Source organism: Streptomyces sp. NPDC007264, assembly GCF_042869095.1.
Lineage (GTDB): Bacteria > Actinomycetota > Actinomycetes > Streptomycetales > Streptomycetaceae > Streptomyces.
In genome coordinates this window covers 57,672-172,573 of sequence record NZ_JBIAFD010000003.1, presented here as the reverse complement: position 1 = coordinate 172,573, position 114,902 = coordinate 57,672, and the positions used below count along the sequence as shown (strand labels likewise).

Below are 114,902 nucleotides of genomic sequence, written 5' to 3'. Positions count from 1 at the left end.
GGCCCCAGATCCAGGCACACCTGGTCGAGCCGGTCGGCCGTGCCACCGGGCTCCTCGACCACCGGCGGCCGCACCGACTCGCCCGCCCAGGGCACCGCGCAGAACGACAGGCCGCCCGGGGAGCGGAGCACGGCCCACCCCGGGTGCCCGGCGACGACGTCCGCACCGAGCCGGCATGCCGCCGCCACCAGCGCGGGCACGTCCTCGACGACGAGATCGAGATGAGCGCCACCGCCCGAGCGAACGGCCTGCGCCTTCAGGCACGCGTCACCCGCCTCCGGTACGAGCGTCACGAACTCGTCGCGCTCGCCCCGGGGCGGGGACGGCTTGGTCCGGGTGACGGCGGTCCAGAAGTCACGAGCCCGGCCGAAACCCTCGACGGGCCGGTCGACGAAGGCGTACGTCCAGCGGATCGGCTGGCTCATGGGGGCACTCCTCGGCAGACGGTGCACGGCGCTCGTACGGTCTCCCGTCCGGACGGATCATGCAACGGCGTTTTCCCCCGCCGCCTCACGCGGCCCCGCCCCCGCGTCAGGCGCGGCGGCGTTCCGTGAAGCGCAGCAGGTTGCCCGCCGGGTCGCGGAAGGCGCAGTCCCGCAGTCCGTACGGCTGGTCCATGGGCTCCTGCACGACATCCGCACCGGACGCCCGGACGCGGGCGAAGAGGGCGTCGCAGTCCTCGGTGGAGAAGATGACCCCCCGCAGCATGCCCTTGGCGAGCAGTTCCGCCACCACCTGGCGGTCGGCGGGGGAGGCGTCCGGGTGCGCCGCCGGGGGCTCCAGGACGATCTCCACGTCCGGCTGGAGCGGCGAGCCGACGGTCACCCAGCGCATCCCCTCGAAGCCGACGTCGTTGCGGACCTCCAGGCCCAGGACGTCCCGGTAGAACGCGAGCGCCTTGTCGTGGTCGTCCACGGCGATGAAGCACTGGGAGAGTCTCAGGTCCATGACGCCACGCTATAGCTGTGCGCGCGGATCCGTGCGGGTGTCGGCGGGCCGGCCGCGCCGGGGCCGCGTCAGGCCCATCGCCACGCACGGCGGTATCGCCGCGCCCTGCTCGTGCGACCGCGCCCGGTACGTGCTCGGGGCCTCCCCCACCAGCTCCGTGAAGCGCGAGCTGAAGGACCCGAGCGAGGTGAACCCGACGGCGATGCAGACCTCCGTCACGCTCAGGTCGCCGCGCCGCAGCAGCGCCTTGGCCCGCTCGATGCGGCGGGTCATGAGGTAGCCGTACGGCGTCTCCCCGTACGCCGCGCGGAAGCTGCGCTGGAAGTGCCCGGCCGACATCAGCGCGGTGCGCGCGAGCGCCGCCACGTCCAGCGGCTGCGCGTACTCACGGTCCATCCGGTCACGGGCCCGCCGCAGCCGCACCAGGTCGTCCAGCTCCATGCCCACAGCATCGCACGGGCCACCGACAACGGACCTCGGCCCGCACGCACCGACCACGGCCTGCCCCGGGAACGGGGCTGCGACCGCGTTGGTGCGGGCGGGCCGTGACGGTCACCAATAGTGGCGTCGTCCGGCGACGGCGTGTCCCATCGAGCCCAGGACCCACAGAATCGCCCCGACGACCGCCAGGATGATCCCGATGGTCCACAGGATGCCTATCCCGGTGAGGAAGCCGACGACGAGCAGAACAACTCCCAGAATGATCATGATCTCTCCCTGAGTAGGGCCGGCTTCGCCGTGTACTGCGAAGAGACGGAAGGGTGGTGGACACGGGAAGAGCCGCTCTCCTCCTCACTGCGCGCGGTGCGGTTTGTGCCGAGCGACCTGCAGGCGGACCTCGGTGGGCATGTCCGGGCAGCCGGTGGACCGGCGGGCGGTACGGAGCGGGCCTTCGCAGAGGGCGTCGAGAGCGGCGCCCGGTGCCCCCTCGGGGGTGAGCGTCAGCTTGACGTGGGCACGGGGGTGGGCAGACCGGCCGGTGATGCGGACCTCGGCCTGCTGGACGCCCGGCAGAGCGCCGGCTCCGGCGGCGATGGCGTCGCTGAGCGCGCGGTCGCGCAGCTCCACGCCCTCCTGCGGGGGTGTGCCGCCGACGGGCAGCACTCCGGGGCGGCGTCGGCGCAGTTGGGCGAGCAGCCACCACAGGGCGAGCAGGGCGACGAGGGCGAGGGCGGCGATGACCGCGGGCCACCACCACCAGCCCTGGCTGCTCCAGCGGGCCCGGTCGGCGGAGCCGAGCAGGACGTCGTCCGGGACGATCAGGGGCCAGCCGGCGGGCGGGACCAGATCGCGTCGCCGGTAGACGTCGAGCCCGGCGAACAGGATCAGCAGACCGCCGCCGAGCAGCACCAGTCCGGCGAGGGCCAGCAGACTGCGGTTGAGTACGGGTCGCGGCGTCATGGTGCGGGCTCCGGGGTCGGGGGTTCTCGGTCAGCCGGTGCGTTGCCGCACACGTACGACGATTCGTGGCGGGCGGGAGAGGGCGAGCCGGTCGCGCTCCTCGTCGAGGACGGCGGTGAGGTCGTCCTTCACCTGTCGCGGGTCGCGGAAGCGGACATCCACACGGGCTTTGGCGCGGTGCCGGCGCATCCGGACGCGAGCCCCGCTGACTCCCGGGACCCGCATGGCGGCGTCGCGCAGTAGATCGGCGGCGCCGTCGCGGTCCAGGGAGGCCCGCAGCCGCGGCGCGGGGCAGCCGGCGGGGGAGCGCAGGGGCAGCAGGTGGCGCAGGCCCGGCGTGAGGGCCAGGACGATCAGCCAGACGCCGACGGCGGCAGCCACGGCGGCCCCCGTGAGCATCCACACGTCGTCCACGGGCCGGGCGGCCAGTTCGTCGGCGAGGTGCCTCCTCCAGGCTGCCGCCGGGCGCCCCGCCCGTACGGCGACGACATCGAACAGCGCCGCGCCGGCCGCCACGAGAACCACTGAGGCGACCAGCGCCGCCGGAAAGCGGCGGGCGGACCACGGGCGGTGCGTCCGGCGCCGTCCGTCGCGCTCGCCCGCCGCCGGCTCCGGCGGGGGCGCTTCGCGTTCGGGCGGACCGGCCTGTGTCGGCTCCCTCGGCTCCTCGGGCTCCTTCGTCAGCGGCACTGTGGCCCGGCGCTCGGACGGCGCGGAGTCGGGGGCGGGAGGGCCCGGGTCGGATGTCATTCCGGTCCTCCTTCCTGTGCGGCGTGCCCGGCGGCCCGGAGTGCGAGGCGGCTCACCGGACCCGTCCCCGGTTCGCGTCGGCGGTCACCAGTCGCCGGACGGTGAGGGTGACGTCTGCCACCTCCAGGCCGGTCAGCTGAGCCACCCGCTCGGCGACGTCGTGCCGTATCTGCTCGCAGACCGCGGGAATGTCGGTGGGATAGGGCAGATCCATGGCCAGGTGCAGGCGCACCGTTCCGGTACGGGTGGCCGCGGAGGCGCCGGGCGCCTCCGGCCCGCTCCGGTCGGACGGTACGGCGGCACGCCGGGACTGGGCCGTGCGCGCGGCCTGGGCGGCGATACGGGCCACCACCCTGTCCGGGATGACGGTGGCACCCCGCTCGGGTGGAGGCGGCAGAGCGGCGGCCCGCGCCGGCGGGCCGGGCCCTTCGCCGGGGAGTGGGGAACCGGGCCGGGTGTTCACCGCTGCCTCCGTGCACGGAGGTCGAGATCGCCCTGCAGGACGAGGCCGGCGATCAGACCCGCCGTCCCCAGGACCAGAACCAGCAGAAATGCCCAGAAGCCGCCGAAGTATCCGGCGAAACCCAAGGCCATGCCGGCCGCGAGGCCCGTCGTCGCTGTGTTCATCTTGCACTCACCCGTCTCGCGAACGTATGCCGCCGTCCCTGTGGCCGTCGCTCACGTCCGGGACGGGGCGGTGGTCACGGAGATCGGTCACCTCACGCGGCCTTCGGCCGGTTCGGCCTCTTCCTCCTCGTCGGGAAGGTGGACGTCGTCGACGGCGATGTTCACCTCGACGACCTCCAGTGCCGTCATCCGCTCCACGGCGCTGATGACGTTGGTGCGCGTAGCGGCGGCGACGTCGACGATGGAGACGCCGTACTCGACGACGACGTCCAGGTCCACGGCGGTTTGGCGCTCGCCGACTTCGACCTTCACCCCGCGTGTGACGCCTGCGCCTGCGCCGGGGACGCGTTCCCGCATGGCGCCGAAGGCGCGGGCCATTCCCCCTCCGAGGTTGTGGATGCCCGGTACCTCGCGGGCGGCCATCCCTGCGATCTTGGCCACCACGTTGTCCGCGATGGTGGTCTTCCCCCGTGTCTCGGCCGGCGCCCCGGCCCCGGTACGGCCCTTCAGCGCGCTCACGCCTGTGTCGGACCGGCTGCCTCCGCCGACGCTGGTGATGTTCTCCGTCATGGCGGTCGCCTCGATCGGTCGGTCGGACACCCGAGTGGTGCCCCTCACGAATTGGACATATCGGGCGGCGCACTCCTCACGCGCTTGAGGTGTGACGTGCATCACATCTCTGGCGGGGTACCCGTGGGGTCCGAAGCACGTGTGCGGGAGTGTCATGACCGAATGCCGCGGCTTTCCGTCGCTGGGGTGCGACCTGCCGGACGGCGTGCTGGCCGTGCGGGCGGCCGAGGGAGACGAGGGCTCCTTCGCCGTGCTCGTCCGGCGGCACAGCCGGTCCCTGCTGGTCCTGGCACGTTGCATGCTGGGCAACCCCCAGGACGCCGAGGAAGCCGTTCAGGACGCCTTCGTCAGCGCCTGGCGGCGACTGCCGGAATACCGCCACGAGGCGGAGTTCCGCACCTGGGTGTACCGGATCACCGTCAACCGCTGCCTGACCATGTGCCGGCACCGACCGCCGCCCCTCTCCCTGGACGCCGTCGCCGAACCCGAGGCGGGCGACGCGTGGAGCCAGCCCGCCCGGTCCGCCGAGCAGGACGCGGCCACGGCCGCCCTGTCCCGCGCGCTCGCCGGGCTGGACACCGGGCAGCGGGCCTGCTGGATCCTGAGGGAGGTGCAGGGACTGCCCTACAAGGAGATAGCCCACGTGACACGGACCAGTGAGCAGACCGTGCGCGGCAGATTGTTCAGGGCACGCCGATCCCTGCAGGAGGCGATGGGCCCATGGCGCTAGACGACCCGCACGCGCGGCCCCCGAAACCGCCCGGAGCCGGCGGGCCCCGTGCCGGCCCGGCCGCCGACGGGCCCCTGTTCGCGGATGACGAGGTGTTGGCCTGCGGGCGGCCTCTCAGCCGGGTCTGGGAACAGGCGCAGGATGCGGCGCCGGTCGCGGACCCGCACACCGCGTCCTGTCCTCACTGCCGCGAGGCCGTCGAGGGGCTGGCCGCGGTGAACGCCGCCACCCGGGCGCTGCGCGCCGAGGATCCCCCCGGTCTGCGCGCACTCGCCGACCGCGTCATGAACGCCGTCAGGGCGGAGGTCCGGCTCGGGCGGCTGCTGCCCCTGGCCGCCCCGGACCTGGACCTGCGGATCGCCGAGAGTGCCGCGGCGAAGGTGCTGCGGCAGGCCGCGGACACCGTGCCCGGTGCGAGGGCCGCGACCTGCCGGCTCGTCCCCGCGGGCGAGGGCGCCGACGTGCGGGTGGCCATGACCCTGGCTGCCGCCCTCGGCCGCCCGCTGCCCGACCGGGTCCGCCAGGTACGCCGATCGGTCCTCCGCTCGGCCGGACAGGACCTCGGGCTCGCCGTGACGGCCGTCGACATCACCGTGGTCGACGTACTGGAGCCGTGGCCGCCCTTCGGCCCCGCCGGCCCCGGCCACGCCACAGAGGGCGGGACGCGATGACCGCCGTCGGCACGGCCACCCTCCTCGGCGTCGCGGCCGAGGCAGCCCTCGCGGTTCCCGGCGTGGCCGGCCTGCAACCCCGCCTCGCACACCGCCTCGCGGCAGCCGCCGCGCCCGCCCGGACGGACGCCACGCCGCACCGCGCCCCGCCCGAGGCAGGCATCCGCGCCGACCTGGCGCCGGACGGTTCGGGATGGCACGTCGAGGTGCGCTGCGTGCTGGCCGAGGGCCGGCGGGCAGTGGACGTCGCCCGGAACGTCCATGACGAGGTGCGGGCGGCCGTCGCCTCCCAACTCGCCGGCCACGGTGTCGCGATACCGGTGACCGTCGCGGTGACGGTGACCGGTATCGCCACCCGGCACGACGAGGCATGAGCGCGGTGGGCGGCCGGGGCCGGGCGCCCGTGGCGAGGTGATTGCGCATCAGCAGCGTGCGGGGCGTCCCGCGCCGCCCCACGGCAGGTGGCCCGTCGGGGTCGTGTAGAAGACCGCACCCGGACCGTCAGGGGCGCCGTGTTCGGCGGCCTGCGGGCCGGGTGCGGAAAGGGAGACACTGCGAGCAAGGGAACTGCAGGTCAAAAGGCATGACTCAAGAGGCATGACTCAAGATCAGGCCTTCTCAGGCCTTCTTGGTCTCCCAGAAGATCTTGTCGATCTGGGCGATGTGGTCCAGCGCCTTCTGGCCCGTCGCCGGGTCCTTCGACGCCTTGGCGGCCGAGAGGGCCTTCAGGGCGTCGTTGACGAGCTGGTGCAGCTCCGGGTACTTCTCGAAGTGCGGGGCCTTGAAGTAGTCGCTCCACAGCACCGAGACGTGGTGCTTGGCGAGCTCGGCACGCTGCTCCTTGATGACGGTGGCCCGAGCCTGGAAGTGCGCGTCGTCGTTGGCGGCCATCTTCTCCTGGATGGCCTTCACCGACTCCGCCTCGATGCGAGCCTGGGCAGGGTCGTACACACCGCAGGGAAGGTCGCAGTGCGCGCTGACCTTTACCTTGGGGGCGAACAGGCGGGAGAGCATGAAGCTGTCCTTCCTCGTGATCGTCTTCTCAGGTGGGACATTACTCCGTGGGGGAGGGGTTTTCGCGAGTGCCCCCATGGGCTTACGTCAAAAGTCCAGGGTGAGACTGGGACTGGTGGAGGATCGGACCGGGGAGGTGCCGGTGATGCCGGAGCTGTCACAGGAGACCGAGCGCACGAGGGCCCTGCTGCCGTTCGGAGCGGCCGAGGTGACGGGACCGTCCATGGTGCCCACGTTGCATCACGGGGACCGGCTCCTCGTCCAGTACGGGGCGCGCGTCCGGCCGGGCGACGTCATCGTGCTGCGGCACCCCTTCCAGCAGGACCTGCTGGTCGTCAAGCGCGCCGTGGAGCGTCGCGAGGGCGGCTGGTGGGTGCTCGGCGACAATCCGTACGCGGGCGGGGACAGCACCGACTACGGCACCGTGCCCGAGGAGCTCGTCCTCGGCAAGGTGCGGCTGCGCTACCGGCCGCTCAAGCGCGGTCAGCGCTCCGCGTTCGCGCTGGTGCGCTGGGCGCTGTCCGCGGCGCGGCCGGTGCTGCCCGACCGGTCGGCCTCCAGGCGCTTGCGCGCGCGGTAGGCGGCCACGTTCGCGCGCGTGGCGCAGCGGTCCGAGCAGTAGCGCCGGGAGCGGTTGGTCGAGGTGTCGAGGAAGGCGTTGCGGCAGGGCGCGGCCTCGCACAGGCCCAGGCGGTCCACGCCGTATTCCGTCAGGTGGAACGCGAGCCCCATCGCGGCGATCGCCGCGTAGCCCGCGGTCGCGTTCGACGGGTGGTCCGCCAGGTGCATGTGCCACAGCGGGCGGCCGTTGTCGTCGCGGTAGTCGTGCCCGGAGATCTGCGGGGTGACCGGGAACTCCAGGAGCAGCGAGTTCAGCAGGTCCACCGCGAGCGTCTCATCGCCCTTGTCGGCCGCCTCGAAGACGGCGCGCAGCCGGGCGCGGACCGAGCGGAACCGGGTCACGTCCGCGTCGGTGGCCCGGCGGCCCGCCGACTGGTTGCCCCCGAAGAGGCCGCGGACGGCATCCACCGAGGTGAGCGAGTCCGTGCCCCGGGCCGGTTCCTCGGTGTTCACGAGGCGCACGGCGTAGTCCGAGTAATAGGCCAGTTCCACTTGTAGTCCTTACGAGGGCGCTCTATGGTCGGGGTGCGGTCATGTAACGACTGATTGCGCTTCCAGGGTATTACGTGGCGTTCGTGAGGGAGGGGCGGCGATGACGGACACGCACACCGCGACGGGGACCGGCTGGCGGGCCTGGCAGGACAGCTGGGACCGCCAGCAGGAGTGGTACATGCCCGACCGCGAGGAACGCTTCCGGATCATGCTCGACATGGTGGAGGCGTGCGTGGGCGCCGAACCCCGGGTGCTCGACCTCGCCTGCGGCACCGGCAGCATCACCGCCCGGCTGCTCGCCCGCTTCCCGAACGCCACCAGCACCGGCGTCGACCTCGACCCCGCCCTGCTCACCATCGCGCGCGGCACCTTCGAGGGCGACGACCGCGTCACGTTCGTCGAGACCGACCTCAAGGACCCCGGGTGGCCCGCGCGTCTGCCGTACGGCGTGTACGACGCGGTCCTCACCGCCACGGCCCTCCACTGGCTGCGCACCGAGCCCCTCGAGGCCCTCTACGGCCAGGTCGCGGGCCTGGTCCGCCACGGCGGCGTGTTCATGAACGCCGACCACATGATCGACGACACCACGCCCCGGATCAACGTGGCGGAGAGCGCCCTGCGGCGCTCCCGCATGGACCGGGCCATGCGGGAGGGCGCCCTCGACTGGGCCGAGTGGTGGCAGCTGGCCGCCCAGGACCCCCTGCTCGCCGCGCCGACCGCCCGCCGCTTCGAGATCTACGGCGACCACGCCGACGGCGAGATGCCCTCCGCCGCCTGGCACGCGCGCGTGCTGCGCGCGAAGGGCTTCGCCGAGGCCCGCCCGGTGTGGTGCTCGCCGGCCGACACGCTGCTGCTCGCCCTCAAGTGACGCCCCGCCGGCCCCGGTGACCGTGACGAGGCCGCGGACCGGACATGCCGAGGGGCGGTACGGGGATCCCGTACCGCCCCTCGGCCGTGCGGCCACGGCACCCGTGGCCGTGGCTCCTACAGCACCTTGGACAGGAAGGACTGCGTCCGCTCGTGCTGCGGGTTCGTCAGCACGTCCCGCGGGTGGCCGGACTCCACCACCACGCCGCCGTCCATGAAGACGAGCGAGTCGCCCACCTCACGGGCGAAGCCCATCTCGTGGGTCACGACGACCATCGTCATGCCGGACTCGGCGAGGTCGCGCATGACGTCGAGGACGTCACCGACCAGCTCCGGGTCGAGGGCCGAGGTCGGCTCGTCGAACAGCATCAGCTTCGGGTCCATCGCCAGGGCCCGGGCGATGGCCACGCGCTGCTGCTGGCCGCCGGAGAGCTGCGAGGGGTAGTACCCGGCCCGGTCGGCCAGCCCCACACGCTCCAGGAGCTGCATCGCGCGCTCCTTGGCCTGCGCCTTGCCCACGCCCTTGACCTGCACCGGCGCCTCGATGACGTTCTCCAGCGCGGTCATGTGCGGGAACAGGTTGAAGCGCTGGAAGACCATGCCGATGTCCCGGCGCTTCATCGCGACCTCGCGGTCGCGCAGCTCGTAGAGCTTGTCGCCGTGCTGCCGGTAGCCGACCAGCTGGCCGTCCACGTACAGCCGTCCGGCGTTGATCTTCTCCAGGTGGTTGATGCACCGCAGGAAGGTCGACTTGCCCGAGCCGGAGGGGCCGATGAGGCAGAACACCTCGCCGGGCTTGACCTCCAGGTCGATGCCCTTGAGGACCTCGACCGGCCCGAAGGACTTGTGGACGCCCTCCGCCTTGACCATCGGAACGGACGTGTCCTTGACGGCGGCGTCGCTCTTGGTGAGCTTCTCGGTCATGCCGTGCCTCCCTTCGGGCGGCCGAGGGAGAACATCGCGGCCCGCACCTTCTGCCACGGGGTGGGCGGCAGCTGGCGGCTGGAGCCGCGCGCGTAGTACCGCTCGATGTAGAACTGGCCGACGCTGAGGACCGACGTCATGATCAAGTACCAGGCGGCGGCCAGGAAGTACATCTCCACCGGCGCGCCGGAGGTCTGGCCGATGTCCTGGGCGTAGCGGAACAGCTCGGAGAACTGGACGGCCGCCACGAGGGAGGTCGTCTTCAGCATGTTGATCACTTCATTGCCCGTCGGCGGCACGATCACGCGCATCGCCTGCGGAATGACGATCCGGCGCAGGGTCCTGCCGTGGCTCATGCCCAGCGCGTGCGCCGCCTCGGTCTGGCCCTCGTCGACCGCGAGCAGGCCGGCCCGGCAGATCTCCGCCATGTACGCGGCCTCGTTCAGACCGAGTCCGAGCAGCGCCGTCAGCAGCGGCGTCATGAAGTCGGACCAGTAGTCCTTGTAGATCGGCCCGAGGTCGATGTACTCGAAGACCAGGCCCAGGTTGAACCAGAGGAACAGCTGGACCAGGACCGGGGTGCCGCGGAAGAACCAGATGTAGAACCAGGCGATGGACGAGGTCACCGGGTTCTTCGACAGCCGCATCACCGCGAGGACGATGCCGCCGACGATGCCGATCAGCATGGACAGGACCGTCAGCAAGAGGGTCTTGCCCACGCCGGTCATGATGCGGTCGTCGAAGAAGTAGTCCGGCACGGCATGCCAGTTGATCTTGCCCTGGCCGAACGCGTAGACGATCGCTACCAGGACCGCGATCGCGATGACGGCAGACACGTACCGCCCGTAGTGCCGGACCGGAATGGCCCTGACGGCCTCCGATCCGGCCGGGGGAGTGCCCTGCTGGTCCGCCGACTTGTCGGTGTCAACAGTCACGGGTGTTGCCTTTCAGCGGCCGCGGAAGTGGTCACTTGCCGCCGTTGATGACGGACTCCTTCACGGCGCCGTCCGCGGCACCCCACTTGGCGAGGATCTTCTGGTACTCACCACTCTTGATCACGGCGTTCAGCGCGGCCTGCAGGGCGTCCCGCAGCTGGGTGTTCTCCTTGGCGACCGCGATGCCGTACGGCGCGGCCTCGACCTGCTCGCCGACGAGCTCGAAGTCCTTGCCGCCGCCCGACGTCTTCACCGCGTACGCGGCCACCGGGAAGTCGGAGGACGCCGCGTCGGCGCCACCGGAGCGCAGACGGGTCTGGGCCTGCTGGTCGTCGTCGAACGCCTCGATGGTGACCTTCTTGTCCTTCGGGCACTTCTTGACCTCGGCCTTGGCGAGGTCCTCGGACACCGTGCCGCGCTCGAGTGCGATCTTCTTCCCGCACAGGTCGGACCAGGAGGTGATGCCGCCGGTGTCACCCTTGCGGGTGTAAATGGAGACGCCCGCGGACAGGTAGTCGACGAAGTCGACGCCCTCGCCGACCTTCTTGCCGGTGTCGGGGTCGATGCCCTGCTGGCGGTTCTTGTTGTCGGTCATCGCGGACATGGCGATGTCGTAGCGCTTCGAGCGCAGACCCGTCAGCAGCGCGTCGAACGTGCCGTTCTCGAACTGGAACTTCACGCCGAGCTGCTTGCCCATGGCGTCCGCCAGGTCGGGGTCCAGGCCGACCGTCTTGCCGGAGCTGTCCTTGAACTCGACCGGGGCGTAGGCGATGTCCGAGCCGACCTTGACGACGCCGGCCTTGCGGATCGACGCGGGGAGCTTGTCCGCCAGCGGGGCCGACGCCGTCGACGCGTCGCCCGAGTCGTTGCCCTTGTCCTTCGTCTGGTCACCGCAGCCGGTGAGCAGCAGGGTGCCTGCGACCGCGATGGCGCCGACCGCAGCTATACGGGAGCGCGTGGCGGTCGTACGACGGATGGAGCGTGCGGTCATGGTGTGTTCCTCCGGCGGGATGGGTGGAGTGCCGTACAGGTCGACGAAGACACTCGCCATCGGGTGTGTCGACCTCGTGTGATTCAGGCATCTTGCCATCCGAATTCAAGTATTCATGCGCACCCCCATGTCAAAATCGGATAACGGGTGACCCCCGAACCGCCTCCGCTCGGCCGATCAGGGCCGGACCTTTGCGGCGATCCCTGCTTCCGACCGGAAGATCTTCGACGCGTCTCATGATGTGGTCAACCGTCGCCCGGAGCCGTGCTCCGACGGGCCGTTTCCGGGATTTGTCCAGATTTTCGGCGATGAGTCATCTCACCGGCGTGTGACCTTCGCGTTATGGACTCGTCCCGGACACCATCCGTCCGGTATGAAGGATCCTTACACCCCTCATCCGGGGCTCAGGGCGCGTGTGCGGCGCGCTCGTCGCGTATGCACTCGTCACGCATCAGTCATCTGGGTCATACGCGGTCCCGCCCACACCTCAACCAGGAGTGGTCACCCTCACACCATGAAGATCTAAGGGGTAGAAGACAGTGGCAGCGGAGATCGTCAATCATTGCAGCGACAGCAGTACGGATCAGGACGGAGGGGCAGAGCCCCACGATGCCTTCGATCCGGTGTTCGCGCTGCACCGCGGCGGCAAGATGGCCGTGCAGGCCACCGTGCCGCTCCGCGACAAGGACGACCTGTCCCTTGCATACACGCCCGGCGTGGCGCGGGTGTGCACGGCCATCGCGGAACGGCCGGAACTGGTCCACGACTACACGTGGAAGTCGTCCGTGGTCGCCGTCGTGACCGACGGCACCGCGGTGCTCGGCCTCGGGGACATCGGGCCCGAGGCGTCCCTCCCGGTGATGGAGGGCAAGGCGATCCTGTTCAAGCAGTTCGGCGGGGTGGACGCGGTCCCCATCGCCCTGGACTGCAGGGGCGTGGACGAGATCGTCGAGACCGTGGCCCGGCTCGCACCCTCCTTCGGGGGCGTGAACCTGGAGGACATCTCGGCGCCGAGGTGCTTCGAGATCGAGCGCAGGCTCCAGGAGCGCCTGGACATCCCCGTCTTCCACGACGACCAGCACGGTACGGCCGTGGTGACGCTGGCGGCCCTGCGGAACGCGGCCAAGCTGACCGGGCGGACCCTGGGCGATCTGCGCGCGGTCGTCTCCGGCGCGGGCGCGGCCGGCGTGGCCATCGCGAAGATGCTGGTCAAGGCAGGGATCGGCGACGTGGCCGTCGCCGACCGCAAGGGCGTCGTGTCCCTCGACCGTGACGACCTGACGCAGGTCAAGCGCGAGCTCGCCGGGTTCACCAACAAGGCGGGCCTCACGGGCTCCCTGGAGCAGGCCCTCGCGGGCGCCGACGTCTTCATCGGCGTCTCCGGCGGTACGGTCGCGGAAGAGGCGGTGGCCTCGATGGCGGAGAACGCCTTCGTCTTCGCGATGGCCAACCCGAACCCCGAGGTGCAGCCGGACGTCGCGCACAAGTACGCGGCCGTGGTGGCCACGGGGCGGTCCGACTACCCGAACCAGATCAACAACGTGCTGGCGTTCCCCGGGATCTTCGCGGGGGCGCTTCAGGTGCGGGCCTCCCGGATCACCGAGGGGATGAAGCTCGCGGCCGCCGACGCGCTGGCCGCGGTCGTCGGGGACGACCTGGCGGCCGACTACGTGATCCCCTCGCCCTTCGACGAGCGGGTCGCGCCGGCGGTGACCGCCGCGGTGGCCGCCGCGGCGCGGGCCGAGGGCGTCGCACGGCAGTAGTGCTCCGCGTGGGCGGGCGGGTGGCCGTCACCCGCCCGCCCGTCCCTGTCCGCCGCCGCGCGGGCGTCCGGGGCACGGCGCGCCGGTGACTGCGGGGCGTCCGGGGCGGCGCCCCGTCGAGCGGGACGCGTGTCACAGCGGGCTCCGGTTCCGTCGACCGGGCGCGGAGCCTATCGTCAAGGTCATGTTCGCTGCCTACGCCGCCCGCATCGACCGCGACCAGCCCCTCACCGGCCTCGAGTTGGGGGAGCGCCCCGCCCCCGAGCGAAGGCCCGGCTGGACGACCGTGAACGTCAGGGCCGCCTCCCTCAACCACCATGACCTCTGGTCCCTCCGGGGCGTCGGCCTCTCCGAGGACAAGCTCCCCATGATCCTCGGCTGTGACGCGGCCGGCGTCGACGAGGACGGCAACGAGGTCGTCCTCCACTCGGTCATCGGCCAGACCGGCCACGGTGTCGGCCCGGACGAGCCCCGTTCGATCCTCACCGAGCGCTACCAGGGCACCTTCGCCGAGCAGGTCTCCGTGCCCGCCTGGAACCTGCTGCCCAAGCCCAAGGAACTGTCCTTCGAGGAGGCGGCCTGCCTGCCGACCGCCTGGCTGACCGCGTACCGCATGCTCTTCACCAACGCCGGCGTACGCCCCGGCGACTCCGTTCTCGTCCAGGGTGCCGGCGGCGGTGTCGCCACGGCCGCGATCGTGCTCGGCAAGGCGGCCGGTCTGCGGGTCTTCGCCACCAGCCGTGACGAGGCCAAGCGCAAGCGGGCGCTGGAGCTGGGTGCCGTGGAGGCCCTGGAGTCCGGGGCGCGGCTGCCGCAGCGGGTGGACGCCGTGATCGAGACCGTCGGTGCCGCCACCTGGTCCCACTCCGTGAAGTCCCTGCGGCCCGGCGGTACCGTCGTGATCTCGGGCGCGACCAGCGGTGACCGTCCCTCCCATGCCGAACTCACCCGCATCTTCTTCCTGGAACTGAAGGTCGTCGGCTCCACCATGGGCTCCAAGGACGAGCTGGAGGACCTGCTCTCCTTCTGCGCCGCCACCGGAGTGCGTCCCGTCATCGACGAGGTTCTTCCTCTCGACCGGGCCCGTGAGGGCTTCGAACGGCTGGAAGCCGGCGACCAGTTCGGCAAGATCGTGCTGGCCACCGGCTGACGCCCTCCCGCAGCCGCGTTTCCCCCGCGTCCCCCGCGTTCCCCCGCGTACCGACGGCGGGCTCGACACTCTCGAGCCCGCCGTTCGCATGTCCGCACGGGGTCCACGACCGACTCGTCAACCAAGGTTGACATCGTGGCGGTGTCAACGTAGGTTGACGGCATGACGGAAGCAACGGATCTCGCCGAGCGGGCGGGCGATCGCGATCCACGGGTCGGGCTGCGGGCCGTCGCCGCGCTGCGCAGGCTGCTGGAGCAGCTGGAGGCGGTGCAGGTGCGCAGCGCGCGCAACCAGGGCTGGTCGTGGCAGGAGATCGCCGCGGAACTCGGTGTCAGCAGGCAGGCCGTGCACAAGAAGTACGGGAGGCAGTGATGTTCGAGCGGTTCACCAAGGACGCCCGCGCGGTGGTCACCGGCGCGGTTGAGCACTGTCGACGGAGGGGCGACGAGCGCGTCGACGACGCCCATCTGCTGCTCGCCCTCCTCGACCGCGAGGGCAGCCGCGCCGCGTTCGCGCTGGCGTCCCTCGGGCTGACGGGGCGGCGCGAGGCGGTCGCGCGGGACCTGGCCGAGGCCCACCGCCGCGGCGGACTCTCCCGAGCCGACGCGGACGCCCTCGCGGGGCTGGGCATCGACCTCACCGCGATCGTCTCCCGGATGGAGGAGACGCACGGGGAGGGCGTGCTGGCGGGGAGCCGCACGGATGGTGCGCGCCGGTCCGGGCGCCGCCCGTTCACCCGCGGCGCCAAGGATCTCCTCACCGGGTCCCTGCGCACGGCCGTCGCCCACGGCGACCGGCACATCGGCGACGAGCATCTGCTCCTCGCCCTGACCGCCCGCCCCGGCATCCCCTCCGAGGTCCTCGCCGACCACGGCGTCACCTACGCGGCGGTCGAGCGCGTGCTGTGGGGCGGGGGAGAGGCCAAGGCGGGGTGACGCCCGCGGCCGGCCGCCGCTGTCACTCCTTCCGCGACCGCAGGGTGGCCCCGATGTGCGCCGCCGCCGTCGACAGATGGCGGCGGGTGTCGCGGAGCTGGTCCTCGGTCACCCCGTGGTCGCGGGCCGCGTCGCGGATGTCGTCGCGGAAGCGGTCCAGGAGCCGGTCGAGGGCGCGGGCCGGGTCGCCCGGAAGGTCCTCGTGGGCCCAGGAGGGTTCGTACGTCCCCGGGAAGTCCTCGGGTGTCGTGGCGTACTCGGGCGCCGCGGCGTCCGGCGCCGCCGTGCGTCCGAAGCCGAAGTCCTTCCCGAACTCCTTGCCGAAGTCGCCGAACTCCTTGGCCAGTTCCGTCAGCCCTTCCCGTACGCCCGTGGGCCAGTCGCCGCGCGCGAAGTGGTCCTGCACCTGCTCCTGAACCCGCCGGGCCATGCGCTGCAGCTCCTCCTGCGCCTGGGTGCGGGCCCGCTCCTGCGCCTCCTTGGCCTGGCGGCGCGCCCGCTGGGCCTCCTCGCGGGCCCGCCGGCTCTCGTCCTTGGCGCGCCGGGCCTGCTCCTTCCACTCCTGCTTGACGCGGCGCATCTCCTCCTTGGCGGCGCGCCATGCCTCCTTCTCGGACTGGTCGCCGTCCTCCGCGTGCGGTCCGTGCCCGCCACCGTGGTCCTTGGTGCCGCGCCGGGCCTCGGAGACCGCGGCCCGCATCTCGCGGCGCAGGTCGCCCGCCGCACCCCGGACGTCAGCCCGGATCTCGGCGGCCAGTTCGGCGACCGATTCACGGATCTCCAGTTCCAGATCGGCCAGCTCACCGCTGCGGTCGGCCAGTTCGGCGCGGCCGGCGTCGGTGATCGCGTAGACCTTCCGGCCGCCTTCGGTGGTGTGCGTGACCAGGCCCTCGGTCTCCAGCTTGGCCAGCCGCGGGTAGACGGTGCCCGCGGACGGCGCGTACAGCCCCTGGAAGCGCTCCTCCAGGAGCCTTATCACCTCGTATCCGTGGCGCGGCGCCTCGTCGAGCAGCTTCAGCAGGTAGAGCCGCAGTCGTCCATGGGCGAAGACGGGAGGCATGTCAGAGCCCCTTCTGCTCGGTCGGACCGCCGGTCGTGCCATCGGGGGAACGGTCTGACGGTATTGCGGTGCCGGTGCCGGTGCCGGTGCCGGTGCCGGTGTCGGTGCCGGTGTCCGGTGACGCGTGCCCGGGGGCCGCGTCCTCGACCGTCGTCGGCGCCGCGTCCCGTGGGCCGGCCGCCTCCCATGGTCCGTCCTCCCCGGGCGGGCGGCGGAGCAGGGCGATCGAGCCGGACACCGTGGTCGCCTTCACCCGGCCGCTGCCCCCGCCGAGGCGGCCGGTGACCTTCTTGGCGCCCCACTGGCCGGTCACCCTCAGATCGTCGAAGGCGTTGGACACCGTACCGCTCGCCGTGTTCGCCTCGACCTCCGCGTCCGCCGGCTGGGGGAGGCGGATGGCGATCTCGCCCGAGACGCTCGTCAGACGGGCGTCGGTGGGGCCGCTCGTGGGGTGGAGGTCCAGGATGATCGAGCCGCTCACCGAATCGGCCTTCACGAAGGGGCAGGCGCCCTCGATGACCGTGAGTTCGCCGGAGACGGAGTTGAGCCGCAGCTCTCCGGTGACGCCCTGGGTCTCCACGTTCCCCGAGACCGTGGTGACGTGGACCCGGCCGGAGAGGCCGACCAGGGTCGTCTCGCCGGTGACGCCCCGCACCTCGGCGCCGCCGTCGATCCCGGAGACCACGGCGTTCGCGCCGATCACGCCGACCTCGACGCGGGTGGACGACGGCACGGCCAGCGAGACCACCGCGCTACGGCGCCAGCCCTTGCGGTCGAGCCATTTGAAGAAGCCTTTCCAGGGGAGGTCGTCGTACGCCACGGTGAGGGTGCCGCCCTCGTGCGTCACGGTCAGGGGCGGGCCCTCCACCTCCGAGATCTCCAGTCGTGCGGAACCCTCGTCGGTGCCCACGACGTTCACCGTTCCGTTGACGGTGCGTACGTGGAGTGCCGTCACGGGGGCGTCGAAGGTGAGCTTCCTCGGCTCTGCGACGGACCACTCGGACATCCTGCTGACCTCCTCGGCCGGTGCGGACGCGGCGTACGCGACGACGACACCGCGGACGAACGCGAGGGCGCCGTCGGGTGCGAGACGCCGACGGGCGCCCCGGTGGCCGAAGAACGCGCCATATCGCGTCTTTCAAGTTCACGATATATCGCGGCTACGGAAAGTCAAGACACCCGTTCTGGGGAGCCTGCGAGCTAAAAGCCGACAAAACCACCTAACGTGGGGCCATGTCGACGGAAGACCGTGCCACCGCACCCGCTGCCGGCGCGCTGCTGCTGTGCCGGTCGGACCCCGCTTCCGTCGCCTCCGTCGCCCGGCTGCTGCGCGAACCGATGGTGCTCGCCCGGGCGGGCCGCGGATGGAGCGTGCTGGTTCCCGAGGGCCGGCCCTGGCTGGACGGCGGCGAACCCGTCGACCGGGTCCTGACCGGCTGGGCCGCCGCGCTCGCGGTGGGCGCCCCGTGGCCGGTCCTCGCCCTGTGGTGGGACGCCGACCGCGCCGGTTACACCCTCGCCGCCGGCTTCCGCCGCCCGGTGGGCTACGTGTGGCTCGCCGACGGCACCCCGGCCGGTGAGGACGAGGCCATGCACACCTTCGCCACCCGCCTGGGCCTCGACCCCGTCCTGGACATACAGGAACTCGAGCGTCTGACCGTGCCCGACGAGGAGGCCGACGCGCGGGCCCGCCTGCACGGACTCCTCGCCGTCCTCACGCGCGCGGGAGTGGCGCTGCCGACGGGCCTGACCCCGGGCGAACCGGCGGACCGCCTGTGCGCGGCGGCCCGGACCCGGCCCGCCGCCGAGGCGATCGAGTGGCCGGACCGGCAGCTCGCGGGCCCCGCGCACCGCGCCGCGGCCGCGCGCCCGTCCCACCCCGGCTCCTGGCTCCCGTGGGCCGGCACCGAGAAGGCGCGCATCCTGGCCCTGACCCAGGTGGCGGCCGGTCTCCCGCTCACGGCGTGGGGCGTGCGCCGGCGCAGTGGCGGCTGGCTGGCGGCCGGGCTGCTGCTCCTCGCGCACGGCGCGTTGGGCCTGCTGTACGACCTGGGCCGTCCGCGCGACTGACGGTGGGCGGTGGCCGCTTGTGCGGGGGCGCTTGCGCTCGGCTCCTGACGGCTTGCACACAACGCTCGCCAGAGAGCGGCCCCACACGCAACGTCAGCAACAGTTCCGTCCGCACACCACGTCCGCAACGGCTCGTCCTGCACGCAACGTCAGCAACAGACCGGCCCGCAAGCAACGGGCGTCACAGGCCGGCCCGCAAGCAACGGGCGTCACAGGCCGGCCCGCAAGCAACGGGCGTCACAGGCCGGCCCGCAAGGAACGGGCGTCACAGGCCGGCTCGCGGTGCTATTCGTCGTCCTCGTCGTCCAGCCGGGCCAGCCAGGTGGCCAGCCGCTCCACCGGCACCTCGAAGTCCGGATTGAGGTCGACGAACGTCCGAAGCTGTTCGGCGAGCCACTCGAAGGTGAACTCCTCCTCGCCGCGCCGCTTCTCCAGTTCCTCGATGCCGCGGTCGGTGAAGTACATCGGTGGTGCTCCGTCGGGTTGGTGAAGCGGGTAGGGACGACAAGAAGAAGGATAGGCGGGCGCGCGGCGGTCCCGTGGGGCGCGCGGGACTCTCGCGCGGTCACCGCCACGCCCGCTAGCCTGCGCACCGTCGGGCGGGACCGCGGGGGTCCGGGGGAACGGGGGATGCCATGGCGCACGAGTCGACGCGGATAGCGCGTATCGAGATGCCGGACGGAACGCCGGTGTGGGCCCGGATCTCCGGGGCGGAGGAGCTCGCCGCGCCGTCCGGGGAGCTGTCGTACACGGACACGGGATTCGCCGACCGGGTGGAGGCGCAGGTCGAGAGCCTCCACTCCGTCGTCACGAGCGTGGCCCGTTCGCTGGCGGGACCGCTGCGCGCGGTGCGGCCCGACGAGGTCAGCGTCGAGTTCGGCATCGAGCTGACCGCGAAGGCGGGCAAGGTGGTCGGGCTGCTGGCGGACGGCGAGGCCAAGGCCGGTATCACCGTCACCCTGACCTGGCAGGGCGGCCCCCCGTCCCCCGACACGCCCGGCGGCACCCCCTCCGACGCGACGGCCGAACCGCCGCCGAACGCAGCGCACGCAGCGCACGCCCCGGCGGGCGACCCGGGCGCGGGCGCGCCCCCCGGCGCTCGGGTGCACGGTGGTGCCGACGACGCCGACGGCGGGGGTGGGGCATGACGGACGGGCACGCCCGGGGCGCATCGAGCGCCGTCTACGCGGCCCACCGTGCGCTGCGTGAACTCGTCATGGCGGCCACCGTGCGCATCCATCGCGCGGGGGTCGGGTATGCCCTCGACGAGCCGGGCACATTCCTCGGCAGCGGATTCTTCATCGCGCCGAACTGGGTCCTGACCTGCGCGCATGTGGCAGAGGGCGGGGAGGGGGGTGAGGTTGTCGTGGTCTACGAGACCGGGCCGGGGCACGGGGGGTCCGCCGTGGCCGGGGCGGTGGCGGCCACGGTCCCGGAGCATCCGGGTGCGGCCGTGCGCGGCCACTGGCCGGCCCCGGACCTCGCGCTCGTCCAACTCCGCGAACCCGTCGCGCACGACTGCGTGTACGTCTCCGAGCGGCCCGCCGCCTACTACGGCGAGGGCCGGGTGTTCTACGCGGGGTGGACCGTGATGGGGGGCCGGTTACAGGTCCTCGACGGGCCCCTCTCCGTGCAGGGCACCCTGGGAGGATGGTCCTCGGGCGTGCAGATGCGCCTCGGCCACAACGACCTCCCGCCCGGTGTCTCCGGCGGGCCCGTCATCGACCCGGTCCGCGGCGAGGTCATCGGCGTCCTGAAGTCGAGATCGGACCAGGGCAGCGGCGGCACCTCCACGGGAATCGAGCAGTTGCGGGCCCTGTCGGTGCCCCCGGGCGAGTTGCGCAGCGAGCACGGCGACCTGTACCAGGCCGTCTTCCACGCCCACGACCGCTACCACCGCGACCGGCAGCGCCATCCCGACTCCGACCGGCCCACCTGGGCCGATGTGCAGAGCCAGCTCGGGGCGCGGCCCGGTCGCGCGCTCAGCCCCGACGAGCGGATCCAGCTGCTGGGCCGGCTCGCGGATCTGCCGCCCCCGGCCAGCACCCGCAGCCTCCTCGACATCCTGGAGTCCCTGCCCGACCTGCGGGCCTCGCTCCCGCAGCCGGCGCCGCGCGGCTGGCGCGACGGACTCGGCGCGCTGTACGAGGGCGCACGCCAGGACGGTGCGCTGGAACTCGTCCTCGACTACGCGATGCGGGTCATGTCCGCCGACCGTCCCTTCGAGGCGCCCGGCACCCGGGACGCGGAGCAGGCCCTGTGGGAGTGGGTGCGGCACAGCGCGGAGGGTCTGGGCCTGCGCTACCGCCGCAGCCTGGCCCAGCAGCGGATCGAACTGCTGCGGCCACGGCACCGCCCGGGGCCCGGCCGGCCGCTCGCCGGCGGCGGCCGGCACGATCCGGTGGATCTCGTGCCCGGCGCTGCCCCCCGCCCGCCGGCGGTGCCGGACGGCACCGTCCTGACCGGGTCCCCGACGCACCCTCAGCCCGGATCCGAACCGTCCTCGTCCTCGACCTCGACCTCGTTCCCGTCTTCATTCCCGTCCCCGGTCCACGACCGCGCCCGCGCCCAAGGGGAGCATGCGCGGGCCTATCCCGCGGACGCTGCGTCCGGTCCGTCCGCGCTGCTCGAACTCGTGCAGCGGGGCTGGGAGCCGGACCGCTGCGACTGGCGGATCTCCGTGGCCCGTCCGGACGGAGAGGTCGTCCGGCTCGACGAGGCCGAGCGCCTGCCGCTGGACGAGTTGCCCACGCCGCTGGCCGGCCCGCTCGCGGAGGCGTTCCGCCAGTGCGACCGCCCCGGACGGCCCGCCGTGCTGCAGGTCGCGCTGCCCAGCGCCCTGCTCGGACTCGCCGTGGACACCTGGCGGTTGGTGCCGGGCGGGGGCCCGCTCGGCGCGGAACGCCCTGTCGTCGTGCGCTGTGCCGACCGCGACCAGCTGCCCGACGGGGACGAGTTCGGGCTTCTCGCCCGGGACGCGGTCGCGGCGGACGAGGAGCAGCGGGAGCGGCAGGCCCGCTGGCGCTGGGTCCATGCGTACGACGCGCAGGCCGAAGTACTCGACTGCGACGACGGATTGCGGATACCCGTACCACCGCTGGACCGGCTGCGTGGTCTGCCGCACGGCGCGGTGCCGATCCTGTGCCGCTACGGCGACGAGAGGTTCGAGGACGACACCGTCGCCCTGGCGCGGATCGTGCACGGTGGCTTCGGGATCGCGCTGTGGCGCCGCTGGCACGGCCAACGGGACGCCGTGTGCGGAGAGTTCCACCGCGGGGCGGGGGACACGGTCGCGGGGGCGGGCAGCGCCGAGCGGCTCCCGGAGCTGGTGCACGAGCTGCGGGCGGGGCTGCGCGCGGGACGGGCGGAGACGTACTGGGCCGACGGCATCGCCCTGTTGTACGACGATCCGCACCGGCCCCTGCCGGGAAGCGGCGACCTGCTGGAGGCCCCGTGAAGCGACCGGACCGGAGGCCGCGTCGAGGGCCGGGTCGGCGGCCGGGTCCGCGGCCCTCTCCGAGGCCGGGCCGAAGGCCGTACCGCGCCCTTATCAGGCTTCCTGCGGATCGATACCGTGATGCACGTTCGGCGGCTGCCCTGGTGGACGAGTGACGACGAGGACCGGATCATGACCGAATCCAGCGAGTGGCTCATCTACCGAGGCGCCGGCGAACCCCACGACGGGATCGATCGGTTGCCCGCCCCTCCGCCGTGGCGGGACTTCACCGGCCGTGACGCGGCGCCGGGCGGCGGCGACGGGTCCGAGGACCGCAGGCTCGGCGCCTACCGGCACCTGGCCGAGCTGCACCGGCCCGGTGCCGAGGAACTGGAGATGATCAACGCGGCGCTGTACCTGCGCCGCCCCCTGCTCGTCACCGGCAGCCCCGGCGCGGGCAAGAGCACCCTGGCCCACTCGGTCGCCTACGAACTGGGCCTGGGCAACGTACTGCGCTGGTCCATCGTGAGCCGCTCCACGCTCCAGGACGGCCTGTACCACTACGACGCCATCGCCCGGCTCCAGGACGTCCAGATCGCTGCCCAGGGCAAGGGGGGTCCCTCCCCGCTCGAGCGGAGCCGAGAGCCTGGGGGAGGCGACGCGGCCGGCTCCCCCGGCGCGGTGGAGAGCATCGGCAGCTACATCCGCCTCGGACCGCTGGGCACCGCTCTGCTGCCCTCCGACACGCCGCGCGTGCTGCTCATCGACGAACTCGACAAGAGCGACATCGACCTGCCCAACGACCTGCTCAATGTGCTGGAGGAGGGAGAGTTCCCGATACCGGAGCTCGAGCGCATCGCCGACCGGCTGCCGGACGGCGAGGCCGAGGTGCTGACCGCCGACGGCACCAAGGTGCGCGTGCGTGACGGGCGGGTGCGCTGCCGGGCGTTCCCCTTCGTCGTCCTGACGAGCAACGGGGAGCGCGACTTCCCCGCCCCGCTGATGCGCCGGTGCATCCACCTCCAGCTGGACCGTCCCGACCACACGAGGCTCGCCACGTTCGTACGCGCCCACCTCGGCGACGAAGCCGCCCGCGCGGGCGACGATCTGATCACCCGTTTCCTGGAGCGCTCGCGCAGCGAACTCCTCGCGGCCGACCAGCTGCTGAACGCCATCTACCTCACGGACGCCGCCGCGCCGCCGAGCCGCGACCGCCTGGCCGACCTGCTCATCCAGCGACTCGACCGCCCGAGGTGACGCGCTGATGCCCGACGCAACGGCGCGCCACGGCCCCGGCCTCCCCGGCGAAGGACCGGACCTCGGCCTCCCCGGCGAAGGACCGGGCCCCGGACCCTCCGGCGAAGGACCAGGCCTCGGCCTGCCCGGCGAAGGACCGGGGCCCGGCGGCCCCGTACCGCCGGGCCGCGTCCCGCCCGGGGGCGACCCGCCGGGCCCCGTCCCGTCGGGCCCCTTACCGCCCGGGGGCGACCCGATCGCCGAACTCGTCGTCCGGCTGCGGGAGATCGGGCTCGACCCGGGTGCCGAGGACCTGTGCGACGCGCTGTGGCTGGCCCGCTGGACGCATCCCGCCCGGTCCGGAGAGCCCGGGGAGGAGGAACCGCGGCAGCCGGTCCCGTCCGCTGCACCGCCCGAACTCCGGGGCGAGCGGCCCGCGTCCGGCACCCCGGCGACCGAACCGCCCCGCACCGGACCGCCCCCCGCGGAGCCCCTGGCGTACGGGACGGAGGGCCACCGGCGCGTTGCCCTGTACCCCGTGCCGCAGCACGGCGGGGAGCGGGCCCGGGGGCAGGGCCGGGCCGCGGCGCTGCCGGTCGGGGTGCCCGTCGCCCCCGCCTTTCCGGCACCTCTCGAACTCCAGCGCGCACTGCGGCCGTTGCAGGGGTACCGGAGCGCCGCACCCCCGCTCAGGACGGTGCTCGACGAGACGGCGACGGCGGAACTGAGCGCCCGGGCCGGGGGACTGGTGCTGCCCGTCTTCGTCGCCGTGACCCGGGCCGACGCGCGGCTCCAACTGGTCATGGACGCCTCGTCGTCGATGCGGGTCTGGGACCGGATGTTCGCCGAACTGGAGCAGGTCTTCGCGCAGTTGGGAGCCTTCTGGGACATCCAGGTGAGCCATCTGCACCAGGGCCCGGACGGCCGGCCGGCCGTCAGCCGCAGTCCCGAGCCCCACGCCGCCCCGCTGCACTCCGCCGACCGGCTGAACGATCCGACGGGACGCCGCATCACCCTCCTCGTCAGCGACTGCGCGGGCCCCCTGTGGCGCAGCGGCCACGCCCACCGGCTTCTGCACCATCTGTCCCGGCAGGCCCCGGCCGCCGTGCTGCAGCCCCTGCCGCAGCGCATGTGGAGCCGCACCCGGCTGCCGGTCACCTACGGGGAGCTGACCCGCGGCGAGACCCTGGGCGGCGCCGCCGCGCTCCGGGTGCGCACCGCGGCCGGCCCGTCCCCCGAGGCACGGCGCGGCGCCCTCCCGGTGCCGGTACTGCCGCCCGACCCGGTCGCCCTCGGCTCCTGGGCGCGGCTGCTGTCCGGGGCGGGTGCGGGCCCGGTGGCCGGCGCCGTCGGCTGGGTACGCGCCGATCAGCCGCCCGCGCCCGCCGCGCGCCCCGGCCGCCGGCCCTCCGCCCTCGAACTGGTCAGCCGGTTCCGCTCCACGGCCTCGCCGGCCGCGGGCAGGCTCGCCGGCTACCTCGCCGCGGCGCCGCTGTGCCTGCCGGTGATGCAGCTGGTGCAGCGGACCATGCTGCCCGGCTCCGGACCCTCCGAACTCGCCGAGATCCTGCTGAGCGGCCTGGTCTCGCGGGCCAAGGAGGACCACGGGCCCGACGGCCTCCAGTGGTTCGAGTTCGCGCCCGGTGTCCAGGAGTCGCTGCTGTCACCGCTCGGCCGGGACGAGGCCGTCCTGGTCCTCAAACACTGCTCGGAGTACATCGAGCAGCGCTTCGGCAAGGGCGGCCCCAACTTCCCGGCGCTCGCCCTGGCGCAACTGGGCGACGGCGGCCCGGGGCACCCCTACGCGCCCGGCGCCGGCTACCCGGGGGAGAACGGGGACAACGGCGGCGCCACCCTCGTACCGCAGCCCTTCGCCGAGGTCGCCGCGCGCGTGCTGGAGCGCTTCATGCCCCTGCCCCGGCAGTTCGCCCTCTACGGCCGCGGGGGCGACCCGGACCCCGGCACGGAGCGCCCCACCCATGCCGCGGTCCCGCGGGCCCGCTCCCTGGTCGAGCGGTTCGACCGGGAGGGCATGGTGCAGGACCTCATCGACGCCGTGCAGCTGCTGCGGGGCGCCACGGAGCACGAACCGGCCGCCGGCACCGACCCGGAACTGTGGGGCGAGTACGCGCACTGCGTGCTCAGGCTGTGGGAGGTGCTGGGCGGCGCGGAACTGCTCCGGGAGGCCGAGGCGGCCGCGGACCGGGCCGTGGCCCACCCCCGCGCGCTGCGTGAGCGGGCCGTGCTCGCCCGGGTGTTGCGTGCCGCCGCCACCGACCGCAGGCGCCACGGCGACCAGCGCGGCGCGCTGGAACTGCTGCGGCGCGCGGACCGGGAGTACGCCGTGGCCTGCGCGGCCCCGGAACTGGACGAGAAGGAAGCCCTCAAGCTGACTCTGGAACGAGTGGGTGCACTGGAGTCGCAGTGGCGTCTCGGCGGCGACAGCGCGCTGCTGCAGGGGGCGGTGGGCATGCTGGAGGCGTTCGCCGACGCCTGGCCCGACCGGCGCACCCGGCCGCCCGAACTGCCGCTCGCCCACGGCCGGATCCTGCTGCGCCTGGCCGGCGGCACCGTCGACCCCGAGCAGGCCCGCCTGTACGCGGAACAGGGCGCGCAGTCCCTGCGCAACGCACTGGAGACCGGCGGGGAGGCGGACCCCGTGGCAGCCGCGGAGAGCGCCCGTGACCGGGTCCGCGTCCTCCTCGACCTGGTCGACGCGCTGTTGCTGTCGGGCGGCGTCCTGGACGACGCCCGGGCACGCGTCGACGAGGGGCTGGCCCTGACCCGGGAGCAGGGCCTGCGCGCCGCCCTCCTGGTGCGCGCCGGACGCATCGGCGCGGCCCGCCATGCCGACACGGGCGATCCGCGCGAACTCCAGGAGGCCGCGGAGCGGTTCGCGCAGGCGGCCCGGCACATGTCGCGGGACGCTCCCGCCCACGCCGATGTGCTCGCCGAGTGGGGCGAGGTGCTGCTGCGCAGGGCGGCCCTGGAGGCGGGGCCCCGCTCCCAGGAGCCGCTGTCCCGGGCGATCCGGGTGCTGCGGGACTGCCGCACGGAGACCCCGGGCGGCAGTCCGCACCTGGCGTACCGCCTGCTGCTGCTGGGCCGGGCGCTGATGCTGCGCTACCGGGCCCGGGGGGACCGCGTCGACCTGCGCGAGGCCGAACACCTCTTCGGGCTCGCCGCCGCGGAGGCGGACGACCCGCTCCTGGCGGCCCGCTGCTGGCTGGAGGCGGGGCAGGTCCAGTTCGAGGCGTACCAGAGCCTGGGGCGCCCCTCGCGCCTGGACGAGGCCGTCGACGCGTTCCGGGCCGCCGCCGAGGCGGCCCGCGAGGCGGAGGCGGCGGCGGAAACGGACCGCCGGCGCCAGGAGGCCGTGGAACTGGGCGCTCAGGCGCACCACTGGCGGGGTATGTCCTACGAGGCGGCAACCCGCCCACGCGCGGCCCGCGAGGCGTACCGGGCCGCCCGGACGGAGTGGTCGAGGCTGCCGGACGGCAGCGTGCCCACGAGCGAGCCGACGGCACGGCAGACGGCTCAGCGGCTGGCGGAGCTGGAGTAGCGGGGCGGACCAGGAGAGAGGGACGTGGGATGGGCGTACACGACGAGGCCGCATCCGGGGCGGGACCGACGGGGGCCGGGGAGCCGCTGCCGGACCTGCTGGGGCTGGACCTCGAGGAGCTGAGGACGACGGAGCATCCCGTGCTGAGCGAGGTGCTGGCCGACCTGCGAGAGCGGGCGACACAGCCGAGCGAGATACTGTGGGGGTTCAACAACGCCTTCTGAGCGGGTGGGATCCCAAGGCCAGGGGTATCACTTTCAGTCGAATTCATTGCCCAGTCGGTCAAGTTCGAATGTCGCCCGTTTGTGTTCCCCGGTGGGCAGGCATGTGCTCCCCTACGGGTGGGGGCCGTGCCGCGGTGGTCGTACCACCGAGCGCGAGCCGTACGGCATGGGGGTGCTGGAGTGTCGCCACAGGCCGCTCCCGGGCGGATCCCCGAAAAGCCCATCCCCTTCCGGCAGTTCATCGTGAAGGTGCACGGCCGCTGCAACCTGGCCTGCCGATACTGCTACCTGTACGAAGGCCCCGACCGCGGCTGGCACGGCCGGCCCGCCGCCGCGGCGGCCGACGTCCTGGACCGCACCGCACACCGCATCGCCGAACACGCCCGCGACCACGGCCTGACGGGGGTGTCCCTGGTCCTGCACGGGGGCGAACCGCTCCTGGCCGGCGCGGACACGCTGGGCCGCTTCACCGACCTCGTACGCGACCGGGTCCCGGCCGGCTGCGCCGTCCACCCGACCGTGCAGACCAACGCCACCCTCCTCACGGGGCGGCGCATGGCCGCGCTCGCCCGGCACGGCATCCGCGTGGGCATCAGCCTCGACGGGGGACTGGCCGCTCACAACGCACGGCGCGTCGACCGGTCCGGCCGCCCCTCCTGGCCGGCCGCCTCGCGCGGGGCGCGCCTGGTCGCGGACCGGTTCCCGCGGTCGTACGCCGGGATCCTCACGGTGGTCGACCCGGCACTGGACCCGCTGGAGACCTACGACTCCCTGCTCGTCCTGCGTCCGCCGGCCCTGGACCTGCTGCTGCCGCACGGGAACTGGTCGGCCCCGCCACCCCGCCTGGACCGCCCCGGCACCCCCTACGGCGACTGGCTGTGCACCGTCTTCGACCGCTGGTGGGGAGCCGGGCGGCGGGAGACCCGGGTGCGGCTCTTCGAGGAGTGCCTCGCGCTGTTGCTGGGACTGCCGGCCGCCACGGAGTCGCTGGGCCTCGCGCCCTTCGACGCGGTGGTGATCGAGACGGACGGGTCGATCGAGCAGGTCGACTCCCTCAAGTCGGCGTACGCGGGGGCCGCGGAGACGGGCCTGGACGTCTTCCGGCACGGCTTCGACGAGGCCCTGCGCCATCCCGGCGTGGTGGCCCGGCAGGCGGGCGCGGCCGCGCTGGCGGCGGAATGCCGGGCCTGCCCGCTGCTCACCGTCTGCGGCGGTGGCCACTACGCCCACCGCTACCGCGCCGGACACGGCTTCGCGAATCCCTCCGTGTACTGCGCCGACCTGCAACGTTTCATCCACCATGTGGCGAAGCGGCTCGCCGGCCAGGCGGCGCCGGCACCCAGGGCGCCCGCCCGCGTCTCACCGCCCGCCCCGTGGGAAGGGAGCAACCCGTGATATCTCCGGCGGTTCCCGACCGGGCCCTCGCCGAGCTCGGCCGTACCGAAGGCGGCCCCGACACGTTGGCGCTCCTGGTCCGCGATCAGGACACCCGGCGGCTGCTGACGCTGCGAGCCGTCCTCGACGCCGTGGACGGGGCGGACACGGCGCTGTGCCCGGCCGAGGTGCGACGGCGGGTGGCGGAGGACTGGGCGCTGCTGGCCGAGGCGGACCGGACGGGACCCGGCGAAGGCGGCGGGCCGGGGCCGAGCAGAAGCGCGACGGCCGATGGCGGGGCCGTCGAGGGGACGAGGGGCCGTGCGCCCGGCCCGGCGGGCCTCCTGGGCGGGCCGGCCGACACCCGGCATCGCTCGCCCGCACGCGAACGGCTCCTTCACCCGCTGGTCGGGCCCTGGGCCAGGCGCTGCCTGCGCGGCCTCGACACGGAGAAGGAACCGCCGACGCAGGAGCGCGCACGGGAACTGCGACGCGACCTCGCCCACCTCGGCGCACTCGCCACGGCGGCCGCGGCCCGCGCCGGGATCTCCTTCACGGTTCGGCTGACGGTGCGCGACGGGATGCTCACCCTGCCGTCCCTCGGTGCCCTGCACACGGCGGAGGCCGGCGACGCCCCGGTCGAGGTCCGCCACCTGCGCGGCCACCTGACACTGCGCCAGGGGGGTGCCTCCGACGTCGTGGTGCACCTCGAGGACGGCATAGGGGCCTGGTCCGGCGCTCCGGCCTGGACGCCCGCGTACGCGCTGCCCGGCCTGGTTCCGGGCGGCGCGCCGATGCCGCTGGACGACACCGATCCGTACCGCACCGTGCCCGGCGGGCCGCGCTACCGGGAGATGAGCCCCGCGGCAGTGCCGGACGACGCGGAGCGCAAGCGGTGGGTGCAGGCGTGGGTGGGAACGGCCGGGGCCCTGCTGCTGGGCGGGGAGCAGCGGGTCACCGAGACCGTCGGCCTCCTGCGGTGCCTGGTACCGCTGGCCGCTCCGCCCGCCTCGGCCGCGGGGAGCGACAGCGCGGGGTACTGCAGCGCCACCAGGCGCGAAGCGTTCGGCGCCGTGCTCAGCAGCCCCCCTCCGACGCCTTCCGCCTTCGCCGCGACCCTGGTCCACGAGATCCAGCACACCAAACTCGCGGCCCTCGCAGACATGGTGACTTTGCATCATGCAGGTCCCGAGGAGCGGTATTTCGCTCCGTGGCGGCCCGATCCACGCCCCTACGACGGTGTGCTCCAGGGCACGTACTCCCATCTGGCCATGGCGGACTACTTCCAGCGTTGCGCCGGCGCCGCGCCCGGCCGAGCCGAGAGGGAGAGCGCGTGGGCGCTGTACGCCCGCTACAAGGAGCAAGTGGGTGCCGCGCTGCCCACGCTGGTCGCATCGGCCGACCTGACCGGCCGAGGGCGTGCCTTCGTGGACCAGATGGTCGCCACCTACGAGCGGATCGCCGCCCTCCCGGCGCCCCGGGGACACGCGGCGCGTGCGGCCGCGTACGTGAAGGCCGCCCGCACCCTGTGGCTGCAGCGGCACGGGCCGTTGCGCCGGACGTGTGAATGAGGTTGCCGAAACAGGTGATGCCCGCCGCGCCCGCGGGAAAGGATGCCAACCGCGGAGCGCAAGTATGGAGCAGACCAGTCCACGCCTATGCGGCACCGCACCCAGGTTTTACTATGACGCACGGGGAGGCCGCTGCATGTCTGGAGCTCGTACGCCGGTCGGATCAACCGAGAAAGGGGCCGCGAAGCAGACCGTCACGATCAGCTTCGCCGGGTTCAACCGAGCCTGGGCGGCCTGGATCGGTGACCGACTGGAGCGCCGCGGGTTCCGCGTCGTGTATCTGCGATGGGACTCCCCGGCCGAGATCCCCCTGGAAGACCTTCTTCGCGACCTCAAACTCTCCGAGGGCCGCATCCTCATCCTCGTCAGCGAGTGGTACTTCCAGCTCGGGCCGCGCACCCACGACGAGTGGAACGCGGCCCTGCGCACGGTCGTGGCCCCCGACCCCTCCCGCTTCGCCGCGGTCTCGGTCACCACGGCACCCGTGCCCACGGCCACGGCCGTGCTCGCCCCGGTGGACCTGACCAACATGGGTGCCGACGAGGCCGAGCGGCGCCTGCTCGACCGGTTGGACCTGCCGGCCGATCCGCTGCCGGAATCCGTGAACGGCACCCGGCGCGGGCCGCGTTTCCCCGCCGCCATGCCCGAGGTCTGGGGCGGGGTCCCGCGTCGCAACACGCGATTCACGGGCAGGGAGTCCCTGCTGAACGACGCCTACCACCTCCTCCAGAGCGCCGAGCCGGGCGCGGGCGTGGTGACGATGCACGGTATGTCGGGCGTGGGCAAGACACAGCTCGCCGCGGAGTACGTGTACCGGTTCGGCTCCGAGTACGACGTGGTGTGGTGGGTCAACGCCGAGAACCGGGTCAGCTACCGCCGTCTCCTCGCCGAACTCGCCCCGAAACTGGGGCTGGAAACCGGCCAGGAGTACGGCGAACGGCTGCGGGCCGTCCGTGACTCGCTGCGCCGGGGTGTCCCGTTCGCGCGCTGGCTGCTGGTGCTGGACGGTGCGGACGAGCCGGACCAGATCTGGGACCTGGTGCCGACGGGCCCCGGCCATGTGCTGATCACCTCGCGGAACCCGGAGTGGAGCGAGCACAACAGCAGACTGCTGGACGTGCCCGTGTACGAGCGCTTCGAGTCCGTGGCCTTCATCCGCCGTCGCGCACCGCGGCTCACCGAGGCCGAGGCCGACCAACTCGCGGAGGCACTGGAGGACCTGCCGCTGCTGCTGGACCAGACGGCCGGCTGGCTCAACGACTCGGACCTGTCGGTCGACGAGTACATCGGTCTGCTGGAGGGCGGCATCGACCAGGACGTCGTCAAGGTGTCGGCGGACTTCCCGCTCGCTTTCCAGACGGCGTGGTCGATACTGCTGAACAAGCTGCGCGACACCGTCCCGGAGTCGGTGGACCTGTTGCGCCTGTGCACCTTCTTCGCGCCCGGCTTCATCCCCGTGCGGCTGCTCAAGGAGATGCCGCACGACGCACTGCCCGAACAGATCGCCGGACTGCTCAACGACCCCCTGCTGTGGAACAAGGCGATCAACCAGCTACGCCAGTACTCCGTGGTCCGACTGGAGTCCCACGACACCACCTCGGACGACACGGCGGCGGCGGGCGAGTCCCTGTACCTGCACCGCATGGTGCACCAGATCGTCCGCAAGGACATGCCGGACGAGGACCGGGAGGAGTTCATCGACGTCGTGCGCCGGGCGCTGGCGGCTGCGGACCCGCGCAGACCGACGGACCCGAAGCTGTGGTCCGCGTACGCGGAGATCGTGCCGCACCTGGAATACGCGGACGTGCTCAACAGCACGGACTCGACCGTGCAGACGCTGGTGTTCAACTGCCTTCGCTACATGTTCTTCTCGGGCGAGTACCAGGCGGGGATCAGACTCGGTGAACGCGCCCTGGACACCTGGCGGTCCCTGCTGGGGGAGACGCACCCCCGGATCTGGGAGCTGACCTACCACTACGCCAATCTGCTCCGCGCGGCGGGCGAATACGGTCGCACGGAGGCCATCGAACGTGTCGCGGTCGATCATCTGAGAGAGGAACGCGGTCCGCAGGACCTGGAGCATCTTCGCGCGGCAGGAGGACTCGCCGCCGACCTGCGTGGCCTGGGCCGCTACAGCGAGGCGTTCGAACTGTCCCAATGGATCCTGGCGGCGTATCGCGAACTGCTGGGCGAACAGGATTCACGCACCCTCAACGCCCAGAACAACCTCGGTGCCACGCTGGTGCTCCTCGGCCGCTACGAAGAGGCTCTCGAGCTGGACAGGCAGACCATGGAAGCACGGCGTCTCCTGCTGCGGGCACGCCATCCGTGGACCCTCTATTCGGAGTTCGCCTATGCGACCGATCTGCGCCTGCTGGGCCGCTACCCGGCAGCCGAGTCGATCCAGGCGAAGAACGTGCAAGAGCTCCTCAACGTGATGGGGCCCAACAACCCCTACACGCTGAAGGCCCAACACAACCTTGCGTTGTGTCACTACCGCAGTGGCGACCGTGAGAAGGCGGGCCCGCTCCTGGCCCGTGTGCTGGAGCGGGCCGAGCGCGTCTTTGGCGAAACGGATCCGAATACGCTCATTTTCGTCACCAGCCAGAGCTGTTTCGCCCGGGAGAACGGTGACATCGACCAGGCCCGTGAACTCAGCGAGGCGGTCGTGGCCCGTTACGAGATGATGCTGGGCGATGGGCATCCCTTCGTCGCCGGTGTCCATGCCAATCACGCTCTGATCCTGCGCGGTGTGGGCGAACGCGAGCACGCCCACGCCCTCATCGAGCAGGCCCTGACCGACATGACCGTGGCCGTGGGCGAGAACCATCCCTGGACCCTGGGCTGCGCCATCAACGCCGCGGCCCTGCGCAGCCTCGTCGGTGACCCCGAGTCGTCGGCCGAGCTGAGCAGGACGACGGTCGCGCGGGCGACCGAGGTCCTGGGCCGTACGCACCCCATGACGCTCTCCGCGCGCATCGCTCATGCCGCCGATCTTCGTGCGCTGCGGGACCGTCGGCAGGCCGAGAAGGTCGAACAGGAGGCACTGTCCGATCTGGCGGCGACGCTGGGCTCGCAGCACGTCCACACGGTCTCGGCCCGCGCCCGCAACCGCCCCTACTGGGATTTCGAACCGCAGACGGTCTGACCCATCGCAGCCGTGTCGGGTGCGCATAACCCCCGACGCACCGGGGAAGGACCCATGTCTCTCAACTTGGCTGCAACACACGTGAGTTGATTCAGGGGGACGTGTGGTGATCTTAGTGGGGCCCGTCCCGGCGGGAGCGGACGGGCCCATTCCCATCGAGGTGGAAGCGGACCTCGGGCCGGATTCCCCACCCGACGGTCTGCACCTCGTGTACGGCGACGAGGAGACCAGGGACACAGCCGCCCACCGCGTCGTCCGGGTCGCCCGGGACGCCTACACCGACGGGCTGGACCTCGCCCGGCGCTGCGCGGCCCAGGCGGTACTGCGTTTCGGGGAGATCGCCGAGGGCGCCCGGCCGGACGAGATAGAGATGCAGCTCTCCATCAAGGTCGACGCCGGAGTGGCGGCCCTGGTCAAGAGCGGGGCGGAGGCACAGCTCCAGATCACCTTCCGGTGGCGGACGGCCGCCGGGCCGACGGATCCGGCGGCGGGCCCGGAAGGCGCCGCCTCGTGAGCCGCGTCACCGGAGAGGTGCACATCCTGCCCTACAGCCGTGTCGTGGGCCAGGACGAGCTGAAGCTGGCGCTGGAACTCAACCACGTCGTGCCCCACATCGGCGGCGTGCTCGTGGCCGGCCCCCGGGGCACCGCCAAGTCCACCCTCGTACGGGCCTTCGCCCTCATGGCCCATGACGAGCTGCCCGTCACCCTTCCCATCAACGCCACCGACGACCGCGTCCTCGGCGGCTGGGAACTGGACGCCCTCCTCCGAGGTGAGCCGCGGCCCCAGCCGGGCCTGTTGGAGGACGCCGACGAGAAGGGCCTGCTGTACATCGACGAGGTGAATCTGCTGGACGACCACCTCGTCAACGTCATCCTCGACGTCGTCTCGACCGGAGTGCTGTCCGTGCAGCGTGAAGGCCTTGCCACCGCCAGGCACCTGTCCTTCGGGCTCGTCGGCACCATGAACCCCGAAGAGGGCGGCTTGCGGCCCCAGTTGCTCGACCGCTTCGGGCTGATGGTCACCGCCGGGCAACTGGACGTCGAGGCGCGCCGCCGAGTGATCCGCACGGTGCTGGACTTCGAGGAGGAACTGGCGGGAGAGAAGTCCGGCTGGCTGGCGGCGGCCGCGCGGGAGGACGGGGAGACCCGTACACGGTTGGAAGCCGCGCGGGAGCGCGTACCGCGGGTCCACGTGCCCGATGAGGTCGTCGGGTTGTGCGCCGAGGCCGCCGAGCGGGTGGACGCCGTGGGCCAGCGCGGCGAGATCGTGGCCACGCTGGCGGCCCGGGCCCTCGCCGCACTGGAGGGCGCGGACCAGGTGGAGCGCGTCCACCTGCGGCGGGTGCTGCCCATGGCGCTTCGGCACCGGAGGCCGGAGACCGCCCACGGGGGGACCTTCGACTGGGGGCCGGACGAGCAGGCCCGCATCAAGGACCTCTTCGAACCCCTCTGACCCGCCCGGTCACGCATCATGGCATCCGATCTGCCGAAGGGCTCCGCCGTGTCCGAACCCAGCGTGCCCGAGGAACCCGACGACCTCGCCCGGCGGCTGACCCGTGCGCTGGCCTGCGCCGCGGCCGAACCCACCCTGTCCGGGGTGCTGCTCTTCGACCTCGACCCCCGACTCATGGACTCCGTGGCCGAGTTGTTCACCCGGATCGTCACCGGCGTGGGGATCCCGGGCCGTTCCGAGCCCGGTCCGGCGCCGCTCGTGCTGGGAGCCACCAGCCGCGACGAGGACCTGTGGGTCCGGCCCCGGCTCCGGAGGGAACCCGACGGCATCACGTTCCGCATCGAGCCGGGCCCGCTCGTCCGGGCGGACGGCCGTCCCGGTCCCCCACCGGTGGTCGCGGTCCCCGACCTGGCCCGGCTGAGCGTCGCGGGGATGCGCGCGGCGGTGCAACTCCTCGGGGCGGACGTCGCCGTGGTCGAACACACCGGTCTGCGCCAGGTGGCCCGCCCCCGGGCCCGCTGGCTGGCGGCCTGCCGTTCGGCGGACGCGGGACGGCTCAGCCCGCACCTGCTGGACAGGTTCGCCGTCCGGCTACCGGCCGCCGCCCTGCGACTGCCCCCGGCCGACCACCTGCTGGCGACCCTGCCGCCCGGCTGGCGTACCGCCGCCGCACAAGGCGTTCCGGCCATCAGGGTCACCGACGAGGCCCTCGGACGCGTGCCGGAGTTCCTCGGGCCGGACGCCGGCGTCCGCAGGGAACTTGCCCTGGCGAGGCTGGCCCGCACCCTGGCCGCACTGGACGGCGCGCAGGCGGCGTCCGCCCGCCACTGCGACGAGGCCGCCCTGCTCATGGGTCTGACCGTGACGGACGCAGCTCATCCCGGCTCCGCGGACTCCGGCGTTCTGGATCCCGCGTTCTCCGCCCGGCACCCCCGCCCGGCGTCCCGCCGCCTTCCACGGCGTGGGGACGGCGCACCGCTCGGCGACGGGCCGCGTCCCGAGCACGACGGGCCGCTCCTGGAGAGTGAGCCGCCCGAGGGAATCGGCACGGACGCGGGGCGGGCCCCTGTGGTGCCGGCCACCCCGTACCCCGAGGACGAGGCGGAGGTGCTGCGTGACTTCGCCCCCCTGCGCAACCCCTGGCAGCGCAGACGGTCGGTCGCCTCCGCCAGAGGAGTGGCGGTGGGTACCCGGCGGGCGAGGGACCTGCGCGACCTCGCCCATGTGCGTACCGTGCGGGAGGCCGCCGTACACCAACGCGTCCGGGGACACCGGCGGTTCACGGTGTCACCCGTCGACCTGCACAGTTACGTCCGTGCCGGCACTCCCGAACGCATGCTGGTGCTGGTCCTGGACCACACCTGCCGGGCCGACGACTGGGACTGGCAGGACGCGCTCACCCCGTTCCTGCAGTGGGCGTACACGGGGCGGGCCGCAGCCCAGGTCGTTGAGGTCGGCAGTGCTCAGGCCCGCGACGAGCTGCGGGCCGAGTCCTTCGCCGTGCGCAGCGTTCTCGACCCCAGGGTGCTCGCCGCGCTCTACCGTCCGTCCGGCCGGGCCACGCCGCTCGCGCACGGCATCGAACAGGCCGCCCAGGCGCTGCGTCGTGCGTTCCAGCAACACGGGAGCGACCTGGCGGAGGCGTGGCTGGTGGTCGTCACGGACGGGCGCGGCAATGTCCCGCTGCGGGCCAGCCACACCGGCCGGCTGAGCGGGCCGGTGGCCGCGGCCGGCGTCGAGGACGCCTTCGAAGCCGCGGCACGCATCGGCGCGATGGACCGGACCAGGCTGCACGTCGCCGTCGTGGACGCGGCCCGGGAGCCCTACGGCGACCTGCCCTTCACGCTGGCCGAGACCTTGGGCGGGAGCGTCGTCGAGGGACGGCCCGCCCAGCGGACCCGGACCTCCGACGAAGGGGTCGCCGGTGAACGGTGAGTCGCAGCGCGGCGCCCGCTGGCTGACCGGGGCCGCCACCGTCATGCGTCGCGGTGCACTGCCCGGCCTCAGGCCGGCGGCCCGCCGCGAACCCTCCGCCGTGGGGCAGTTGCGCCGCTCGAACGAACCGCCCTCCGGCCTCGGGGGCAGCGAGGCACGCCCGGTGGCCCGCCTCGACGAGGGATGCGCGGTGCTCCGCGTGACGAGGGCCGAGTCGGGGGACGGGCAGGGGGCGTACACGCTCCACGGCTGGTGCGGCGATCTCGCCCTGGCCTGCCCGGCCGGCCCCACCCGCCTGGTCGCACCGGCCGTCAGCCTCGGCAACGTCAGCGGTGACGGCGAGTACCCGTCGGAGATACTGCGGGCCATCCAGCTCTGGTCCGGCAACCAGCCGGAACTCGCCCGCTGGATCAACCGGATCCGGGTCCGGCACGGCACCGCGCTGCGGCTCGTGGTCTGGGACGACACGGGGTACGAGCTTCCCTGGGAGCTGTTCTGGACGCCGGCCGACCCCGGACGCGGCCTGGAGGGTGGGCCGCTGGGGGCACGGACGGTCCTGGTCCGGTGGACCACCGTGCACGACGTCGGCCAGGACCTGCCTCGCGAGAGAGGCGAATGCCACGGACGTGTGCTCAGCTACCTCCACCAGGACATGGCCGACGACGGACGGGTCTTCGCGCGGTACGCCCATCAGTCGCACGGGGAGATGACGCCCTTCTTCTCGGCGCTCGACAGCCCCGCCGACCACACCGGTCTCGTCTACATGGGCTGCCACGGCACCTACGGCCCCGCCGTCCCCCGTCTGTCGCTGGGGGACCGCACCTGGGCCGAGTTCAACGGCCAATCCATGCGGGTGCTGGACGCGGACCGCTCCCTCGTCTGTCTCAACGCCTGCCACTCGGGGCGCTTCGTGAGCAACCGGGCCCAAGGGGAGTACGCCCTGCGCGGTTTCGCCGAGCTGTTCCTGCGCAAGGGGGCCGGCGGGTGCATCGTCACCGCGGGGAAAGTAGGAGACCACGAGGCACGCAAACTGGTGCGCCGCCTGGTGCACGAGGTGGCCACGCATCCCCGTCAGCCCGTCGCCGAGACCCTGCGCGCGTTCCGGGCCCGGGCGGTGGACGACTTCGGTCCCCTGACGGCCATTCCGACCACGCGCAACGACGACGGGCAGGTCGACCGGGTGGGCCAGAAAAGGGTGCTGCGCCTCCTGTACGCCTTCATGTTCCACTACTACGGACATCCGCTCACCACGCTGCGCCTGGCCGCGGACGACGGACGGAGCGCCGGGGGAGGGTCCGTACGGTGACCGCGGACCGGCATCACCTGGTGATCGAACCCGTGGTGGCGTGGCCCCGCGAGGCCGAGACGGAGTGCGACTACCTCGTCACCGTCGACCTTCGAGGCCCCCTCCCGGCAGTTGACCGCGCGCACGGGGACTGGCCGTACACCGTGGAGGAGTTCACCTTCAGCGTCGCGCTCGACGGTTCCCCCTCCTTCGTCTGCACGGCACTCGACGAGCCGAGCGTCGTCCTGCACCGCTTCGGCGGCACGTACGGGCCGGCCCGCTTCCGGGTGTCGACGACCGGGGAGACCGGCACGGCGTCCCTGTGGCTGACCATCAGCAACCAGTGGGGCGTACCCGTCCGCAAGGCGGAACTCCGGTCCCGGATCCGTGAGCGGCAGCCCGGACGGGCTCCTGCGGCGAAGCTGGTGGACCTCGTACGGAAGCGGACGAGCGCCGCGACGCGGCGGCCGGCACCACCGGCGGCTCCCGTGCACCTGCGGCCCTCCCCACCCGCCCGCGAAGGGCCCGTCGAGCCGCTCGGCGGGCTGGGCGAGCAGGCGCGCGGCGGTCGTCCGACCCCTCTCCCCGTGCGCCGGCCGCCGCGCACCGGCCCTCAGACGGTCACGATCAGCTGTGCGGGATTCAACCGCGCCTGGGCGGCCTGGATCGGGGACCGCCTGGAGCGGCGCGGTCATCACGTCGTCCAGCAGCGCTGGGACCCGCCCGGCGGGACGCCCTTGGCGGACCTCCTCGCAGAGTTGCTGCACGCGCCCGGGCCGGTGCTGCTGGTGCTGAGCGAGCGGTACTTCGGGGCAAGGTCCCGGCAGGAGTGGAACACGGCCCTGTACGAGGTGGCCGTCCCCAACGCGGACCGCTTCGCGGCCGTGTCGGTGACGCCTTCGGGACTGCCGGAGGCCGCGGCGGTCCTGGGCCCGGCCGGCCTCCACGACCTGTCCGAGCCCGAGGCCGAGCAGCGCGTCCTGGAGGTTCTCGGGCTGCCCGCCGGCTCCCCGGGGGAGTCCGGCGACGGCGCCCGACACGAGCGCCCCCGTTTCCCGGCTCAGGTCCCCCAGGTGTGGGGCGGGACACCGCGCCGCAACCCCGGCTTCCTGGGCCGTGACGCGATCCTGGGGGAGGCTCGCAGGCTTCTGGACCACGAGCGGCGAAACGTGACCCTGCACGGCATGCCGGGAGTGGGCAAGACCCAGCTCGCCGCCGAGTACGCCTACCGGTTCGGCTCCGCGTACGACGTGGTGTGGTGGGTGAGCGCGGACGACCGGACCTCCGCGAGGCAGCGACTTGCCGAACTGGCCCCGGCGCTGGGGCTGTCCACGGGGGCGGAGTACGGTGAGCGGCTGCGTGCCGTGCGGGAGGCGCTCGCCCGCGGGGAGCCCTACGCGCGCTGGCTGCTGATCCTGGACGGCGCCGACGAGCCGGACGAGGTCGCGGACCTGGTGCCGGTGGGAGAGGGCCATGTGCTGATCACGTCCCGCAATCCGGGGTGGCAGGGCCACGGCAGTGCGCTGCTCGAAGTGCCGGTCTACGACCGGGCCGAATCCGTCGCCTTCGTCCGCCGTCGCGCGCCCCGGTTGACGGCGGACGAAGCCGGGCGGCTGGCCGAGGCCCTGGAGGACCTGCCGCTCCTGCTGGATCAGAACGCGGCCTGGTTGCAGGACGCAGGCATGTCCGTCGACGAGTACCTGGAACTCCTGGGCGCCGGCCCCGCTCTGACGGGCACGACAGTGTCGGCCGACTTCCCGCTCACCTTCCGCACCGCCCTGTCCATTCTGGTGAACAGGCTCGGCGAGAGCTGCCCGGAGTCCGTCGTCCTCCTGCGCCTGTGCACCTTCTTCGCGCCCGGCTCCGTCCCCGTGCATCTGCTCCGTGAGATGTCCTCCGACGGCCTGCCCGACTCCGTGTCGGGACTCCTGGGAGATCCTCAGGTGTGGGACAGGGCGATCGACCAGTTGCGTCAGTACTCCGTGGCCCGCCTGGAATCCCACGGAGCGAGCCCCGCCACGGGGCACCTCTATCTGCACCGGATGGTGCACCAGGCCGTCCGCGACGACATGCCCGAGGAGGAGCGGGAGGTCTTCGCGGCCGCGGTACGCCGCGCCCTCGCCGCCGCCGATCCCCGGCGACCCTCCGACCCCGACGCCTGGCCCCGCTACGCCGAGATCGTTCCGCACCTGGAGTACGCGGGCGTCCTCGGCAGCGCCGACCCGGCCGTTCACCCGCTGCTCCTGAACTGCCTGCGCCACCTGTACCTTTCGGGCGAGTACGGCACGGGCGTCCGCTTCGCCGAGCGGGCACTGACGGCCCGGCAGGATCGCCCGCGCGGTCACGCCGAACTGCTGTGGGACCTCGGCCACCACTACGCCAACCTCCTCAGGGCGTGCGGGGACTACGAGCACAGCGAAGCCGTCAGCCGTACGGCCGTGGAAGAGTACGCCGCGGCCGGCGGCCGCCGGAACCTCGGATACCTCCGTGCGGCCGGCGGCCTCGCCGCGGATCTGAGGGCATTGGCCCGGTACGAGGAGGCCCTCGGGCTCTCCCAGGAGGTCGTGGAGGGGTACGAGGAACTCCTCGGCGCGGCCGAACCGCGCACACTGTCGGCACAGAACAACGTTGCGGTGTCGCTGCGGCTGCTCGGGCGGTACAGCGAGGCCCTCGACATCGACCGGCGCACACTGGCGGACCGTCGGCGGATATTGGGAGCCCGCGATGTGTGGGCTCTCTTCTCGGCGATCTACTGTGCCACGGATCTACGCCTCCTGGGCCGCTACTCGGAGGCCGCACAGCTCCAGGAGCACAACCTGGCCCTGCACCGCGAGGTGCTGGGCCCCACCCACCCCCAGACCCTAAGGGCCGAGCACAACCACGCCCTGTGCCTGTATCGCGGCGGCGACCGGGAGCGGGCCGGGCCGCTCTTCGCCCGCGTCCTGCGCCGCGCGGAGCGGGTCCTGGGCGACACGGACCCGCTCACCTTGCTCCTCGCCACCAGCCGGAGCTGCTTCGCCCGTGACGACGGCGGTCTCGACGAGGCCCGTCTGATCAGCGAGTCCGTCGGCGCCCGCTACGAACAGCTGCTGGGGCCGGCACATCCGTACACCGCCGGGGCCCGCGCCAACCACGCCCTCGTCCTGCGCCGTCTCGGCGCTGCGGGGCAGGCCCGCGCTCTCGCCGAACGCTCCCTGGCGGACATGACGTCCGCGGTGGGGGAGGGCCATCCCTGGACCCTCGGCTGCACGCTCAACGTTGCGGCGCTGCGCACCGCCGACGGCGACCCCGACTCCGGTGCCGCCCTCAGCCGGCAGACGGCCACCAGGGCCACCGACCGGCTCGGTGGCCGGCATCCTCTGACGCTGTGCGCACGCATCGCGCTCGCCGCCGATCTCGGGGAGCTGCGCCGGCACCGGGAAGCGGAGCAGGTCGAGAGGGAGGCCCTGGCCGCGCTGACCGCGGTTCTCGGCGCACGGCACCCACAGACCCTCGCGGCGCGGAACCGGGCACGCCCGTACTGGGACTTCGAGCCGCAGACGACCTGAGACGCCCGGGTACGCCGAAGGGCCCGGCCCGGGAAACCCCGGGTCGGGCCCTTTCGTCGTGCGGGTTCAGGCGCTCACGCCTCGAACACCTCGCGCACCAGCTGCTCCTGCTCCGCCTGGTGCCGCTTCGCGGAACCGACGGCCGGGGAGGAGCCGTGCGGGCGGGAGATGCGGCGCAGGCGCTCGCCCGCCGGGATGTCCGCGCCGACCGCCAGGTCCAGGTGGTCGATGAGGTTCAGGGCGATGAACGGCCAGGCGCCCTGGTTCGCCGGCTCCTCCTGGGCCCACAGGTACTTCTCGGCGTTCGGGTACTTCTTGATCTCCGCCTGGAGCTCGGCGCCCGCCAGCGGGTACAGGCGCTCGAGGCGGATGATCGCGGTGTCCGTCACGCCGCGCTTGCGGCGCTCGGCGTCGAGGTCGTAGTAGACCTTGCCCGCCGTGAAGACGACCTTGCGGACGGCGGCCGGGTCCACCGACGCGTCGCCGATGACCGGGCGGAACCGGCCCGTCGTGAACTCCTCCGCCTTCGACGCGGCGGCCTTCAGGCGCAGCATCGACTTCGGCGTGAAGACCACCAGCGGCTTGTGGTGCGGGTTGTGCACCTGCCACCGCAGGAGGTGGAAGTAGTTCGACGGGAGGGTCGGCATCGCGACCGTCATGTTGTTCTGGGCGCAGAGCTGGAGGAAGCGCTCCGGGCGCGCGGACGAGTGGTCCGGGCCCTGGCCCTCGTAGCCGTGCGGGAGGAGCAGGGTGACGCCGGACGTCTGGCCCCACTTCTGCTCCGCCGACGAGATGAACTCGTCCACGACCGTCTGGGCGCCGTTGACGAAGTCGCCGAACTGGGCCTCCCACATCACGAGCGTGTTCGGGCGGGCCAGCGAGTAGCCGTACTCGAAGCCCATCGCCGCGTACTCCGACAGCATGGAGTCGTAGACGTTGTAGCGGGCCTGCTCGTCGGAGAGGTACTGCAGCGGCGTGTAGTCCTCGCCCGTCCGGCGGTCGATGATGACCGCGTGGCGCTGGCCGAACGTGCCGCGGCGGGAGTCCTGGCCGGACAGCCGGACCGGGACGCCCTCCAGGAGCAGCGAACCGATCGCGAGGGTCTCGCCCATGCCCCAGTCGATCGTGCCGTCCTCGACCATCGCCGCCCGGCGCTGCAGCTGCGGCAGCAGGCGCGGGTGGACGGTGATCTGGTCGGGGACGTTGACCTGGGACTCGGCGATCCGCTTGACGACCTCGGAGGACACGGCGGTGTCGACGGACACGGGGAAGCCGTCCTGCGGCTCCGGCGCGGCGGACACGGCCGGCTGCGACGTCGCCTCGCGGACCTCCGTGAAGACCTTCTCCAGCTGGCCCTGGTAGTCCTGCAGCGCCTGCTCGGCCTCCTCCAGGGTGATGTCGCCCCGGCCGATCAGCGACTCGGTGTAGAGCTTGCGCACCGAGCGCTTCTTGTCGATCAGGTCGTACATCAGCGGCTGGGTGAAGGCCGGGTTGTCCGACTCGTTGTGGCCGCGGCGGCGGTAGCAGATGAGGTCGATCACCACGTCCTTGTTGAACGCCTGGCGGAACTCGAAGGCCAGGCGCGCGACGCGCACCACCGCCTCCGGGTCGTCGCCGTTCACGTGGAAGATCGGGGCCTCGATCATGCGGGCCACGTCCGTGGCGTACATCGAGGAGCGGGACGCCTCCGGGGCGGCCGTGAAGCCGACCTGGTTGTTGATGACGATGTGGACCGTGCCGCCCGTGCGGTAGCCCCGCAGCTGGGACATGTTCAGGGTCTCGGCCACCACGCCCTGGCCCGCGAAGGCCGCGTCGCCGTGGATCGCCACCGGCAGCACCGTGAAGTCCGTGCCGCCCTTGTTGATGATGTCCTGCTTGGCGCGGGCCACGCCCTCCAGGACGGGGTCCACCGCCTCCAGGTGGGAGGGGTTCGCGACCAGGCTGACCTTGATCTGCTCGCCGTCCAGGCCCGTGAAGGTGCCCTCGGCGCCCAGGTGGTACTTCACGTCGCCGGAGCCGTGCATCGACTTCGGGTCGAGGTTGCCCTCGAACTCGCGGAAGATCTGCGCGTACGACTTGCCGACGATGTTGGCCAGCACGTTCAGACGGCCGCGGTGGGCCATGCCGATGACGACCTCGTCCAGACGGGACTCGGCCGCGCTGTCGATCACCGCGTCCAGCAGCGGGATGACGGACTCGCCGCCCTCCAGGGAGAAGCGCTTCTGGCCGACGTACTTGGTCTGCAGGAAGGTCTCGAACGCCTCCGCCGCGTTCAGCCGGCGCAGGATGCGCAGCTGCTCCTCGCGCTCCGGCTTGGAGTGCGGGCGCTCCACGCGGTCCTGGATCCACTTGCGCTGCTTGGGGTCCTGGATGTGCATGTACTCGATGCCGGTGGTGCGGCAGTACGAGTCGCGCAGCACGCCGAGGATGTCGCGCAGCTTCATCATCGACTTGCCGGCGAAGCCGCCGACCGCGAACTCGCGCTCCAGGTCCCACAGGGTGAGGCCGTGCTCGACGATGTCCAGGTCGGGGTGCTTGCGCTGGCGGTACTCCAGCGGGTCGGTGTCGGCCATGACGTGGCCGCGGACCCGGTAGGAGTGGATCAGCTCGAAGACGCGGGCGGCCTTGGTGACGTCGTCGTCGTGCGACGCGTCGATGTCCCTCAGCCAGCGGACCGGCTCGTACGGAATGCGCAGGGCCTCGAAGATGTCGTCGTAGAAGCGGTCCTCGCCCAGGAGGAGGTTCGCGACGACGCGCAGGAACTCGCCGGAGGCGGCGCCCTGGATCACCCGGTGGTCGTAGGTCGACGTGAGCGTCATGACCTTCGAGATGCCGAGCTTGTTCAGCGTGTCCTGGGAGGTGCCCTGGAACTCCGCCGGGTAGTCCATCGAGCCGACGCCCATGATCACCGACTGGCCGGGCATCAGGCGCGGGACCGAGTGGACCGTGCCGAGGCCGCCGGGGTTGGTGAGGGAGACCGTCACCCCGGTGAAGTCGTCCATCGTCAGCTTGCCGTCGCGGGCGCGGCGGACGATGTCCTCGTAGGCCTGCCAGAACTCGAAGAAGTTCAGCGTCTCGGCCTTCTTGATCGCCGCGACGACGAGCTGGCGGTCGCCGTTCGGCTTCACCAGGTCGATCGCGAGGCCGAGGTTGACGTGCTCCGGCTTGACGAGGGTCGGCTTGCCGTCCCTCTCCGCGAACGACCAGTTCATCGCCGGCATGGCCTTGATGGCCTGGACCATCGCGTAGCCGATCAGGTGCGTGAAGGAGATCTTCCCGCCCCGGGCGCGCTTGAGGTGGTTGTTGATGACGATGCGGTTGTCGAACAGCAGCTTCACCGGGACCGCGCGCACGGACGTGGCCGTGGGCAGCTCCAGCGAGGCGTTCATGTTCTTGGCGACGGCCGCGGCGGGACCACGCAGCGTCACCGCCTCGGGACCCTTGGCGGCCTCGGCGACGGGCCCGTCCTTCTTGGGCGCGGCGGGCGCCGGGGCGGGCTTCGCGGCGGCGGGCTGCGGGGCGGCGGGCGCCGGGGCGGCCGGTGCCTGCGGCGCTGCGGGAGCCGCAGGAGCGACGGCCGGCGCGGCGGGCGCCGCGGCGGGTGCGGCCGGGGCCGCCGTGGTGGCGCCTGCGGCCCCCGCGGCCGCAGTGCCCGCCGGAGCCGAGGCGGCAGCCGCTCCCGGCTTGTAGTCGGCGAAGAAGTCCCACCAGGCGCGGTCTACCGAATTCGGGTCCTGGAGGTACTGCTGGTAGATCTCGTCGACGAGCCACTCGTTGGGGCCGAATGCGGCGGCGGGATTCTTCCCGGCCTGGGCGTCGGTCGTGGGGGCACCGCCCGGCCGGAGGCTGGGGGAGCTCGAGTTACTGGGGGACTGTGGCGACACGGCGGTAACCGCCCTCTTCCGCTTCACAAAGATGATTGGACAGCGGGAATAAAGGCTACGCCTCCGGGGCCCTGAAGGTCAGGTCGGGCCGGTTCATCGTCGTGTAAGTCACATCGGAAAGCGTGTTTCGGGCGTGGAAATGGCGGGAAACAAGCGTGGTTCCGGTTCGGCAGGGATACGGCGACTCCGGCCCGGCGCGCGGAGGGCGCGGGCCTGTGCCTGATCACACGTGTCCGTCTGCAGGAACACACGTGGATCTTGGGGCTCCGGTTCGAACTGTACGTCAACCCGGCTAGGACGGTTCTCCGGGAAGGGTGACCTGGATCCGGCAGCCGCGAGGGGATTCGGCCACGCCGATCCGGCCGCCGTGCAGGTCCACCGCCCAGCGGGCGATCGCCAGGCCGAGGCCCGTGCCGCCGTCGCTGCCGGGCCCGTGGGGCGCGCTCACGGCGCCGCGGTTGAAGCGCTCGAAGACGCGGTGCCACTCCGACTGGGGGATGCCGGGGCCCTCGTCCAGCACCTCCAGCTCCAGGGAGTCCGCAGTGGCGCCGCCGCGGGCCTTCACCGTCACGCGGCCGTGCGGAGGGCTGTGCTTGACCGCGTTGTCGATCAGGTTGGCGACGACCTGGTGGATGCGCTCCGGGTCCGCGTGCGCGGTCAGCTCCGGCGGCGAGACGTCGAGGTGCAGATGGACGTCCGTACGGGTGTGGTTGCCGGAGCCCGAGGTGATGCCCCCGCGCGCGGTGGACACCATCTGGGCCTCCTTGAGGACGCCCGAGAGGTACGGCCAGACCTCGAAGCGGCGCTTCCTGAGCGGGACCACGCCGTTGTCCAGGCGCGAGAGGTCCAGCAGGGTCTCCACCAGGCGTCCGAGCCGCTCCGTCTGCTTCAGGGCCGTGCGCATGGTCTCCGGGTCGGCGGCCGAGATGCCGTCCACGATGTTCTCGAGGACGGCGCGCAGGCCGGCGATCGGCGTGCGCAGCTCGTGCGAGACGTTCGCCACCAGTTCCTTGCGCTGCCGGTCCTGGGCCTCCAGCTCGTCGGCCATCAGGTTGATCGTGCCGGCGAGGTCGCCCAGCTCGTCCCGGCGGTTGGCGCGGACCCGGCGGGTGTAATCGCCGTGCGAGATGGAGCGGGCCACCGTGTTCATCTCGTCCAGCGGAGAGGTGAGCGAGTGCGCCACGAACTGGGTGATCAGAAGCGTGGCGATCATCGAGAACACGGTGATGAACCGCAGCTCCGTCTTGGTGTGCACCGCGATCATCGACAGGCCCGTGGTGATGAGGACCGAGACGACGACGAGGGTGCCCAGCTTCGTCTTGATCGAGAACGGACGCAGTCCGCCCCAGGACGACCCCGGGTCCCGCTGTGGTGCCACCGGTCCACCGGTCATGGCGTCGGCGTCTCCAGGGCGTAGCCGACGCCGTGCACGGTGCGGATGCGCTCCGCGCCGATCTTGCGCCGCAGCGCCTTGATGTGGCTGTCCACGGTGCGGGTGCCGGAGGCGTCCGCCCAGTCCCACACCTCCGCGAGCAGCTGCTCGCGGGAGAGCACGGCGCGCGGCGTGTTCGCCAGGCACACGAGCAGGTCGAACTCGGTGGGCGTCAGATGGACGTCCTCGCTGCGCACCCGGACCCGGCGCTGCGCGTGGTCGATCTCCAGTTCACCGAGGCGCAGGATGCCGCTGCGCGGCGTCGCGGCGGCCAGCGCGGCCCGCTCCACCCGGCGCAGCAGCACGTGCACCCGCGCGGCCAGCTCGCGCATCGAGAACGGCTTGGTCATGTAGTCGTCCGCGCCGACACCGAGCCCGACCAGCATGTCCGTCTCGTCGTCGCGCGCGGTGAGCATCAGCACCGGCACCGGGCGCTGCGCCTGCACCCGGCGGCAGACCTCCAGGCCGTCGAAGCCCGGCAGCATGATGTCGAGGATCAGCAGGTCGGGCTGCCAAGCCTCGGCGGTGTCGACCGCCGCCGGACCGTCGCCTGCCGTTTGCACGAGGAATCCCTCGGCGCGCAAGCGGGCGGCGATGGCGTCGACGATCGTCGGGTCGTCCTCGACCACCAGAACCCGCCGCTGCGCGCCGGGGGTCGCCGTCGTGCCGTTGTGGGAGGTGTGTGTCTGCTCCATCGCCCGCCCCTGGGTTGCTTTCCGGAATCCGTGGGGTGATCCCATGACTGCGCTTGACGCTTGAATGATCCGCGTCAGGGAAGCAGAGTACGGGGAGTCACCGCGAGTCGGCTATCCAGGGCGGACACCCAGGTGCACGACGTCGGGTACGCCCCGGGCAACCGGGACCTCTTCGGTACGCACCCGCTGGAACCCGGCATTCCTGAGGGTTCCTTCAAATTCCGGAGAGGGCTGCGCCGACCACACCGCGAGCACCCCGCCGGGCCTCAACACCCTTGCGCAGCTTGCGAGTCCGGCCTCCGAGTACAGGCTGTCGTTGTCCTCCGTGACCGTCCAGCCGGGCCCGTTGTCGATGTCGAGGCACAGCGCGTCGTACGTGTCCGATGTCTCATTGACGTACGCGACGAGATCCGCTTCCAGCACGCGGGTGCGCGGGTCGGCCAGGGCGTCCGCGGAGAGCGCGGACAGGGGGCCGTCGAGGTGCCAGTCGATGACGGCGCGCTCGCGCTCCACGATCGTGACGCCGCCCCAGCGCGGGTCCGCGGCGGCGTGTGCGAGCGAGAAGCCGACGCCGAGTCCGCCGATCAGCACGTCAGGGCCGGGGCGATCGTCCAGGGCGTCGCGGGCGACGTCGATCAGCAGCCGCTCCGAGCGCCCGTCGGAGGTGTCCATCAGGAAGCAGCCGTTCGCGATGATCTGGAGCAACTCGCCGTGGCGCCGTAACACGACCTCGCCGTGCGGGCCCTGGCGCCGGTCCAGGACCTGGGGCGCGTCGTGAATGTCGTGTCGATGGGGCATGGGCCTCATTCTGGTGACGGGCGGGGGTCGCGGACGAGGGATTTTCCCGAAGGGGGCACACGGGCACACGGCCGAACGCCTGCGGCCGCGCCGCACGCGCGCCGCGGGTGCCGTGCCGCGGCGCGCACGTCCGACCGGGCGTCGCAGTCATGAACAGCCGTTCGGGGATACGGTCGCCGGACGTACGGCCCGGGTGGGAAGTTGCGGTGAATCGCGTCCCGCGTGGCGTCGGTCGTGGACAGCGACCCGTGGGGCGCCAAGGGTGGGGCGTGACGGAAGGAGCGCCGCGCCGTGGAACGTCCGGTCCCGCCTGCTGACGCCACGCTCATGGCCCCCGCAGCGGGGACCCGGCTGCTGGACGGCATGCCGCGCCAGCGCTCGGTGCCCCCTGCCCCGGCACCGGCCGTGCCGAAGGCTCCGGCCCGCAGGACCGTCCCGTGCCCCGGGCGGCTCCTGCCGACGCCGACCGGTACGCCGTTTACCTTCGGATACGCCGTCGTGCTCGTCGTGACGTCCCTGTTCGCCGAGTTGGCCGACCCGTCGCTCGTGCACACCCTGCACCAGGAGTCCAGCACCGACGTGGCCCATCTGGCGCACAGCCCGGTGCGGGTGCTGGTCGCCAGCGCGCTGTGGATCGCCGGCGGGCTGACCTCGGCGTACGCGCCGGCCTTCCTGTTCGTCCTGACGGCGCTGGAGCGGCGGACGGGGGGCGTGCGCACGGCCGTCGTCTTCCTGCTCGGCCATGTGCTCGCCACCCTGGCCACCGAGGTCCCGGTGGCTCTCGCGGTGCGGGCGGGCCATCTCCCCGGCAGTTCGCTGCACCGCCTCGACTACGGCATCAGCTTCGGTGTGGCGGCCTGCCTCGGCGCTCTGACGGGCCTTCTGCGGCCCTGGCTGCGCCGGACGGTGCTCATCGGGTACGGCGGGGTGCTGCTCGAGGCCCTGGTCGCGTGCACGGATCCGCTGACCGACTGGGGCCATGTGCTGTCCCTGGCGATCGGGATCGGCGCGGGGCCGCTGGTACGCCGCTGCGGGCGGACGGGCCTTCCGGTCGCGCGGCCTCGGTCGGCCGAATCGGCCGCGGCCGGCTGACCCGGTCGGACGGTACGCGGACCGCACCCGGGGCGGTGCCCGGGCCGCCGCGCGGGCGGGCAACGGCCGTCCGTCCGGCGGGGGTTCGCCCCCGCAGGCGGCGAGCAGGCGGCGCGGCGATCGCTCACAGCGAACACCCCTTGGGGAACAATCGCATCGCGTGCTGCATTGAGTCGGCATAGCTCAACTTGACTGCCGAAGGGGAGATCATGGCTTCGACGTCCACACCGCTCACCCTGCCCGTGCTGCCGCTCGACGGCGAGGTCGTGCTGCCCGGGATGGTGGTTCCGCTGGACCTGAGCGACTCCGAGGTGCGCGCCGCCGTGGAGGCGGCGCAGGCCGCCGCTCGTGCCGAGCCCGGAAAGCCCAGGGTCCTCCTGGTCCCACGCATCGACGGGGCGTACGCGGGCACCGGTGTGCTCGGCACCGTCGAGCAGGTCGGCCGCCTCGCCGACGGTGACCCGGGCGCCCTGATCCGGGGCCGCGGACGGGTGAGGATCGGTGCGGGCACGACGGGGCCGGGAGCGGCACTGTGGGTCGAGGGGACCCGGATCGAGGAGACGGTGCCCGACCCCCTGCCGGGACACGTCGGCGAACTGGTCAAGGAGTACAAGGCCCTCGCCACCAGCTGGCTCAGGAAGCGCGGTGCCTGGCAGGTCGTGGACCGCGTCCAGGCGATCGACGACGTCTCCGCGCTCGCCGACAACTCCGGCTACTCGCCCTTCCTGACGACCGAGCAGAAGGTGGAGCTGCTGGAGACGGCCGACCCGGTCGCCCGGCTGAAGCTCGCCACCCAGCAGCTGCGTGACCACCTCGCCGAGCAGGACGTCGTCGAGTCCATCGCCAAGGACGTCCAGGAGGGTGTCGACAAGCAGCAGCGCGAGTTCCTGCTGCGCCGCCAGCTGGAAGCGGTCCGCAAGGAACTGCGCGAGCTGAACGGCGACACCGGGGAGGGCGAGGAGTCCGACGACTACCGCGCCCGCGTGGAGGCCGCCGACCTCCCGGAGAAGGTCCGTGAGGCCGCCCTCAAGGAGGTCGACAAGCTGGAGCGGGCCAGCGACCAGTCCCCCGAGGGATCGTGGATCCGCACCTGGCTCGACACCGTGCTCGAACTGCCCTGGAACGAGCGCACCGAGGACAGCTACGACATCCGCGGTGCCAAGGCCGTCCTGGACGCCGAGCACGCCGGCCTGGAGGACGTGAAGCAGCGGATCACCGAGTACCTCGCGGTGCGCAAGCGGCGCGCCGACCGGGGCCTCGGCGTGATCGGCGGGCGACGCGGCGGCGCCGTCCTCGCGCTGGTCGGCCCGCCCGGTGTGGGCAAGACGAGCCTCGGCGAGTCCGTCGCGCACGCCATGGGGCGGAAGTTCGTCCGGGTCGCGCTCGGCGGCGTGCGCGACGAGGCCGAGATCCGCGGCCACCGGCGTACCTACGTGGGCGCGCTGCCCGGCCGGATCGTGCGCGCGGTCAAGGAGGCCGGGTCCATGAACCCGGTGGTCCTGCTCGACGAGATCGACAAGGTGGGCTCCGACTTCCGCGGCGACCCGGCGGCCGCCCTGCTGGAGGTTCTGGACCCGGCCCAGAACCACACCTTCCGGGACCACTACCTGGAGGTCGAACTCGACCTGTCCGACGTCGTGTTCCTGGCGACCGCGAACGTCCTGGAAGCCATTCCGGAGGCGCTGCTCGACCGCATGGAGCTGGTCCGCCTCGACGGCTACACCGAGGACGAGAAGATCGTCATCGCCCGCGACCACCTGCTGCCGCGCCAGCTGGAGCGGGCCGGTCTGGACAAGGACGAGATCACCCTCGACGAGGGCGCGCTGCGCAAGCTGGCCGGCGAGTACACCCGTGAGGCGGGTGTGCGGAACCTGGAGCGGTCGATCGCGCGCCTGCTCCGCAAGGTCGCGGCCCAGCACGAACTGGGCGAGCGGGAGCTGCCGTTCACGGTCCGGGACGAGGACCTGCGGGGGCTGATCGGGCGTCCGCACCACGTGCCGGAGTCCGCGCAGGACCCGGCCGAGCGGCGTACGGCCGTCCCCGGTGTGGCCACCGGTCTCGCGGTCACCGGCGCCGGCGGTGACGTCCTCTACGTGGAGGCGTCGCTGGCCGACCCGGAGACGGGCGCGGCGGGGCTGACCCTCACCGGCCAGCTCGGCGACGTGATGAAGGAGTCGGCGCAGATCGCCCTGAGCTTCCTGCGCTCCCACGGCGCCGAACTGGAGCTGCCGGTCGGCGACCTGAAGGACCGGGGCGTGCACATCCACTTCCCCGCGGGCGCGGTCCCCAAGGACGGTCCGAGCGCGGGCATCACCATGACGACCGCGCTGGCCTCGCTCCTGTCGGGCCGTCTGGTCCGTACGGACGTGGCGATGACGGGCGAGGTCTCGCTGACGGGGCGGGTGCTGCCCATCGGCGGGGTGAAGCAGAAGCTGCTCGCCGCGCACAGGGCGGGCGTCACGACCGTCGTCATCCCGAAGCGCAACGAGCCCGACCTGGACGACGTCCCGGCCGAGGTGCTGGACCGGCTCGACGTCCACGCCGTCACCGACGTCCGCCAGGTCCTGGAGCTGGCGCTCGCGCCGGCCGCCGAGGAGGCGGCGCCGGAGGTTCCGGTGGCGGCGTGACGCCGTCCGCCCGCGGGCGCGCCCCGCGGGCACCGGACAGGGCAGGCCCGGGTTCCGTGAGGGAGGCCCGGGCCTGCCCGTTGCGTCGGGCAGCGGCGGTCGGTGGGGTCAGCGGTCAGCGGTCAGCGGTCAGCGGTCAGCCGTTGGCCAGTGCCTGCACCCTGTCGTAGGCGCCGTTGAACTTGTCGTGGTCGCCGACCGTGGGACCGGTGGACGTGTACTGCCACATCGTGTGGTACGACCAGCCGGCCGGCAGGGTCCCGGGGTCGGAGGCGTAGCGGGCGATCCACAGCGGGTTGGCCGAGGCGAAGCCGCCGTAGTTGCCGGTGCACTGGGTCCACCAGCTGGTGGCGGTGTAGATCACGGCGTCCCGACCGGTGCGCGCCTTGTACCGGCCCAGGAAGTCGCCGATCCAGCCGACCATCGCGCTCTGCGACTTGCCGTAGCAGGCCGCCCCGTACGGGTTCCACTCGATGTCCAGCGTGCCCGGCAGCGTCCTGCCGTCGCGGGACCAGCCGCCGCCGTGGTCCACGAAGTAGTCGGCCTGCGTGGCGCCGCTCGTGGTGTCGGGGGTCGCGAAGTGGTACGCGCCGCGGATCATGCCCACGTTGTAGGCGCCGTCGTACTGCTGGGTGAAGTAGGGGTTCGTGTAGTACGTCCCCTCGGTGGCCTTCGTGTAGGCCCACTTCACACCGCTGTTCCACAGGGTCGGCCAGTCGACGTCGCCCTGGTAGCTGGCGACGTCGACGCCCTCGGTCTGGGTGACGGCGGTGACGGCGGTGACGGCGGGCGTGCCGTGGCGGCCGTCGTGCGCGAGGACCCCCATGCCCATGTACGCGGTGCCGCGGGCGGGTGTGTCGGCGGCGTGGGCCGGGAGGGTGAACAGGAGGGAGAGCGCGGCGAGCAGGATTCCGGCCGCGAGCAGGCGCGGGTGCCGGACCGTGCCGGGTCTGTGCACGGGCATACGTGCCTCCGAAAGGCTCGGTGGAGCTGGGTGGGGGGAATGGTCCGCCATGCCCGCGCCGGGGTGGGGGAAGTGCGCCCGTGTGTCGTTGGCGTGAGCATGCCATTACTGGCCTGATGAAGAAGCTACGCACGTAGACCCCGGGCTGGGAAGGGGGGCCGGGGGCCGCCGTTGGTCTATGCCTGCGAAATACTGACGGAGCTGCGGCGACGACCGTGCGTGGCGGAAACTTTCAGAATCGGGAAACCGGGTTGGGGTGCTGACGTGCACAACGGCGGAAAGGGCGCGGGCCGTCATGTCGGATCCGGCGCGCCGGGGAGCGGTGGGGACCGGACCGGCGAGGCTCCGGACGGCGCCGCGAGGACCGGCGGTCCGACCGCCGACGCGGACCAGGAGTTCCTGTCGCTGGAGCGCGAGCTGACGGTGTTTCTGCGGCGCGCCCGCGCCAGCCAGGGCGAGATGGCCCGCGAGGTGCATCCGGACCTGGAGTCCGCCGCGTACGGACTGCTGGCACGGCTCGACGAGGGCGGCCGTCAGCGCGCCACGGAACTCGCCGCCTACATCGGCGTGGGCAAGGCCACGATGTCGCGTCAGTTGCGGGCCCTGGAGGATCTCGGCCTGGTCGCCCGGGAACCGGACCCGGCCGACGGCCGTGCCTGGCTCGTCCACCTCACCGACGAGGGCCGCGGCCGCGTCGGCCGCGTCCGCGAGGCCCGCCGGGCCCGCTATGTGCACCAGCTCGCCCACTGGGACCCGCGCGAGGTGGCCGAGCTGGCCCGGCTGCTGCACCAGTTGAACCTGAGCGTGGAGAAGTAGCGCCCCGGGCCCGGGGCCGGCGCTCCCTACAGCTCCACGTACACCGCCGTGGCGTCGTCATGGGTCTTGCCGCGGCCCAGGTGGGCCCGCCGCTCGCGGTCGGCGGTCTCCAGCGCCCGTACGCGCTCCACGAGCGCGGCCGCCCCCTCCTTGCGGACGACCGTGAACAGGTCCGCCCAGTCGCCCTCGTGGAACGTCTCCGTCCAGCGGGTGGCCCCGTCCGTCAGCGCCATGAGGGCCCTCACGGCCGTCCGGGGCAGCTCGCCCGTCACCGCGCGCTCCGCCACCGACGGGTCCGCGGCCGCCGTGAAGAAGCCGCCCTCCCTGTTGCGGACCGTGGCGTCCGCGATCGCGGCCGTGGCCAGACGGGCGCGCGGGAGGCGGGCCAGGCGGTCGTCCAGGAGCGCGGTGACCCCGCCGTCGGGGGCCTCGGCCAGGAGGGCCGAGTCCGAGAGGACCAGGTACTCCACCACCTCCCGCGACCAGCGGGCCAGGGCCACGGTTGCCTGGGGAGTGCGCGGGTGAGAAAGGTCACAGGTGGTCGCGTGGGCCCCGGCGGTGCGGAGGATGGCTCGGGAGAGCACCTCCGGGAGCGTCAGATCCCGGTGGGAAACGGACAGTTCGGTCAGCGCCCCGCCGAGTCGTGCGCAGAACCAGGGGACGGAGTGAAGGCATCCGTATCCGCCCGGCGGGGGAGTGACCCCGTCCAGGACGACGAGCGTTCCGCCCTGTCCTGAGGCCGGAAGCGCGAGTGCCGCGAAGTCCTCGTTGGGGCGGGCCGGGTCGCCGGGCTCGGAGATCAGGTCAGTCCGCATCCGGCCAGTCTGCACGAGCCCTTCACAAGGTCCACAAAAGGTGGGCATCGGTTGCCGTATCGGTGCGACCCTCCGGCTCAGGCGCCTGTTTTGGGGTGGAATGATCAGCTCCGGTGAACCGTGGTGGCGAATACTGCCAAAGCGTGCGGCCCACGTCCAACCAGCGTGCCGTTCGGGCCGTCCGCACGGGCCGGAGGAACTTGCCCGCCAACTCCCTGCCGGGGTTCACTCCTTCGGGTGGCGGGTCAGGCGAAGCAGGACCTCAGCCCACCGGCACTGGGAGGGTCGGGAGGCGTCGTACCGGACGACATCCCAGTTGACGGGACGTCACCCGGGCCCATGGGTACACGAGTCAGGAATGTGAGCACCGGTGCAGAAGACGCGGCCTCGGCGCACAGGCAAGCAGACGGCGGCCCCCGAGGGGGGCGCCTCGCCCGGGTCCACGGGCAGCGGCCGTCCCGCCCATGTGCGCAACCGGCTGATCGTCGCGGTGGCCGTGGTGGCCGCCGCGATCGCGGGCGCCGGGGCGCCGAGCGTCATCGCCGCCTCGAGCGCGCTGAACGACTCGCAGCACCTGGTGACGCTGGCCGAGCAGACCCAGGACGCCCTGGCACTCGCCCACTCGCTGGCCGACGAGCGCGACGACGTCACCTCGTACGTGGCCGCCGGGCGGCCCAAGTCGAAGGCGCCGGCCGAGCAGCACAGCGCCCGCGTCGACCGGCAGATCGAGGACCTGCGCGCCGACCCGGACGTCCCCGTCGCCCTCCGCAGGGGCCTCGGCGACGTGGCCGCCGCGCGCAGAGCGGCGCTCTCCGGCAAGAGCACCGCTCTCGAAGCGCACCGGGCGTACTCCGCCGCCATCACCGAGCTGCACGCACTCGCCGAGCAGCTGGCCGAGAAGATGCCGCCCCGCGCGGGCGCCGGCGCGCACTCCCTCGCCGAGCTCGACAGCGCCGTGCAGCAGGCCGCCGCCGCCCGCGGGCTGTTCCTCGCGGCCCTGAACGTCCCGTCCACGCCCCGGACCACGTTCGACCCGGTCACCGGCCTGCCGACCACCACCATCAGCTCCTCGGACGCCGACACCGAGGTGCGCGACGCGCTCACCGCCGCCGGCCAGCAGGCCGCCGTCCGCTCCGACGCCGCCGTCGCCGACTTCCACGAGACCGCGCCCCCTGCCGCCAGGGACTCGTACGACTCCACGGTCACCGGCCCCGAGGTCACCTCCGCCGAGAAGTACCTCACGGCCCTCGCCGACCGGCCCACCCTCTCCGACGAGGAACTCGGCTACAGCTCCCGCAAGGTGGACGCGGCCCTGTCCGCCCGCGTCGACGTGATGCGCGGCGTCGAGTCCTCCCTCTACGAGAGCCGCAGCAAGGACCTCGCACAGCTGCGTGACGACGATGTCACCGCGCTGGAGATCCGTATCGCCGTCCTCGGGGCCCTGATGCTGGTGGCCGTCGGCATCGCCATGGCCATGGCCCGCAGCCTGACCCGCCCGCTCGCCGTCCTCCGCCTCGGCTCGGCCCGCGTGGCCGCCGACCCGGCCGCCGAGGAACCGGTGAAGTTCACCGGGCGCAACGACGAGTTCGCCCAGGTCGTCCGCTCCGTCAACGCCCTGCACGCGCACGCCGTCGCCCTCCAGGAGCGCCTCTCGACCCTGGAGGCCGACCGCAAGCACCTCGTCGGCCAGCGGCAGACCATGGCCGACGAGCGCACCCGGCTGCGCACCGACCTCACCGAGGCCGCCTCCCATCTGGAGCAGGTCCGCCACAGCATCCACTCCACCTTCGTCAACCTCGCCCTGCGCACCCTGGGCCTGGTCGAGCGTCAGCTCACCGTCATCGAGGGCCTGGAGGAGCGGGAGCAGGACCCGGAGCGGCTGTCCACGCTCTTCAAGCTCGACCACTTCGCCACGGTCATGCGCCGCCACAGCGAGAACCTCCTCGTCCTGGCGGGCGCCGAGCACGTCCAGCAGCACGCCGCGCCCGTGCCGCTCGTCGACGTGGTGCGCGCCGCGGTCAGCGAGATCGAGCGGTACGAGCGCGTCCGGATCGCCGCGCTGCCGCCGCACACCCACATCGCCGGCTTCGCCGCCGACGACCTGTCGCACATGGTGGCCGAACTCCTGGAGAACGCCACCTCGTTCTCGCCGCCGGACGTCCCCGTCGAGGTCTCGGGCTGGCTCCTGGAGAACGGCGAGGTGATGCTCTCCGTCCAGGACGAGGGCATCGGCATGACCACGGAGCGGATGAGCCGGCTCAACACGCGGCTCGCCGAGTTCGACCCGGACGTCCCCTACGACCAGGAGGGCGGCGAGGGCCTCGGGCTCGGCCTGTACGTGGTGGCCCGGCTCGCCCACCGGTACGGCGTGCGGGTGCGGATGCGCGAGCAGAAGCAGGGCGGCACCGCGGCGGTCGTGGTCCTGCCCAGCACCCTGCTCGCCGCGACCCCGGCGGCTGCCGCGCCCACCGCGGGCCCGGTCCCGGGCGGCGCGCCCTCCCTGTCCCTGCCCGGCGCCGACGCGGAGGTGAACGCGAACGTCCTCAGCGCCCGTGCGCGGATCACCGTCCCCGAGCCGACCGGTGACGGGGACCCGCTGATCACGGCGGCGGAACAGGCCGTGCGCGAGCGCGACGGCCGGGACGGCGGCACCCGGGAGGACGGGCCGGCACGGGAGGGCGAGCCCGCAGGGGCCCGGGACGCCGTACGCGGCGACACCGTACGCGGCGAGGGTTTCCTGCGCGCGGACGGGCAGGCGACGGGCGCCGGTGCCCCGGCGGCCGAGGAGCCGGCGGGGTGGCCCGCCGACCCGGAGCCGCCCGCCCCCGCATCCGACCGCGAGCCCGTGCCCGGCCCCGAGACCACGATGGAGCTGCTGCTGCCGTCGCCGCGGTCCGAGGAACCCGCTCCCGTTCCCTCCGTCGACCTCCCGGCCCAGTCCACGGCCGACCCCTACGCCATCGGCCCCGACGTCCACGAGCGCACCCCCGACGAGGGCCGGCCGCGGTCGGCCCCGGACGGTGCGCAGGCCGACGGGGAGCCGTTCGCCGCCGAGCCGCCCGCGGCGGCCGGCGCACCCGGGGAGCCACAGGCGTCCCAGGAGCCGGCCGCCCCCCGGCTCACCGCCAAGGGCCTTCCCAAGCGCACCCCCAGGATCACCGCGCCGGCCGAGGCCCCACGGCCGCGCGCCCGCGGTGTGGACGCCGAGGCGCTGCGCAGCAGACTCGGCGGATTCCACCGCGGCGCCACGGAGGGCTACCGCCACGCCGAGGCGGAGACCGCCGAGAGGACGGGGGAGACGAGGGCATCCGCGCACCGGTCCGCGGCTGCGCCGGACACCGCACCACCCGGCAGCGCACCGGACGTAGAAGCATCGGGGGGCACAGTCGAGGAGGCAAGCAGTTGACCGCGCCCAGCACCTTCGGACTGAGCAGTGAGGCTCGCAACCTGCACTGGCTGCTGACGAACCTCGTCGAGGAGGTGCCGGGGCTGCTGTCGGTCGCGGTGGTCTCCTCCGACGGCCTGCTCCTGCTCTCGTCGGACCCCGGCCTCCACCACGCCGGAGCGGGCCCGGGCGGAGAGACCGCCGCCGACCGGCCCAGCGGACCCCGGGGGTCCTCCGCCGACCTCGCCACCATCGTCTCCGGCGTCGGCAGCCTCACCATCGGGGCGGCGAAGCTGATGGACTTCGGCGGGGTCAAGCACACGATGATCGCGATGGAGGAGGGCAGCCTGTTCGTCATGTCCATCAGCGACGGCTCGCTCCTCGGCGTGCACGGCTCCCCCGAGTGCGACATGAGCGTGGTGGCGTACCACATGGCCCTCTTCGTCGGCCGCGCCGGGCACGTCCTGACGCCCGAACTCCGCACCGAGCTGCGCAGGTCCTTGGAGGCCGAGTCGGCGGGGAGCACCCGATGAGCAGCACACCGAAGAAGCTCCCCGTCCGCGGCGGTGACCGCAAACCGGCCCGGGTGCGCCCCTATTCGCTCACCGGCGGCCGCACCCGCTTCGGGCACGTCCTGCTCGTCGAGACGTTCGTGGCGGCACTGGAAGCCCCTGAGGAACGGCGCGAGCTGACTGGGGGCACCGCCCAGATGTTAAGTTCTGGGGGCGGTTCACTGGGCACCCGAGTGATGCCCGAGATGCGGGCCATCGTCGAACTCTGCCGCCGCATGCGCACGGTGGCGGAGATCGCGGCGCTGCTGAAGATGCCGCTCGGGGTGGTCCGCGTGCTCCTCAGCGATCTCGCGGACCAGGGAAAGATCCGTGTGTACGGAACCGGTCACGGCTCGGGACAGCCGGACCGCGCTCTGCTGGAAAGGGTGCTGAGTGGACTCCGTCGTCTCTGACGCCTCCCCGGGCGTCTCCCCGCTCCTCGACGAAGAGGAGCATCTGAAAGCCTGGCAGACGGACCGCACGCGCGCGCCGATCGCCACGAAGATAGTGGTGGCGGGCGGCTTCGGCGTCGGCAAGACCACCCTGGTGACCGCCGTTTCGGAGATCACGCCCCTCCAGACGGAGGCGCTGATGACCGAGGCCAGCGAGAAGACCGACGACCTCACCGGGACGCCGGAGAAGCTGACCACCACCGTGGCCATGGACTTCGGCCGCATCACGCTCGACGACGACCTGGTGCTCTACGTCTTCGGCACGCCGGGGCAGCAGCGGTTCTGGTTCATGTGGGACGACCTGACGCGCGGCGCGATCGGCGCGGTCGTCCTGGCCGACACCCGGCGGCTCGCGGACTGCTTCCCTGCGCTCGACTACTTCGAGAGCAGCGGCCTGCCGTACGTGGTCGCGGTCAACCACTTCGACGGCAGCGAGCGGTTCGAACCCGAGGACGTGCGCGAGGCCCTCACCGTACCCGCACACATACCTGTCATGATCATGGACGCGCGCCGCCGGATCTCGGTGGTCGAGACCCTCCTCGCCCTCGTCGGCCACGCGCTGGACGTCACCCCCGAGTAGGAGAACCCACCCGCATGCGGAAGATACTCGTCGTCGGAGCCGGCCAGTCCGGACTCCAGCTCGCCCTCGGCCTCCAGGCGCACGGGTACGAGGTCACCCTGATGTCCAACCGGACCGCGGACGAGATCCGCTCCGGCCGCGTCATGTCGACGCAGTGCATGTTCCACACGGCGCTGCAGCACGAGCGCGACCTGCAGCTGAACTTCTGGGAGTCCCAGGCCCCGGACATCGAGGGACTCGGCGTCTCCGTGGCGGGCCCGGAGTCGCAGCGCGTGATCGACTGGGTGGGCAGGCTCGACGGGTACGCGCAGTCCGTGGACCAGCGGCTGAAGATGGCCGGCTGGATGGAGACGTTCGCCCAGCGCGGCGGCCAGCTGGTGATCCACGGGGCGGCGGTCTCCGACCTCGACTACTTCTCCCGCGCCTACGACCTGGTGCTGGTGTCGGCGGGCAAGGGCGAGCTGGTCTCGATGTTCGGCCGCGACGCCTCGCGCTCCCCGTTCAGCGAGCCGCAGCGGGCCCTCGCGGTCGCCTACGTCCACGGTCTGGGCCCCCGCCCGGAACACCCGGAGTTCGACGCGGTCCGCTGCAACCTGGTCCCCGGCGTCGGCGAGCTCTTCGTCATGCCGACCCTGACCCTCTCGGGGCGCGCGGACATCCTCTTCTGGGAGGGCGTCCCCGGCGGCCCGCTCGACGTCTTCAACGGCGTCAAGGACCCGGGCGAGCACCTCTCCCTGACCCTGGAGCTCATGGAGCGGTTCACGCCCTGGGAGTACGCGCGGGCCACCAAGGTGGAACTGACGGACGCGAACGGCACGCTGTCGGGGCGGTATGCCCCCACCGTGCGCAACCCGGTGGGCCGCCTCCCCGGCGGCGGCCTGGTGCTGGGCGTCGCGGACGTGGTCGTGGCGAACGACCCGGTGACCGGCCAGGGCGCCAACTCGGCCGCCAAGTGCGCCGCCGCGTACCTCGCCTCGATCCTGGAACACGGTGACAAGGAGTTCGACGAGGTCTGGATGCGGCAGACGTTCGACCGCTACTGGGACACGGCCCAGCACGTGACCAAGTGGACGAACGCGATGCTGGGCGTGCCGCCGGAGCACGTCCTCAACCTGATCGGCGCGGCGGGTGCGCTGCAGCCGGTCGCGGACCGCTTCGCCAACGGCTTCAACAACCCGGCCGACTTCGAGGACTACTTCTACGAGCCGGAGAAGGCGGAGGCCTACCTGGCGTCGGTCGCGGGGGCCTGACGGTCTGTCGCACAGCACCGGAGACACCGGCCCGATTCCGGCGGGCCGGGTTTCCGGACGCTCCGGGCGGCACGGTCACCAGTCGTCGTGGTCGATCACCCGGAAGCTGCCCGCGACGCCGTCGTCGCCGAACAGACCCCCCTGGACGCTGCGGGTCACCACGCCGTAGCCCGTGCCGTGGGGGCCGACCGTGGCGACGGGAGCCCCGTTGTCGCAGGTGAAGCCGCGGAAGACCTCGATGACCATCCGGCTGTCGTTGTAGACGCTGAAGCTGCTGGAGCCCAGGCCGCTGGCCGCGGTGACGCAGCCGTCCGGCTGGGCGGAGTACGTCCGGTCGTTGAAGTAGATCCTTCCGCGGTCCTCGTGGCCGCGGTCACCGTCGTGTCCGCGGTCGGAGCCGTGGCCGCCGTCGCGGTCGCTCCCGTCGCGGTCGCCGTCACGGCCGTTGCCGTTGCGGTCGTTCCCGTCGCGGCCCTGGTCACGGCTCCCCTGGCTGCCGTTCTCCTGACCGCTCCCCTGCTGGGGACGGTTTCCCTGGCTGCCGCCCTGCTGGCTGCCGCCCTGCTGACCGCCTCCTTGCTGACCGCCTCCTTGCTGGGTGTGGCCCTGCTGGCTGTTGCCCTGTCCGTGGCCCTGCTGGCCGTTGCCTTGTCCGTGGCCCTGCTGGTGGTCGTCCCGTTGTCCGTGAGCGGTGCCGTCACCGAGGGGAGGCGAGGTGGGCGTCGGTCGATGCGCCGACGGCGCCGACGGCTGGACCGGCGCGGCCGCCCGGTGGCCGGACGTGGCGCTCTCGCTGGGATCGGCGATCGAGGCGTAGGTGATGCCGGTGGTGGCAAGGGCCGCGGCGCCCACTACGGCGGCGGCCACAACGAAGGTACGCGTGGGCATGTCACTTCTCTCGGTCTTGAAGACGTCGGCCGGACAGCCGACCTTCGTCGAACGTACTGAAGGCCGTATTTACTGTCATATCGGGCATGGTCGAGGAGTGATACGGCAGGGCCGGTCGGGTGCACTCGCGCGCGTGTCGCATGGACGGAGGGATCTGATGCGAACTCAGTCCGCGCCGTCCGCCGATCCTTCGGGGGCGGAATTCACCGCCCGAGCCGTGGCGGGACGTAGCGCCGCAGGGGCTCCTCGCCGGGGTCCGGACGCACGGCTCCGAGCACGGGGTACGAGGCGATCGGGGACACCTTGATCTTCTCTCCGGGCCGCGGTGCCTGGACGACCATGCCGTCCCCGAGGTACAGGGCGACGTGCGTGGCCTCGGGGAAGTAGATCACCAGGTCCCCGGGCCTCAGCCGCTTCAGCGGCACGTGCCGCAGCCGGGCCCACTGCTGCTGACTGGTCCGCGGGATGGCCTGCCCCGCGTGCTCCCAGGCACGCGAGGTCAGCCCCGAGCAGTCGTACGACCCCGGCCCCGCGGCGCCCCACTCGTACGGTTTGCCGATCTGTCCGACGGCGTACCGCAGGGCCCTGTCGCCCGCGTCGGTGGGTGCCCGCTCCCCGCTCAGCGTGCCGGACGCCAGAAACCTCCGCTGCGCGGCCGCGGCCCCGCCGCGCTCGAACTCGGCCAGCTCGGCGAGCCGCCCGGCGCTGAGCGAGGCGATCAGCTTCTCGATCTCCTTCAGCTGCCCGCGGACGTCGTCCTGCTCCTTCTTCTGCCGCCCGGCGAGCGCGGTCTGTTCGCGGAGGGCCGCGCGCGCCGTGCGGGCCAGCTCGTCGGCCTGCTTCTCGGCGCCCGCCAGCCGGCGCAGGGTCCCGGCCCGTCCCCGCGCCAACTGCCCGATGACATGCCCCTCGTCGAGCGCGTGCTGGGGATCGCGGGCGAGCAGCACGCGGACGTACCGGGAGATCTCCGTGCTGCTGCGGTACTGCTGCCGGGCGAGCCGGCCGATCTCGCCGCGGCTGCCGTGCACGGCGAGCCGGGCGAGGGCGAGCCGCCCGTCGAGCCGCGCGACCTCGGCCCGCTGCTTCTTGAGCTTCTCCGAAGTGGCGTTGTACGCCTCGGTGGCCCGTTCGGCCCGCCGGTACCTCTGCTGGAGGTCCGTCAGAAGCTCGGAGATCGGGCGGGTGTTCGCCTGCCGGGCGGAGCCGGGACCGGGGCCGGGGCCCGCGGCGGCCGTCGCGGGCACGGGGGCGAGCAGGGCAGAGGCGGTCACCGCCGCCGTGCAGACCAGGCGCAACAGCCGTCCTGACATGACATCACCTCCGGTGCGGGGGGTGGGAGGTCCACCTCGCACCGGCAGGATCCGTTGCGTGCACCCCGGGCGCCCGCCGCGTGGTCGGTTCGGCCCAGAGAGGTCACTCGTCGGCGGCTTCCGGGGCGCCGCCCGGCGTGGCGCCTGGCCTCCGGCGCGGTCTCGGCCATCGCAGGCGCGGGCGGCGGCCGGCCGCGCCCTCGGGGTCGAACTCGTACCTCCAGCCCTGGTGGAGACCGAGCGCCCCGCCCCGGCCCGCCTCGGCCCGCCGGTAGACGAGCACCGTGGGCGGGCCGCCGGCCGGGTCCGGGACCGGGATGCGGTACGTCCTGGGCGGATGGCCGGTCGGGCCGAGCAGGACCGGAAGGACGCGCCCGTCCAGCGGACCGCCCACGAACGGGGTGTCTTGGCTCTTCACGGCACCAGTCTCACAGGGCACTGCACCTGGGCGGTGTCCTGAGTTCCTCGCCCGCGCCCCGGTGCCCGGCACGCACGCACCGAACAGCACGCACCGAACAGCACGCACCGAACACCGCTGCGTCCGCGCTCCGCGCGGGCGGCGGGGGACCCGGAGGAGGCCCTGGTCGCGGGAGCGCGGTCCGCGGCGCGCCGCCGGGTCACAGCAGATGGCCGGCGTCGCCCACCACGGGCAGCACCCCCCGCACCAGCGTGCCGGCCGGTCCCTCCGCGCTCTCCAGGGCCAGGGCGGCCCGCACCACGGCGGCGGTCTGGGCGTCGCGCCCCGCCGTGGCCACCAGGCAGGCGACGAACTGCTCCACCAGCCAGTCCCGCAGCTCGCCGACCGGCGGCTGTTTGTCCTCGTCGAGCCAGATGAGGGAGGCGGCCTCCACGGCCGTGATCCACATGCGCACGGTCATCCGCAGCCGCGTCCCGGGCTCCTCGACGCCGAGGTGGCCGAGGATGTGCTCGGCGGCGGCCCGCCGCACCCCGTCCACGATGGCGGTCGTGCGGGACGTCTCGGCCACGCTGCCGCCCTGCAGCAGGGCGCTGAAGCCGGCGTCGTGCTGGTCGACGAAGGCGAGGTAGCGGTCGAGGGCCCGGCTCAGCCGGGGCAGGAGGGGGCCCTCCCGCGGTTCGTCGAAGCACTCCCGCAGCTCCTCCGCCGCGGACCTGAGGGCGGCCTCGTACAGCTGCTGCTTGCCGCCGGGGAAGTAGCGGTAGACGAGCGGGCGCGACACGCCGGCCGCCTCGGCCACGTCGTCGAGCGAGACCTCCTCGGGCGCGCGCTGCGCGAAGAGGGACAGCGCGGCGCCGAGCAGCTGGCTGCGCCGCTCCTCGACGCTGAGCCGACGGTACGCGCGGGTGGGGGCCTCGGAGGTCATGTCCGCAGCGTAATCGCGTGGTCGCGGCGAGGGGGACCCGACAGGGGCGGCGACCGCCCCGGGACCCGCGCGCAGCCGGTGCGCCTACCGGCTGCGACGCGGTGCGGCGGACGGCTCTTCAGGCCAGCAGGCCCGAGGACTTCCACAGGCGCCGCCCCACGCCCCGCAGCACCCCGATGTCGTCCAGGAAGTCCGTCAACCGCTTCGCACCCGTCTGCATGATCTCCCGGCGGTGGCCGCTCGCCTTGACCTGGGCCATGGCCTCCCGCTTGTCCAGGCCGACGTTGGTGTAGACCTCGGGGTTGACGAAGGCGACCGAGAAGACGCGGGCGAACTCGCCGGACGAGACGCGTGTGAACTCCTGCGACCACCGCGGCGCCGTCAGCATCTGGCGGCGCAGTTCCTCGCGCGCGTAGCGGACGTGCCGGGCCTCCTCCACCACGTGGATGCGTGTCACCCCGCGGATCAACGGCTGCACCCGCTCGTCGGGGAAGGTCAGCCGCTGCATCCAGTCCAGGACCTCCTCGCCGAGGAGGGTGGCGGTGAAGGACCCCGGTGTCGTCGAGACCGTCTTGAACAGGCGGCCGAGGTTCTGGTGCACCCGGCTGACGGGGTACCAGGGCGTCCCGCCGTGCGCGATGAGCCGGGCGAACATCTTGGAGTGCCGGCACTCGTCCTCGATCTCGGTGAGCGCGTACCGCACGTGCGCGCTCGTCGCCGACTTGTCGTAGATGTGCCGGACCAGCAGCTGCATCAGGATGATCTCGAACCAGATGCCGAGCGAGGCGAGCGCCGCGGCCTCGTGCTGGGAGAGCCGGATCCGCTGCTCCTCGCTCATCCGCTTCCACAGCGGCGTGTCGTACAGCGACACCAGCTCCGGCGGCCAGAACCACTTGCCGTCCTCGTAGGGGGCGTCCCAGTCCAGTTCCCTGTCCGGATCGAAGGAGTGCTTGGCGGAGGAGTCGAGCAGCCGCTCGGCCACCTGCTCCCGGTCCTTGAGCAGTCCGAGGGCGTCGCGCAGCACCTCGGCTTCCGTCACCGTCGTCATCGCTGTCCCACCTCGTCGTACAAGCCGCTGTTACCCGCGGTCACGTCTTATAAGACTGCTTGTCAGCAAGGACGTCAATCCCTTGTGCGCCACTTGTTGACGACGCGTCTACCGCATGTGAGCGTGGCCTCATGCCGACGTATGAGATGTACGCCAACGACCCGGGAGACCGCCTCTGGCACGTACCCGCGAGCGGTGCGGCGCGGTTCGGCTGGGAGTACGACGACGGCCGTGAGCGGCTGCTCGCCCTGTACCAGAAGGGCAAGGACAAGCAGTGGGACGGCCAGAAGCGGATCGACTGGGACCTGGAGGTCGACCCGCACGACCCGCTCGGCACCCCCGACGAAGCCCTGGCGCTGTACGGGACGCCGTACTGGGCGAAGATGACCGACGACGACAAGGGCGAGCTGCGCAAGCACTACACGTCCTGGCAGTTCAGCCAGTTCCTGCACGGCGAGCAGGGCGCGATGGTGTGCGCGGCGCGGATCGTGGAGTCGGTCCCCGACCTGGACGCGAAGTTCTACTCCGCGACCCAGACGATGGACGAGGCCCGGCACGCGGAGGTCTACGCCCGGTTCCTGCACGAGAAGATCGGGATGCTGTACCCGATCAACGACAACCTCCAGTCGCTGCTCGGCGACACCCTCCGGGACAGCCGCTGGGACATGCCCTACCTCGGCATGCAGGTGCTCATCGAGGGTCTGGCGCTGGCGGCCTTCGGCATGATCCGGGACACCACGACCAAGCCGCTGCCGAAGCAGATCCTGGCGTACGTCATGCAGGACGAGGCGCGGCACGTGGCGTTCGGCCGGATGGCCCTGCGCGACTACTACAAGCAGCTCACGGACGCGGAACTGCGCGAGCGCGAGGAGTTCGTCATCGAGGGCTGCCACCTGATGCGCGACCGCCTGCGCGGGGTGGAGGTGCTGGAGAACTTCGGCATCCCCAAGGCGGAGGCGGAGGAACTCAGCGAGCAGTCCGAATACCTCCATCTGTTCCGGCAGTTGCTCTTCAGCCGGATCGTCCCGTGCGTGAAGGACATCGGCCTGTGGGGCAAGCGCCTCCAGCAGGCGTACGTCGACATGGGCGTCTTCGAGCTGGGCGACTCGAACCTGGACCTGCTGATGGCCCAGGACGAGGAGATCGCCGAGCGGCTGGACGCGGAGCGTTTCGCCGCGGAGGAGACGGAGCGCGTCGCGGAGGTGGAGGAGGCGATCGAGGCGGGGGCGGAGGGCTGAACGGGGACGTCAAACGCACGTCCGGCGATCACTCGGCAGAGCGGCGAAACGGTGTTCGCCCTCGGTAGGCTGGTCGTACCTGCCAGACTCCGTCGCATGGGAGCGCTGATGAGTGCCGCAGCCGAGGACGAGTGGGAAGGGCCGTACGCCTATCCGATGCCCCCTCCGGGCGGCTGGACCGCGGACGACCTCGACCGTATTCCGGGCCTCCCGCCGCACACCGAGCTGATCGACGGGGGACTTTTCTTCATGAGTCCGCAGACCGACTTCCATATGGCGACACTGCGCCTGTTGGAGAACGCCCTCGCAGGCGCGGCTCCGGACACCCTTTACGTCGTCCGCGAGATGACGACGAAACTCGGCAAGCGCGACCGCCCGGAGCCCGACCTCATGGTGGTGCCGTACAGCGCCCGCACGGGGTCGAGGCAGACGTGGTACGACCCCAAGGACGTCATCCTGGCGGTCGAGGTCGTCTCCGAGGACTCCGAGCAACGGGATCGTGAGGTCAAGCCCCGCAAGTACGCGGGGGCCCGCATCCGTCACTTCTGGCGGGTGGAGGAGAACGGCGGACTGCCTGTCGTGTACGTCTACGAACTGGATCCGGCGACCAACTCGTACGCCGTCACCGGCATCCATCACCACCGGCTCGAACTGACCGAGCCCTTCCCCGTCGACATCGACCTCACCGCGGTCAACCGCCGGCCACCGGTAGCGCCACCCCCGGAGGAAACGACGTCCGCAGAGTGAACGCGTACTCCGTCGGCCCGTGCGTGCGGAGGTGCACCAGCCGCTCCTCGGCCTCCGCCACCGTCGGACGGTGGCCGGCGGGCACCCACCACAGGGCCGTGACCGCCTCCTGAAGGCGTTCGAACCACTCTCGGCGGCGCGCCAGCATCTCACGGTGCTGCCCCTGGTACATGAACGCGGTCAGGGCGTTCGTGTCCCGCCACGTCGACATGTTGACGATCAGCCACTCGTCCCCGAAGACCGGCACGTCCGTCGCGTCGCCGGATTCGCTCTGCAGCCGCCAGACGAAACCGTCCGCCTCGTCGGCCGTCGCGTTCACGGGGTCGAGGCCCTCCACGAAGTCCTTCAGCTGCGGGGAGTCGAGAGGGGCCTTGAGGCGGGCTATGTTGACCTGGGCGAGTTCGTACGAGGCCCCGAGCCGGGCGGTTTCCGTCATGGCCGAACGGTAGGTCGGCCGCCCGCCCGGGCGACAGACCCCGTCTCAGCAGGCGGACCCGTCACCGTCCCCCGTGCGGACGGGACGTCAGCACGGCCTCCATCACCGCCTTCGCGATCGGTGCCGCGTTCCCGCCCCCGCTGATCTCCCCGCGCTCGGCCGCCGCGTCCTCCACCACCACCGCGACCGCCACCGCCGGCTCCAGCGAGCCGTCCGCCTGCGCCCAGGAGATGAACCACGCGTAGGGCTTGCCGGAATTGCGCACGCCGTGCTGCGCCGTGCCCGTCTTGCCGCCCACCGTGGCGCCGGGGATCGCCGCGTTCCTGCCCGTCCCCTCCTGAACGGCGTCCGTCATCATCTCCCGCAGCTGCTCCGCGGTCGCCGGGGTCATCGCCTGGTGCAGGGTGCGCGGGGCGGTCCTCGAGACCGTCTTCCCGCCGCTCGTCGTCGTCCGCTCCACCAGGTACGGCGCCCGCACCCAGCCCTCGCCCGCGACCGCCGCCGCCACCATCGCCATCTGCAGCGGCGTCGCCCGCGTGTCGAACTGCCCGATCGAGGACATCGCCAGCTGCGCCCGGTCCAGCTTCCGTCCGAAGGTGCTGGGCGCCACCGCGAACGGGATGCCCAGCCTCCGGTCGTTGAAGCCGAAGTCCGCCGCGGTGCCGAGCATGTTCCGCAGCCCCACATCGACCCCCAGCTTCGCGAACACCGTGTTGCACGACCACGCGAAGGCGTACCGCAGGGAGGCGTCGGCGCAGCCCTTCGACTCGTTCGTCAGCCGGGTGGTCGTGCCCGGCAGCCGGTAGGGATCCGGGGACCGCGTCGGCGCGTCGAGGTCCGTGACGACCCCCGCCTCCAGCGCCGCCGCGGCCGTGACCACCTTGAACGTCGAGCCGGGCGGATAGGTCTGCCGGACGGCGCGGTTGAGCATCGGCTGTGCCGCCTCGCCGTTCAGCCGCCCCCAGGCGCGGGCGGCGGCCTCCCCCGACCCCGACAGCTCCCCCGGGTCGTACGACGGCGCCGAGACCAGCGCCAGGACCCGCCCGGTGGACGGTTCGATCGCGGCGACCGCGCCGGTGCGCCCCGCCAGGTGCCGGTACGCCGCCCGCTGCGCGGCCCCGTCGAGGGTCGTCACGACGGTGCCGCCCGGGTTGCGCGCCCTGACGACGTCGTTCCACAGGGGGACCGGAGCGAGCCGCGGGTCGGTGCCCGACAGCAGCGCGTCCTGCGCGTCCTCCAGCTGCGTGGTGCCGTACGTCTGCGAGGCGAAGCCGGTGACCGCCGCGTACAGCCGCCCGTCCGTGTACGTGCGCTCGTAGCGGAACATCCCCGCCGTGCTCCGGGAGCCGGTCACCGGACGGCCGTCGACCACGATGTCGCCGCGCGGCTGGCCGTAACGGGCGATCATCTGCCGCCGGTTGGCGGGGTTGCCGTCGTACCGTGCGGACTCGACGATCTGCACCCGGGCCGCGTTCACGAGCAGGGCGACCAGGAGCACCCCGCACAGCGCCGCGACCCGGCGGATGGTGGGGGTCCCTCCTGGTCGAGCGAAGTCGAGACCTCGGGGGAGGCTCACGGCACCGGCGTCCCGTCGTACTGGCTGCGCGCCGAGTCGCTGATCCGGATCAGCAGCGCCACGATGATCCAGTTGGTGACGACCGAGGAGCCGCCCTGGGCCAGGAAGGGCATCGCCATACCGGTGAGCGGGATCAGACCCATGACCCCGCCCGCGATCACGAACACCTGGAGGGCGACGATCGACGCGAGACCGATCGCGAGCAGCCGCCCGAACGGATCGCGCAGCGCCAGGCCCGCCCGGTAGCCGCGCTCCACCAGCAGGGCGTAGACCAGGAACAGCGCGGTCAGACCCGCCAGCCCCAGCTCCTCGCCCGCCGTCGCCAGGATGAAGTCGGACTTGACGGCGAAGCCGATCAGGACCGAGTGGCCGAGGCCGAGCCCCGTGCCGGACGCACCGCCGGCGGCGAACGCGAAGAGCGACTGGGCGAGTTGGTTCGCGCCCTGGCCCGCCTCGATCGACGCGAAGGGGTGCAGCCAGTCGTGGACCCGGGCGTGCACGTGCGGCTCCAGCCGGCCGACCGGGAACGCCCCGAGGAGCGTGAGCAGCAGCCCGACGGCGATCCAGCCGGTGCGTCCCGTGGCCACGTACAGCAGCACCACGAACAGGCCGAAGAACAGCAGTGACGTCCCGAGGTCGCGCTCCAGGACCAGTACCCCGACGCTCAGCAGCCAGACCGCCACGACCGGGCCGAGGACCCGCCCGGTCGGCAGCTGGAGCCGCCACACGCGCCGGCCCGCGAACGCCAGCACGTTCCGGTTGGCGGCCAGGTACCCGGCGAAGAAGACCGCCAGCAGCACCTTCGCGAACTCGCCCGGCTGGATGGAGAACCCGGCGATCCGCAGCCAGATCCGGGCGCCGTTCACCGCCGGGAAGAAGATCGGCAGGGTGAGCAGCGCCAGGGCGGCGACCACGCAGACGTAGGTGTAGCGCTGGAGCACCCGGTGGTGGCGCAGCAGCACCACGACCGCGATGAACAGGGCCACGCCCACCGTCGACCAGTACAGCTGGGCGGGTGCCGCGCGGTCGCCCGGGGTCTCCAGGTCGAGACGGCAGATCAGCACCAGGCCCACGCCGTTGAGCAGCACGGCGATGGGCAGCAGCAGCGGATCGGCGTACGGGGCCCGCAGCCGCACCGCGGCGTGCGCGAGCAGCGCGAGCACGGCGAGCCCGGTGCCGTAGCGGGCGGCGCCGGGCGGCAGGGTGCCGTGCCGGGCCAGACCGACGGCGCAGTAGCCGTACACGGAGATCAGGACGGCGAGGGCGATGAGGGCGACCTCCGTGCCACGGCGCCGGGGCAGGCGCACGGCGGGGACGGGGGCGTCCGTCGTCGGCGTCGTTCCGGTCGTTCCGGGCTGGATCATGTGCGGAACGTAGCAAACGGGCGACCGTCATGTCCCGCTATGTGGGGACAAACGGTCCGTTCCGGTGCACCTCGCCCCGGACCCGGACCGTGTCCGGTGTACCTCGGCCCCGACTCGGACCGTGTCCGGTGCGCCTCCGCCCCGACTCGGACCGTGTCCGACGCGCCTCCGCCCTGCCTCGGTGCGCCTCCGGTGCGCCTCCGGTGTGCCTCCGGTGCGCCGCGGGCGGTCCCCCGCCGGGCGCCGCGGGTCACTCCGCGAGTTCCTCCAGGAGTCGGGCGGTGTCCAGCCCGGCCCGCAGGTACTCCACGAACAGCTCGTTGTGCAGCGCCCAGGGCCCGCGGCGGGAGCGGATCAGCCCGATCGCCTCGTCGGCCGTGTGACCGGCCCGGACCAGCGCCTGCGCGACGACCAGCCCGGAGCGGTTGTAGCCGTGGTAGCAGCGGACCAGGACCCGGCGGCCTTCCTCCATCGCGTCGTCGGCGGCCTGCGCGAGCCGTATCACGCCCGCGATCTGCGTCCCGTCGAGCGGCCCGTCCGGAATCGGCCAGACATGGTGCTCGACCCCCTCGTCCGGGCCGTGCCCCGGCAGCCGCAGCAGGGTCAGCACAAGATCGAACTCGGCGCGTACGACGGCGAACTCCCGCTCTCCGGAGCGCCCCCTGAACTCGTGCCCGCCCATCCACAGGCCGGGGACGATCTCGCTCCACGGGCTGTCCGGAGCGGGAACATCGGGTTGCTCTCTGCGGGTCCGCAACGGTGCCTCCCACCGACTCCCCAACTGCTCACAAAGGTAACCGGGTTCTTGCCCCTGGAGCACCCCGCCTGTTCCCATGGTCCAGGGGTGATGGCGCATGAGCCCACTGCGCGTCATACCGGCCTGGCGGCACGGCCGTGAACGGTTGTACGTGTGCCGCACCGACGGCGGGCACCTCGCCTGGTACGACCGCGAGACGGGCCGGGTCAACCTGCTCAGCGACGACCGGCGGCAGGACGTGCTCGACGCGCTCGGCCCGTATCTGACCGGTCCGGTGACGGTGGGTCCGCCACCCGTCCCCACGCCCGCCGAGCTGGCGCGGCTGACCCTCCACCCGGACGACGACCTGGCACCGAACCGGCCCGGCGAGGCCCTGGTGATCGCCCTGGACCGCGACCCGGGGCCCGCGCACCGGCTGGGCCCGGACCCGCGGCGGCGCGCGCTCGCCGCCGAGCAGGCGGTCGGCGAGGCGCTGGACGGGCTGGAGGGCGCCGGCTGGCACACCCTGCACTCGGTGCCGCTGCCGGGCGGCGACCGCATCCACCACCTGGTGATCGGCCCCGGCGGCCTCTTCGCGGTGCGCTCGCTGCCCGCCCGCAGACAGCGGGTCCTCGTCGCGGACCCGATGGTGACGGTCGGCCGGCACGAGCCGCTGCCGCTGCTGCGCCGGGTACGGGCGGAGGCGAACCGGGCGTCGTACGCGCTGACGGCGGAGGTCCGCCCGGTGCTGGTCCCGGTCCGGCCCGCCCGCCTGGAGATCACGGCCCCGCTCCGGGACGTCCGCGTCCTGAGCGACATGGACCTTCCCGGCCTCGCCCGCCAGGGCGGCGTGCTGAAGCCGGCGGACGTGGAGGCGCTGCACGCGATGGCACGGGACCGGCAGACCTGGTCGCGGGTGTGACGGCCACGACCCTCCGAGCGGGCCCGGCGAAGTCCGGCGCGCTGCGGCACCACCCCGAAGGGGTGCGGGGCACCGCGCGACCGGCCGTAACGGTCCCGCAGGCGGCGCACCGGACGTCCGGTGACGTGCTCAGGGCACGGGCGCGGCCCGGGCGGGGTCGAGGAGCGGGGCCATGAGGTCGCCGTGCGCCCTCAGCCGGGGGCCGATGTCCGGTGCGCAGAAGACGAGATCGCCGGGGGAGGCACAGCCCGCCACCTCCTCCCACGTCACCGGCGCGGAGACGGTCGGCGCGGGCCGGGCGCGCAGCGTGTAGGGCGCCGCGGTGGTCTTGCGCGCCGCGTTCTGGCTCCAGTCCACGAAGACCTTCCCGGGGCGCAGGCTGCGGGTCATGCGGTGGACGACGAGGCGGGGCAGCGCCTTCTCCGCCGCCACGGCGAGCCGCCTGGCGTACTCCGTCGTCCGCCGCGACGGCGTGGGCTCCACCGCCGCCAGCAGATGCAGCCCCTTGGCGCCGGACGTCTTCGCGTACGCCTCGATCCCGTCGGCGGCGAGCCGCTCCCGCAGCCACCGGGCGACCTCGCAGCACTGGACGACGGTGGCCGGCGCCCCCGGGTCGAGGTCGAAGACCAGCCGGTCCGCCACGTCGGGTGCGCCGATGCGCCACTGGGGGGTGTGGAACTCGGTGACCAGGTTGGCCGCCCAGACGAGACTGGCCAGGTCCTGGATCAGCACCATGCGGGCCGGGCCCTCGGAGCGCGGCACCTCGGCCGTGGTGACCCAGTCGGGCGTACCCGGCGGCACGTTCTTGGCGAAGAAGACCTGCCCGTCCGGTCCGTCCGGATAGCGCAGGAAGGACAGCGGCCGGTCGTGCAGATGGGGCAGCAGCGCGTCCGCGGTCGTCGCGTAGTAGTGCAGCATCTCGCCCTTGGTGAAGCCGGTCGAGGGATGGAGCACCTTCTGCAGGTTGCTGAGCGCGAGCCGTCGCCCCTCCACCTCTGTGATCGGCGTCATACGATGAGAATCCCACGGAAATTACCCGAAACACTGTGATTTCGGGTAGACCGGTCGGAAAGGTGCGGTCACGTGCGATCCATCTGGAACGGCGCCATCTCGTTCGGCCTGGTCAGCATCCCCGTCAAGCTGATGAACGCCACCGAGAGCCACTCGATCTCGTTCCGCCAGGTCCATCTGGAGGACGGCGGCCGCATCCGCTACCGGAAGTTCTGCGAGCTGGAGGACCGTGAGGTCACCCAGGCGGAGATCGGCAAGGGGTACGAGGACGCGGACGGCACGGTCGTCCCGGTCACGGACGAGGACCTGGCGCAGCTGCCCCTGCCGACCACCAGGACGATCGAGATCGTGGCCTTCCTACCGGCGGACCGGATCGATCCGCTGCAGATGGACACGGCGTACTACCTCTCGGCGAACGGGGCCCCGGCCGCCAAGCCGTACACGCTGCTGCGGGAGGCGCTCAGGCGCAGCGGGAAGGTGGCCGTCGCCAAGTACGCGCTGCGCGGGCGGGAGCGCCTCGGGATGCTCCGGGTGCTCGACGACGTGATCACCATGCACGGGCTGTTGTGGCCGGACGAGATCCGGGCCCCGGAGGGTGTGGTGCCGGAGACCGGCGTCACCGTCCGGGACAGGGAACTGGACCTGGCGGACACGCTGATGGACACGCTGGGGGAGGTGGACCTGGAGGAACTGCACGACGAGTACCGCGAGGCGGTCGAGGAGCTGATCGCGGCGAAGGCGGAGGGCAGGGAGCTTCCGGCCGCCCCCGAGCCCGAGGGCGGCAAGGTCCTGGACCTGACGGCGGCCCTGGAGCGGAGCGTCCGCGCGGTGCGGGAGTCGCGGGGCGCGGCGGCCGAGGCGGAGGCCGAGGCCGAGGTCAGACGCCTGCCGGCCCGGCCGTCGGCGCGCGCGGTACCGAAGGAGTCCGGCGGCAAGAAGTCGACGGCGGCGGGAGGCAGGAAGTCGACGGCGGCGAGCAGGAAGACGACGGCGGCCAAGTCGACGGCGAAGAAGACCGCGGCGAAGAAGACCGCGGCGTCGGAATCGACTGCGGAGAAGCCCGCGACGAAGGCCGGGCCGAAGCCCGCGACGAAGAAGGCGTCGGCCCGGAAGGCATCGGCCCAGAAGGCAGGGGAGAAGAAGGCGGGGGAGAAGAAGGCGGGGGAGAAGAAGGCGGCGGCCCGCAAGCGCACGGCGTGAGCCCGGGGCCGCCGTTTCCGTTCCCGTTCCCGTCCTCGTCCGCTACGCCACCCGGCGCAGCGCCAGCACCGCGTTGTGCCCGCCGAACCCGAAGGAGTTGCTCAGGGCCAGGTCGCCCACCGGGGCGAGCGGGCGGGGAGTGGCCCGGACCACGTCCAGGCGGATCTCCGGGTCCTCTTCCGTGCCGCCGATCGTCGGGGGGATCACCCCGCGGTGGAGGGTCAGCACCGTGGCCACCGCCTCCACGCCGCCCGCGGCTCCCTGAAGATGGCCCAGGTTCCCCTTGACGGCCGTGACGGGCACGCCGCCGCCCAGGACCGCCCGCACGGCGGCCGCCTCCGCGAGGTCCCCCTCGGTGGTGGCGGTGGCGTGCGCGTTGACGTGGACGACGTCCACGGCATGGGCGTCCGCGTCCTCCAGGGCACGCCGCAGGGCCAGCGCGACCCCGTTGCCGGACGGGTCGGGCGCCGCCATGTGGTGGGCGTCGGCGGACAGGCCCCAGCCCGCGGCCTCGCAGTAGATGCGCGCCCCGCGGGCCCGTGCGTGCTCCTCCGCCTCCAGCACCAGGAACCCGGCGCCTTCGCCGTTCACGAAGCCGTCGCGGTCCTTGCCGAAGGGGCGGGAGGGGGAGACCTCGCCGATGCCGTGGTTCGACAGGGCGCGCATCGAGGCGAACGCCGCCATGATCGCCGGGGTGACGACCGCCTCCGCGCCGCCCGCCAGAGCCACGTCCACGCGCCCGTACCGGATCCGGTCGATGGCCTGGCCGATGGCCTCCGTCCCCGACGCGCAGGCGCTGGTCACCGTGCGCGCCTCGCCCGTGATCCGCAGGTCGAGGGAGATCTGGGAGGCGGCCTGGGAGGGGACCGTCATGGGGGTCGTGAGGGGGGAGACGGCGCGCGGGCCCCGGTCGCGCAGTACCCGGTCGCCGCCGACCAGGACCGACGCGTCACCGAGGATCGCGCCCACCGAGACGCCGACACGCTCGGGGTCCAGGCCGCTCTCGGGCGTCCCCGCCGTGTCGAACCCGGCGTCCTGCCAGGCCTCCCGGGCCGCGAGCACCCCGAACTGGGCCGCCCGGTTCATCCGGCGCGCCTGCGGCCGGGGCAACAGTCCGACGGGGTCCACGGGCACCGTGCCGGCCACCCGTACGGGCAGTTCGGCGAACTCCTCGCCGTCGAGCTCCCGTATCCCGCACCGCCCCTCGATGAGGCCCTGCCACAGCTCCGGCACGCCGACGCCCAGTGGGGTGATGGCCCCGAGCCCGGTGACCACGACCCGCCGGGGGACCGCGACCCTGGCCGGGGCGTGCGGCCGCGGGTGGTGCCCGATCAGATGGCCCCGAACCGCGGCCTGTTCGGCCAGTTCGCGCAACTCGGCGTCGGTCAGGGGCCGTTCCGCCGCGTTGTCCAGGTCGCGGTACCACCGGCCCCAGCGCCGGACGTACGTCTCCTCGACGGCGCGGGGGTCCACGGCGCGCAGGGAGGTGACCCGGTCCCCGTCGTGGAGGTCGGCCGCGCCGAGGTCGCTCGATGTGACGAGCGGCACAGCGGCCACGTCCATCCGGTGCCCGGCGACCGTCACTTCCTGGGAACGGGAGAGGAACTCGTCGTGGTCGCTGCCGCCCAGCGGTGGGCGCACGATCATCCGGATGGTCTGCGGGTTCTCCGGCACGGTGTGCATCACGACGTACCAGGTGTTCTCGGCGGCGTCCTGTTCCGACAGGGCGAGCAGATCTCCCGGTACGACCTCGGCGGCGGTGACGGTGTGCGGCTGGAGCGAGATGGCGGAGGAGTGGCGCATTGTTCGTCTACTGCTTTCTGTGGCTGTTCGAGTCCATGGCAGGAGGCACAACGGCTGAATTTGAAGTGTGCCGGTTCGGCGATGTGACGCAGTTCGCAACCACGAAGCGGTGAAACTCAACTCTGCTTTTTTCAGGGCCTGTTAACTACTCAATGGGTCAACTCCTGTGCGGAACATCACGGATCCGGCGAGAATTGATCAAGAATTTCGGAGGGGTGGATCTTGAAAATGCGTCAGCCTTGCCGAATTCCCGCGAGGTAATTCCGCACCGGTTTCACCTGACGTGACGTCAAGAACAATGGCGCCGTGTTCACCGACCGCTTCTCGGTGCGGCGTACGGTCTGCGCCGCCCGGTGAGGGCCCGGCGTCACCCTGGTCTGCGGCGATCCGTCTGCGGGTCCCTCTGCGGGGACCCGTCCGTGGTGACCCGAGTGTGCCGTCGGGCGGGATCGACGCCGTCCGTGGCGGGGCGGGTGCGGGGTCCGGCGCTTTCTCTCATGCGGCCCTTAGGTCCGCAAAGATTATGATTTGGCTCATAGTGGGTTTAATGTGAAGAACACTTGGAGAGCTACCCGGCGGGCCGGGCGGCGGTGCGCGCGATGAGGTGCCTCCGGGTGTGAGGTGCCTCCGGGTGTAGGGAGTGATCTCGTTGTCCGTCGCCTGGGACGACATCGGCGGACTTGTCGATGCCCATGAGCGTTTTCTGACCGGCGCCCTGGTGGACGCCGATGTCAGGGGCGCGGTGCTCGACTCCTGGAAACGGTGCAGATCCGTGGGACTCGAGCCGCACCGGCTGCTGATCCCGTACGCGGAGCCGATGCTCGACGAGCGGTTCCTGCGCGCGGCCGAACCGGTCCTGAAGGACCTGCTCGACTCCATCGCCCAGATGAGCATGACCGTCGTGCTCTGCGACGGCCAGGGCCGCATCGTCCAGCGCTTCGGCGGCAGCCGCCGGCTGCGCGAACGCCTCGACGCGGTCCACTTCACCCCCGGCTGTGACGCCTCGGAGCAGTTCGCGGGCACCAACGGCGTCGGCACCGCGCTGGCCGGGCGGAGCCCGTTCTACGTCGTCGGCCGGGAGCACTTCGCCGACTGCCTGCAACCCTTCGCCTGCGCCGGCGCACCCGTCCGCAACCCCCTCAGCGGCCGCATCGAGGCCGTCATCGACCTCACCACCCTGCGCTGCGACGGCGACCCCGCCATGCTGCACCTGGTCCGCGGGGTCGTGCGCGACATCGAGGCACGGCTGCTGGAACAGTCCACGGAACGGGAGCGGGCGCTCCTGGCCGCCTACCGCAGGACCGGCCGCGAGGCGGTCGGCGCCGACGGCTGGCCCCGCCAGCCCGAGTACGCCTCCCCGGCGGCTCCCGGGAGCGCCGCCGACGGCGGCGACCTCACCAGGATCGACCTGGCCGTGCTGCGCGAGAAGGCCGAGGAACTCATCGCCTCACCGCACCGCACCCTGGACCAGGTGACTCTCTCCGGCGGCCGGACCGCTACCCTCCTGCGCCGCCAGGTCACCGGAGCCGACGGCGAGACGGGCGTGGCCGTGGAGGCGCGCATCCTCGGCGGCTCGCGCCTGCGGCCCATGGACTTCGACACGGACGCCGTCACGCTCGGCCCGGCGCCTTCGACCGGTGCGATCGTGCCGCCGGCCGCGGCCCCGTCCGGCCTGGCCGAGGCGGCGCCGCCGGTTCCGGTCCCGCCCGCTCCGGGCGAGGGCGTGCCGCCGGCCCCGGCAGCGTCCGGCCACGGAGAGGCAGCGCCGCCGGCCCCGGCCCCGGCCCCGTCCGCCCCGGGCGAGGCCGTGCCACCGGCCCGGCCCCCCGTCGTCCCGGCCGAGGGTGTGCCGTCGGCCCTCACCGGCCTGGGCCCGGCAGCGCCGGCCCCGCCCCCCGCGCGCACCGGTGTGCCCCCACCTCCGTCCGCCGGGGCGGCTGCGCCTGTGCCTCCTCCCGCCCAGGCGGAGCCCGGGAACGCCGTCGCCCCTGCGCCGCCGTCCTCGGAAGCGGCCGCCTCCACGTCTCCGCCCCGCGGAACGGCCCCGCCCACACCCCCGCTCACGGCCCCGGCCCCGATACCCCCTCCGTGGGCCCCGCCCCCGGCGGCACCCACCGCCGACCGGGCGCACCGCCCACCCCAACCCCCGCCGCGGTCCGAGCCCCCGCCCGGCCCGGACCGGACCGGCGCCCCCGGCCCCGGCCCCGCCGTGGCCGCCACCCCTGCTCCTGCCCCTGCTCCCACCCCGGAGCCCGAGCCCGAGTCCGCGCCCGAGCCCAAGTCCGAGCCCGAGCCCAAGTCCGAGCCCGAGTCCGAGCCCGAGCCCGAGCCCGAGTCCGAGCCCGAGCCCGAGCCCAAGTCCGAGTCCGCGCCCGAGCCCAAGTCCGAGTCCGCGCCCGAGCCCAAGTCCGAGCCCGCGCCCGCGCCCGAGTCCGCGCCCGAGTCCGCGCCCGAGCCCAAGTCCGCGCCCGCGCCCGCGCCCGCCCCCGACGACGACGGCTGGCTGCTGCTCGTCGGGGAGCCCGGCGTGGGCCGGCTGGCCGTCCTGGCCCGCAGGCGCCTGGAGCTGCTGCACGACGCCGGCGTCCGCATCGGCAGCACCCTGGACGTCACCCGCACCGCCGAGGAACTGACCGAGGTGACCGTGCCCCGGTTCGCGGACGTCGCCGTCGTCGACCTGCCCGACTCCGTGCTGCGCGGCGAGGAACCGGGCCCCCTCGGCCCGGACACCCCCCTGCGCCGGGTCGCGCGGGGCGCCGTACACGACGGGTCCCACCTGCACGGCGTCGGCGACACCGTCCACTACATCCCCTCCACGCCACAGGCCCGCAGCCTGGAGAGCCACCAGTCCGTGCTCGAACCGGTCCTCACGGAGGCCGGCGGCTGGCTGGCCCAGGACCCCGCACGGGTCGCGCGGGTGCTCTCGGCCGGCACGCACTCCCTGATCACGGTGCCGCTGCGCGCCCGTGGCACGACCCTCGGCGTCGTGAGCTTCTACCGCTCCCAGCAGCCCGCCCCCTTCGAGGACGACGACCTGTCCCTGGCGCAGGAACTGGTCGGACGCGCCGCGATCTCCATCGACAACGCCCGCCGCTACACCCGCGAGCACAACACCGCCCTCGCCCTCCAGCGCAGCCTGCTGCCCCGGGGCAGGCCCGAGCAGAGCGCCGTGGAGGCCGCCTACCGCTACCTGCCCGCGCAGGCCGGCGTGGGCGGCGACTGGTTCGACGTCATCCCGCTGTCCGGCGCCCGGGTGGCACTGGTGGTCGGGGACGTCGTCGGTCACGGCCTGCACGCGGCCGCCACCATGGGCAGGCTGCGCACCGCCGTCCACAACTTCTGCGCCCTGGACCTGCCGCCCGACGAACTCCTCACCCACCTCGACGACCTGGTGGGTCAGCTCGACCGGGCCGAGGGCTGGGCGGAGGAGGACGCCGACTCCGAGATCGCCGGGGCCACCTGCCTGTACGCCGTCTACGACCCGGTGTCGCGCCACTGCACCCTCACCCGTGCCGGGCACCCCCTCCCCGCGGTGGTCAGGCCCGACGGCACGGTGGACTTCGTCGATCTCCCGTCCGGACCGCCGCTCGGCCTCGGCGGCATGCCCTTCGAGACCGTCGAGCTCGACCTGCCCGAGGGCAGCCAGCTGGTGCTGTACACCAACGGCCTGATCGAGGACCGGCTCCGCGACCCCGACGCCCGTCTGGAGAGCTTCCGCACCGTTCTGGCCTGCCGCGACCGCACGCCGGACGACACCTGTGAGGCGGTCCTCGACGCGCTGCTGCCCGACCGGCCGAGCGACGACGTGGTCCTGCTGGTCGCCCGTACCCGGGCCCTGGGGCCGGAACAGGTCGCCCAGTGGGAGCTGCCCAGCGACCCGGCGGTCGTCTCCCGCATCCGCGCGGCCGTCACCGAGCAGTTGGCCGCCTGGGGGCTGGACGAACTGGCCTACACCACCGAGCTCGTCGCCAGTGAACTGGTCACCAACGCCATCCGCCACGCGACCGGTCCGGTCCGGCTGCGGCTGCTCCGTGACCGCGCGCTGATCTGCGAGGTGTCCGACGGCAGCAGCACCTCGCCCCGGCTGCGCCGGGCCAGGAACGAGGACGAGGGCGGCCGCGGGCTCTTCCTCGTCGCCCAGTTCACCGAGCGCTGGGGCACCCGCTACACCTCCGACGGCAAGGTCATCTGGACGGAGCAGCCACTGCCCACGGCGCCCCCGCCGAAACCGCCCCCTCGACCATGAGCACCCGGCCGGGCGAGGCCGCCGGCACACGGACCGCGTGGACGGCACCTGACCGGAGGCGCTCTTGACCAGGACCCATGGGGCTGCTCCGCTTGACGGGTCGGGGTGTCGAACTCGGGGGGTCGGCTTCGTGGCCAGGTTGGTTCCAGGCGCACGGTCTCGAGCCGACGGCGCCGGACGTGGTGCGGCCGGTTCCGTCGAGGACGGCGTCGACGGGGTGGCGAGGCGGGCATGAGGTTACGGCGCGGCGGCGCCGTCGCCGCCATCGCGGGCGGCGGTGCGATCACCACGATGCTGATCGGCCTGGTCACCAACGCGGTGTCCGATCAGACGCGCTGGCCCGGCTTCCTCGGGTGGGTCCGGCAGCACGCGTGGTTCTCGTTCGTCATCCTGGGCGTGGCCCTGGTGGGTTTGACGGCGTGGCTCGCGGCCGTGTCGGAATCCTGGGCGTCCGCGCTGACCACCGGTCCGCAACCCCGGCCGGACGACGCGGTGGGACTGCCCGGCGCCGCCCTGGTGCTGCGTTCGTTGCCGAGGGACACCACGGCGTTCACCAACCGGTCCGCCGAGCTGGAACGGCTCCTGGTGTCGGTGCGGTCCTCGCAGGACAACGGCGAGTCACTGCCGGTCCATGTGATCGACGGGATGCCCGGGGCCGGCAAGACCACGTTCGCGGTGCACGCCGGGCACGTCCTGTCGGAGCGCTTCCCGGACGGCCAGCTCTTCGTGAACCTCAACGGCCACACACCGGGGCAGAGCCCCGTCCACCCCGCCGAGGCCCTGGCCTCGCTGCTGGCCGCCGCCGGAGTGCCGACGCCGCAGATACCGGTCGGCGACGACCTGGGGGCGGTGACGGAGGCCCGGGCCGCGATGTGGCGGAGCCGGTTCGCGGGCAAGAGGGCCCTGCTCATTCTCGACAACGCCGCCAGCTACCGGCAGTTGGAGCCCCTGCTTCCCGGGGGGAGCGAGTGCCTGGTGCTGGTGACGAGCCGCAGGCGTCTGGCGGCCCACGAGGAAGTGGTCCTGCCGGTCGAGGCGTTGCCGCCCGGCCACGCGGTCGACCTGTTCGTACGGCTCAGCGGCCGGTCGGTCGACGCGCTCGGCCGGCAGGTCGCGGAGGAACTGGTGCGGATGTGCGGGTACCTGCCGCTCGGCGTGTCACTGCTCGCGGCGCGATTACGGCACCACCCGGCCTGGAGCGCCGAGGAGCTCCGGGAACGGCTGGCCGCCGCCCGGGACCGGCTGGGCGAGTTCCAGGCCGGTGAGAGGGCGGCCGTCGCGGCATTCCACCTGTCCTACCGGGACCTCCCGCCGGAGCGGCAGGACTTCTTCAGGAGCCTTGGTTTCTACCCGGGTACAGACGTATCGGAGCATGCCGGCGCCGCGTTGGCCGCGACGGCGGTCGCGGAGGCACGCGGTCATCTCGAGGCGCTCTACGACGACCATCTGATCGATGAACACCCAGGGAGCCGCTACCGGCTTCATGACCTTCTGCGCGAGTACGCCCGTCGCCTCGCCGACGAGGGAGGACACATGGAACACGTTCAGGCCGTCCAGCGCGTGTGTATGTACTACCTGGCCGCTCTCGCCGTCGCGAACACGTACATCGTCCGCAGCGGTGCGACGGCTCCCCCTCCTCCGGACGACACGGCCGGCCTGGAGACACCCGCGATGGAATCCCGCACGGCTGCCGTCGGGTGGCTGGAGAGCGAGCGGGCCAACGTCCTGTCCTGCATCGAACAGGCGAACAGCCTCGCCCTGCACGATCTCGTGGTCGCCCTCGCCGCGGCGATGGCCCCCTTCCTGCGGCAGGCGGGGCCCTGGGACCAGGCGGTCGGCCTGCACCGGACGGCCGCCGAAGCGGCCCGGCGCACCGGTGACCGACGGGCCCTGGCCGGGGCCCTGGCCGAACTCGGCGTCGTACGACGCTTCATGGCCGCCTACGGGGAGGCGACCGAGGTGCTGAGCGAGGCGGCGACACGGTACGACGAGGCCGGTGACCTGAAGGGCAAGGCCGACGCCCTGAACCAGGCGGGCATCGTCTGGTATCTGACCGCGGACAACGAGTCCGCGGCACGCGCCCAGACCGAAGCCCTGGCCGTCTACCGCGAGCTGGGAGACCGGCTGGGGCAGGCGAACGCGCTCGCGGACCTCGGCATGGTGCTCCGGCAGACCAGCCGGTTCGACGAGGCGGTCACGGCCCAGTCCGAGGCACTGTCGATCTACCGCGAGCTGGGCGACCGTTACGGTGAGGCCAACTCCCTGCGCGACCTGGGCGTCGTCCACTGCCAGATGGGCGAGTACGAACGAGCGGCCCGATGCCACCGCGACGCCTTCGACATCTACCGCCGGCTCGACGACCGGGTGCACCAGGCGTACGCCCTCAACGAACTGGGCGTCGTGCGGCGCATCACGGGAGACCTCGCCGGGGCGGGGGACGCCCACACCCGGGCGCTCGACCACTACACCGAACTCGGTGACCGCTTCGGCCGCGCCAACAGCATCCGCCATCTCGGGACGCTGGACCGGGTGTCGGGGAACATCCCGGATGCGCTCCTCCGGCTGGAGGAGGCCCTGGCGATCTATCGCGAGCTCGGCAGCCGTGGCGGTGAGGCCGCGGCACTGAGCGAACTGGGTGCCGCGCGGGGTCGCGCCGGGGACCGTGCCGGTGCGCTGGAGGCGTTGCGGCGCAGTGCGGACCTCCTGCGTGAGCTGGGCGACCGGTGCGCCGAGGCCGAAGTGCTCAATCACCGGGGCGTGTTGCTGCGGGCATCGGGTGACACGGGCGCGGCGCGCGGGTACTTCGAGCAGGCGGCACGAATCGCCCGTGAGGTGCACTGCCCGCTCGAGGAGGCCAGGGCGCTGGAGGGGACGGGGCGCTGCGACCGGGGTGCCGGTGGGGGTGGTGCGGCCGACGATTCCCTGCGCGAGGCGGCCGCGATCTACCGGCGGCTGGGTTTGGACTCGGCGGTGGGCGAGATCGAACTGCTCCTGGCACGGCGATCACCGTGAGTGCGTAACGTGTCAGTAATCTGACGGAGAGTGTCCGATTTGCACCTCACACCTGACCCGCCGAGGCTGCTACTTTGCCAAGGAAGCTCCGGTTTTCAATCATCGGTGGCCGTGCCGGTCGCCCGCGCGGCACACCTGGGGGGCACTGATGGCGTCGGACAAGGCTCTTACGACCGTTCTTCGTGGTGCGGACGAGCCGCGGGCGAGGGGACGCTCCTCGGTCCTCGACCGTGTCGCGGCCCGTGTGCGGCACCGTCTGGAGGTGGAGCGATCGGCGCCGGACCAGGCCGCCGACGGCAGCCACGGAGCATCCCTCATCCGGCCGCTGCCCTTGTGAGAGCAGCGTTCCATGACGCTCTCCCCCCTTCCCTTCCGGTCGTTCGTGCTCAAGTCCGCCAACCGCTGCAACATCGACTGCGACTACTGCTACGTCTTCAACTCCCCCGACGAGGCGTGGCGGAAGCTGCCGGCCCGCATGAGCGTGGAGGTCGCCCGTGCTGCCGGACGACGCATCCGGCAGCACGCGGCGGCGCACGGACTGCGGAGCGTTCACCTCGTACTGCACGGAGGTGAGCCACTGCTGGCGGGCAGACGGCACACGCATGCGCTGCTGGCCGCTCTGCGCGCCGAGGTCCCGCCGGACGGCCCGCAGGTCCACTTCGAGTTGCAGACCAACGGGACGCTGCTGTCCGAAGGTTGGCTCGACCTCTTCGAGGAGTTCGACGTCGCCGTGGGCGTCAGCCTCGACGGGCCGCCGCACGCCAACGACCGGCACCGCCTGACCCACGCCTCCCGGTCGAGCGCGGCGTCGGCCGAGCGCGGCATACAACTGCTGCGGACCCGGCCGCACTTGTTCGCCGGACTGCTGGCCGTCGTCGATCTGGCCAACGACCCGGCCGAGGTCCACGACCACCTTGCCGCCTACGAGCCACCGGTGATCGATTTCAACCTCCCGCACGGCACGCACGACGCCCCGCCCCCGCGCACCGATCCGTCCCTGCCCGAGTACGGGATGTGGATGAGCCGCGTCTACGATGCCTGGCTCGCCCGGCCCCAGTACCGGCACACGGTGCGGATGCTGGAGGACATAGCCGCTCTCAGCGCGGGTGTGCGAGGCTCCGTCGAGACCCTCGGGCTGGCGCCTCAGGCGACCGTGGTGATCGAGTCCGACGGGTCCATCGAGGGCGTGGACACCCTTCGTTCCGTGGAGGAAGGCGCCTCCCGGCTGGGCCTCGACGTCTTCGACGCCACCTTCGACGAGGCGGCCCTCCATCCGAAGCTCCGGCACAGACAGCTCGGCAGGGACGCCCTCGCCGGGCAGTGCCGGTCCTGCCCCGTGGTCGAGGTCTGCGGCGGCGGCTACCTCCCGCACCGCTTCAGCTCCGCCGGCGGCTACCGCAACCCCTCGGTCTACTGCGCCGACCTCTACCACCTCATCCGGCACGTCCAGGACTCACTGCGCCGGCACGGCTGGGAACCGGGGGGCTCGGTCCCGTCACCCCCCTAGCTCCGCGCATCGCACCGTGAGCACGTATCACGCGTTGACCGGACCGTCGCCCCGAGCAGAACGACACACAGGAGGCTCTCGTATGAACATCCGGATCCGCCCGGCCGGTGCGGGTGACATCTCGGCACTGGCCAGGCTGATCGAAGAGATCGAGCGCTACTACGGGGCGAGCGAGATCCAGCCCCTGGAGGAGCGCAGGTCCCAGATCAAACAGGCCCTGTTCGGTTCCCCACCGCTGGCCTCGGCCCTGCTGGTGGAAGACGGCCGCGGTGACATCGTCGGCATGGCCGCCTACTCGTTCCTCTGGCCGGCCGCGGGCTCCTCCCACTCCCTCTTCCTCAAGGAACTCTACGTCCGGGACTCCCTTCGCCGACAAGGCGTCGGCCAGGCGCTGATGAGGAAGCTCAGGGGCATCGCCGAGGAACGGCCGGGATGCAGCCGCCTGGAGTGGATGACGGACCGCGGCAACGCGGGAGCCCGCTCCTTCTACCGGGAACTCGGCTTCGCGGAGTTCGACGGAAAGATCGTCTACCGGCTGGAGACGGGGACCGGCGTGGTCAGGGAACCGGCGCACTCCGTTTCGGTATGACACCCGCGAAGACCTGCCGGCCGTGGGAGCGGCGCGCACGGCCCGGGCGGCCCCGAGACCGCCGGGCCCGACGAGGCACACCTCTGCCGGCGGATCCCGTCCGGGTCCGCGGCGGTACCCGCCCGGGCCTCGGGGCCCGGCCTGCGGCCGGGGGACCGGCGGCAGGCCGGCGGCGGCTGCCGGCACCGGCCGGGCGTGACGGCCGGGGCGCGGTGCGCGTCCCGGCCGCGGCATCCGCGGCGCGCCTGGGATCCGCGGCCGGTTTCCGCGCCTGGGATCCGCGCCTGGGATCCGCGCCTGGGATCCGTGCCCGGGACCCGTGCCCGGGACCCGCGGCCGGGGAACGCCGCTGCTCCGGCGTCCTGAAGGCCGACGCGGAGGGGCGGGAACTGACGGGGCGGATCCGACGGCCGATCCGACCGGTGAGCCGTGCCGGCTGTCAGACGGGGGCGGTGGGGAGGGCCTGCTCGGTCCAGATGGACTTGCCGGTGCGGGTGTGACGGGTGCCCCAGCGCCGGCAGAGCGCGGAGATGAGCTGCAGGCCGCGCCCGCCCTCGTCGGTGGCGGAGGTGTGGCGGACGTGCGGCGTGGTCAGGCTGGCGTCGGAGACCTCGCAGATCAGCGCCCGGCTGCGCAGCATGCGCAGCCGGATGGGGCCGCAGGCGTGCCGGATCACGTTCCCGACCAGCTCGCTGACCAGCAGTTCGGTGGTCATGATCAGGTCTTCGTCGGCCAGGTCCCAGTCGGTGAGCTGGGCGCGGACCAGGTCGCGGGCCCGGCCCGCCGCCACCGGGTCTTCCGGCAAAGGCCACTCGGCGATGTCCCTCGCGTCCAGCGGGTGGGTACGGGCCAGCAGCAGGGCGGCGTCGTCGACCAGCGGCCCGTGGGCGGGCAGGAGAGCGGAGGTGATGGTGGCGCAGAGGGCGTCCAGGTCGGACGCGTCCACCGGGGAGGTCGGCATGGCGTTCACGGACTCGAAGAGGAGCTCGGCGAGACGATTCATGCCCGTGGTGACATCCCTGTCCTTGCTCTCGACCAGACCGTCGCTGTAGAGGGCGAGCAGGCTGTCGGCGGGCAGCAGGGCCTCCAGGGTTTCGAAGGGGGGAGTGGCCACCCCCAGCGGCGGGTCCGGGGTCACGGGCAGGAAGGCGACGCTGCCGTCGGGGTGGGCCACGGCCGGGGGCGGCTGACCGGCGCTGGCGTACGACAGACGCCGGGTCACCGGGTCGTAGACGCCGTACAGGCAGGTCGCGAAGGCATCCGTGCCCGGCTCGCCGACGATGTCGTTGAGGTGGCCGAGGATTTCGTCGGGCGGCAGCTCCAGCTCGGAAAGGGTGCGGACGGCCGCGCGGAGCCCGCCCATGGTGGCGGCCTCGGCCATGCCGTGGCCCATGACGTCGCCGATGACCAGCGCCACCCGGGCCGCGGAGAGCGGGATCACGTCGTACCAGTCGCCGCCGACGTCGGCTCCCTGCGTGGCCGGCTGGTAGCGTGCCGCCGCCGTCACCTCGGGCAGCTTGGGCAGTGCCTGCGGCAACAGACTGCGCTGGAGGGTACGGGCCCGGGTCGTCGCCTCGTCGTAGAGCCCGGCCCGCTCCAGGGCCTGCGCGATCAGTCCGCTGAGCGCGGTCAGCAGCGTGCGTTCGTCGTCGTCCAGCACCCGCGGCCGGCTGAAGCAGATCACCGCCGCACCGATCCCGCGCCCCGACACCGCCAGCGGCAGCACGGCCCACGCCTGCTTGCCGCCCTCACGGACCAGGATCTCGGTGCCCGGGTAGCGCTTCAGGATCTCCTCCGGGGAGGAGATGTAGAGGGGGGTGCGGGTGCGCAGGGCGTCCTCCACCGGGTTCGTGGTGTCCCTGACCGTCCACTCCCTGTCCAGCATCCGGGTGAAGCGCTCCGAATATCCCCGGGAACCGATCACCGTCAGCCGGTCGCCGACCACGCCGAGCATGATCAGCCCGGTGGCCCCGAGGGGCGTCATCACACCGTCGGCCACCGCCGCCATCACGTCCTGGGCCGTGACGGCCTCGGCCAGCTCCCGCGTGATCCGCTGCACCAGGGCCGCCCGCTCCGCCGCCGCCCGCTCCGCGGCGGCCCGCTCGACCTCCCGCAGATGCCGCTCGGTGGTGTCGGTGATGTAGAGCGTGAGGCCTTCGGGCACCGGCACCAGCCGCAGGTGGTACCAGGACGCCCCGTCCGGCCACGGTACGTCGAATCCGGCCGGCTGGCCCTCGGCCGCCGTGGCCCGGCACCGCTGCTCGAGACCCGGCACGGCGCGTACCGCGGGAACGCTCCACAGCAGGGCTCCGGCCACGTCTCTCGCGGTGCCGAAGAGCCGCTCGGCGGCCTGATTGAGGAATCCGATGCGCCAGTCCGTGTCCAGGGCGACGAAGCCGTCGCTCATGTGCTGCAGCGCCCGCCCCACCGACTCGGCGGCGGTGTGTGTTTCGCTGCTGTCCCGGATGGTGCCGATCACCTTCACCGGCGCCCCCTCGTCGTCGGTGATCGTCCGGGCACGGGCCTCGATCCAGACGTATGTGCCGTCCTGACGCCGGATCCGGTACTCGTCCTGGAAGCCGCCGCGCAGCTGGATGCCCGTGTCGAAGCCCGCCACCGCGCCCGGCAGGTCGTCCGGGTGGATCAGCGCCGCCCACGCCTCGATGCCGCCGCTCATCACCGCGGGATCGATGCCGATCAGCACGTCCTCGACGGGCCGGTCGGAGGTCAGCTCGCCGGTGCGCAGGTCCCAGGTGTACGTGAGGGAGGGCACCCGTTCCATGTCCCACGGCGGGGTCTGCCCCGGCCCTGGCCCGCTCTCCAGGGCGTGCAGCACGGTGGGGGACGGGTTGAGGATCCCGGACGACCTGAGCCTCCCGGACAGCCAGGCCGCCATCTCGCTCAGAGACGCGCGCTCCGCCGCGCCGGGCACGGTGCCCGGCGCGAAGAGGACGGAGAGCGCGCCGCGTCGCCGGCCACCGCCCGGGATGGGGACGGCCAGATGACCGATGCCGGCGGGCAGCCGGGAGGGCCACAGGGCGGCGGGGTCCCGGCCGGGCACCGGGTCGGGCGGGGCCAGGTCCGGCTGCCAGGTGACGGTGTTGTTGCGGGCGGCCCAGCTGGGCGGGGCCGTGCCCCGCACCGGGATGATCAGCCAGGGCCGGGTCATCGACCCCGGCAGGCCACTGTCGGCGACCAGGTAGAGGATGCCGCTCATGCCGCCGCCCGGCAGATGCACCATGCCGCCCAGGCCCTGCACCTCGGCCACCGCCTGCTGGAGCGCGGTCAGCAGCACCTCGACATCGCGCCGGTGCTCGTCCACGGCGTCGAGCAGCCGCATCCGCACACGGTGTTGCTCCGAGGGAGGCCGCACCGTCTGCGTCGTCCGCAGCCCCTGCGGCCGCAGTGACTGCTGCGGTTGTTGTGCCTGTTGTTGCGGCTGTTGCGACTGGTAGGGCTGCCGGGGCGCACGGGGCATGGACGGGCCGGTGTTGTCCGCATCGCTGCCTCTGGAGTTCACCACGGCCGACCCTCGCCTCCGCTCACCGCTTGGGCACCCGTTGCGCCGTATGTGATCGGATGTGGACCTGCCGTGATCCACATCCGTCTCATCTACTCTAATCCGAACAATTTAGGCGATCGGGTCCATCGAGGTGAACCTTTCGCCCACTGGTGCACCGTATGTGACATCGACTCGCTCTCCGTCACCGACGACGAGAGCGAGGCCGTGACCGCGCGGATCCGCCGGGACGGCCCGGTAGTGTGCCTGGCGTGATCGACACGTACACGACACTTGACGACGCCGGGGTCGCCCTCACGGCGGCACGCGCCGGTGCGGACGTCCTGCGCACCCTGTACGGTCGGCAGCTCTCCCGCATCGACAAGGGCGACGGGGACTTCGCCACCGCCGCTGACGTGGAGGCCGAGAAGGCGATCGTCGGCGTCATCCGCGCCGCCCGGCCCGACGACGCGGTGCGCGGCGAGGAAAGCGGACAGCAGGGCCCGGCCGCCGCTGCACGCCAGTGGCTGGTGGACCCCCTGTGCGGCACGCTGAACTACGCCGCCGGCAACCTGCTCGTGGCCGTCAACGTGGCACTGCGCGACGGGGCGGCGGCGGTCGCCGACCCGTTCGGCGACGAGCTCTACGTCACCGACGGTGAGACCGCCTGGGCACGGAGCCGAGGGGTCGACACACGACTGGCGCCCACACCGGCCACCCGGCTGGTGGACGTCAACCTGGATCCGCCGTTTCCTAGCGCGCCCGGATTCCGGGCCGTGGACCTGCTGGCGCACCCCGACTTCGCCGAACGGTTCCGGCCGCGCGTCGTGTCCACGACCCTGGCACTGGCCTGGGTCGCATCCGGCAGGCGCGCCGCGTACGTCACCGATGGCGGCGACCTGTCCGGGAGCGTGCACTTCGCCGCGGGCATCGCCGTGTGCCGAGCCGCCGGCTGCGTGGTCACGGGGATCGACGGCGGCCCGATCGGACAGGAGGCCCGCGGCCTCGTGGCGGCCGCCGACGCCGAGACGCATCGGCTGCTGATGTCGATGATCCGCGGCTAGGGTCTGAGCCCCGGGGTCTGAGCCCCCGGGCTTGGGCGCCGGGGTCTGGGCGCGGGGTCTGGGCTCCGCCAAGCCGACGGACCCACGTCAGCCCCGACAGGCCATGGTCCAGAGGACTTTGTCGCGTCTCGGCGGTCGGTAGTCCCGCTGTCCGCACGGTGGATCGTGCTGTTCGACGGACGCTGACCGTCCTGCCGCTCAGCCGGACCGGAGTTGAGTACGGGTGCTCATGCGCACCGCCACCGGCCGCGGCACCCTGCACCCATGACCGACACCCTTTCAGCCCCGAGACGTCGGCGCCCCTGGTCGCACAGAACGCGCCTGGGCGTGGACCTCGCCCTGGCGATCCCCCTGTTCCTGCTGGAGACCGCGTGGCTCGTGCTGGACCGGATCTACGGCTTCGGCCTGGAGGTATGGGCGGCGCAAGGCGACCGGGCAAGGATCGCCGAGGCCGGCCTCGCGTACATGGGGCGGGTACGGATGCTGCTGATCGCCGTACTCGCCCTGGCAGTTCTCGCGGGAGTCTTCCGTGCCCGCTGGACGGTGATCGCACACTTGCTGGTGGCCCTCCTCGCAGGCGGAGCGCTGGGGGCCGTGCGGCAAGAGCGGGACCACGACCACTCCCTGTCCTCCGCCCGGATCCGCTCCAGCGCGGACTGCGGAGACAGCCGGGCGCGGATCCCGCTGTGTCGTGCGCCCGTGAGGCGGTCCTCGACGACGGCGTGGACGCCGGTGGCGTACGGTGGGCGCACGGCTCAGGAGTCCGGCTCAGGGTTCCAGCACTCCCATGGGGTCCTGCACCGTGAAGCTGACCCACGGGCCGAGCCACACGGTGTCGCCACGTCTCAGCGGCTCGGGGTTGCCCGGGGTGAGGATGCGGGTGTCGACCTTGACGCCGTTGCGGGAGCCTCGCGGCACCTCCGCCACCGCGAGAGTGCCGTCGTCGGCGCAGGTCACGACGGCGTGCCGCGCGGAGACCGTGCGCTCGCCCTTGAACAGGGGGGCTGCCCTCGGGGCCCAGGAGTCGTCCCGGCCCAGGCGTAGTTCCCCGCCCAGCGGGACGTCCAGACAGATGTCGGCCCGGGGGAAGAACAGCCGTACCGCCATGCCGGGGGCCAGGTGCGGCGGTGCCGCGGCCTGAGCCTGGGTCGCCGGCCCCGGCCCGTCACCGGGCTCGGCCCGGTCACGGAGTTCGTCGGGGCGGATGCCCTTCCGGGTGTCGAAGAGCTCCAGACCGTCGAGCTCGTCGTCGAACTCGTCGCTCACCAGGCCCCCTCCTCCTCACTCCCCTCGCTCACCTGCCCGGCTCGCGCTTCCTCGAGAAGTCCACCTCGATCTCCACCTGTCCCGTGGAGTCGACCCTGACGTCCCGTACGAGGGCCACCGCGCCGGGTTCCAGGTCCGGTGCGGCGAACAGGACGCGGGCCAACGGGTTGATCAGGTGGGTCTCGAGGACCATACCGATGCCCCGTCCGCCCTTCCAGGGGTCCTGGGTGCAGTGGGAGAGCAGCACCCGGCGGGCGTGGTCGGTGAGTTCGAGGGTGATGCCGTGTCCGGTGGTGAGCTGGCGCGTGATGTTGCCGACCTGGAGGTCGAAGATGTTCTCGGCGACCTCGGGTGAGATGAAGTCGAAGACGACGACGTTGCCGCCGAGGCGGTTCATCAACTCGGGGCGGCCGATGACACGTTCGAAGTGTTCCTTGATGTTCTCGCGGACCTTCCGCTCCAGCTCCTGGTAGGGCTCGCCGGGTTCGACCAGGGGCTGCCACTCTCCGGTGGCGGGGTCGGTGCGCTGGACACCCAGGTTGGAGGTGAAGATGAGGACGCATTCGCTGAAGTACGTGGTGACGCCCTGCCCGTCGGTGAGGCGGCCGTCCTCCAGGACCTGGAGGAACTTGTCGAGGACGCCTTTGTCGGCCTTCTCGATCTCGTCGAAGAGGATGACGCGGAAGGGGTTCTCCCTCACGGCCTTGGTGAGTTCGCCGCCGGCCTCGTAGCCGACATAGCCGGGGGGCGCGCCGACGAGGCGGTCGGCGGAGTGGGCGGCGGAGAACTCGCTCATGTCGAAGCGGAGATAGGCCTGGTCGCTGTCGAAGAGCACGGAAGCGACGGCCTTCGCCAGCTCGGTCTTGCCGGTGCCGGTGGGGCCGGCGAAGAAGAGGACGCCTCGGGGCCGGTGTCCCGGGCTGGTGGCCTGGGCGCCCGAGAGGCCGAGGGCGGCGCGCTTGAGGATGTCGAGGGTCATCGCCACGGCCGCCCGCTGGCCGAGGACACGGCGCGGGATGGACCGCTCGTCGGAAGGATCCTCGCCCTGGAGGATGCGCTGCCGAATCTCGTCGCGGCTCCACGGGTTCTTCTCGACGCCGATGCGGTAGATGCGGACGGCGTCCGGCATGGCGGTGAAACGGATGCCGCGGGCGCGCGCGAGCTGGTAACTCTCGCGCATCGCGGTGAGGCTCATACCGGATGCCGCGCGGGTGAAGGCGGCGACGGCGTCGGCGGCCTGTTTGTCGGTGAGGGCGCGGTGCGCGGTGTTCCTGAGGTAGCGGCGCAGGAGTTCGCCGGCCATGCGCCGGCGTTCGTCGGCGTCGGGTTCGGGAACGGCTACGGTGCGGATGCGTTCGCTGTTCGCGGCAAGCCAGTTGGGCAGATCGCGTTCCCCGTCGGCGAGCCAGATCACCGGGTTGAACAGGGCGGGCCAGGGGCCTTCGTGGCCGGGTGGAGCGGGGATCTCCACGGGGTCGGCGTCCTGGGCGAGTTGGAAACAGGCGAGGAAGAAGTCCCGCTCGTCGTCGGTGAGCCGGTTGACGTCGTTGACGAGGCGCGAGGCGTGGTCGATCACCAGGGCGACACGCAGGGGCGGCAGGGTGCGGTCGGCCTGGATCTTCTCACGTTCCTCCTGCCAGCCGGAGACGATGGCTCGCAACTGGGCGACGGTCTGCTGGCGTTGCTTCTCGTTGTCGCCGGGGAAGGCGCGGGTGCCGGAGGCCTCCAGCAGTGTGAGTACGGCTTCCCGCGACGCCTGGGTGGCCTGCATCAGCTGGATGCCGCCGATCTGGTCGCAGCGCAGCAGTGCCTGGAAGCCCAGCGGGCGCAGGCAGTTCCACAGCACGGCGAGCAGCGGGAGCGGATGGTCCCGCTCCCGGATGCGTACCAGGTGAAGGTCACGGAAGTTCCCGTGCACCACGTACTGCGCGTGCACGCTGAGTGTCCCGGCCAGTTCCTCGGCGAACAGCGGGAACCGGGGCATGAGCTGGTCTTCCTTGTGCAAGTCCACAGGTCACTCCTCGCCGCACCACGGCGGCAGTCGACGTACGGCAGGGCGTACGGCAGGACGCAGGTCCGGTGGGTCATCGCCGGTCGTCATCGCCGACGGTCCGTTCCCTGCGGGTGGGCCGTTCGTCCCTGCGCCGGTGCTCGCCCCTCGGGTCTTGTGCCGGAAGCCGCCCGAGGTCGTCGAGGGAGATGGCGTCCTCGCCGGGCAGGCCGGGCCGGGCGCCCTTGACCTGTTCGATCCGGAAGTGGACGGTGAGCCCGAGCTCGCGGGCCAGCTCGGCGAACTCGTCGAGCCGCTGACGGGCCTCCTCGCAGCGGGCGTCGTCGAGTTCCTGCTCCTTCCGGCTGCGTTCGCCGGGCGCCCCGCGGTACATGGTGGCGACCCGGAAGGTCCCGTCGACGAGGGTGGCGCGCAGCCAGTGGTCGGGCTCCCAGCCCTCGGGGGTCCAGTCGAGACGGAGTTCTCGGCCCTGGGTGACGGAGGTGTCGGCGAGGCCGCCGTGGCGTTCGGCGAGTTCGGCGAAGACCTCGGAGCACTGGGCGTAGACGTAGAGGGCGGCGAGGTGGTCGTGGCGTTCGCGGACCCGTTGCTCCACGAGCCGGCGCTCGGTGGCGCCGAGCAGGACCCCGTCGTCGAGGACCCGGTGCAGGGCGGCGACGGCGTCGGGTGCCTCGGGCAGGGGCTCGGCGTACTCGGGGGGCTTCCGGGTGAGGAAGTCGAGCTGCGCGGCGGCCCATTCGGCCTGTGCGCGGCGGGCCTCGGCGTCGCGGTTGGCGTCACGGACGACCCGTCGCGCGTCGTTGAGGTGGCGCTGCGCCCTGGTGGGGCTGTCGGCCGCCTTGCGTACGGCGTTGCCCACCGCGGCGGCCGCGAGAACGGCGGTCCTGGGGTCGGCCTGCGGGTCCAGGGCGGCCAGGATGCCGGCGCCCACGTGCCGTACGGCCTCGATGTCGTGGGCCTGCTCGGGTGTGATCCGCGACGGCACGGCGGAGGGCTGCTCCTCCCGCTGTTCTGCGTCGGCGGTGCGGCTCTCCATGTGCCGGGCGAGCATGGCGGCCTGGCGATCGCGGAGCATGCGCCCCCACGCGTCGTCCGCGCCGTCCGTGTCGACGCCGGACACCGCGGTGTCCACGACGGCGGTGAGCCGGCGTATCTCCCAGGCCGTCCAGATCTCCTCGGCCCGGCGGACGTGGTCCTCGAACCGTGCGAGTTCCCGGCGGAAGGTGCCGAGTTCGCAGCCCACGGGTTCGAGCGGCGGGGGCAGGTCGGGCTGGGGCGGCGCCTCGCCGTCTCCTCCGCCGCCGGTGGTGCGGACGCGGCGCATCCGGCACAGCAGGGCGGTGCGGCGGGCGTTGGCCCGCGCGGCGGCGTAGGCGGCGGCCTGCCACTGTTCGGCGAGGGCGGCGGCGATCTCCTCCTGCCGTTCCAGGCAGTGCAGTTCATCGGCCGCGCGGACGGCGGCCTGGGCGAGGACGCGGGTGGTGAGCAGGGCGGCCCGGCCGACGAGGAGGAATCCGCTGAGCGATTCGAGGACGTGCAGGGCCGCGCCCGCCCCGTGACTCGCGGCCTGCGACACGTCGAAGCCGTGGGTGAGGGGAGAGGCGCCGGTGTGCGGCAGTACGAAGTCGCCGACCGGCGGGGGTGGTGGCGGGAAGGTCACGGCGGGGGCCACCAGATCGAGGGAGGGGATCGCCAGTCCTGCGCTCATGCGTGACTCACCCTGCCCTTCGCGCCGCGGTCAGGCCGCGCCGCACGTCGGTCCAGCGGGCCTGCCGCCTGCGCCGCTCGCGGCGCCAGACGTGACAGCGGCGCACGCTCCACACCGCGACGGCGAGGACTGCGGCGAGCGGCCAGACCCAGGGCGCGGCGGCGACCGCGTAGCAGCCGACGAACCAGACGAGGCAACCCAGGACGGCCGCGACCGGTATCAGGGTGCGCAGCCCGCGGGACAGCGTCCGCCGCGCGGGGCGTTCGGAGGTGCGGATGATCAGCCCGGCGAGCGAGCGGTGGGGGTGGTAGGCGGGCGGGCCGATGTAGGCGGCGGTCAGCAGTTCCGTCGCGTAGACGGCGGCGGCGGCCGGCAGGGCCTCCAGCCAGGCGATGAGGACGGCGTCCTGAGAGGCCCGGTTCGCGACGTCGGCGAGCTGGATGACCAGGGCCCAGGGTGCGACGACGAGGGTGGCGCCGAGCAGGGCCCAGCTCAGGGTGGGGATGCGGTCCTCCTTGCGCATGAATGCGACGACTCCGTCGGTGTCCTCGTCCATCAGCCGCTGGATCTCGTCCTCGATCTGCTGCCGGTGCCTGCCCTCCGCCTCGCGCAGGGCGTGTTCGGCCAGGAGGGCGGCGGCGACCAGGAGCGGCGGGTCGTCCTGCCCGGCCGTGCCCAGCCGGTCGAACCAGGGGACGGGGGCCGCCAGCCGGCCGCGTACCTGGGCGATCTCGGCCTCGAGGCGGGCGGCGGCGCGCTCGGGCTCCCGGGCCAGTTCGAGGAGGCGTGCGTCGACGGCGGTGGTCTGTCGCAGGGCCCGGCGGACGCGATCGCGTCCGGACAGGTCGGGGTTGCGGCGCAGTTCGCGGGCGAGGTGCGGCCAGCGGTCGCGCAGGGCGGTCCAGCGGGCGGCGGTGTCGTCGAGGCCCTGGCCACGCGGGAGGCGGGCGAGGGTGGTGAGGATCTCCGGGGCGGAGGCCAGGTGGCGTACCAGGTCAAGGGCCTCGCCGTCGCCGGCGCGGGCGGCGCGGCTGAGCGCGCGGACGCCCTGGACGCTGAGCGGGATGCCCCAGCGGGCGGCCTCGCGGGAGGGACCGAGCCAGGTGATGAGCCGGACGGTGGTGCCGGGCCCGGGCCTGCCGCTCAGTTCGTCGCGGAGGGCGGCCAGGCGGCGCAGTTCCTCGGGGCTGCGTCCGCCCGTGGTCTCGAACTGGGCGAGCCAGGCGGCGAGTCGGCCGCGGCTGCCCTCGTCGTCGAGCAGGTCGGCGGTGGCGGCGTGGTGCAGGTCGAGGGCGCGGGCGAGGTGTTCCGGCTCGGTGAAGCTCTCGCCGAGGAAGTCGAAGGGGGTGAGGCCGGTGTCCGGTTCCCGCACGAAGGCGGCGGGCCGGTCCCGTTCGACCTTCGGGGACTCGTGCCGCAGCCAGGCGTCGACCTGCTCGGCGCCCCACCGGCTCTCGGGGGCGCGGGTGAGGAGTCCCTCGCAGAGTCTGCGGGTGCGGGTGTCCGTGATGCCGCTGACGTCGGGTTCGTGGGTGGCGATCTCGTACAGGACGGCGGAGTCGCTGTAGAAGCCGAGGGGATGTTCCCCCAGGGAGAGTTCGGCGAGGATCATGCCGATCGACCACCAGTCGCCCTCCTCGGAGACGGTCTGGTGCAGCGTCACGGCCTCGGGCGCCAGGTAGCGCGGCTTGCCGCGCCAGTCGCGGCCGGCCTCACCGGCCGGTTCGTCCTCCGCGTCGGCGACGTGGACGGCGACGCCGAAGTCGACGAGGACCAGGTCGAGAGAGCTGCCGCGGCTGCTCTGCACCATCAGGTTGTCCGGGGTGATGTCGCGGTGCACGATCTCGTGGTCGTGCAGTGCGGACACCGCCCTGTGGAGCTGCCCGGCGATCTCCTCGATGCGCGCGGGCGGCAGGGCGCCCGGGTTCTGTTCGGTGTGGGCGGCGAGGTCCACCTCGCCGTGCGAGCGGAACACCTGGTAGGGGTGGCCCTCGGTCTCGCCCTCCTCGACGAGTTCCTCCAGGTGACGTCGCTGCTCCTCGTCGAGGAGCCGCCGTCCTTCGCCGAGGAACCGGACGACCTCGCGGTCCGGAGAGTGCTGCCAGTGGTACCACTTGAGCACCAGGGGCGCCTCGTCGGGTCCGGCACCCGCCCTGCGTACGCGCAGGACGACGGCCTGGCTGGGGCGCTCGGCGGTCTGGATCGTCTTGACCAGGACGAACCGGTCGGTGAGAGCGGGCGGTACGTCCCCGAGGACCGAGCGGGTCTCCCGGGCATCGGAAATGAAGCCGCCCTTCGCGGGAGGAACGAAATCAGTCACCGTCCGGCCTTCCGGGAAGTCGTCCCCGAAAACGGTGGTGCCGTTCGGGCGGAAGGGGAACGAGAATACAGACGGGGCCCGCACCCGAGGAAGCATTATCCGAATTTCGGTGACCACTCACGGATGCCGATGTATCCTCCACATTTTCTCCCACCGCACCAGAGGTCACCGGATTACCATGCACAGCATGCGCACCCTTCCCACGCATCAGAGTCTCGTCGAGGAACTGCGGGCCATTCGGCGCCCAGGACTGCCCAGGCTCCGGCACTGCCCGCACGAGGGGCTGCGTGAGGTCGCCGTCGTGGCCGGCCTGTGCGCAGGTGAGGGCGACGAACTCGTGGGGATCGAGCGGCTGTTGGCCGCCGCAGCCCAACGTCTCACGGGCGGTGGGCCGTTGCGTGACGAGCCGGACTGCGACCCGCTGGCGCGTGCGGCGGCACACACCTTCGGGCTGTTCGCCGACCGCCGCGGGGTGGCCGCCGCGGACCGCAGGAAGGCCGCCGCCGCCGTCTACGGGGTGACCACCGAGCGGTTCCGCAGGAGCCAGGAGCCCGAGCTCATGTCCGAACTGGCGGCCGCGGCACTGGCGTTGGCCCGCGAAGCAGGCACGGCCCGCGCCGCCGCCACCGTCCACACCGCCGCCACCGCGACCATCCGCGCCGCCGTGACCACCGACACCGGCACCGTGACCACCGACACCGACACCGGCACCGTGACCACCGACACCGGCACCGCGACCGCCGACGGCACCGGGACCAGCATCCCTGAACCACCTCCCGCCCGGCCGGTGCCCCCACGGACGGCGAACCGGATCACGGTCCAGGTCTGCCCGATCGAAGCGGTCCGGGACGCGGACATCCTGGTCTCCTCGGAGAACACCTACCTGGAGATGTCCAAGATCTTCCGGTCCACCGTCTCCGGCGCGCTGCGCCGCGCGGCGGCCGTGCGCGACGACGCCGGGAAGATCGTCGACGACGTTCTGCCGAGGGAGTTGAACGCCTGGCTGCGCAGCCACGGCCGTACGGGCCTGTCGGTGCGGCCCGGCACCGTGGTGCCCACGGCACCGGGTGCGCTGGCCGCGCACGGGGTGCGGCGCGTCTATCACGCCGCGGTGTCCATGCCGGTCGACGGCGGCGTCCGCTATCACGTGGCACCGGCCGTGCTCGCCGAGGCGGTTCGCGGGGTGTTCGCGCTGGCCAGGACCGAGCGCGAGACGCTGTCCGTCCGCCTGTCCACCATCTGCTTCCCTCTGCTGGGCGCGGGCCAGGGCGGCCTGCCCGCCGACGTCGCGGCCCGCTGGCTGCTGTGGGCCCTGCGGCAGGAGTTGTACGAGGACAGCACCTGGCAGGTGCGCCTGGTGGCGCGCCGCCCGGAGCGCGCCGAGATACTCAGGACCGAGGCGCTCAGGGCCGCCAACTCGGCTCCTTGAGCGATACGCCCGCCTCCTTCAAGTTCCGTTCCACGGCGGTCAGTTCGCCACGCAGCGGCACCCCGTAGATACGGACTGCCGGACCGCTCCCGTCGTGCTGGACCACTGCCTGGAGGCGCGCCCCGGTGGCCCGGCGTTCCAGGTGCGGGGCGTAGCGGGCGACTCCGCGCGGGGTGAGCGGGCGGATCCGCTGGTTCGCCGACCCCCGCCACGCCAGCGGGGTCGGCTCGGCCACCCGGAACCGGCCCGTCACCACGGCGTCCGCGTGGGCGAGCGCCGGCTTCTGCTCCTCGGTCAACTCCTCGGGCTCGTAACCGGTGTAGACGAGCAGGTCGGGCCCGCCGACGGTGCGACCGCCCACACCCCGGCCGCCCGCGCCGGGCCCGCCCACACCCTGGCCGCCCGGCGCCGTACGGTCCCGCAGCGACGCGGCACCGGACAGCAGGGCGGCCAGGGCTCCGGGCTGCTGGAAGGGCTCTCCCCCGCTGACCGTGAGCCCGTCCGCACCCCTCTCCAGGGCGTCACGCCACAACTCCAGCAATCCTGAGAGGGAATGGAGGCTCCCCCCTCGGGCATCCCAGGTGTGACGGGACATGCAGCCGGCGCAGGCGAGGGAGCAGCCCTGGAACCAGACCCCGAGACGACGTCCGGGCCCCAGCGTTTCCACCGGGAAGTGCGTCCCGCTGATCCGGACCCGCATGACCGCTCCTTCTTCTTCCTGCCACTGCCCGGGAGTATGTCGAGTTCCGGAATCCCTCCGCAATGCGGCCGCCTTCATTTCCCGGCCTCCTGGCGGCCGAAATCCGGTTGTTTTCCGGCAGGGTGCCTGAATGATCAATTCCGGTGCACTCGCGGCTCTCCACTGTCGTTCCATTCCGCTACTCTCTCCGTCATCGCGCAATGATCCCCCTTGGACAGCGCGGGAAACGGGGGTTTCTTCGAATGATCAATTCCGGCCGCACGGGTGGCTCCGCCCGCAGACTGAGGATCGGCTTCCTGTCCGCCGCCGTCGCCCGCGGCCACGGACGACGTGACGCCCTGGGACTCGTGGACCTGCTGGCCACGGCCGGGGACGGCCCGGACCCCGGCGACGACCGGCTGCCCCCGTACGTCCTGGGCATACGGGCGCAGCTCACGCGGAGCACCACGCGGCTGCGTTCACGGCTGCTGCTCGGCAACCGCGAGCTCGTCGAGCGCATACACGCGGAGTCCGTCCGCGTGGTCACCCAGTACACGGTGCGCGGCGAGCCGGCGCCGGCCGCGCTCGCCCGGTTCGGCAGGACGGTCGGCGACTGGCGCAGTTCCGCCGCGGTCTGCCGGTCCCGTGCCCAGGGCCTGGTCGACGAGGTCAACCATCTGCTGGCCTGCTACTGGGACGCCGCCTGGCAGCGCGCGGGCCGGGAGCTCGCCGGCCGGGGGCTGGCCGACCGGGTGCCCGAGCTTCCCGAGCGGCGTCCGAGTGGCTGGCTGCCGGGCCGGGCGGAGCTGGACGCGACCTGGCACCGCCTCGACGACGGCCTGCTGTCCGACCGCTGGTACGTCAAGGACGCACGGGGGACGAACAGTTACGGCCCGTCCGACCCGGGCAACGCCAAGGGGGGCCACCGCCTGTCGGGCAACACCGCCCCGGGCACCCCCGCGCCTGCCGCCCCGGCCGCTGTCGAGCAGGCCCTGGCGATCCTCGACTCGCAAGCCACGTACGGCACTCCGGCCGCCGCCGGTGGCGGCCCGTCGCCTCGAAGCGGCGGCCGGTGACGGGCCCGCACCGTCGTCCCCGATCCCCACTCGTCAGGAAGGTCCCCGAGGTCACCGTGCCCAGCTCAGCCCGCACCCGCGCCCGATCGACCGCCCCCACCCACACCCGAACGCACCTAGTGCCCCAACAGGCAACGTTCGCGCCGTCGCGGCGCCCCCGTGCGGCCGCGCTCCTCGCCGTGATCCCGTCGGCCGCGCTGCTCCTCGGCGCGGTCTCGTGCAGCAACCAGCCGGACGAACTCACCACGCCCTGCGGTGTGGTGGTCGACGGTTCCGGCTCGGGTGCCGCGACGAAGGACGGGTTCGACGCGAAGAAGAAGCTCGAGGAGACGCTCGTCCCGTTCCTCAAGGAGCAGAAGTGCGGCACCGTCGAGTTCGCGCCCATCACCGCCACCTCGCTCAGCTCGTCCTGCAAGGTGGACCCGGTGGACCTCGACCCACCGCACGGTGCGACCACCGACGTGGAGGCGGAGCGCACCAAGGCGCTGCGCATCGCGGCCAAGACCTCCCTCGACGAGCTCAACTGCGCCCGTGACGACCGGCCGGGCTCCGACGTGTGGGGCGGGATCGACCGGATCGCCGAGAAGATGCCGACGGACGGACCGGCCGCGAAGCTGCTCGTGGTGAGCGACTTCGAGCAGGCGGACCCCGAGTTCTCCATAGGCCGCGACGGCAACATCGCCACTCCGGCGAAGCGCAAGTCGTCCATAGACCGCCTGGTACGCGACCGCGGCCTGCCCGGCATCCGGGACATGGAGATCTTCCCCGTCGGCTACGGCATGAAGTACGCGAACAAGCCGAGCCGGCAGAAGCAGTTCGAGGCGTTCTGGACAGAAGTACTCCAGGAAAGGGCGAAGGCCCATGTCGACACCGAATACCAGTGAGCCGCGCCGCCAGCGCCGCACACCGCTCGACCTGATCCCCGGCCGGGACCGCGGGCAGCGTGCCACCGGCGCGGGGAGGACGACCGCCGCACCGCTGCCCCGCACCCGGGGCGGCGGCCCCACGGTCATCAGCGACCCCGCCGAGAGCAGGCTCCTGAAGACGGCGCGGGCCCGGGGCGGCCGGGCGGCCCGGCGGGGCGTGGTCGACCCGTGGATCCTGCAGAACGGCGACCGTGTCCCGTACTTCGTCGAACTGGCCGCGGTGCGTGACCGCGTGATCGGGCGAATAGGAGAGGAGGCCGGGCTCGCCGAGGAGCAGGCACGCCTTGCCGATGCCCGCGCCGAGACCGACGTCAGCCGGTGCGAGGCCGACACCGCCCTGATCGAGCACGAGTTGCGGGAGGCGGAGGAGAACATCGCCACCGCCAAGGGGCAGTTGGACCTGCTGGCCCAGCGCGCCACCCGCTGGAACCGGTTCCGCGACTCCGTCCGGGCCCGTCTGGAGGCGCGCTGGATGGAGGCCAGGTTCCCCTCCGCCACACCGCCCGGACCGGCGCGGGGCACCACCGGGGACGGGCTCGACGGCGGCCCAGGCACCGCGGGTGACCCGGGTGACCCGGGCGACTCGGGCGGCCCTGGCGACCCTGGCGAGCAGCGGGCGACGTACCCCGAGGCCGCGGACGACGAGGACCCCGAGGTCCTGCAGTCCGTGCCCCGCACGGGCGAGGCTCCCAGGGCCGCGGGGACCGACGACCGGCACGGTGCGGGCCGCCGGCAGGACGCGGGCGCGCCGGGCACGGGCCGGCAGCAGGGCGCCGCGTCTCCGTACGGGGAGCCGCTGCACGGCCTGCGGGACCAGCTCCGCCCGGCCGCCACCGACGTCTGGGAGGGCCTGACCAAGCGACCGGGGATTCCCGCGTGGATGAACTGGTCGATGCTCTTCGTGATCTTCCTGGTCGAGCTGCCCATCTACTACGCGGCGTACGAGTCCTTCCACGGCATCGGGGTGCTCAGCGCTCAGGCCCAGACGCTGGTCCTCGCGCTGGGCACCGGAGTGGCCATGGTGTTCTTCCCGCACCTCGCGGGACGGATACTGCGCTGGCGCCCCGCCACCGGCTCGGTCCGCTCGTCGTGGATACCGGCCTACCTGCTGATCGGCGTGTGGATCTCGCTGACCGGCTTCCTCGGCGTGCTGCGCTCCAAGTACCTGCTGCAGGACGCGAACGGTTCCGGGACGGGCACCGGGACCGGGGACACCGGGGGCTTCGCCGGTCTGGGCGGTGGCGCGGCCGACGGGCACACCGACACCCTGGTCGAGCGGCTGCACCTGTCGTCGACCACGGTGACCTCGCTGTTCGTCGCGCTGCTCGTGCTGTCCGGCGGTATCGGCCTGCTCCTGGGCCTGTTCCAGGAGCACCCCTTCCTCAAGGTGTACCGCAGCGCGCTGGAACGCCGTACCGAACTGGTCGCCGACCACCAGCGGAGCGTGGCGGCCACGGAACGCGCCCGGGCCACCATGAGCACGGCCCAGGCCCGCCGGGAGCACCGTGAGGAGGCGAGGGAGGACCGGATCCGTGCCGTGCACGCCCTGTACGACGCGGCGGCGGCCGCCTATCTGGACGGCGTGGCGACGAAGTCCGGCGACCCGGCGGTGACGGAGGCGGCGATGAAGCTGTCGCGCACCTGGCCGCTGCTGCCGGCACCGGCACACCGCTGATCACGCGGCCGAAAGGCCGCACCCGCGGAGGGAACCCCGACGCCCCGACGCCCCGACGCCGGGGTTCCCTCCGCCGCGGCGTGTCAGGGCGCCACCGGCCCCACCGGCTCCGAGATCACCGCACGCAGCGGGCTCAACAGCCGGTTGATCTCCTTGCGGTCGGGGCCCGAGGCGAGCCGGTAGCACTCCTCGGGCCGGGACTCGAGCAGGTCCGCGCCGCACCGGTCGCCGAAGAACTGCAGGGCACGGCGCGGCATGCACCGCTTGGACGTCCAGCACAGCCCCTGGGCCTTCGTGCTGTGTTCGCGGACGAGCCGCACCCAGTAGCGGGTCTGCGCGTACTCCAGGCTGGTCACCAGCCACTCGTCCTGCCACACCGCGGCCAGCCCCTCGGCGCTGGTGATGTCGACAAGGCTGATGTCCGAGGTCGTGCGGACGGCAGAGAGCAGATACCGCGACGCCTGCGCCCACGGGATCTGCCGTGCGGCCGTTCGGTCACCGAACTCCACGGACCTCAGAAGTACTTCGGCGAGGGCGGTCACCGGGTCGAGTGCGGCGTACAGATAGGGGTAGGGGTCCTTGTCGGTGGAGTCGAAACGGCTGCCCTTGAAGTGTTCGTGCGCCTGCCGGGTGTTGAACTGCCCGACGTCGTAACGGGCCGAGTGACAGCGCCAGATGAGGGACCCGGCGGGAAGGCGGGTGAGGACGGGCTCCATGGTGACGCCCTCGGGAGGGATCTGCCCGGGCATCAGTCGGCCTCCACCAACTCGGCGGCTGCGCCGACGAGTTCCTCGTCCGGCAGGGTGCCGAGGAGTTCCGCCGGGACACCGCGCAGCCATGTGTTGGCGGCCAGCCACCAGTCGGCGGCCCCCCAGGGGTCGAGGTCGGCCCGGAGCAGTTCGTTGATCCGCCGTACGACGGGCAGGGGTTCGGCGGTGCCAGGCCTGAACTGGAAACGGGGGTAGCGTGTTCCGCCTCCCGGCTCGGCGAGCCCGATCAGTCCGGTCGGTTCCTGCCCGCCGGTGAGCAGCCGGGCGTACTCGTCGGAGGACAGGGCGGGCTGGGTGAGCAGCCGGTCGCGTGCCGTCCGCAGCAACTGCTCCGGTTCGGGCGGTGCCTCACCGAGGATGCCGATGAGTTCCGTCACCCGCGTGACGGGTGGCAGGGGCAGCGGTCCGGAGCTGTAGCGCCGGCCTCCGGCCAGGTGCTGGGCGACGGGGTGACCGGGCGGCAGCACCGACAGGGCCCGCCGCAGCCGGCGCAGGGCGCGGGCGGTGCCGGGGACGCGGCCGGCGGTCGTCTCGTCGCGCATGTCGTGCAGCGCGGCGACGACCTCCTCGCGCGTCTTCTCGTCGAGTTCGCCGCGGAGCAGGACGCCGTTCTCCTTCAGGATGCCGAGCAGTTCCGTGATGCCGCCGCTCATGCCGGAACCCCCTCCTCTCCATTCCTCTGCCGTGCCGCCGGGGCGGGGTTGCCCTGGTGGACGAAGGCGGCCCAGGCCTCGGGCCGGTCGCGGAAGTCCTCACGGAGCCGGTACTCGCTCAGGCCGTCGAGGGCGGGCACCCGTGGCCGCCGGCCGGGCGCGGTGATCATCCAGCGCTGGGCGGCGCGCAACGCGTCCGGCGGGGCGAGTCCGGCGGCCAGCCGGTCGTGCAGGACCAGCATGAGGATGTGGGACGTCCCGTCGAGCACCTTCCACCGGGACCCGACGGCGTCCGTGGCGAGCCGGTGCACCAGGACCGAGGTCACGGTGAGCGCCTCGTCGTGATCGCGGGTGGTGAGGTCGGTCTCGCAGGCACTGCACACGACCAACGGTCCGCGCGTGACGGCACGTTGCCGGCCGGGAGGCGTGTCGAGAATGGCGCTGAGGGCGAGGTCGGCCTCGTACGCGCCCGCCGCCGACTGCTCGGGCGTCGGCGCCAGTTGCAGCGCCGAGGTGGTGGGGTCGGTGCCGGCCGAGCCGTGACAGGCGAGGTGTACGAGTGAGGCGGCGCCGTCACCGCTCCGGCGCAGCAGCGCCAGGACGGTGTCCGGGGTGGGCGTGGTGCCGTTCTCGGCGGTGTACAGGGTGCCGTCCGGATAGAACTCGGCCATGAGGTCGGTGACCTCGTCCTCCGCCCAGTCGAGGTCGTGCCCGTGGTACACGAGCACGGGCCGCTCGGCCGGCCGCATGCGGTGCCGCGACGCGGCCCGCAGGAACTCCCGCCCGGAGGCCGCGTGCGTGAGGACGGCGACCTCGCAGGCCCGTACGGTCCCGGGGGCGCCGGCCTCGCCGTGCCCGGCGGGCGGCCGCAGCACGGCGGCCTGCCACGGCACGACACCGAGTTCCCCGCAGGGCACGAGCACCAGCCGTACGGCGGTGCCGCCCCCGTCGTCCGTACCCTCCTGGCGTGGTTCGGCATCCGGTTGACCCGTGAACCCACCCTCCGACAACGCCCGCTCCCACAGCCCGAGTTCGCCGAACACCGGGCCCAGGACACCACCGGCCCAGTCGCACAGCGCCTCGAGGGCGGTGGTCCAGGCCCGCTGGGCCCGGTCGTGTTCCTGGTGGGACACCTCGGCGTCCGTCGTCTCCAGCTTCTGCCGGTGGGCGCCTGCCTTCAGGAAGGCGGCCACGGGAGCGCGTCCCCGCCCGGACAGCTCCGGTGAGGCGACGGCCCGCACCGGCGCCTGTCCCTCCGGGGTGACGAGGAGCAGCGCCCCGTCCTCCGCGTCGTCCCCGGGCAGCAGCAGGACCAGGGCGTCCGCATCGCAGCGTGCGAGCCCGGTACGCAGGGCGGCCACGGTCTCGGCCGCGGGCTCGTCGACGGTGCGGTTCCTGTCGCGCAGGAGGGCGAGTGACTCGCGCCGCACCTCGCTGGGCAGTTCCGGGCCGCCCTCGGGCGAACCGAGCAGCAACTCCTCGATCGGGGACCAGGACGTCCCGGTGGCGACCCGGGCAGGAGGCTCCGCCGTGGCGGCCCGCCAGCGCCCGGCGAGTTCGCCGGCGCCGAGTGCCTCCAGCCGGTCGGCCACCCCCGCCGACTCGGCCGCCGCCTGGAGCACCAGCGAGCGGCCGGCCTCCAGGGCGCCGACCGCCTCCTCCGGATCCCCGGCGCGCAGGGCCCACAGGGCGGCCTTGCGCCCCTGGTCCGCGGCTTCCCGGGCCACTTGCAGGGCGTGCCGCGTGTTCGCCTGAAGCAGCACGGTGTCCGCCGACGCGCGGAGGGAGTCCCGCGCGGCCGAGACGGCTGCCCGCAGGTCGTCGGCGGGTGCCTGCGCGCCGTCGGGTGCCCGCACGCCGTCGGGTGCCCGCGCGCCGTCGGGTTCGGGTGCGGGCGCGGGCGCCACGGCACGCAGGGCGAGGCTCTCGGCCAGCAGTGCGTGGACGGAGCTGTTGCCCGGCGCACCCGGGGGCAGCTCCTCCCGGGCGGCCTGCAACTCCCGCACGGCCTCGTGGAGGTGCGCGCTCTCACCGGTGAGCTCGTACATCACTTGCAGGGCGATGGCGAGCGCGGTCCTGACACGCATCACGAAGTCGAAGGACACTCCTGGGCGGCCGAGTACGGACCGGGTGCGCTCGATTCCCTCCGCGAGGCGGCCGGGGTCCCTCTCCACCAGCGCGACGAGGGAGAGGAGGGGTGCCCAGGTGGTGTCCATCAGCGTGCGCATGACCGGAACGTTCACGTCCTGCCCCAGGACGTGCTCCAGCCGGTGCGCGGCCATCCGCACGTCCTCCACCGACCTGGTGAGCAGGGCGAGCCCCAGATACGCGGAGGCGGCCAGGAAGGAGGGCCCGAGCCTCATCCAGTCCTCGTACCCCGAGGACCCCTCATCGAGCTCGTCCTCCAGTTCCTGGAGCTCGGCGATCACGTCCTCGACACCGTCCGGGTCCGCGTCGCCCAGAGCGTCGTCCAGTTCCTTCCGGAGACGGATGACACGGCCCAGCAGACGCATCGCGCTCACGTCGGGGCGGTCGTCCTCCGGAGCGAACCGGTCCATCTCGCGCAAAATGGCGCCGGCCATCTCCTGGTCCTCCAGGCTGCCGCCCATCATGGCGGCCATGGTGAGCAGCCCGGCCGACACCGGCAGCAGCCATCCGGTGAGCTGCTGAGAGTCGAACTCGTCGGCCGTGAAGGCCTCGTGCATCAGCCTGAGCGCCTCGGTCAGGCTCGTCATGTTCCCGGTGCGCATGGCGAGAGAGAAGTGGGCCATGGCCGCGATCATCCGGGACGAGAGCTCAGGGGCCTCCCCGTCTGCTCCTGGGGAAACCAATGCCTCGACGAGACGTGGGAGTTCCCCGCTGTCGAGGGTTCCTGGATCCCGTACGTCGGCGAGTGCCGCGATCTCCGCCAGATGACTCATCGGGTCGAAGGGACCGTCGGCACGGGGTGCGGAGCCGGTCCCCGTGCCCACCCCTGCCGTCGCGCCGGCCTCCGCCTCGGCGAAGGCGGCGTCCCCGAAGAGCGAAACTGCCGTTGGCACGAGGGAGTTCAGCACATGAGTCAGAAGCGAGGTCGGGCCCTGGCCGGTGTCCAGCACTCGCTGTCCGGCGGCCACGAAGCCCCGGATGTCGTTCCGTCGGACCGCCTCCAGGGCACTGGCGAAGATCTCCGCCTTTTCCAGGAGTTCGCGAGGCATGTCAGCGGGGGCCTGTTCGCGGAGCAGCTCGAACAACCGGTAGGTGTCCTCCGGGAGACCGGAGCCGCCGTACTCGGCGGGCAGGCCGACCTCGACCGCCTTGCGCAGGTCGTCGAGCCGCAGGCCGCCGGGGCCGTCCTCCCGCAGTTCCGGGTACTGGGCGTGCACTCCCACCAGCCGCGCCATCAGCAGGGCGAGGAGGTTCGCGTGGGCCTTGAGACGCGCGTCCTCACCCAGCACCTGTGACACCCGGGCCGCCTCGAGCAACTCCTTGGCCCGCACCCGGTCCTCGGGCCGCCCGTCGAGGACGTACCTGGTGGCGGTCAGCGCCCCGAGCCGGGCCTCGACCAGGGCGAGAGGCCGTTCCAGCGCGGGCGCCTTCCGCAACTCGTCGGCGACCGAGCGCAGTTCGCCGATCAGGACGTCCAGTTCAGGGCCGCGCACTCCGTCATGCCGCTCGGCCGTCAGTGGCACGGGGCCCTCCGGGGCGCGGGCCAGCAGCTCGTCGGCCCGCACCGACAGGGGGTCTTCTGCGTCCGACAGCGAGTCCCCTGCGTCCGGCGGCGTGTCGCCGGTGTCCTTCGGCGCGTCCCCCCTGTCCTTCGAGGCGTGCCGGAGCGAGTCGTCCATCCGCCATCCCTCCCGGCTGCCATCATGCCCGCCGGACCTCGCGTATCAGGCCATCTCGACGCCAACTGCCGCCGCACAACCGGAAATCGACCGACTGCCGCCCTTTACCGGCGGACCACCGGCGGCACACACTGCACCCCGCACACCGTGGGAGGCACGCGTGATCGGGACTCCGGACCCGTACGAGGAGACGACCGAGGACGACTACGCCCGCGCGTACACGGCCCGGTTGGTCGTCACGCCCGTCAACGACGAGACGATGGTGTTCAGCGGCGTCTGCCCGCGGTGCGGATGTGCCTGCACGTTCGTGGCCGCCCGGCGGGCGTACCGCTGGAGGCCGCGGGGCCGGTTGCGCGGTGCCGTCGGGATCCCGGTGTACTGCACATGTACGACCGAGCACCCCGGCCGCCCGGCGGACGAGAAGGGCTGCGGGGCCTACTGGAACGTCAACCTGGACCGGACATGACGGCCGCACTCCGCGGCCGCCGTCGCGAGTGGCGTGTCACGGCCGGCCCCCCGGCGACCCCCGCCGACCGCCAGGCGGCCCGGCGTGCCCAGCAGTCGCTCGCGAACGAACTCCCGTTGGCCCGCAAGGCGGCACAGGCCTGGAGCCACGGTCTCGCGGGACTCTTCGTCGGCCTGCTCGGTTTCAGCCTGATCAAGGGCCGCACGGACGTCAGCAAGCTCGCCACGCCGTACGCGGTGGGTGTGGCCGTGGCGCTGGCGCTGTCCCTGCTGTGCGGGGCGTCGGGCGCGTATTGCCTGCTCCGCGCGGCGCACGGCGCGCCCAGGCTGATCCGGCTCCCGGCGTCCGCGGGCCTCCTCGACGCCGACGACCACCTCGAAACCCTCCGTACGGTAGGAGCGTTGCGCCGCGGTGTCGGTCTCACCCTGGCCTGCGGTGCCGCGCTGGTGGGCGCGGTGGGGCTGACCTGGTACGGCCCCGTCCAGGACGACCCGAGGCTGCTGGTCAGGACTCCGTCGGGCAGCTTCTGCGGCGAGGATCCACGCGTCGCCGACGGGCGTCTGACGCTGAGGACGGACACGGGTGAGACGACGCTGGACCTCACCAAGGCCCTGTCCCTGACCGCGGTCGACACCTGCCCGGCTGCGGCCGGGACCGGCGAGTGAAGTTCCTCCCCGGGCCTGCTCCACCCAGCCCCGCAGGCCCTCGGGGCGCCGACCTCGAGCTCCGGCGGGACGCTCGGAGCACGGGGGACGGGCGGAACCGCCGGCCGGCAGCGGGCAGCGGCCAGCGGGCAGCCGGTGATCCGGACCGTGGGCCGACGGAACCGACAGATCGGTGGCACACGGTCGCGGGTCGGCAGGACGCGCACGTGGACGCGGAATGCCGGGACAGGGCGTTTCATCGCCGCCGTGTCACCCGCGGCCGCGCGGCGGGGCGGAATCGCCGTCCACCGCCTGTCTCAGATGCCGGGCGAGCTGCTGGAAGATCGACCAGGCCCCGGGGTCGGTCCCGTCGCCGAGAACGTAGTGGAGGGCTGGGCGGGCCGCGTTGCCGAGCCGCCGGGGAGGGGGACCGGCCGGTGGGTGTTCGGCGTGGGTGAGGCCCGGCTTCTCGACTTCGTCGTGGCCGAGCGTGAACGCTGTGGGCATGGGCAGCGGTTCGAGGCGCGGGGGGATGGTCAGGTCGCGGCGGCCGACGCGGAGCGACGTGAGCAGGGAGACGAGGCCGTGCTCGGCGGCGAGGGCCGTGGCGAGGGCTTCTGTCGCGTCCAGGGGCGGCTCCTCGCCGCCGCCGTAGCCGAGGGCGAGGCTGATGTCCTCTTCGACGCCCGCGGGCGTGCGCAGGATGCGGAGGGTCGCCAGGGCGGGGCGGTCGGGACGGCCGATGGCCGTCAGCCAGGTGGGCTGGGGTGCACGGGCGCGGGCGAACCCGGTCAGCCGGCGGGTGGACCAGGGGAGGCTGACCGGTTCGGCGGTGCTCCAGCCGGCGGGCGGGGCACCTGTGAGGTGCTGGAAGGCGGTTTCCAGGGCGTTGCCGAGGACCAGTTGCTCGTCGGCCGGGTGGCGGGTGCGCAGGGTGAGGAGCAGCTGCCGCTGGCGAGTCGGAGTGACGGCGGTGAAGGCGTCGGCGACCGCAGGGGCGCCCTTGTCGTCACGGACCGGGGTGAACGTGCCGTTCTTCCAGTGGAGCACGGCACCGGACAGGCCGTCGTAGTAACCGTGTTCGGGGTGTTGGACGACCCAGCGGTTGGGCAGGGAGCGCAGCGCGGCGCGGGTCGGCAGCGTCAGGCGGGTGGTCGGCGGGGTGACGATGTGCAGTGCGCGCTCGTTCTCCGCCGCCGCGCGCAGGGCGTCGGCGAGCCAGCTGGTCATGGTGACCAGGGGGCGGTCCTGGATGACGACGGCGGTGCTGGGGGTGAGGACGTCGACGGCGGGGTTGGCGGTGACGGGGACCGGGACCGCGGAGACGTCGGTGGTCAGGGGCACCACGTCGGTGGTGGCGGCTTCGGGAGGCCAGACGATGCCGCCGAGCACGGTGGCCAGGCGGCCGGCGAAGGAGCCCGCGAGCCGGGCGGCCTCGGCGACGGTGGTGGAGGCCCGTGCCTCGGTCCACCACACCGGCCCGTCGGGGACGGGGCGGTCCAGCAGGCGGGCCACCTCCCCGGGGACCTGGACCAGGATCGGTGCCTCCACGGAGACGAGGGGGCGGCCGTCGGGGGCGCAGAGCTGGACGACGGCGCCATCGGCCATCGTTCCGACGACGAGGTCGGGACCGCCGGCGTACAGACCTGCGAGGAGGGTGCGCAGGTCCGGCATCGTGGGGGTGAGGGCGATGACGTCCTTGGTCACGAAGTCTCTTCTGGGGATCTGTTCTTTGACGAGAACGGTATTGATGAGCCTACGGGCGCGGAGGGGCACCGACTCGGGGCGTCGGTTGCTGCACTCCTGAACCGTCAACCGGATTCGGTCACACGGCGCGCGTGAATCGTCGATCAGGTGTCGACCTCGCCCACCCATCCGAACTGCAGAAGTTCCTTGGGTAGATATTCGGACTCGACCTCGATCGGCAGGCCCGCGTCACGGGCCATGCAGGCGATGGCGAGAGGGCCGAGAGCGACCAGTCCTTCGCCACTGAGGGAACGGCTCTCATCCGCGGTCCAGTACTCCTTGTGCCAGGTGAGAGCATCGGCGAGCGCAGTGTTGAACTGCTCTGCTCCCTGGCGTTGGTAGCGATGGAAGAGCTCGAGGGGCGGGTACAGGATCTTCAGCATCAGTTCCCTGCCCGCGATGCGCGCGGTTTCCGGATCGGTTCCGTTCATTGCGGTTACGAGCGTGTCCCACATGGTGGGCCAGCCGAACCAGGCGTGCTGCAGGGTCTCGACCCAGGCGTAGATGTATTCGTCGAACTCCACCCCGGACGCGCGGAGGAATGCGACGGGAACCTGGGCCAGTCGGTTGAGGCGCTCATTCTCTCTGCAGACTGCTGCCAGGTAGTAAGTGGTGAGCCAGTTGCCCGCGTGCAGGTACTCCTGGGGCCCTGTCGCAGGCAGATGCTTCACTTCGCCGTCCACCCCGACACGGCAAGCGACTGGCCCCGTGGTTGCCACCCCGGCGTCGAAAAGGGCGCAGCCGACCTGCATGGCCGTGACCCACGCTTCCCACGTTGCGAACATTTCAGCCGTAGGGTCTGTCAGGCACCGCCACTTTGCCACGATCAGTGTGTAGTCCAGGGCGTCGAAGCGGTCGAACTCCGACGTTTCGAGCTCATCAAGAACTTCCTTGGTGCTTTCGATGATCGGGGCCATGACATCGACTGCATTGTCCGTTCGGAATTCGTGGCGTGGAATGTGGGTGGCCACGGGCTGCTCCTCTGGCTAGAGCTTGAAATAGTCCATTATGGCACCAGCATAGGAGGAGCCGCTTGGCTTGACGGCCTTGACCCGCAGGTAGTGCAATTTGCCCGCTTTCAACGCCTTGCGGAGGTCTGCCGCGATTTCGGCGTCCGCCCGCCCCGGCGTGTCATCAGACCGAGGATCGACCGGACATACGGCAGTGTCCCTTGCTTGACTCTCATCCCCTGCGCGCCGCCGTCGTCGCCGACGTGCGGGTTCGCCGGGTCTTCGGGATCTGCGACGCCTTGGCGCCAGTCCAGGTCGCCTGACGGGGCCTTCGCCTCGACGATGAGACGCTCGTCGCCGCCGAGGTTGTAGGCCTGGTCGAACATGTCCGCGCCGTTGGGCGTCTTGGGGAGCGTGATCTCTTGGGCTGTCGGAAATTCGTTCCGTACCACATGAAGTGCGGCAGCTTTTTCACCCAGTGCCTCGGAGATCTTGCTGTTGTTGGGTACGTCGCCGAGTTGGTGGTCATACGCTTTCTGTGCTTCCTCGAGAGTCGCGCGAGACTCGGGGGAAGGAGTCTTCTCGTATACCTTTTCCGCATTGGTGAGTTCGAGGGCTACTTTACGATCCGCCGTCACCTTGTCGAGTTCCGGGAGATTTCCGTCAGGAACGGTGTCTCGCCCCAGTGGTTTTGAGCCGAACGTGGTCTCCGATGGGCCGCTCGGCATTTCGTACTTGGCGATCCACTTACCGTGGAGGTCCTTCTTCAGAATGGGCAGTTCGACGCCGTCTACTTTGGTGCTCTTGCGCAAGCGGTGACCGCGATCGTCGTAGTATTTCTTGCGCCATTCCGGATCGTTGGCCTTCCTGACGAGCTCGTCCTGAATGCGTTTCCGTTCCTCGGGCGTCAGTTCCCGGTCCGAGCCATGCTCGTTTCCGTGCGCCTGGTGGTCGCCGGAGGGCGTGGCCGTGTCGTCGACGTGCCGTCCGTGATTCTCGCCGGCGCCGCCGTCCGAGCCGCTGGAGTGGTGTGACGCTTCAGCCGTCCCACCGTGCGGCCTCTCCTGAGCGCCGCTACCCCTGGAGTCGTGGCCCGCCCCGCCGTTATGTGTGTCAACTCCCTGCGAGGCGTGTGCTCGACCTCCGCTCCCAGTGTGTCCCGCAGGACTGCCGAAACCCCCGTCGGGGTGTGCCGATGCCTGTGGACGGTGTGAGCCGGCGCCGACCCCGGCCAACTCGCGCTCCGACGGCTTCGTCTGCTCCGGCGTGTTCTGCGAGTCACCGGGGTGTTCCTGCTTCGGCGTGTCGGAGATGACGTCTCCGTGTTTGTCGTAGGCGACGAATTCGCCGTTTTCGATGACGACTTTGGAGCCGTCGTCGAGTTCGATCACGCTGTGGAGGCGCCCCGCCCCGGTCGACGTGTCGACGCCGGTGAAGATCTTGGAGGTGACGTCGGAGAGCTTCGGCAGGGTGTTGATCGCCTTGCCGGTCGCCTTGAGGCCGGCGGAGACGGGGTCGATGAACTCGCCGACCTTGGCCGCGACCGACGCGCCCTTGGCCAGGGCGCCCGCCTTGCTGCCTTTCGAGGCGACGGCCAGGGGGCCGGCTCCGAGGGTGAGGACGTTGAAGACGACGGTGGCCGAGGCGCGCGCCGGGTTCTCGTCCCACTTGTCCCAGGCGACGAGACTCTTGGCGAACTCCTTGGCCGCCTTCTTCGAGCGGATCTCGTCGGCGCTCTCCTTGTCGGGGCCGACGGCCCAGTCCATGAAGGCGTCGTAGGGCGTGATGGTGTACAGGCCGATACCGGTGACGACGTCCTTCAGGCCGCTCCATGCCTGCCCCGCCGCCTGGGAGCCGTGCCCGCCGAACAGCGTGTACAGGCCGTCCAGGCCGCCCTCGATGTTGTCCTTGACCAAGCCGTCCCACACGAAGCTCTTGGCCCCGTGCCCGAACCAGTCAAGACTCCAGGCCTCGTAGGTCTGTTCCTCCGGGCTGCCCCAGGGCAGTTCCTTGGCGTGTTCGAGGGTGTCGAGGCCGTAGCCGTACATCACCGTCTTCTTGTCGACGGTGTGGCTGCCGTCGTCCGTGACGAACTTCGGCCCACCCACGATCGAGGAGATCTTGGATGCGGCGCGGCGTTCCGCGTCCTGGAAGGCGGACTGCGTGGAGGTGACGCCGTCGAGGAGCTCCTGGTGCCGGTGCACCTTCTCCTCGTCCTGGGTCCAGTCGTCGTGGCCCTCGACACCGGCCACGAAGTCGACGGCGTCCGCCTTGAGTCGGGCCAGCCGCTTGGCGAGCGGGCGGGCCTCGACGGAGTACGTGTCGAGCGCGTCGGCCACCGTCTCCAGCTTGGTGGCGAAGCCGTCGGCGTTGTCCATCACCGGCTGCGTGGTGCCGAAGAGTTTGTCCGCCTCGGGAGCGGTGTAGTAGGCCTCCAGCATCTGGAAGCGGGAGTGGATGTCCATGCCGCGGTCGCGGATGCCGATGGCGTCGGTGCGCAGCGCGGAGACGTCCTTGTCGAGCTCGCTGAAGTCGCCTGTGAACTGGGGTATGCCGGACGGGTCGATCACTTCTCCCCGGCCC

94 protein-coding genes and 1 pseudogene (2 of these 95 cut by a window edge) are annotated in these 114,902 nt (G+C 72.5%); 48 read left to right on the top strand and 47 right to left on the bottom strand.

All coding sequences use genetic code 11. From position 1 onward, the window contains the following. The 9 genes from ACFYMU_RS05815 to ACFYMU_RS05775 all read right to left on the bottom strand — a co-directional run. Positions 1-425, bottom strand: partial view of a VOC family protein gene (locus tag ACFYMU_RS05815; RefSeq protein WP_388368365.1) — the 5' portion only. The gene continues 325 nt to the left of window position 1, outside the view; 425 of the gene's 750 nt are visible here — the first part of the coding sequence; it begins with the start codon at positions 423-425; its stop codon lies beyond the left edge, outside the window. 106 nt (positions 426-531) lie between these two features. Continuing rightward, on the bottom strand, positions 532-948 hold the full coding sequence (locus ACFYMU_RS05810) for a VOC family protein (RefSeq protein ID WP_388368362.1): 417 nt from the start codon (positions 946-948) through the stop codon (positions 532-534). Between the two features lie 9 nt (positions 949-957). Continuing rightward, complete coding sequence (locus ACFYMU_RS05805; RefSeq protein ID WP_388368359.1) at positions 958-1,389, bottom strand: helix-turn-helix transcriptional regulator; 432 nt, start codon at positions 1,387-1,389, stop codon at positions 958-960. A 111-nt stretch (positions 1,390-1,500) separates the two neighbouring features. Beyond that, a complete protein-coding gene (locus tag ACFYMU_RS05800) occupies positions 1,501-1,656 on the bottom strand; it encodes a DUF6131 family protein (RefSeq protein ID WP_388368356.1) in 156 nt (51 codons plus the stop codon). 84 nt (positions 1,657-1,740) lie between these two features. Next, complete coding sequence (locus ACFYMU_RS05795; RefSeq protein WP_388368353.1) at positions 1,741-2,349, bottom strand: alkaline shock response membrane anchor protein AmaP; 609 nt, start codon at positions 2,347-2,349, stop codon at positions 1,741-1,743. A gap of 30 nt (positions 2,350-2,379) precedes the next feature. Beyond that, positions 2,380-3,099, bottom strand: a complete 720-nt coding sequence (locus ACFYMU_RS05790) for a DUF6286 domain-containing protein (RefSeq protein WP_388368350.1) — start codon at positions 3,097-3,099, stop codon at positions 2,380-2,382. Between the two features lie 52 nt (positions 3,100-3,151). Further along, complete coding sequence (locus ACFYMU_RS05785) at positions 3,152-3,562, bottom strand: Asp23/Gls24 family envelope stress response protein (protein WP_388368348.1); 411 nt, start codon at positions 3,560-3,562, stop codon at positions 3,152-3,154. Beyond that, complete coding sequence (locus ACFYMU_RS05780) at positions 3,559-3,726, bottom strand: hypothetical protein (protein ID WP_388368345.1); 168 nt, start codon at positions 3,724-3,726, stop codon at positions 3,559-3,561. Before ACFYMU_RS05780 ends, ACFYMU_RS05785 begins: the two co-directional genes overlap by 4 nt. 87 nt (positions 3,727-3,813) lie before the next feature. After that, positions 3,814-4,296, bottom strand: a complete 483-nt coding sequence (locus ACFYMU_RS05775; protein WP_388369141.1) for an Asp23/Gls24 family envelope stress response protein — start codon at positions 4,294-4,296, stop codon at positions 3,814-3,816. A gap of 154 nt (positions 4,297-4,450) precedes the next feature. Here ACFYMU_RS05775 and ACFYMU_RS05770 point away from each other — a divergent pair, with 154 nt between their 5' ends. From ACFYMU_RS05770 to ACFYMU_RS05760, 3 genes are read left to right on the top strand one after another with little or no spacing between them, the layout of a single operon-like run. Continuing rightward, complete coding sequence (locus ACFYMU_RS05770) at positions 4,451-5,026, top strand: RNA polymerase sigma factor (RefSeq protein ID WP_388368342.1); 576 nt, start codon at positions 4,451-4,453, stop codon at positions 5,024-5,026. Beyond that, the gene (locus tag ACFYMU_RS05765; protein ID WP_388368339.1) at positions 5,017-5,697 is read left to right on the top strand and encodes a hypothetical protein; all 681 of its coding nucleotides are present in this window, start codon (positions 5,017-5,019) and stop codon (positions 5,695-5,697) included. The genes ACFYMU_RS05770 and ACFYMU_RS05765 overlap by 10 nt, the downstream gene beginning before the upstream one ends. Then, positions 5,694-6,071, top strand: a complete 378-nt coding sequence (locus ACFYMU_RS05760) for a hypothetical protein (protein WP_388368336.1) — start codon at positions 5,694-5,696, stop codon at positions 6,069-6,071. Before ACFYMU_RS05765 ends, ACFYMU_RS05760 begins: the two co-directional genes overlap by 4 nt. A gap of 244 nt (positions 6,072-6,315) precedes the next feature. On the opposite strand, the gene sodN is transcribed toward ACFYMU_RS05760, so the two are convergent. Then, positions 6,316-6,711 carry a superoxide dismutase, Ni gene (gene sodN, locus ACFYMU_RS05755; RefSeq protein ID WP_388368333.1) on the bottom strand — a complete coding sequence of 132 codons (396 nt, stop codon included), beginning with the start codon at positions 6,709-6,711 and terminating at the stop codon, positions 6,316-6,318. Between the two features lie 145 nt (positions 6,712-6,856). Here sodN and sodX point away from each other — a divergent pair, with 145 nt between their 5' ends. Next, the gene (gene sodX, locus ACFYMU_RS05750; protein WP_388369139.1) at positions 6,857-7,291 is read left to right on the top strand and encodes a nickel-type superoxide dismutase maturation protease; all 435 of its coding nucleotides are present in this window, start codon (positions 6,857-6,859) and stop codon (positions 7,289-7,291) included. Here sodX and ACFYMU_RS05745 read toward each other — a convergent pair. Further along, complete coding sequence (locus ACFYMU_RS05745) at positions 7,195-7,824, bottom strand: CGNR zinc finger domain-containing protein (protein WP_388368331.1); 630 nt, start codon at positions 7,822-7,824, stop codon at positions 7,195-7,197. The genes sodX and ACFYMU_RS05745 overlap by 97 nt on opposite strands. 100 nt (positions 7,825-7,924) lie before the next feature. Between ACFYMU_RS05745 and ACFYMU_RS05740 the strand changes: the two genes are divergently transcribed. Continuing rightward, a complete protein-coding gene (locus ACFYMU_RS05740) occupies positions 7,925-8,692 on the top strand; it encodes a class I SAM-dependent methyltransferase (protein WP_388368328.1) in 768 nt (255 codons plus the stop codon). Between the two features lie 116 nt (positions 8,693-8,808). Here the strand turns inward: ACFYMU_RS05740 and ACFYMU_RS05735 are convergent, their stop codons facing one another. Genes ACFYMU_RS05735 through ACFYMU_RS05725 form a run of 3 tightly spaced genes read right to left on the bottom strand, consistent with a single transcriptional unit; the run spans position 8,809 to position 11,541 of the window. Continuing rightward, entirely contained in the window at positions 8,809-9,615 is an 807-nt protein-coding gene (locus tag ACFYMU_RS05735; RefSeq protein WP_388368326.1) for an amino acid ABC transporter ATP-binding protein, read from the bottom strand. After that, complete coding sequence (locus ACFYMU_RS05730) at positions 9,612-10,550, bottom strand: amino acid ABC transporter permease (RefSeq protein WP_388368323.1); 939 nt, start codon at positions 10,548-10,550, stop codon at positions 9,612-9,614. The genes ACFYMU_RS05735 and ACFYMU_RS05730 overlap by 4 nt, the downstream gene beginning before the upstream one ends. Before the next feature lie 31 nt (positions 10,551-10,581). After that, on the bottom strand, positions 10,582-11,541 hold the full coding sequence (locus ACFYMU_RS05725) for an ABC transporter substrate-binding protein (protein ID WP_388368320.1): 960 nt from the start codon (positions 11,539-11,541) through the stop codon (positions 10,582-10,584). A 539-nt stretch (positions 11,542-12,080) separates the two neighbouring features. Between ACFYMU_RS05725 and ACFYMU_RS05720 the strand changes: the two genes are divergently transcribed. The 4 genes from ACFYMU_RS05720 to ACFYMU_RS05705 all read left to right on the top strand — a co-directional run bounded on the left by ACFYMU_RS05720 (position 12,081) and on the right by ACFYMU_RS05705 (position 15,389). Beyond that, on the top strand, positions 12,081-13,304 hold the full coding sequence (locus ACFYMU_RS05720; protein WP_388368317.1) for an NADP-dependent malic enzyme: 1,224 nt from the start codon (positions 12,081-12,083) through the stop codon (positions 13,302-13,304). A gap of 184 nt (positions 13,305-13,488) precedes the next feature. Beyond that, positions 13,489-14,454: a zinc-binding dehydrogenase gene (locus ACFYMU_RS05715; RefSeq protein ID WP_388368314.1), complete on the top strand. Its 966-nt coding sequence runs from the start codon at positions 13,489-13,491 to the stop codon at positions 14,452-14,454. A 162-nt stretch (positions 14,455-14,616) separates the two neighbouring features. Further along, positions 14,617-14,826: a helix-turn-helix domain-containing protein gene (locus ACFYMU_RS05710; RefSeq protein WP_018571396.1), complete on the top strand. Its 210-nt coding sequence runs from the start codon at positions 14,617-14,619 to the stop codon at positions 14,824-14,826. Beyond that, complete coding sequence (locus tag ACFYMU_RS05705) at positions 14,826-15,389, top strand: Clp protease N-terminal domain-containing protein (protein ID WP_388368310.1); 564 nt, start codon at positions 14,826-14,828, stop codon at positions 15,387-15,389. Before ACFYMU_RS05710 ends, ACFYMU_RS05705 begins: the two co-directional genes overlap by 1 nt. A 22-nt stretch (positions 15,390-15,411) precedes the next feature. Here ACFYMU_RS05705 and ACFYMU_RS05700 read toward each other — a convergent pair whose 3' ends face one another. Further along, on the bottom strand, positions 15,412-16,449 hold the full coding sequence (locus tag ACFYMU_RS05700) for a helix-turn-helix transcriptional regulator (protein ID WP_388368307.1): 1,038 nt from the start codon (positions 16,447-16,449) through the stop codon (positions 15,412-15,414). 1 nt (position 16,450) lies between these two features. Further along, complete coding sequence (locus ACFYMU_RS05695; RefSeq protein ID WP_388368304.1) at positions 16,451-17,455, bottom strand: DUF4097 domain-containing protein; 1,005 nt, start codon at positions 17,453-17,455, stop codon at positions 16,451-16,453. 227 nt (positions 17,456-17,682) lie between these two features. Here ACFYMU_RS05695 and ACFYMU_RS05690 point away from each other — a divergent pair, with 227 nt between their 5' ends. Next, positions 17,683-18,519, top strand: coding sequence for a hypothetical protein (locus ACFYMU_RS05690; RefSeq protein ID WP_388368301.1), 837 nt, complete (start codon positions 17,683-17,685; stop codon positions 18,517-18,519). Positions 18,520-18,804: 285 nt separating this feature from the next. On the opposite strand, the gene ACFYMU_RS05685 is transcribed toward ACFYMU_RS05690, so the two are convergent. Further along, a complete protein-coding gene (locus tag ACFYMU_RS05685; RefSeq protein ID WP_383677852.1) occupies positions 18,805-18,984 on the bottom strand; it encodes a DUF6104 family protein in 180 nt (59 codons plus the stop codon). Between the two features lie 170 nt (positions 18,985-19,154). On the opposite strand from ACFYMU_RS05685, the gene ACFYMU_RS05680 reads away from it, so the two are divergent. From ACFYMU_RS05680 to fxsT (ACFYMU_RS05620), 13 genes are all read left to right on the top strand, one after another. Next, positions 19,155-19,667 carry a CU044_2847 family protein gene (locus ACFYMU_RS05680; protein WP_388368297.1) on the top strand — a complete coding sequence of 171 codons (513 nt, stop codon included), beginning with the start codon at positions 19,155-19,157 and terminating at the stop codon, positions 19,665-19,667. Then, positions 19,664-21,976, top strand: coding sequence for a trypsin-like peptidase domain-containing protein (locus ACFYMU_RS05675; protein ID WP_388368294.1), 2,313 nt, complete (start codon positions 19,664-19,666; stop codon positions 21,974-21,976). Before ACFYMU_RS05680 ends, ACFYMU_RS05675 begins: the two co-directional genes overlap by 4 nt. A gap of 171 nt (positions 21,977-22,147) precedes the next feature. After that, positions 22,148-23,212, top strand: coding sequence for an AAA family ATPase (locus ACFYMU_RS05670; protein WP_388368291.1), 1,065 nt, complete (start codon positions 22,148-22,150; stop codon positions 23,210-23,212). 7 nt (positions 23,213-23,219) lie between these two features. After that, positions 23,220-26,753, top strand: coding sequence for an SAV_2336 N-terminal domain-related protein (locus ACFYMU_RS05665; RefSeq protein WP_388368288.1), 3,534 nt, complete (start codon positions 23,220-23,222; stop codon positions 26,751-26,753). Between the two features lie 29 nt (positions 26,754-26,782). Beyond that, positions 26,783-26,977 carry an FxSxx-COOH cyclophane-containing RiPP peptide gene (gene fxsA / locus ACFYMU_RS05660; RefSeq protein ID WP_388368285.1) on the top strand — a complete coding sequence of 65 codons (195 nt, stop codon included), beginning with the start codon at positions 26,783-26,785 and terminating at the stop codon, positions 26,975-26,977. A gap of 180 nt (positions 26,978-27,157) precedes the next feature. Next, positions 27,158-28,372 (top strand): FxsB family cyclophane-forming radical SAM/SPASM peptide maturase, encoded by a 1,215-nt coding sequence (locus ACFYMU_RS05655; protein ID WP_388368282.1) that lies wholly within the window; start codon positions 27,158-27,160, stop codon positions 28,370-28,372. Beyond that, positions 28,372-29,922, top strand: coding sequence for an aKG-HExxH-type peptide beta-hydroxylase (locus ACFYMU_RS05650; RefSeq protein WP_388369136.1), 1,551 nt, complete (start codon positions 28,372-28,374; stop codon positions 29,920-29,922). The genes ACFYMU_RS05655 and ACFYMU_RS05650 overlap by 1 nt, the downstream gene beginning before the upstream one ends. Before the next feature lie 136 nt (positions 29,923-30,058). Next, complete coding sequence (fxsT, locus tag ACFYMU_RS05645; protein ID WP_388368279.1) at positions 30,059-33,070, top strand: FxSxx-COOH system tetratricopeptide repeat protein; 3,012 nt, start codon at positions 30,059-30,061, stop codon at positions 33,068-33,070. Positions 33,071-33,173: 103 nt separating this feature from the next. Next, positions 33,174-33,584, top strand: coding sequence for a CU044_2847 family protein (locus ACFYMU_RS05640; RefSeq protein WP_388368276.1), 411 nt, complete (start codon positions 33,174-33,176; stop codon positions 33,582-33,584). After that, complete coding sequence (locus tag ACFYMU_RS05635; protein WP_388368273.1) at positions 33,581-34,525, top strand: AAA family ATPase; 945 nt, start codon at positions 33,581-33,583, stop codon at positions 34,523-34,525. The genes ACFYMU_RS05640 and ACFYMU_RS05635 overlap by 4 nt, the downstream gene beginning before the upstream one ends. 48 nt (positions 34,526-34,573) lie before the next feature. Next, on the top strand, positions 34,574-36,460 hold the full coding sequence (locus ACFYMU_RS05630; protein WP_388368270.1) for a magnesium chelatase: 1,887 nt from the start codon (positions 34,574-34,576) through the stop codon (positions 36,458-36,460). Beyond that, complete coding sequence (locus tag ACFYMU_RS05625) at positions 36,450-37,766, top strand: CHAT domain-containing protein (RefSeq protein ID WP_388368267.1); 1,317 nt, start codon at positions 36,450-36,452, stop codon at positions 37,764-37,766. Before ACFYMU_RS05630 ends, ACFYMU_RS05625 begins: the two co-directional genes overlap by 11 nt. 566 nt (positions 37,767-38,332) lie before the next feature. Continuing rightward, the gene (gene fxsT / locus ACFYMU_RS05620; RefSeq protein WP_388369133.1) at positions 38,333-41,293 is read left to right on the top strand and encodes an FxSxx-COOH system tetratricopeptide repeat protein; all 2,961 of its coding nucleotides are present in this window, start codon (positions 38,333-38,335) and stop codon (positions 41,291-41,293) included. A 74-nt stretch (positions 41,294-41,367) separates the two neighbouring features. On the opposite strand, the gene ACFYMU_RS05615 is transcribed toward fxsT (ACFYMU_RS05620), so the two are convergent. From ACFYMU_RS05615 to ACFYMU_RS05600, 4 genes are all read right to left on the bottom strand, one after another. Continuing rightward, positions 41,368-45,177, bottom strand: coding sequence for a multifunctional oxoglutarate decarboxylase/oxoglutarate dehydrogenase thiamine pyrophosphate-binding subunit/dihydrolipoyllysine-residue succinyltransferase subunit (locus tag ACFYMU_RS05615; protein ID WP_388368264.1), 3,810 nt, complete (start codon positions 45,175-45,177; stop codon positions 41,368-41,370). Positions 45,178-45,469: 292 nt separating this feature from the next. Further along, the gene (locus tag ACFYMU_RS05610; protein WP_388368261.1) at positions 45,470-46,570 is read right to left on the bottom strand and encodes an ATP-binding protein; all 1,101 of its coding nucleotides are present in this window, start codon (positions 46,568-46,570) and stop codon (positions 45,470-45,472) included. After that, positions 46,567-47,304 carry a response regulator transcription factor gene (locus ACFYMU_RS05605; protein WP_055492513.1) on the bottom strand — a complete coding sequence of 246 codons (738 nt, stop codon included), beginning with the start codon at positions 47,302-47,304 and terminating at the stop codon, positions 46,567-46,569. Before ACFYMU_RS05605 ends, ACFYMU_RS05610 begins: the two co-directional genes overlap by 4 nt. A gap of 111 nt (positions 47,305-47,415) precedes the next feature. After that, positions 47,416-48,102 carry a spermidine synthase gene (locus tag ACFYMU_RS05600; RefSeq protein WP_388368258.1) on the bottom strand — a complete coding sequence of 229 codons (687 nt, stop codon included), beginning with the start codon at positions 48,100-48,102 and terminating at the stop codon, positions 47,416-47,418. A 327-nt stretch (positions 48,103-48,429) separates the two neighbouring features. Between ACFYMU_RS05600 and ACFYMU_RS05595 the strand changes: the two genes are divergently transcribed. Beyond that, positions 48,430-49,194 (top strand): rhomboid-like protein, encoded by a 765-nt coding sequence (locus tag ACFYMU_RS05595; protein WP_388369130.1) that lies wholly within the window; start codon positions 48,430-48,432, stop codon positions 49,192-49,194. Between the two features lie 209 nt (positions 49,195-49,403). Next, positions 49,404-51,821, top strand: coding sequence for an endopeptidase La (gene lon / locus ACFYMU_RS05590; RefSeq protein ID WP_388368255.1), 2,418 nt, complete (start codon positions 49,404-49,406; stop codon positions 51,819-51,821). A 136-nt stretch (positions 51,822-51,957) separates the two neighbouring features. On the opposite strand, the gene ACFYMU_RS05585 is transcribed toward lon, so the two are convergent. Next, positions 51,958-52,785 carry a lysozyme gene (locus tag ACFYMU_RS05585; RefSeq protein ID WP_388368252.1) on the bottom strand — a complete coding sequence of 276 codons (828 nt, stop codon included), beginning with the start codon at positions 52,783-52,785 and terminating at the stop codon, positions 51,958-51,960. 264 nt (positions 52,786-53,049) lie between these two features. Between ACFYMU_RS05585 and ACFYMU_RS05580 the strand changes: the two genes are divergently transcribed. Then, positions 53,050-53,601, top strand: a complete 552-nt coding sequence (locus ACFYMU_RS05580; RefSeq protein ID WP_388368250.1) for a MarR family winged helix-turn-helix transcriptional regulator — start codon at positions 53,050-53,052, stop codon at positions 53,599-53,601. Between the two features lie 26 nt (positions 53,602-53,627). On the opposite strand, the gene ACFYMU_RS05575 is transcribed toward ACFYMU_RS05580, so the two are convergent. Continuing rightward, the gene (locus tag ACFYMU_RS05575; RefSeq protein WP_388368247.1) at positions 53,628-54,416 is read right to left on the bottom strand and encodes a protein phosphatase 2C domain-containing protein; all 789 of its coding nucleotides are present in this window, start codon (positions 54,414-54,416) and stop codon (positions 53,628-53,630) included. Between the two features lie 370 nt (positions 54,417-54,786). Here ACFYMU_RS05575 and ACFYMU_RS05570 point away from each other — a divergent pair, with 370 nt between their 5' ends. The 5 genes from ACFYMU_RS05570 to ACFYMU_RS05550 are packed head-to-tail and all read left to right on the top strand — an operon-like array spanning position 54,787 to position 60,634. After that, a complete protein-coding gene (locus tag ACFYMU_RS05570; protein ID WP_388368244.1) occupies positions 54,787-57,822 on the top strand; it encodes a nitrate- and nitrite sensing domain-containing protein in 3,036 nt (1,011 codons plus the stop codon). Next, the gene (locus ACFYMU_RS05565; RefSeq protein ID WP_388368241.1) at positions 57,819-58,334 is read left to right on the top strand and encodes a roadblock/LC7 domain-containing protein; all 516 of its coding nucleotides are present in this window, start codon (positions 57,819-57,821) and stop codon (positions 58,332-58,334) included. Before ACFYMU_RS05570 ends, ACFYMU_RS05565 begins: the two co-directional genes overlap by 4 nt. Then, positions 58,331-58,765, top strand: coding sequence for a DUF742 domain-containing protein (locus tag ACFYMU_RS05560; RefSeq protein WP_388368238.1), 435 nt, complete (start codon positions 58,331-58,333; stop codon positions 58,763-58,765). Before ACFYMU_RS05565 ends, ACFYMU_RS05560 begins: the two co-directional genes overlap by 4 nt. Continuing rightward, positions 58,746-59,384, top strand: coding sequence for an ATP/GTP-binding protein (locus ACFYMU_RS05555; protein WP_388368235.1), 639 nt, complete (start codon positions 58,746-58,748; stop codon positions 59,382-59,384). Before ACFYMU_RS05560 ends, ACFYMU_RS05555 begins: the two co-directional genes overlap by 20 nt. Positions 59,385-59,398: 14 nt before the next feature. Then, complete coding sequence (locus ACFYMU_RS05550; RefSeq protein ID WP_388368232.1) at positions 59,399-60,634, top strand: styrene monooxygenase/indole monooxygenase family protein; 1,236 nt, start codon at positions 59,399-59,401, stop codon at positions 60,632-60,634. Between the two features lie 75 nt (positions 60,635-60,709). On the opposite strand, the gene ACFYMU_RS05545 is transcribed toward ACFYMU_RS05550, so the two are convergent. The 5 genes from ACFYMU_RS05545 to ACFYMU_RS05525 all read right to left on the bottom strand — a co-directional run bounded on the left by ACFYMU_RS05545 (position 60,710) and on the right by ACFYMU_RS05525 (position 65,223). Continuing rightward, positions 60,710-61,522: a hypothetical protein gene (locus ACFYMU_RS05545; protein WP_388368229.1), complete on the bottom strand. Its 813-nt coding sequence runs from the start codon at positions 61,520-61,522 to the stop codon at positions 60,710-60,712. Between the two features lie 203 nt (positions 61,523-61,725). After that, positions 61,726-62,832, bottom strand: a complete 1,107-nt coding sequence (locus tag ACFYMU_RS05540) for an NlpC/P60 family protein (protein WP_388368226.1) — start codon at positions 62,830-62,832, stop codon at positions 61,726-61,728. A gap of 103 nt (positions 62,833-62,935) precedes the next feature. After that, entirely contained in the window at positions 62,936-63,250 is a 315-nt protein-coding gene (locus ACFYMU_RS05535; protein ID WP_388368223.1) for a hypothetical protein, read from the bottom strand. Between the two features lie 199 nt (positions 63,251-63,449). Further along, a complete protein-coding gene (locus ACFYMU_RS05530) occupies positions 63,450-64,175 on the bottom strand; it encodes a TetR/AcrR family transcriptional regulator (protein ID WP_388368220.1) in 726 nt (241 codons plus the stop codon). A 118-nt stretch (positions 64,176-64,293) separates the two neighbouring features. After that, on the bottom strand, positions 64,294-65,223 hold the full coding sequence (locus tag ACFYMU_RS05525) for a diiron oxygenase (protein WP_388368217.1): 930 nt from the start codon (positions 65,221-65,223) through the stop codon (positions 64,294-64,296). A gap of 131 nt (positions 65,224-65,354) precedes the next feature. Here ACFYMU_RS05525 and ACFYMU_RS05520 point away from each other — a divergent pair, with 131 nt between their 5' ends. Both ACFYMU_RS05520 and ACFYMU_RS05515 read left to right on the top strand, forming a co-directional pair. Continuing rightward, positions 65,355-66,461 carry a ferritin-like domain-containing protein gene (locus tag ACFYMU_RS05520; RefSeq protein WP_388368214.1) on the top strand — a complete coding sequence of 369 codons (1,107 nt, stop codon included), beginning with the start codon at positions 65,355-65,357 and terminating at the stop codon, positions 66,459-66,461. Positions 66,462-66,569: 108 nt separating this feature from the next. Beyond that, positions 66,570-67,208, top strand: a complete 639-nt coding sequence (locus tag ACFYMU_RS05515) for a Uma2 family endonuclease (protein ID WP_388368211.1) — start codon at positions 66,570-66,572, stop codon at positions 67,206-67,208. On the opposite strand, the gene ACFYMU_RS05510 is transcribed toward ACFYMU_RS05515, so the two are convergent. The 4 genes from ACFYMU_RS05510 to ACFYMU_RS05495 all read right to left on the bottom strand — a co-directional run bounded on the left by ACFYMU_RS05510 (position 67,153) and on the right by ACFYMU_RS05495 (position 71,341). Continuing rightward, on the bottom strand, positions 67,153-67,644 hold the full coding sequence (locus ACFYMU_RS05510) for a DUF3291 domain-containing protein (protein ID WP_388368208.1): 492 nt from the start codon (positions 67,642-67,644) through the stop codon (positions 67,153-67,155). The genes ACFYMU_RS05515 and ACFYMU_RS05510 overlap by 56 nt on opposite strands. 61 nt (positions 67,645-67,705) lie before the next feature. After that, on the bottom strand, positions 67,706-69,220 hold the full coding sequence (locus ACFYMU_RS05505; RefSeq protein ID WP_388368205.1) for a penicillin-binding transpeptidase domain-containing protein: 1,515 nt from the start codon (positions 69,218-69,220) through the stop codon (positions 67,706-67,708). Further along, on the bottom strand, positions 69,217-70,584 hold the full coding sequence (locus ACFYMU_RS05500) for an FtsW/RodA/SpoVE family cell cycle protein (protein ID WP_388368202.1): 1,368 nt from the start codon (positions 70,582-70,584) through the stop codon (positions 69,217-69,219). The genes ACFYMU_RS05505 and ACFYMU_RS05500 overlap by 4 nt, the downstream gene beginning before the upstream one ends. A gap of 250 nt (positions 70,585-70,834) precedes the next feature. After that, positions 70,835-71,341 (bottom strand): dual specificity protein phosphatase family protein, encoded by a 507-nt coding sequence (locus ACFYMU_RS05495; protein ID WP_388368199.1) that lies wholly within the window; start codon positions 71,339-71,341, stop codon positions 70,835-70,837. Between the two features lie 97 nt (positions 71,342-71,438). On the opposite strand from ACFYMU_RS05495, the gene ACFYMU_RS05490 reads away from it, so the two are divergent. Then, complete coding sequence (locus ACFYMU_RS05490) at positions 71,439-72,242, top strand: nuclease-related domain-containing protein (protein WP_388368197.1); 804 nt, start codon at positions 71,439-71,441, stop codon at positions 72,240-72,242. Between the two features lie 129 nt (positions 72,243-72,371). Here ACFYMU_RS05490 and ligD read toward each other — a convergent pair whose 3' ends face one another. Further along, positions 72,372-73,253, bottom strand: coding sequence for a non-homologous end-joining DNA ligase (gene ligD, locus ACFYMU_RS05485; protein ID WP_388368194.1), 882 nt, complete (start codon positions 73,251-73,253; stop codon positions 72,372-72,374). Between the two features lie 72 nt (positions 73,254-73,325). Here ligD and ACFYMU_RS05480 point away from each other — a divergent pair, with 72 nt between their 5' ends. Beyond that, positions 73,326-74,453, top strand: a complete 1,128-nt coding sequence (locus ACFYMU_RS05480) for a Ku protein (protein WP_388368191.1) — start codon at positions 73,326-73,328, stop codon at positions 74,451-74,453. Positions 74,454-74,495: 42 nt separating this feature from the next. Here the strand turns inward: ACFYMU_RS05480 and ACFYMU_RS05475 are convergent, their stop codons facing one another. Further along, on the bottom strand, positions 74,496-76,256 hold the full coding sequence (locus ACFYMU_RS05475; RefSeq protein ID WP_388368188.1) for a beta-ketoacyl-[acyl-carrier-protein] synthase family protein: 1,761 nt from the start codon (positions 76,254-76,256) through the stop codon (positions 74,496-74,498). Between the two features lie 640 nt (positions 76,257-76,896). Here ACFYMU_RS05475 and ACFYMU_RS05470 point away from each other — a divergent pair. The 5 genes from ACFYMU_RS05470 to haaN all read left to right on the top strand — a co-directional run bounded on the left by ACFYMU_RS05470 (position 76,897) and on the right by haaN (position 85,610). Then, positions 76,897-80,502: a SpoIIE family protein phosphatase gene (locus ACFYMU_RS05470; RefSeq protein ID WP_388368185.1), complete on the top strand. Its 3,606-nt coding sequence runs from the start codon at positions 76,897-76,899 to the stop codon at positions 80,500-80,502. Positions 80,503-80,733: 231 nt separating this feature from the next. Then, entirely contained in the window at positions 80,734-83,514 is a 2,781-nt protein-coding gene (gene haaT / locus ACFYMU_RS05465) for a cyclophane-containing RiPP biosynthesis TPR protein HaaT (RefSeq protein WP_388368182.1), read from the top strand. Positions 83,515-83,662: 148 nt separating this feature from the next. Further along, positions 83,663-83,851 (top strand): HaaA family cyclophane-containing RiPP peptide, encoded by a 189-nt coding sequence (haaA, locus tag ACFYMU_RS05460; RefSeq protein WP_388368179.1) that lies wholly within the window; start codon positions 83,663-83,665, stop codon positions 83,849-83,851. Positions 83,852-83,863: 12 nt separating this feature from the next. Beyond that, positions 83,864-85,021 (top strand): FxsB family cyclophane-forming radical SAM/SPASM peptide maturase, encoded by a 1,158-nt coding sequence (locus ACFYMU_RS05455; RefSeq protein WP_388368176.1) that lies wholly within the window; start codon positions 83,864-83,866, stop codon positions 85,019-85,021. Between the two features lie 82 nt (positions 85,022-85,103). Next, complete coding sequence (gene haaN / locus ACFYMU_RS05450) at positions 85,104-85,610, top strand: cyclophane-containing RiPP N-acetyltransferase HaaN (protein ID WP_388368173.1); 507 nt, start codon at positions 85,104-85,106, stop codon at positions 85,608-85,610. A 439-nt stretch (positions 85,611-86,049) separates the two neighbouring features. Here haaN and ACFYMU_RS05445 read toward each other — a convergent pair whose 3' ends face one another. Then, positions 86,050-89,133 carry a SpoIIE family protein phosphatase gene (locus tag ACFYMU_RS05445; RefSeq protein WP_388368170.1) on the bottom strand — a complete coding sequence of 1,028 codons (3,084 nt, stop codon included), beginning with the start codon at positions 89,131-89,133 and terminating at the stop codon, positions 86,050-86,052. A gap of 248 nt (positions 89,134-89,381) precedes the next feature. Between ACFYMU_RS05445 and ACFYMU_RS05440 the strand changes: the two genes are divergently transcribed. Both ACFYMU_RS05440 and ACFYMU_RS05435 read left to right on the top strand, forming a co-directional pair. After that, positions 89,382-90,173 (top strand): inositol monophosphatase family protein, encoded by a 792-nt coding sequence (locus tag ACFYMU_RS05440; RefSeq protein WP_388368167.1) that lies wholly within the window; start codon positions 89,382-89,384, stop codon positions 90,171-90,173. 264 nt (positions 90,174-90,437) lie between these two features. Next, a pseudogene (locus ACFYMU_RS05435) lies at positions 90,438-90,791 on the top strand (DUF6234 family protein); the annotation flags it as partial. 150 nt (positions 90,792-90,941) lie between these two features. Here the strand turns inward: ACFYMU_RS05435 and ACFYMU_RS05430 are convergent. From ACFYMU_RS05430 to ACFYMU_RS05415, 4 genes are all read right to left on the bottom strand, one after another. After that, positions 90,942-91,439 (bottom strand): FHA domain-containing protein, encoded by a 498-nt coding sequence (locus tag ACFYMU_RS05430; RefSeq protein WP_388368164.1) that lies wholly within the window; start codon positions 91,437-91,439, stop codon positions 90,942-90,944. Positions 91,440-91,467: 28 nt separating this feature from the next. After that, the gene (locus ACFYMU_RS05425; RefSeq protein WP_388368161.1) at positions 91,468-93,450 is read right to left on the bottom strand and encodes an AAA family ATPase; all 1,983 of its coding nucleotides are present in this window, start codon (positions 93,448-93,450) and stop codon (positions 91,468-91,470) included. 73 nt (positions 93,451-93,523) lie between these two features. Next, positions 93,524-95,158 carry a hypothetical protein gene (locus tag ACFYMU_RS05420; RefSeq protein ID WP_388368159.1) on the bottom strand — a complete coding sequence of 545 codons (1,635 nt, stop codon included), beginning with the start codon at positions 95,156-95,158 and terminating at the stop codon, positions 93,524-93,526. A 7-nt stretch (positions 95,159-95,165) separates the two neighbouring features. Next, positions 95,166-97,478, bottom strand: a complete 2,313-nt coding sequence (locus tag ACFYMU_RS05415; RefSeq protein WP_388368157.1) for a protein kinase — start codon at positions 97,476-97,478, stop codon at positions 95,166-95,168. A 187-nt stretch (positions 97,479-97,665) separates the two neighbouring features. On the opposite strand from ACFYMU_RS05415, the gene ACFYMU_RS05410 reads away from it, so the two are divergent. Next, positions 97,666-98,907, top strand: a complete 1,242-nt coding sequence (locus ACFYMU_RS05410) for a macro domain-containing protein (RefSeq protein ID WP_388368154.1) — start codon at positions 97,666-97,668, stop codon at positions 98,905-98,907. On the opposite strand, the gene ACFYMU_RS05405 is transcribed toward ACFYMU_RS05410, so the two are convergent. After that, positions 98,882-99,607, bottom strand: coding sequence for a 4Fe-4S single cluster domain-containing protein (locus ACFYMU_RS05405; protein WP_388368152.1), 726 nt, complete (start codon positions 99,605-99,607; stop codon positions 98,882-98,884). The two genes, ACFYMU_RS05410 and ACFYMU_RS05405, sit on opposite strands and share 26 nt — an antisense overlap. Before the next feature lie 242 nt (positions 99,608-99,849). Between ACFYMU_RS05405 and ACFYMU_RS05400 the strand changes: the two genes are divergently transcribed. From ACFYMU_RS05400 to ACFYMU_RS05390, 3 genes are all read left to right on the top strand, one after another. Beyond that, positions 99,850-100,662, top strand: coding sequence for a hypothetical protein (locus tag ACFYMU_RS05400; protein WP_388368149.1), 813 nt, complete (start codon positions 99,850-99,852; stop codon positions 100,660-100,662). Between the two features lie 119 nt (positions 100,663-100,781). Beyond that, positions 100,782-101,546, top strand: a complete 765-nt coding sequence (locus ACFYMU_RS05395; RefSeq protein WP_388368147.1) for a hypothetical protein — start codon at positions 100,782-100,784, stop codon at positions 101,544-101,546. Continuing rightward, positions 101,524-103,263: a hypothetical protein gene (locus ACFYMU_RS05390; protein WP_388368145.1), complete on the top strand. Its 1,740-nt coding sequence runs from the start codon at positions 101,524-101,526 to the stop codon at positions 103,261-103,263. The genes ACFYMU_RS05395 and ACFYMU_RS05390 overlap by 23 nt, the downstream gene beginning before the upstream one ends. Positions 103,264-103,346: 83 nt before the next feature. Here the strand turns inward: ACFYMU_RS05390 and ACFYMU_RS05385 are convergent, their stop codons facing one another. The 3 genes from ACFYMU_RS05385 to ACFYMU_RS05375 are packed head-to-tail and all read right to left on the bottom strand — an operon-like array spanning position 103,347 to position 108,513. Beyond that, positions 103,347-104,012 (bottom strand): RES family NAD+ phosphorylase, encoded by a 666-nt coding sequence (locus ACFYMU_RS05385; RefSeq protein ID WP_388368143.1) that lies wholly within the window; start codon positions 104,010-104,012, stop codon positions 103,347-103,349. Continuing rightward, positions 104,012-104,686: a hypothetical protein gene (locus tag ACFYMU_RS05380; RefSeq protein ID WP_388368141.1), complete on the bottom strand. Its 675-nt coding sequence runs from the start codon at positions 104,684-104,686 to the stop codon at positions 104,012-104,014. Before ACFYMU_RS05380 ends, ACFYMU_RS05385 begins: the two co-directional genes overlap by 1 nt. After that, positions 104,683-108,513, bottom strand: coding sequence for a CHAT domain-containing protein (locus ACFYMU_RS05375; RefSeq protein ID WP_388368138.1), 3,831 nt, complete (start codon positions 108,511-108,513; stop codon positions 104,683-104,685). Before ACFYMU_RS05375 ends, ACFYMU_RS05380 begins: the two co-directional genes overlap by 4 nt. 160 nt (positions 108,514-108,673) lie before the next feature. Between ACFYMU_RS05375 and ACFYMU_RS05370 the strand changes: the two genes are divergently transcribed. Together ACFYMU_RS05370 and ACFYMU_RS05365 are read left to right on the top strand one after the other, a co-directional pair. After that, positions 108,674-108,979: a hypothetical protein gene (locus ACFYMU_RS05370; RefSeq protein WP_388368135.1), complete on the top strand. Its 306-nt coding sequence runs from the start codon at positions 108,674-108,676 to the stop codon at positions 108,977-108,979. Further along, positions 108,976-109,644 carry a hypothetical protein gene (locus ACFYMU_RS05365; protein ID WP_388368132.1) on the top strand — a complete coding sequence of 223 codons (669 nt, stop codon included), beginning with the start codon at positions 108,976-108,978 and terminating at the stop codon, positions 109,642-109,644. The genes ACFYMU_RS05370 and ACFYMU_RS05365 overlap by 4 nt, the downstream gene beginning before the upstream one ends. Before the next feature lie 249 nt (positions 109,645-109,893). Here the strand turns inward: ACFYMU_RS05365 and ACFYMU_RS05360 are convergent, their stop codons facing one another. From ACFYMU_RS05360 to ACFYMU_RS05345, 4 genes are all read right to left on the bottom strand, one after another. Continuing rightward, positions 109,894-111,330 carry a DUF6177 family protein gene (locus tag ACFYMU_RS05360; RefSeq protein ID WP_388368129.1) on the bottom strand — a complete coding sequence of 479 codons (1,437 nt, stop codon included), beginning with the start codon at positions 111,328-111,330 and terminating at the stop codon, positions 109,894-109,896. 143 nt (positions 111,331-111,473) lie between these two features. Further along, entirely contained in the window at positions 111,474-112,340 is an 867-nt protein-coding gene (locus tag ACFYMU_RS05355) for an immunity 49 family protein (RefSeq protein WP_388368126.1), read from the bottom strand. 107 nt (positions 112,341-112,447) lie between these two features. Then, positions 112,448-114,889, bottom strand: coding sequence for a hypothetical protein (locus tag ACFYMU_RS05350; RefSeq protein WP_388368123.1), 2,442 nt, complete (start codon positions 114,887-114,889; stop codon positions 112,448-112,450). Continuing rightward, positions 114,886-114,902, bottom strand: the end of a protein-coding gene (locus ACFYMU_RS05345; RefSeq protein ID WP_388368120.1) for a DUF6507 family protein. Its footprint extends 388 nt past the window's final position; the window shows 17 of its 405 coding nt (coding positions 389-405); its start codon lies beyond the right edge, outside the window; its stop codon occupies positions 114,886-114,888. The genes ACFYMU_RS05350 and ACFYMU_RS05345 overlap by 4 nt, the downstream gene beginning before the upstream one ends.

Coding starts and splice junctions, on each gene's coding strand:
- ACFYMU_RS05800 (WP_388368356.1), bottom strand. CDS start 1,656: ATGATCATTCTGGGAGTTGTTCTGCTCGTCGTCGGCTTCCTCACCGGG.
- ACFYMU_RS05685 (WP_383677852.1), bottom strand. CDS start 18,984: ATGTACTTCACCGACCGCGGCATCGAGGAACTGGAGAAGCGGCGCGGC.
- ACFYMU_RS05530 (WP_388368220.1), bottom strand. CDS start 64,175: ATGACCTCCGAGGCCCCCACCCGCGCGTACCGTCGGCTCAGCGTCGAG.
- ACFYMU_RS05715 (WP_388368314.1), top strand. CDS start 13,489: ATGTTCGCTGCCTACGCCGCCCGCATCGACCGCGACCAGCCCCTCACC.
- ACFYMU_RS05805 (WP_388368359.1), bottom strand. CDS start 1,389: ATGGAGCTGGACGACCTGGTGCGGCTGCGGCGGGCCCGTGACCGGATG.
- ACFYMU_RS05795 (WP_388368353.1), bottom strand. CDS start 2,349: ATGACGCCGCGACCCGTACTCAACCGCAGTCTGCTGGCCCTCGCCGGA.
- ACFYMU_RS05540 (WP_388368226.1), bottom strand. CDS start 62,832: ATGTCAGGACGGCTGTTGCGCCTGGTCTGCACGGCGGCGGTGACCGCC.
- lon (WP_388368255.1), top strand. CDS start 49,404: ATGGCTTCGACGTCCACACCGCTCACCCTGCCCGTGCTGCCGCTCGAC.
- ACFYMU_RS05680 (WP_388368297.1), top strand. CDS start 19,155: ATGGCGCACGAGTCGACGCGGATAGCGCGTATCGAGATGCCGGACGGA.
- ACFYMU_RS05605 (WP_055492513.1), bottom strand. CDS start 47,304: ATGGAGCAGACACACACCTCCCACAACGGCACGACGGCGACCCCCGGC.
- ACFYMU_RS05510 (WP_388368208.1), bottom strand. CDS start 67,644: ATGACGGAAACCGCCCGGCTCGGGGCCTCGTACGAACTCGCCCAGGTC.
- ACFYMU_RS05515 (WP_388368211.1), top strand. CDS start 66,570: ATGAGTGCCGCAGCCGAGGACGAGTGGGAAGGGCCGTACGCCTATCCG.
- ACFYMU_RS05665 (WP_388368288.1), top strand. CDS start 23,220: ATGCCCGACGCAACGGCGCGCCACGGCCCCGGCCTCCCCGGCGAAGGA.
- ACFYMU_RS05500 (WP_388368202.1), bottom strand. CDS start 70,584: ATGATCCAGCCCGGAACGACCGGAACGACGCCGACGACGGACGCCCCC.
- ACFYMU_RS05560 (WP_388368238.1), top strand. CDS start 58,331: ATGAGCAGCACACCGAAGAAGCTCCCCGTCCGCGGCGGTGACCGCAAA.
- ACFYMU_RS05545 (WP_388368229.1), bottom strand. CDS start 61,522: ATGCCCACGCGTACCTTCGTTGTGGCCGCCGCCGTAGTGGGCGCCGCG.
- ACFYMU_RS05710 (WP_018571396.1), top strand. CDS start 14,617: ATGACGGAAGCAACGGATCTCGCCGAGCGGGCGGGCGATCGCGATCCA.
- ACFYMU_RS05475 (WP_388368188.1), bottom strand. CDS start 76,256: ATGCGCCACTCCTCCGCCATCTCGCTCCAGCCGCACACCGTCACCGCC.
- ACFYMU_RS05760 (WP_388368336.1), top strand. CDS start 5,694: ATGACCGCCGTCGGCACGGCCACCCTCCTCGGCGTCGCGGCCGAGGCA.
- ACFYMU_RS05380 (WP_388368141.1), bottom strand. CDS start 104,686: ATGAGCGGCGGCATCACGGAACTGCTCGGCATCCTGAAGGAGAACGGC.
- ACFYMU_RS05765 (WP_388368339.1), top strand. CDS start 5,017: ATGGCGCTAGACGACCCGCACGCGCGGCCCCCGAAACCGCCCGGAGCC.
- ligD (WP_388368194.1), bottom strand. CDS start 73,253: ATGACGCCGATCACAGAGGTGGAGGGGCGACGGCTCGCGCTCAGCAAC.
- ACFYMU_RS05525 (WP_388368217.1), bottom strand. CDS start 65,223: ATGACGACGGTGACGGAAGCCGAGGTGCTGCGCGACGCCCTCGGACTG.
- ACFYMU_RS05455 (WP_388368176.1), top strand. CDS start 83,864: ATGACGCTCTCCCCCCTTCCCTTCCGGTCGTTCGTGCTCAAGTCCGCC.
- ACFYMU_RS05780 (WP_388368345.1), bottom strand. CDS start 3,726: ATGAACACAGCGACGACGGGCCTCGCGGCCGGCATGGCCTTGGGTTTC.
- ACFYMU_RS05595 (WP_388369130.1), top strand. CDS start 48,430: ATGGCCCCCGCAGCGGGGACCCGGCTGCTGGACGGCATGCCGCGCCAG.
- ACFYMU_RS05740 (WP_388368328.1), top strand. CDS start 7,925: ATGACGGACACGCACACCGCGACGGGGACCGGCTGGCGGGCCTGGCAG.
- ACFYMU_RS05550 (WP_388368232.1), top strand. CDS start 59,399: ATGCGGAAGATACTCGTCGTCGGAGCCGGCCAGTCCGGACTCCAGCTC.
- ACFYMU_RS05585 (WP_388368252.1), bottom strand. CDS start 52,785: ATGCCCGTGCACAGACCCGGCACGGTCCGGCACCCGCGCCTGCTCGCG.
- ACFYMU_RS05490 (WP_388368197.1), top strand. CDS start 71,439: ATGAGCCCACTGCGCGTCATACCGGCCTGGCGGCACGGCCGTGAACGG.
- ACFYMU_RS05775 (WP_388369141.1), bottom strand. CDS start 4,296: ATGACGGAGAACATCACCAGCGTCGGCGGAGGCAGCCGGTCCGACACA.
- ACFYMU_RS05790 (WP_388368350.1), bottom strand. CDS start 3,099: ATGACATCCGACCCGGGCCCTCCCGCCCCCGACTCCGCGCCGTCCGAG.
- ACFYMU_RS05695 (WP_388368304.1), bottom strand. CDS start 17,455: ATGTCCGAGTGGTCCGTCGCAGAGCCGAGGAAGCTCACCTTCGACGCC.
- ACFYMU_RS05670 (WP_388368291.1), top strand. CDS start 22,148: ATGACCGAATCCAGCGAGTGGCTCATCTACCGAGGCGCCGGCGAACCC.
- ACFYMU_RS05405 (WP_388368152.1), bottom strand. CDS start 99,607: ATGCGGGTCCGGATCAGCGGGACGCACTTCCCGGTGGAAACGCTGGGG.
- fxsT (WP_388368279.1), top strand. CDS start 30,059: ATGTCTGGAGCTCGTACGCCGGTCGGATCAACCGAGAAAGGGGCCGCG.
- ACFYMU_RS05390 (WP_388368145.1), top strand. CDS start 101,524: ATGTCGACACCGAATACCAGTGAGCCGCGCCGCCAGCGCCGCACACCG.
- ACFYMU_RS05410 (WP_388368154.1), top strand. CDS start 97,666: ATGCGCACCCTTCCCACGCATCAGAGTCTCGTCGAGGAACTGCGGGCC.
- ACFYMU_RS05520 (WP_388368214.1), top strand. CDS start 65,355: ATGCCGACGTATGAGATGTACGCCAACGACCCGGGAGACCGCCTCTGG.
- ACFYMU_RS05575 (WP_388368247.1), bottom strand. CDS start 54,416: ATGCGGACTGACCTGATCTCCGAGCCCGGCGACCCGGCCCGCCCCAAC.
- ACFYMU_RS05610 (WP_388368261.1), bottom strand. CDS start 46,570: ATGACCGGTGGACCGGTGGCACCACAGCGGGACCCGGGGTCGTCCTGG.
- ACFYMU_RS05600 (WP_388368258.1), bottom strand. CDS start 48,102: ATGCCCCATCGACACGACATTCACGACGCGCCCCAGGTCCTGGACCGG.
- ACFYMU_RS05385 (WP_388368143.1), bottom strand. CDS start 104,012: ATGCCCGGGCAGATCCCTCCCGAGGGCGTCACCATGGAGCCCGTCCTC.
- ACFYMU_RS05810 (WP_388368362.1), bottom strand. CDS start 948: ATGGACCTGAGACTCTCCCAGTGCTTCATCGCCGTGGACGACCACGAC.
- sodX (WP_388369139.1), top strand. CDS start 6,857: ATGCCGGAGCTGTCACAGGAGACCGAGCGCACGAGGGCCCTGCTGCCG.
- haaA (WP_388368179.1), top strand. CDS start 83,663: ATGGCGTCGGACAAGGCTCTTACGACCGTTCTTCGTGGTGCGGACGAG.
- ACFYMU_RS05705 (WP_388368310.1), top strand. CDS start 14,826: ATGTTCGAGCGGTTCACCAAGGACGCCCGCGCGGTGGTCACCGGCGCG.
- ACFYMU_RS05700 (WP_388368307.1), bottom strand. CDS start 16,449: ATGCCTCCCGTCTTCGCCCATGGACGACTGCGGCTCTACCTGCTGAAG.
- ACFYMU_RS05400 (WP_388368149.1), top strand. CDS start 99,850: ATGATCAATTCCGGCCGCACGGGTGGCTCCGCCCGCAGACTGAGGATC.
- sodN (WP_388368333.1), bottom strand. CDS start 6,711: ATGCTCTCCCGCCTGTTCGCCCCCAAGGTAAAGGTCAGCGCGCACTGC.
- fxsA (WP_388368285.1), top strand. CDS start 26,783: ATGGGCGTACACGACGAGGCCGCATCCGGGGCGGGACCGACGGGGGCC.
- ACFYMU_RS05735 (WP_388368326.1), bottom strand. CDS start 9,615: ATGACCGAGAAGCTCACCAAGAGCGACGCCGCCGTCAAGGACACGTCC.
- haaN (WP_388368173.1), top strand. CDS start 85,104: ATGAACATCCGGATCCGCCCGGCCGGTGCGGGTGACATCTCGGCACTG.
- ACFYMU_RS05420 (WP_388368159.1), bottom strand. CDS start 95,158: ATGAGCGCAGGACTGGCGATCCCCTCCCTCGATCTGGTGGCCCCCGCC.
- ACFYMU_RS05725 (WP_388368320.1), bottom strand. CDS start 11,541: ATGACCGCACGCTCCATCCGTCGTACGACCGCCACGCGCTCCCGTATA.
- ACFYMU_RS05770 (WP_388368342.1), top strand. CDS start 4,451: ATGACCGAATGCCGCGGCTTTCCGTCGCTGGGGTGCGACCTGCCGGAC.
- haaT (WP_388368182.1), top strand. CDS start 80,734: ATGAGGTTACGGCGCGGCGGCGCCGTCGCCGCCATCGCGGGCGGCGGT.
- ACFYMU_RS05690 (WP_388368301.1), top strand. CDS start 17,683: ATGTCGACGGAAGACCGTGCCACCGCACCCGCTGCCGGCGCGCTGCTG.
- ACFYMU_RS05365 (WP_388368132.1), top strand. CDS start 108,976: ATGACGGCCGCACTCCGCGGCCGCCGTCGCGAGTGGCGTGTCACGGCC.
- ACFYMU_RS05375 (WP_388368138.1), bottom strand. CDS start 108,513: ATGGACGACTCGCTCCGGCACGCCTCGAAGGACAGGGGGGACGCGCCG.
- ACFYMU_RS05675 (WP_388368294.1), top strand. CDS start 19,664: ATGACGGACGGGCACGCCCGGGGCGCATCGAGCGCCGTCTACGCGGCC.